Genomic DNA, 115,343 nt, shown 5'->3' with positions numbered 1-115,343 from the left:
GCATGGGGAAACTCCAAAGGGCAGGGCAAGCGTGAAGCTTTGCGGTTCTTCTGAACCTATGGACTTCCTGAACGCTGCAAGCGGCGTGCCAGACCAAAACGCTTAATCTTCAGATTGTTGCGCCGGTGAAATGTTGGTGCGCGGTATTTTTTGCACGGCAAGCCGGGTGTGTGCGCAAAAAATGCCGGTCGGAATGTCGTTGAGCGTGATCACAAAATCAGCTACAGAGCCGGCATGAAAACCCTGATCTACCGGATTGAGCCTCAAACGAGGGCGGCATTTGCCGCCCTTTATCGTCTGTCATGGCCGGTGATCATGTCGCGCCTCGGCTTTATGCTGATGGGGCTGATGGACACGCTGGTGGTCGGGCACTATTCGTCGGCCGAACTGGGCTATCATTCGCTGGCCTGGGCGCCGACGAGTATTTTTCTGGTCACCTCGATCGGTCTTCTGGTGGGGGTTCAGGTCAAGACGGCGCAGTTTGTCGGGGCAGGGGAGCCTGAGCGCATCGGCGCCACCTTCCAGCGCGCCGTGGTCTACGCCATTATCCTGGGCGTCGGTTCAATGGTGGCCCTGACACTTGGCGGTTCATGGATGCTGAACGCCGTGGTCCGTCCGGAACTGGCAGCCGGCGCAACCGGCCCCTTGCTGATCTTCGCGCTCAGCATGCCGTTTTACATGGTGGCGGTGGCGGTTTCGGAATTCCTCGAAGGCCTCGGCCGGACGCGCCCCGGCATGGTCTTCACCTGGGCCGGCAATGTCGTCAATGTCGCGCTGCTGTTCGTGCTGGTGCCCGGCGTGGTGACCATCCCCGGTATCGACAGCGACGGCGCCATGGGAGCGGCGATCTCGACCCTGGTCGCGCGTATGTTGGTGACGGTGGGATTGCTGATCTATCTGTTCCGTTTGAAGCAGGTCAAAAGCTTCCGCCTGCTCGGACGGCACGCACCGGACCCGCAAGGCGCGCGTGAGCAGCGTCAGGTTGGTTATGCGGCCGGAGCGTCCTATTTCATCGAGGTCGCGGCGTTTGCCGGCATGACCGTCTTCGCCGGCCGTATTTCGGAAACGGCGGTCGCGGTGTGGGCCATCGTGCTCAATTTCGCCAGCGTCGTTTTCATGGTGCCGATGGGACTGGCGATCGGTTGCTCGGTTCTGGTCGGGGGAGCCTATGGCGCTGGTGATCCTGCCGGCATTGCCCGCATGGGACGTGTCAGCTTCATCTCGGCGGGCGGATTCATGCTGGCCGTCTGCCTGACCGTGCTGATCGGCGCGCAGGCCATCGCCGCCGGTTATACCTCCGATCCGGCCCTGCTCGGCGGGGTGCAGGGCGCGCTTCTTCTGGCCTGTTTGTTCTTTGTGCCCGATGGCGTTCAGGTGGTCGGCGCTCAGGCTTTGCGTGCGCGTCATGACGTCCTGATTGCGCCGGTCCTGCACTATATCGCTTACGGGCTGATCATGCTGCCGATGGGCTACTGGCTTTCGCTGCACGTCGGGCTGGGCGTTCCCGGCCTGATCTATGCCTGCGCTTTGGCCAGTTGGTTGTCCGCCGTGCTGCTGGTTTCGCGTTTCCTGTGGCTCGACCGCCGCGCCAGGGCTATAACCGCCGAAACATAAACGGAGGTGCGACATGTTGGAAGACCTGCAAGGGAAGTGCGTTTTGATTACGGGCGCCAGCACGGGGATCGGCGGCGCCGCCGCACAAGGCTTCGCCCGACTGGGCGCGAAGGTGGCGCTCCATTACAACGCCAGCGAAGAGGCGGCGCAAAAGGTGGCCGATCTGATCCGCGCCGATGGTGGTGAGGTTCATTTGTTTCAGGCCGACCTCATGCAACCGGAAACCGCAGCCCCTCTGGTGCAAGAGGCGGCGCATAAACTCGGCGGGCTCGATATCCTGATCAACAATGCCGGCTCGCTGATGACGCGCACCCTGTTCCTCGATTGGGACGACGCGCTTTATGAGCGGGTCATGGCGCTGAATGTACGTGCGGTGATCCATGCCTCACAAGCTGTAGTGCCCTTTATGGAGGCGCGCGGCGGCGGATCCATCATCAATCTCGGCTCCATCGCTGGCAATAATGGCGGCGCGCCGGGTTCAGGGCTTTACGCCAGCGCCAAGGCGTTCGTGCATAATGTCACGCGCCATATGGCGAGCGATCTGGCGAAGAAAAATATCCGCGTCAACGCCATCGCACCGGGTGTCATCAAGACGCCGTTCCATGACCTGACGCCGCCGGAGCGGATGCTGGCCATGTTGAACAGCGTGCCGATGGGACGCTTAGGCGTGGCGGAGGACTGCGTCGGTCCGCTGGTGTTTCTGGCCTCCAACATGAGCGCCTATATGACTGGCCAGATCTTGCATGTGAATGGAGGGCAACTTATGCCGGCTTAGGTCATGTAGGGGAAACCACAGATTTCACAGATGAACACAGATTTAGAATAAGGCACACTGCATAGAGTGTTTCATGGCGAAGCGCCCAAGATGAATAATTACCACCTCGGTTCAGGTGCCGTTATGCATAGGCTCATCCACACACAGTGCCAATCTGTGTATATCTGTGGATTCCCTTTCCTTAAATCTGCCTTGGTGCAAGCAGGATCACGGCTGAGCCGGCCAGGCACAGCCGTGATTTTCCGAGCTTGAGCACGACCCGCAAGCTGTAGCAGCCGACGATTTCGGCGATGGCGGCGAGGATACAGAAGAGGAAAGGCTTAAACGCCCAGAATCCAGCCTTCTTCCTCAGAAGCGGTGGTGAGATCGGTTTCGCTCAAGGCTTTCGGTGCGGCGAAGAGGGCGGCGAGTTGTCCCTTATCGTCAGCCTCGGCCAGGGCCTGCGCCGCTAAGCGCACGCCGGTGGCGTCCTTGACCTCGCCGGCCTCGGCCGGGCCGTCATAGATGGCCGGATAAACCTCGGCGATCAGGGTGGAAACGCCTTCGAGCGCCTCTTCGGTGAGCGCACCGAAGCCGGTCTGGAACGGCCAGATTCTGGCCTTGTCACCGAAGGCCTCCGCCAGCGCCTTGATGGCGGGGATACCAAGCATGGTTTGACCGGCCACGACGCCGGCGCCGTGCATCTGCCACAGGCTCTTGGCGGCCTGCGCCTTTTTGTGTTGCTTACGCGCCTGGTCTTCGGTCAGGCGGAATTCGGGAAAATCGCCAATCGAGTCCGGCTTGAGGGTCGATAGCCACTTCTGTGAGTCGCTTTTCGGGCAGCCCCAGAAGGGGTAGGCTTCGTTGGTCATCAGGCGGTTCATCTTGGCAGCCACCTGAAAGCGGTTGTTCTTGTTGTCGGCCTTATCGACGATATTCTTTGCCAGAAACTCCCACATACCAGCCCAGGGCGCGCCCTTCAGTTGCAGACGCGCAGACGTGCCGCGCGGGAAACCGAGCGCGAAATCGAGCCCCAAAAAGATGCGGTCGCCGCGCTTGTGCAGGTCGGCGAGGATCGAGTTCAGCAGGGTGATGGCCTCGGCGCGCGTGGCGGGATTGTGCGACTGATAGGTCAGGCGGAAACGGATATCGCGCTTCATCACGCCGATCCATACCGAGGATTCGCCGGTCTTCTTGCCTTCCGCGGCGCTGTAATCGACAATGACGTAGGCACCAAAAAGACGTGACACGGGCGGTCTCCAGACTGACGGCCCTCAGAAGCCGTATAAACGCCATGCTCTTAACGCGAATGCGAGAGGCAAAAAAGCGCTTTGTGCTCTGATCACGCGGCTTTGCACACTTTATCTTTTTTAAAGTGTATTCCTTTTTGGCGCCAAAGTGGTCTAAGCAGTTAGCCTATAAGGTTTTCGATGGCACAAGAGGTTGTTATGGCCAAGGTTTTGCGAGTGGGCGTGGCGGGCGCGGGCGTTTTCGGCGGCTATCATACCAATAAATACAAGCAGGCCGCAGATGTAGACTTTGTGGGCATATATGACCTCGAGAAGAGCCGCGCCGAAGCCGCTGCCGCACCCCACGGTGTTAAGGCGTTTGGTGGCGATGAACTGGCCGACTTTCTGGCGGCCATCGATACCGTCACCATCGCCACGCCCGCCTTTGCCCATGCCGCGGTCGCGCTGAAAGCACTGGAGGCCGGCGTGCATGTCTATAGCGAAAAGCCTCTGGCCATCACGACCGAAGACGGCGAGGCTATGGTCGATCGGGCGAAAGCCAAGGGCCTGATCCTGGCCTGCGGCCATCAGGAACGCGCCGTCTTTGAAGCCATGGGGCTGTATGATGTGCCTGAGCGGCCGCTGCTGTTGGAAGCCGTGCGCAACGGTACGGCCTCAACGCGCAATCTCGATGTGTCGGTGGTGCTCGACCTGATGATCCACGATCTCGATCTGGCGCTTACTCTGGCGGGTGTTGAGGCCGGGGGGCTTAAGACCAGCGCGAAATATCGCACGGATGAGGGCTATAAGGCTGTGGGCGCCGATGAGGTCAAGGCCTCGGTCGAATTCGAAAACGGCATGAGAGCAACCTTTGCCGCCTCACGCATGGCTGAAGCGCGCGAGCGGACCATGCGCATTGTTTATCCGAGCGGTGAGGTGGTGATCGACCTCTTGAACCGCAAGTTTGAGAACACGACGCCCTTTAACCTCAATTCTGATTTCGCCGAAGCCGATATCGCCAAGGATCCGCTCGGCACCAGTGTGTTCCGTTTCCTGGATACAGTTCGCGGCGTGCGCCAACGGCCCCTATGCGCTGGCGATGAGGCCCTGAAGGCGCTCCGTCTGGCTCTGGCTATTGATGCCGACGTAGCGGAAGATCAGGAAAGCTAGTTCGACTGGCCTTTAAAGATAATCCCGAAGGCCAGAACGGCGAAGCCGCCGGTCATTAGCCAGTACTGGTATTCGCTTAATTGGGGAATGGCATAAAAATGGCCGATCAGGCTGGCCATGACCAGCGCCACAGCTATGAAAAACAACAACAAAGTGAAAGCTGACACCTTCATAGCCGACGCGAACCCACCCACCTGAATTTTTCAGATCCCATTGCCTGATACGCTGCACTCTAAGCGCATTTGTTCAAACAATTGTGATAAGATCAACGAAAAATTAGCCAAGTTTCAGATTGCCAGCGGTCGCGATGACAATTTTATCGCAGACGAGGTATGAATATCTCCTTTAGATAGCGCGACCGGTAAAAAGCAACTCGTGCAGAACGGTTACCGCCGAGTATAACGACACGGCCATCAGCATACGGGCGACGCCGAGTTCTTCCGGGGCGAAGGCGGTGCGCCCCTCAATGATCGACACGAACGGGATGATCGAGGTGCGGCGTTTGATCGATTCATAGACATCGCCCATCAGGGCCAGGCGCTTGCGATCAATATTGTTGGCGCCAAGCGCGCACAGGGCCAGCATAGAGCTGAAAAAGATCCACGCCGCCAGATTGCCGTTGCAGACGATATGCGTCAGGGCCCACACGCCGATCCCTGCCAGAACCGGATGACGCGATACGCGAACAATACCGTAGATGCTTTTGTCGGGCAGCTTGTGCAGGGCCAGCAGATTTGTGGGGGAAGGCGTGGTCAGGCCGCCGATCACCAGCAGGAAGGCGAAGAAGTTGCCGAACAGGCCGGCGATACGCAGGAAGGGGCCGGATTTCCACAGCACCACATTCATCGGATCGCCCAGCGCAATGCCAAACGCAATGCACATCCACACCAGTCCGCCGATCGAGAACAGCGAAAACAGGATGTAGTAGGCCACACCGCCGATCTTGGCGATGATCTGTTCCTTCATCGACGTGCCGCTGATCATCAGATGGATGCAGAGGAAAAAAGCGCACGCAAGTGCCAGGGTCCACATGGTTGTCTCCGGGACGTCGAATCTAAACTCCGATTAGCATAGCGGCGAGCGCCTGGCCAAGCGATGGCTAAATATAAGGAATCATAGGCGCGTTGAGCACATCGCCTTCTGGCTTTTTGGCGGGCGAAGGCGCCGATGTGGTGGCTGCCGGCGGGGGGACGACAGGCGCTGCCGTCGCTGCCATGAAAGGCGGCGGTGATGGAGGCGGGGCGCTGGCTGGCGGCGCCTTCGGCGCAGGTGCGGCGGCGGTGCGGCGCAGGACGGCTTCGACATGATAAAACCACTTGCGCGCATTGTTCATGGCGGCGCGCGGCCCTTCGGCGCGGGCGGTCAGGTTGTCATGCGGGTCCCAAAGCACCAGTTCGAAATCCGGATCGGCCGGATCGTCGAAGATCAGGCGCATGGTGACGCGGTTGACCACCGGCGCGATATCATCAAGCATTTTGTGCGGACCTGAACGCAGTACGCGGCCGATGATGCGATCGTCAACGAAGATTTCGATGCCGAGCAGGTCGTGCATGGTGTAGGGCTTTTGCGGGATCTTGCCGAAATTTCGTACGATGATGACGCGGTTGCCATCATAGGAACTGGCGGCGGCGGCCTTGCGCACAGGCTCCAGAGCCACAACGTCGGCCTTGTACGTGCGACCATCCGGATCGGTCAGGCCTTCGCGCAATTCGTCTTCCAGTTTTTTCGGCTGCTCGACACGCGAATCGTAGATGCGATACAGCACAAGCAGTATGGCTAGCGCTGCTGCGGAGAGAATGATGATTGTCGGCAGGTAGGTCGGCAAGGCGGAAACCCGGGGCAATGTTCAAAAGTACGAATGGGAAGTTAACCACGATTTCCGGATGGCGTTAAGGCTTAAGCGCCCGACTTAGTACTTTTCGTTGTCGTAAGTGTCGTTTTGGTCATCGTCATCCCATGGCGGGGGAATTGTCGGCGCCTTGGTCGCGCGTTTGGGCGCCTCGTGTGCTATGGCCACCTCGGTCTCTTCCGGAGGGTAGGGCGAGGGGCCAGGCATCCGCTTTATCACCGCATCGATATGCGACAGCCATTTGCGACCGATCCGCACGGCTTCCGCCGCCGTCTTGGCGTGGACCGGATTGTGGCTGATGTCGCCGTAGAGGTTGAGTTCAAATTCCGGCGTCTGCACATCATCGAACATCAGGCGCAGCGTAACCTTCGAGGCCTGAGCGTGGGTCTCGTTGAGGACCTTGCGGCTTTCACCCTTTTGCGCCCGTGCGACGACGCGCTCATCGACGATCAGCTCGGCGCCTTCAATCTCGTCGAACGCGAAAACCAGGCCTTGCGCGCCGGTCTTCCACATGATGGCCAGATCGCCGTTGGTGAAGTCGAGACCAGCCGCTTTCTGTCCGCCCAAGTCATAGATGATGGCATCGGCGACCTTGCCGAGAGCGGCATTCAGCGCGCGGGCAAGGCGGCGCGAGGCCTCGAACCACCACATCAGCCCGGAGGCGATCAGGGTTAGCCCGATGCCGGCAAAGAGGAAATACAAAAGGATACGTGCGGCATGGGCCATAGGAGATCACGCCTGATTATAGCTAATGAACCCTTAGTATGGTTGCCGACGGTTAAGATTTTGTTGTTAATTCAACGACAACGGGCACGTGATCGGACGGTTTAGCCTCATCGTGCGTCATGCCGCGTGCATCCTTGTGGATGACCAGATCAAACAGGCGGTCGGCGGCCTGCGGCGACAGCAGGTGATGGTCGATGCGGATGCCTTCATTTTTCGGCCAGGCGCCGGCCTGATAGTCCCAGAACGTATAGCGGTTGCCCTCGGGCGTCCCAGAAACGTTTAATTGGGCTTCGAAAGCATCAGTATAACCCAGGTTTTTCAGGCCCTGATAGGCGTGGCGCACGGCCGGCTGATAGAGGGCGTCATTGAGCCAGGGCGCTTCTTTCCATAGATCATCTTTTGTCGGTATAATATTGAAATCACCGGCTAAAATGGTCATTTCCTCAAGCGTCAGAAGATACTCAGCGCGGGCGCGCAGACGCTCCAGCCACCGCAGCTTGTAAGCATATTTGTCGGTGGCGATGGGGTTGCCGTTCGGCAGATAGAGGCAGCCGAAACGCACAGGCTTCGGTGCCTCGATTACGGCCTCGATATAGCGCGCGTGATCATCCTCTTCGTCGTCCAGACCCTTTCGGACATCACTGATCGGATATTTCGAAAGGATAGCGACGCCGTTATAGGATTTCTGGCCATGGACGGCGCAATTATAGCCAAGTGATTCAAAGGCTTCGACAGGGAATTTCTCATCGATGCATTTGATTTCCTGCAGACCGCAGACATCGGGCTGGACGGCGTGAAACCACTCCAGCAGAAGCGGCAGGCGGGCATTGACGGAGTTGACATTCCAGGTGGCTATTTTCATGCCGACAGTTTTAGAATGGCCGTCGGATTCGGGCAAGGCTCTTAAAGCGCGAAGCTCGTACCGCAACCGCAGGAAGCGACCGCCAGAGGATTGAGGATCTTGAACTGCGAACCGACCAGTTCCTCGACATAATCAATGATCGAGCCAGCCATCAAAGGCGCCGAAATCTCATCGACCAAGGCGGTGGCACCATCATAGCTGATGGCGCTTTCATCGGGATTGGCCGTATCGGTCAGATCGAGCACATACTGGAAGCCCGAACATCCGCCGCCTTCGACCAGCACGCGCAGCATGACAGGGTGGCCGGCTTCCTGGCTCAGGGCGTTCAGGTGTTTCGCGGCGGAGGCGGTGAGGGAGATATTGTGGCTCATGCCGTGAATATGGGCGCATTTGCCGAGAAAATCAGCCCCTTACCTAGAAAAAGAGCGGATTTTTTAGGAAAATCAGTTTAGCCAAGGGGGTGAATTGAAAGAAAGACCGACGATGAAACCCTTGGCCAGCTTTGCTTCCAATGTCGACAAGAGCCTCGGCCGGCTGCATCCGGAACTGGAGTCCCCGACGCGCACGGCCTATGCCCGCGATCGCGACCGCATCATCCATTCGACTGCTTTTCGTCGTCTGAAAGGCAAGACGCAGGTTTTTGTGGCCAATGAAGGCGACTATTTCCGCACCCGCCTGACCCATTCGCTCGAAGTGGCGCAGATCGCCCGCTCTCTGGCCCATTCTCTGGCGCTTGACGAAGACCTTGCCGAAACCATCGCCTTGTCACACGATCTGGGGCATCCGCCCTTCGGTCACGCCGGCGAGGATCAACTCCACGCCAGCATGGCGCCGTGGGGCGGCTTCGATCACAATGTCCAGACCTTCCGCGTTATCACGCGCCTTGAAGTGCGTTATCCGGCCTTCGATGGCCTTAACCTGACATGGGAAACCCTCGAAGGCATCATCAAGCACAATGGCCCGGTCAGCCACCACATGCAGGAGCCATCGTGGAAATCCATCGTTGATTTCAACGCCCAGTGGGATCTGCGCACTGACACCTTCGCCTCAATGGAGGCTCAGTGCGCCGCCATTGCCGACGACATCGCCTATAACAATCACGATGTCGATGACGGTTTGCGCGCTGAGCTTTTCAGCATCGATGACCTGATGCAGGTGCCGCTGATCGGCCCGGCGCTGGCTTCGGTGCAGAAGGACTGGCCCACCATCGACAGCCGAATGTTACGGCTCGAAGGTGTGCGCCGGATGATCGGTACGATGATGAGCGATGTGCTGACGGAGACGGAGCGCCGTCTGAAAGCGGATGATATCGTGACGGACGAGGATGTTCGCGTGGCAAAGCGCCCAATGGTGGCGTTTTCCAAATCGGTTTATGACGACCTGTCGCGTCTGCGCGGCTTTCTTTTTGAGCGCATGTACAAGCATTACAGGCTCAATCGCACGCGCAGCCACGCCAAGCGCACGCTCAATGAGATGTTCAACCTATTTATGACTGAGCCGGACACTCTGCCGACCGAATGGTTCCAGCGCGTGTGTTCGAAGGATACGGAAACGGCGCGGGCGCGGGTGATCTGTGACTACATCGCCGGCATGACCGACGCCTTCGCCATCGAAGAACAGCGTCGTTTGTTTTCGATTGGCGGCTGACGGGGCGGTTAACGCACGGCTTTCTTCGCCAGGAACATGGCGGCGTCGGCCTCGCTGACCCAGGCTTCGGCAGAGGCCTGTGCGGCATAGGCGCGGACACCAAACGAGCCGCCGACCTTGAGGTAGAGGCCCGCGTGCTCGAACGTGCCCATCATCAGTTCGGCTTCCAGCTTCATGGCCTTGATCCGCGCCGATTTCAGGTCGGCGTGGCGCAACAGGATGGCGAATTCGTCACCGCCCATCCGGCCGACGCTGTCACCTTCCCGGACGCTGCCATTGAGCGCTTCGGCGACATATATAAGCGCGGCATCGCCGGCGGCATGGCCGTAAGCGTCATTGATGCTCTTGAAACCATCCATATCGAGATAGATCAGGCAGGCCTCCTCGCCATAACGTCGGCAATCGGCCATGGCGCGATGAACTTCGCGCAGAAAGGCGCGGCGGTTGAGGGTAGGGGTCAGCGCGTCGCTGTCGGCCTGGCCTTGTGCGGTTCGCAGGTGAAGCGCTTGCTCGTGAAGTTGTTCGCGCAACGCTTCATTATCCTGCATCAACGAGTCGATCAGGGCGCGCGCTGCGGCTGGCCAGTCGTCTTGCGCTACCAGCGAAGAAGGCGAGACTTTCGGCGCATCAACCGGCACAAAGGCGGCCTCAGTGACATGCGAGGTCTCGAAAACCTCCTTCGGTAATCGGGTCTCGCTCTGCGCAGTGCTCAGCGCATAAACATTATCGGCGTGAAAGGGGCTGGGAGGGGGGCTTGCCGGATCGGGATTGGTCTCAAAATAGTGCGCGAGCAGGCTCTGCATCGACGCGGTCGTGGCGCGCGCAGGCTTCTCCGCCGCATCGCGTGCGTCGGCCATCATGCTAGGCTGGGTGCCTGGCTGGTCGTCCGTCGTGTACAGGTGCGAGTCGAGTCCCATTATGCCCTTATGGCTTCCGGTAAATTTTCTTATATTCGAAGCGGTCATGAAGGCCTGTATGAAAGCACGGAAGCGCGCCTTGTGCAATGCGGCGGGCCTTATAATCAATAGTTAACGCACACCTTACCTGTGGGGCGTCTTACGCTACATGGGGAGCAATTGTGGTCTTTTTCGGGGATAAATAATAAGGATTTACGGTTAAGGGGAGGGGCTTGCACTCACTGGGCTTCTGACTATACTCCGCGCCTTTCCGAAAGGCCCCTTAGAGATCAGGACTTAGACACACAATGGCCGATACGCCGCAGGTTGCCATCATAATGGGATCACGCTCCGACTGGGGGGTGATGAAGGCCGCCGCGACCGCGCTCGATCAGTTGGGCGTCTCCTATATCTCGCGCGTCGTCTCGGCGCACCGCACGCCGCAGCGGCTCTATGAATTCGCTACCGGCGCAAAAGCCGCTGGTTATAAGGTGATCATCGCCGGTGCCGGAGGTGCTGCGCATCTGCCGGGCATGACGGCCTCCATGACCACCCTGCCGGTGCTGGGCGTGCCGGTGCCGGTGCGCGATGGCCTCAAGGGCATCGATTCGCTTTTGTCGATCGTGCAGATGCCGGGCGGTGTGCCCGTCGGCACGCTGGCGGTCGGCGAGGCCGGCGCCAAGAACGCGGGGCTTTTAGCGGCACAGATTTTGGCACTGAATGATCCGGCCCTGAGTGAGCGCATCGAAGCTCTGCGTCAGGCCCAGACCGACAGCGTTCCTGACACAGTAGAAGACTAATATGCTTAAAGCTCCCCTGCCGCTTGGCAGCACGATCGGTATTCTTGGTGACGGCCAGTTGGGCCGCATGTTGTCGCAAGCCGCCTCGCGCCTCGGCTTCAAGGTGGTGACCTTCGGGCCGGATGTTGGCTCCCCCGCCGCGCAGGTGTCGCTGGCCTCCAAGGTGGCGGCCTATACCGACGAGGCCGTGCTAGAACGTCTGGCCGAAAGCTGCGATGTCATTACGTTCGAGTTCGAGAACGTCCCCGCCGCCAGCCTCGATTTCCTGACCGGCAAGGGCGCCGTGGTCGCGCCATCGTCCAAGGCGTTGCGCATCACGCAGGACCGCGTTCTGGAAAAGACCTTTGCGCGTGAAGCCGGTATCGATACGGTCGATTTCTTCGAGATCAATTCGCTAGCCGATCTGGAAGCTGCCATGCAGGCCTCCCCGACGCCGGAAGCCCTGCTGAAAACCCGCCGTGAAGGCTATGACGGCAAGGGACAGATCTGGGTGCGTTCGCCCGACGAGGTCGACACCGCCTATGCCTCGCTCGGTGGCCGCCCGTCGATTCTGGAGGCCAAGGCCAGTTTCACCCGCGAGATATCGGTGGTGGCGGCACGTGGCTGGAACGGCGAGATCAGGATCTTCCCGATTGGTCAGAACCACCATGTCGGCGGTATCCTGTCCACCACCCTGGCGCCGGCGCAGGTGTCCGAAGTGGTGACTGCCAAGGCGTTTGAGATCGCCCGCAAGGTGCTGGAAGGGCTCGACTATGTCGGCGTCCTGGCGGTGGAACTCTTCGTGCTGCCGGGTGATGAACTTGTGCTCAACGAGATTGCGCCGCGCGTTCATAATTCAGGCCACTGGACCCAGGATGGCTGCACATGCGATCAGTTTGAGCAGCATATCCGCGCCGTTGTGGGCTGGCCGCTCGGTGATACTTCGGCGCGTTGCACGGTCGAGATGACCAACCTGTTGGGGCCGGATATCCTGAACTGGCCGCAACTCGCCGCCGAACCGCAGTCGCGTCTTTATGTTTATGGCAAGGATGAGCCGCGGGTCGGGCGCAAGATGGGCCACATTAACCGCATAAAATAGTGGGCTTCTCGCACTTGCGAATTGCACCTTGCAAAAAAACGAGGCAGAGAGTCCTCATAAACAAAAAGGAAATCTCCATGCATATCGTGACCCTGACCTATAAGGTCCCCAATGACGAAGTCGATCGCCACCTTGAAGCCCACATGGCGTGGCTCAAGGAAGGCTATGCCGCTGGCACCTTCCTGGCGGCTGGCCGCCGCGTCCCGCGCACCGGTGGCATGATCTTCGCTGCCGGCAGCCGCGATGAACTGGAAGCCATGATGAAGCGCGATCCGTTCAATGTGAACGGTGTCGCCGACTACACTATCGCCGAGGTCAATATCACCTCGACCGCCGACGGGCTGGACAGCCTGAAAGGCTAAGTTGAATAAGGCCCCGCCAGTGATCTGGCGGGGCCTTTTCCTTACATCGTCATGCCAGGTGACATGGGATGGAGTTTGAATTGAAGAAAGGCGACTGTGCCGTTCGGATGGTCGCCATAGATGGGTTTCAGCGCATCGGGCACCGTGTTGAACTGGCGCACCAGCCCAAGGCCCAGGGTCATGTCGTGGCCGAGGTTGAAGGTGCGAATGGCGCCGATCTCGGTCTTGGCCACCCAGTAGGCGCTGTCGTGCACCAGTTCATTATTGTAGACGCGCTCATAGCGGCCTAGCGCCATCCACTTGTCATTGAATTTGAACGTGTTCTCAAACAGATAGGCCTCGGTCGGCTTGTCCGTGCTGTGCTCGACCTCTTTATAGCCATAGGCGAGGGTAGAATACAGTGTTCCAGCCTTGAAGGGCTGGTTGTAGTCGAAGCTTACGGAGCGCCGTTGCACGTTTTCCTCGGGCGCCAGTTGCTCCGGACTGACCTGACGCGCCCATGAGGTTTGCGCGTTCAGGCGATCATTGACCGCCCATGTCAGGCGTAACGCGGTCGAGTTGAGATCCGGCGTTTCCAGGTCATAACGGTGCTGATCTGGCTCGCGGCCGGTGAACTGCGTCACCTCGATCTGGAGCGGCCCCCTGGCGAAGCCGGCTGTCACGACGCCCATGCTGATATGGCCGGAATCGAGCCAGTGGTGCGAGATCGGCGCGGTCGGGAAGTTTTCGCCCGAAGCGCGGTGCATGAAAGCGGTCGGGCCAAAGCCGTATTCGCCCGGCCAGCCGACCAGAACGAAGCCCCTGGTGTCGGCGTCGAAGCGATGCGTAACCTTGGCCGTCATCCCCATGAAAAGATCATGCGGATGCTGGGCGTCGGTCAGATGATGAACACCATCCGCGGTTTCACCGGTCTGGAGCAGCAGGGGGTAGCCGCTCTTGCCCATGAAAGCGTCGGGCGACAGCATGAGCTGCAGATCGAGATCGGTACTGTCATTGAGGGCGCGGCCGGCCATGACCATGAACATGCCCTCGGCGAAGGCCTTGGAGCTGCCGCGTGGGCCTTCCTGATCGTCGGCCACGAAGTTCAGCACGGCGTGTGTCATGATGTTCCAGCCGGACTTCGGCGGGCTCATATCCATGCCTGGCATGTCGTGACTTGGCATATCGTGACTTGGCAAATCGTGACTTGGCAAATCGTGACTTGGCATGTCGTGACCTGACATGTCCATGCCGGACATATCGTGGCCAGAATGGTCTTGAGTTGTTTGGACGGTTGTTTGAGCAAATGTGGGGGCAGCGCTCAGCGCCAGTAGCGCCGCGAGCGATGCGGTCGTGAAATGGGACATGATGTCTCCTGAAAATATGATGGGAAAGGGGCTCAGACCATCAGGCGATTTTCGGGGGACGCGGCTCCAGTCGGGCTGGGAGGTTGATCAGCGGTGCGGCAGGCTCAGGCGTCAGGCGCGCGCTTACAAACGGACGTGACAACAGGGCTATAGCTTCGGCAACTGCTGGCAGGGTGGGTTGGCTGCAACAGGGCATCACGCTCTGCGGCGACGGCGTGGCAGGCTTGTGGTCCATATCCATGCCGGCCATGCTCTCCATATGGCAGGGCATGGGGGCTGCGTCCTCTGCCATGGCGGGCATGGCGCTGGTGGCTGTCAGGGAGAACAGCAGCCAGACGCAGGCCCACATCCCGGCAAGGAGGACGCGCAGGTGCTTCATGGCGTGGCGTCGGCCGTCGTACGACCAAAGCGCAGGCGGCCGAGTGAACGCGCCAGGTTGAGAATGATCTCTTCCGGTTTGGCGGGGAGCTTGGCCTTGAACTTCTCGAATTCCATAACCTGACCGATATTGCGATTGATCTGCTCAAGCTGGGCTTCGCGGCCACGGCTGAGGCGCGTCACCATCGCCGTGGTCAGGATGCCGCTGACGATCATGCGCTTGGAATAGTGATTCTCGTCGAGCGCCTTGTCTCCGGCCAGGCGCCAGATGATATCGGCAGTTTCCCACAGCAGGCGGTGATAGAGCGCGGCGTGCTGGGGCAGGGCGAAGAAGCCCATCAGGCGCGAGGCCAGTTTTTCGTGACGCGCCGCTTCATCGAGGCGCAGATTGAGCAGGAAGCCGATCTTGTCACGAATCTTCAGGGTACACAGTGATTCGGCGGTGGCGTCGCTGAGCAGGACGGCATCGTGTTCGCGCCAGAGAATCGCGGCGATATCGGCGGCGCCGTGCGGAGCGGTCAGGTCGCGCTCGCCTGCGCTAAGGCTTAAGCTGCGCGCGCCGGCCTCGACCGACATGCGGTTCAGGCCCAATTCGGGCACAAAACCCGCTACGGCATGGGCCAGGCGGATTTCAGCGGCTTTCAGATGGGGCAGGGGCGCAGCACTTGTCATGAGGCTTACAATAGGCGCTATATGGGCGCACGCCAAGGGGCTGGCTGGTAACAAAATGTCGCATGTGCGAACGGCTTTAAAGCCCGGGCATCGGCGGGAAGAATAAAAAAACAGCGAGAAAAACCCTTTTCAAGCGGGGTTCGGCTGGACATCCGGCATCGCCTCATGTATGGCCATGACCGATCTTCCTGCAGGCCTTCGGTTTGCGGGCACAGTTTTCTTTTTCACTATTGGCTGACGGGCCTACGCTACGGCGCTGGCGTTCCCCATCATCAGTCTACGAACCCTGAATGGAGAGATACCTTTTGGTACAGATTTTTGTCCGTGACAACAACGTCGATCAGGCTCTGAAGGCCCTGAAGAAGAAGATGCAGCGTGAAGGCTCCTTCCGCGAAATGAAGCGCCACGTTCATTACGAAAAGCCTTCCGAGAAGCGCGCCCGTCAGCAGGCTGAAGCCGTGCGCCGCGCCCGCAAGCTGGCTCGCAAGCGTCTGCAGCGTGAAGGCGGTCTGCCCGCTTCGCCGCCGCGTCCGGCCCGCGCTTAAGTTTGTTGCGGCAAGGCTTAAGGCGTTGCCCTCATCAAATGACAAGATATAAGAGCGCTGAAGGCATGGCTTTCAGCGCTTTTTGCTGTGCTTAAAGGATACATGTGCAATGGCCATCAGCCCCCACGATCATTCCGAATTGCCCGATCCTGCTGATCTCGGCATCCTGACCACGGCCATGCCGGCCGACACCAACCCTTCTGGCGATATTTTCGGCGGCTGGCTGATGTCACAGATGGACCTTGCGGCGGGCAATATCGCGGCGCGACTGTCGAAAGGCCGTGTCGCCACCATCGCGGTCGATGGCATGGTCTTCCTGACGCCGGTGCAGGTGGGAGACGAGGTGACGGTCTATGCCAAGGTTATCTCGGTCGGACGCACCTCGATGAAGATGAAGGTGGACGCTTACCGCCGTCCGCGCGAAGGCGAGGAAAAGACCCGTGTCACCGAAGGTATTTTCACCTTTGTCGGTATCGATGATTTCGGCAAACCCCGTCCGGTTAGGGCCTAAGCGCGGTCGTGGCGCGTCGGAATTCGTCCGAAAACTGTCTTTGCCAAGCGGGTTGAGATTGTGTTAACACTGTGACGATAGCCCTTTGCCATCCTGTACGGATGTTAGGGTGATATCGCGGATGTAGGGGTTATCTGCCATGGCGAAATCGTCGTTTACAGACCGTTTTCAGGATTGGCTCAGCGAGTGGGACGACGCCAAGACCCGCCAGGTTCTGGTCGTGGTGCTGGCGGTATTGTCCGGCCTGCTGATCGGTATGCTGGTCTATACGATCGCCAAATATGTGCTCGATCAGATGTTCCCGTTCCCGCCCGGTATCTACATGGTAGATGCCGAGCAAAAGGCCGAACTGATGAAGACGGTGGCATCGCAGGTCTTTATCATCATCCCGCTAACCTGGGTGGTCGGCACGCTGGTCGGTGGCTATTTTTCCGTCGTCATGGGCAAGATTGGCCAGTTTCCCGCCTGGATCGCCGGTATCCTGCTGACCGCCTATTTCTGGATCGACCTGCTGCACCTGCCGAACAACACGACGCTGTTCCTGCTTTGCCCGGTGCTGGCCGGCATTTGCGCCTTCGCAGGCGGCTGGCTCGGCATGTACATGGTGGCGCAGAAATCCGTGAAGGCCCAGGCCCAGGTTTAATGGCCCAGGTTTAATGGCTCAGGCTTAAGGCCTACTTCGGTGGCGTATCGAAGTGCGCGATGCTGGGCGTGGCGCTGAGCTTGATATGCGTCGCGCCAGCCATCTGTGACGGTACAAAATAGGGCGTGCCTGCCGGATATTCGCCAGCCTGTGCGGTGCGCGGCAGGGGCTTCTTTTGCCCGTTGGCGAAGTCGACCTCACCATTACCACCGCCGATGAAATAGACACGATCAAGCTTCGGCAGCATCAGGGCCAGAGGCCCCGCGATCTGGCTTGTGGCCGCATTACCCTGCTTGATGCCGGTGGCTAAGCCTGCAGCGTCATAGGTTTGGCTGTTCGGTTGGGTGGAGTAGGGGTGGATTTTGATACCCACACCGGCGCCTTCGGGACCGCTGATCTTGATCGTGGCGCCACTGTTCAACTGTTCGCGCGTCGGCAAGGGGCTCAGGCGGCCGCCCGCGCCGATCTGGATCGGCGTCGTCTTGCCAGCATGGGTCAGGGTGACATGCACCTTCGAGGGATCTGTGCGCTTGATACGCAGGGCGTAGTAAAGATTGACCTGGCTGCGTTGGGCGGCCGGCATATTCAGGAAAGCCTTATAGCCCGGAAAAACGTCGGAAGCGGCGGCCGTCTGTGTGGTGATACCGTTGGCGGTGACCGGCGGTGGCGCGGCCATGGCGGGCACACCAGCGCCCAGCAGGCTGAGCGAGAGCGCAAGGCCAGCGGATTTCGACAGGTTTTTCAAAAGCTTGGACATCGTTACCATCATCATCTTGCTATGACCTCTATCATAACCTGCCCGAGTATAAAAAGTTAAGGCTGAATGGGGCCTGAACGGGGTCACGGCTTGGCCTCGATCAGCAGTTTCGACGGCATTGCGTCGAAGCTGACGCTCGCCGCCGTGGGCCATTCCGCCGGCACATAGCTGATATGGGCCGGATGATAAACGCCCTTTTTGTCCTTCGTCGCGCCGATCAGGCCAAGGGCCCGGGTCGAGCCATCGGCCAATTTGACCTGTCCGGTGCTGACGCCGCGTATCTCGATGCGATCGAATGTCGGCAGGGCCATGGCCATCAGACCGGCCACCTTCTTTGAGCCTTTCAGCGCCTGCGTCACCGAGAGTGCCAGCGCCTTGGCGTCCATGGTCTGCGCCGGGGCCTGAGTGGGCAGGAGATCAAGCGCCACGCCGAACTTGACCCCGGCGGGGCGGCTATAGGTCAGTTTGCCCTTGAGTTGCGCGACGGTCGGCAGGGGCGCCAGATAGCCCTGAGCGTTCGGCACGATCTTCGCGCCATCCTGCAGGATCAGGGAAACCTGTTCGGCCTTGCCACCCTGCACCATCATCGTATAGGCCAGCCGAAAATGACTGCGCTCGGCCGCTGGCAGGCTGTAATAGTTGCTCAGGAAGGGAAACAGTTTCTCGGCCGGAACGCTTTTGCTTTCCGTCTCGGCGAAGGCGGCAGGCGCCAAGGCCAGAAAGGCGGCGGCGGTGGCGAGCAAGGCGCGACGGTGCATGAAATTTTCCCCAGATGATAGCAGGGACATAATCAGGTCATTGTGCAAAATTTAAGGCGCAACGAAGACCGTTGCGCCTTAAATTTCATAGATCTAGCAGCGACTACAGCCCTTTGACGATGCCTTCGACCATTTTCTTGGCATCGCCGAACAGCATCATGGTGTTGTCCTTGAAGAACAGCTCGTTTTCGACACCCGCATAGCCGGCCGACATGCCGCGCTTGATGAAGAGGATGGTGCGGGCCTTTTCGACTTCCAGGATAGGCATACCGAATATGGCCGAGGTCGGGTCGGTCTTGGCCGCCGGGTTGGTCACATCGTTGGCGCCGATGACGAAGGCCACGTCCGCCGTGGCGAACTCCGAATTTATGTCCTCCAATTCGAACACCTCGTCATAGGGCACATTGGCTTCGGCCAGCAGGACGTTCATGTGGCCGGGCATCCGTCCGGCGACCGGGTGGATGGCGTATTTCACTTCGACGCCTTCTTCCTTCAGCTTGTCAGCCATTTCACGCAAGGCGTGCTGGGCCTGCGCCACCGCCATGCCGTAACCGGGCACGATGATGACCTTCGAGGCGTTCTTCATGATGAAGGCGGCATCATCGGCCGAGCCTTGCTTGACGGGGCGCGTTTCAACAGCACCGCTGCCGGCGGCGGCGGTGTCTCCGCCGAACCCGCCCATGATGACGCTGAAGAAGTTGCGGTTCATGCCCTTGCACATGATGTAGCTGAGGATGGCGCCGGAGGAGCCAACGAGGGCGCCGGTGATGATCAGGGCGATGTTTTCCAGCGTGAAGCCCAGCGCCGCCGCTGCCCAGCCCGAATAGGAGTTGAGCATGGAGACGACGACCGGCATGTCAGCGCCACCGATGGGCACGATCAGGGTGATGCCGAGCACAAGGGCGATGACGAAGATGCCCCAGAAGGCCCAGGTGGCCAGGCCGTGTGTCACGATCAGGGTGACGATCAGCGCCACGACCGCGACGCCGAGGGCAATGTTGATCAGGTGGCGTGCCGGCAGGATGATCGGTGCGCCCGACATATTGCCGTTGAGCTTGGCAAACGCAATGACCGAGCCGGTGAAGGTGATGGCGCCGATGGCGACGCCCAGCGACAGTTCGATCAAGGATTGCGTCTTAATCCCGCCCGCGCCGTCATCGATGCCGAAGGCCTGAGGGGCATAGAGCGCGCCGATGGCGACCATGCAGGCGGCCAGGCCGACGAGCGAGTGGAAGGCGGCCACGAGCTGCGGCATGGAGGTCATGGAGACTTTCTGCGCAATGGTCATGCCGGCAATGCCGCCGACGGCGATGCCGCACAGGATGATGACGATGGTGACCGGATCGAGATCACCCTTGCCGAGCAGGCTCAGGATGGTGACGCCGATGGCGATGGCCATGCCAATCATGCCATAGAGATTGCCCTTGCGGCTGGTTTCCGGCGACGAGAGGCCGCGCAGGGCCAGGATGAAGAGGACGCCAGAGATAAGATAGGCGAGGGCGGATATATTGGCGAAATCCATTTACTTGCCCTCCACTTTCTTCTCTTTTTTCTTGTACATGGCCAGCATTCGGCGCGTGACCATAAAGCCGCCGAAGATATTGACCGCCGCCAGCGCCGAGGCCAATCCGCCCGCGCCTTTGGAAATCCAGACGCCTATACCCGCACCCTCCGCATGCGCGGCGGCAGCGATCAGGGCGCCGACGATGATGACCGAGGAAATAGCGTTGGTGACCGCCATCAACGGTGTATGCAGGGCCGGCGTGACGCTCCACACCACGTAGTAGCCGACGAAAATGGCCAGCACGAAAATGGCCAGACGGAAGATGGTGGGATCAACGGCTTCCATAGTTTTTCCTCTTGATCGGTGCGGTCGAGAAGGCGACATTGGCCAGACGGATCAGGCCCTGATCGTTATATTCAAAGGTCTCCGCCACGATGTGGCTCGACTGGTTGCGATAGACGAGCGTGTGGCCTTGCGCGCCGATGCAGTTGGCGATCGGCTCAAATTTCAGGTTAGGCACGCGCGGCAAGGTGCTGGAAACATAGGAATAAAAGGCCTGAATATCGGTCAGGACGCCGCGCTCCGACAGGCCGAGCTTGGCGACGAAGGGCGAGATAAACACCAGATTGTCGGCATAAAGATCGCAGATATTCTGCGCATCACGCGAATTCCACGCTTCGTACCATTCAGCGGCTTTTTGTTCGTAATCGATATGGGCCATCAGGCGTCTTTCAGATTGGGGTGCACAATGGCGCCGCCATGGGTGACGAGCGCGGCCTTGAGGATTTCATCCTCGGTATCAGGGGCCAGCGCGCCGTCTTTGCTGATAAGCAGGCCGACAAAGGCTTGCAGGTTCTTGGCATAGAGCGCCGAGGCATCGGTGGCGATGCTGGCGGTGATGTTCGACAGGCCTATGATCTTGACGCCATTGACGTCCACGATCTGATCGGCGACGCAGCCCTCGACATTGCCGCCCTGGGGGGCAGCCAGATCGATCAGGACCGAGCCGGGCTTCATACTGGCGACCTGCTCCTTGGTGACGAGGATCGGCGCGGCGCGGCCAGGAATAAGTGCCGTGGTGATGACGATGTCTTGTTTGGCGATGTGCGATGAGGTCAGGGCCGCTTGCTTGGCCTTGTATTCCGCCGACATTTCCTTGGCGTAGCCGCCGGCGGTCTGGGCGTTCTTGAACTCATCGTCCTCGACCGCCAGGAACTTGGCGCCTAAGCTTTCCACCTGCTCCTTGGTGGCCGGACGCACATCGGTGGCGGTGACCACAGCGCCCAGGCGACGCGCGGTGGCGATGGCTTGGAGGCCGGCGACGCCGACACCCATGATAAAGGCCTTGGCGGGCGCCACCGTGCCGGCGGCGGTCATCATCATCGGGAAGGCCTTGCCATAGGCATTGGCGGCTTCGATGACGGCGCGATAGCCGGCGAGATTGGCCTGCGACGACAGCACGTCCATGACCTGCGCGCGGGTGATGCGCGGCACGAACTCCATGGCGTAAGCGGAGGCGCCGGCCGAGGCGAGCGCGTTCAGCGTCTCTTTCTCGCGGTAAGCATCGAGCATGGCGATGACGATGGCGCCGGCTTTCAGCGCTGCGATCTCATCCTTGGCGGGGCCGCGCACCTTGAGCACGATATCGGCGTCCTTAAGGGTATCCTTCACGGTCTTGGCGATCGTGGCGCCGGCGGCCGTATAAGCCTCGTCGGTGATCGAAGCGCCAAGGCCTGCGCCAGTCTGGACTTTCACAGTTAAGCCCGCGGCAGTCCATTTCTTGACGGTGTCAGGCGTGGCGGCGACGCGGGTCTCGCCCGCGATCTGTTCCTTGGTAACGGCGAGGGTTAAGCCCACGATGGTTTCCTCTTTCTCGACGGCATCACTATCATTTTGATGCACCTGCAACGACCGGAGTCGCTTGTTTGTTAAGATGTTTGTTATGGGGAAATGAAGGTCAAGTCAAAGCCTTGTTACGCTCCGCGTGATCACACGCACGCCAAAGCCTCACCCACGCGGAAAAGCGGGCGAGGCCTTGTGTGCAGGATATGTCGGCTTTTTACGGCGTCAGATAACGCCAGCGCGCTTAGTGGCCCGTGTCAGGCTTCTTTTTCAGCATGACCCAGCCGAGACCGGCGACCACCACGCTCGACACCACGGCGGTGATAAAACCCAGCTTGGTGCTGGTCAGCACGATAAGGAAAACGAGTCCGACCGAAATCACGAGACTGCCCCACTTGGTCATGTTGACGAACAGTTCGAAGGAATGCTGGTGCTCATGGACATCCATCTCGCCACGTACATAATCGTCGGTCGAATGATCGTGAGGATCGGCCATGGAACTTATTCCTTATAGGGGCGGGTGCATCTGCCCTGTGAACAGATATCTTTGACCGATCCTTACAAAAGCCTGCTGATTTGGTCAATAGGGCGGTGCTGTGTCGTGCTTACTGGGTCGGATCAACCACCTTGCCACCGCTCCGGTACACCTCGCCGCCTTTCATGACGAAGGCCGGATGTTCCAGCGCGGTGACATCGGCCAGCGGATCGCTGGTGACACCGATGATATCGCCGTAGTGACCCACCTTGAGGCTGCCGACATCGGACTGCCAGCCAAGCGCTATACCGGCATTGACCGTGGCCGCCTGAATCGCCTGCAAGGGCGTGGCGCCGTAACGCACCATGACGGCGAATTGTCGGGCATTGTCACCATGCGGATAGATGCCAGCGTCTGTGCCGTAGATCATCTTTACGCCGGCCTTGAGCGACTTGCGGAAGTTCTCACGCTGGATTTCGCCGATATCGGCGTCCTTCTTGAGATTTTCCGGCAGGACGCCGTTTTTCGCGCCTTCGGACTGGGTGTAGTCGGTGTTGTAGATATCCATCGAGAAATAAGTGCCGTGCTGGACGGCCAGCTTGATGCCTTCATCATCGACCAGGCTCGCGTGCTCGATGGTGTCAACGCCGGCACGGATCGAATCGGAAATGCCCGATGCGCCGTGGGCATGGACGGCGACCTTCAGGCCGTCCATATGTGCCTCATCGACGATGGCTTTCAGTTCGGGCAAGGCCAGTTGCTGGGCGCCGGGCGTATCGCCGCGCGAGAAGACGCCGCCGGTGGCGCAGACCTTGATGACGGTGGCGCCATATTTCTTGAGCGTGCGGACGACCTTCACCCCTTCTTCGGGACTATCGACATTATAGGGTGATTTCTGATCCATTGATTGCGGGAAATAGGTTTCATCGCAGTGGCCGCCGGTGGCACCAATGGCGTAGGTGGCGGTGATCAGGCGCGGACCAGAGATATAGCCGTTATCGATGCCTTCGCGTAAGCCCACATCGTTGAAGAATTCCGAACCGACATTGCGCACAGTGGTGAAGCCGGCATCAAGCGTCTTTTTGGCGTTGGCAACGCCGACGGTCATCCAGAAACGATCCGACATCTGCAGGAAATTATAGCCGCTGTATTCCGGCGCCGAGTCGAGATGGACGTGCATGTCGATCAGACCCGGCAGGAGGGTGACGCCGGGGAGGTCGATCTTTTCGGCATCGGCCGGGATGGTGATCGCCCCTTGCACGCCCTCAGCCGTGATGCGGCCATTGGTGATGATCACGACCGGCCTGGCTATCACCTTGCCGGTTTCGACCTCGATCAGTTTATCCGCGGTGATGGCGACGGTTTTTGCCGTGGCGCCGGTGGCGAGAAAAGACAGCGCGGCGGTCAAAAGCAGACGGTGTTTCATGATCATCCCCAAGGTGGTAAACTTTGAGACGATCATGAAACTGTCATCCGTGCAAGCGCTTAAACCAGAGCCTCGAAGGCTTCGATCAAACCCTCTAAGCGGGCGCAGCCCATCTTCCAGAACGCCTTGTCGCGCGGGTTCATGCCGAAGGGCGCCAGAGCTTCAACATAGGTTTTCGTGCCGCCGCCGGCCAGTAGTTCGCGGTAGAGCGGGGTGAAGGCTTCCGGATTTTCCCGGCGTTTTTCCATCAGGGCCGAGACGAGCAGGTCGCCAAAGGCATAGGCGTAAACGTAGAACGGCGAGTGGACGAAGTGGCTGACATAGGCCCAGTAGACTTCATAGCCGTCATTGAGCTTGATTGCCGGTCCTAAGCTTTCGCCCATAACCTCAAGCCACAGGGCGTTGATCTGATCGAGCGCGACCTCGCCTTCCAAGCGGGCAGCGTGGAACTTTTCCTCGAAGCGGTGGAAGGCGATCTGGCGGATGACGGAGTTTAGGCCATCCTCTATCTTGCCGGCCAGTAGGGCCTTCTTCTCTTCCAGCGAGGCGGTGGCGACGAGATGCTCAAACACCAGCCCTTCGGCGAAGATGGAGGCGGTTTCTGCGAGCGTCAGCGGTGTGTCGGCCAGGATCGAGCCGAGCGGCTGGCACAGAGTCTGGTGGACGGCATGGCCGAGTTCGTGCGCCAGGGTCAGTACTTCGCGGCGGTCGCCGGTGAAGTTCAGCATGACATAGGGATGGCGGTTGGCCGTCACCGGGTGAGCATAGGCGCCGGAGGACTTGCCGGCGCGCGGCGCGGCGTCGATCCACGGTTGATCGAAGAAGCGCTGGGCGCGTTCGGCGAATTCCGGTCCCATCTTGGCGAAGCTGTCGAGCACGATCTTTTTGGCGTCAGCCCAGCTATAGTTTTTCTGCACATCCTGGGTCAGAGGCGCGTTGCGGTCCCAGAAATCGAGCTGCTTCTTGCCAAGGATCTTCGCCTTGATCTTGTAATAGCGGTGCGACAGGTTGGCATAGGATTCCCCGACGGCCTCGGCCATGGCGTCAACGGCATCCTTATCGACCTCGTTGGCGAGGTGGCGCGACGCTGCCGGATCTTCATACTTGCGCCAGCGATCCTCGACCTGCTTTTCAAAGGCCAGGGTGTTGAGCGTCAGGGCCAGCACGGGCGCATTGTCCCTGAGCGCGGCCGATAGCCCAACTGCCGCCGCCTTACGAACGTTCGCTTGCGGGGCGGAGAGGCGGTTCAGCGCCTCGTTGAGCGTCAGGGAGTCTTTACCGATCCTGACGCGCATCCGGGTCAGGGTCTCGTCGAACAGGCGCGACCATTGGCCGACCGCCGGCATACGCTCCAGCATCAGGCGTTCCAGGTCGGGCGTCAGTTCGTGCGGACGGCTGGCGCGGATACGGCGCAGCCAGGGCCGCCATTTTTGCGCCTTCGTGACCATCTTGAGGGCGTTCTCGATTTCCCAGTCTTCGAGCTGGTTCAGTTCGAGCGAGAGGAAAAGACTATCGGCCGAGATCATCGCAGCCTGGGTGCCGAGGTCGGACTGCATCTTGGCGATGCGGGCGTTCTCGCGGTCAATGGTTGATGCCAGCGTGGCATAGGCCAATGCGCCGCCCATGTCATCCATCGCCTTTTCGTAGAGGCTTCCGGCCTGATCGATCAGCAGGCCGAGGCGCTCCGCATTGCCACGCGCCGCCACGAACTGGCCTTGAAGTTTAGCCAGTTCCTTGACGTGGCCCTCGCCGCGCGCGAAATCCTCAGCGATTTTGGAATCTTCGGGGCCGCTGTACAGATCGGTGAGATCCCAAACGGGCAATTGGGTGGCGGAATCGAGGGAGGGGACATGTGTGTTCATGCCTGCGGACATAGCCATAAAGTCAACGAAAATCGAGAGGGTTTATGCGCCTTCCCTTCACTTCATGCTGATCGCCTGTTTGGGGAGAGCGTACAAAAACGGGACATTAACTATAGCTCTACACCTGATTTTCACGCAGATCCCTTAGGTTTGTCTCAAAATAAGCCGAAATCCGGACACCGGTGACGGCGAAATCAGACGATGGTGGATATTGATAATGGCGAAAACGATCCTGATCTGTGATGACGACCCGACGCAACGCCGCCTGATACAGGCCGTGCTGGAGCGCGAGGGTTTCTCGGTCATGCACGCTGAAAATGGCAGTCAGGCGGTTGAACGCCTGTCGCAGAATTCGGGCATCGACGCTGTCATTCTTGATCTCGTCATGCCAGGCCAGTCCGGCATTGATACCTTGAAGGAAATTCGCGCCGTCGGCATCCGCACGCCGGTGGTGGTGCTGACCGCTTCAGGCGGCATCGATACTGTGGTCAAGGCCATGCAGGCCGGGGCGCAGGACTTCTTCATCAAGCCGGCCTCGCCTGAGCGTATTCTCGTTTCAGTACGCAATGCCCTGCAGATGGGGGATATGGTGGCCGAGGTGGCACGCCTGAAGAAGCACACCGGCAACCGCATTGGTTTCGATGACCTGATCGGCACATCGGGCCCGATGGCTCTGGTGCGCCGCTTAGGCGAACGCGCCGCCAAGTCCTCGATCCCCGTGCTGATCCTCGGTGAAAGCGGTGTCGGTAAGGAACTGATCGCCCGCGCCATTCAGGGTTCATCCGAGCGCGCCGGCAAGCCTTTCGTGGCGGTTAACTGCGGAGCCCTGCCGGAAAACCTCGTTGAATCCATCCTGTTCGGTCACGAAAAGGGCTCTTTCACCGGCGCCTCCGACAAGCACCTTGGCAAGTTCCAGGAAGCCCACGGCGGCACCCTGTTCCTCGATGAGGTAGGCGAACTGCCGCTCGACATGCAGGTGAAGCTGCTGCGCGCACTTCAGGAAGGCGAGATTGATCCGGTCGGCTCCAAGCGTCCGATCAAGGTTGATGTCCGCATCATTTCGGCGACCAACCGTAATCTCGGTGATCAGGTCAAGGCCGGCGCCTTCCGCGAAGATCTGTTCTATCGCCTCAATGTCTTCCCGATCGAAGCGCCATCCTTGCGTGAACGCCGTGACGATATCCCGGCCCTGATCGATCACTTCGTGCGCCGCTTCAACATTGAAGAAGGCAAGCGCGTCACCGGTGTTTCCAGTGAGGCCATGCAGATGTTGTGCGCTTATGACTGGCCGGGGAATGTCCGCCAGTTGGAGAACACCGTCTATCGCGCCATCGTGTTGAGCGACAGCCCGTACCTGCAGGCCTTTGATTTTCCGGCGATCAGCGGCCAGGTTGCGCCAATGATGGCGCCGGCCGAAGGTCAGGTCGTGGCCCTCGGTCAGGCCGCTGCCAGCCTTACTGAAGAGCATCACGAGGCCCTGCATGACGCGCCGGTGCGTATCCTTGATGACGCCGGGCATCTTCGCAAGCTTGAGGATATCGAGCGCGACCTGATCGAACACGCGATAGGTGTCTATGCCGGCCACATGTCGGAAGTGGCGCGTCGTCTCGGTATCGGGCGTTCGACTCTGTATCGCAAGGTGCGCGATTGCGGCCTTGAGGGGCTGGTCAAGGAAGCGGGCTAATCGGCCTGGCTAGTGATTTTGGGCCTTGTCGCGGATACCGCCCAGCAGTTGCGCCTGTAGCTTGATCACCCGCTCGGGTGACAGATCGTAAAGCGCGATGATACCGAGGCCGGCGAAGGCCATGATGGCCGGCGCCAGCCCGGTCAGAAGGCGGATATTGTCGAGCAAGAAGGGTGTTGGCGCCTTGTTGCCGGCGTAGTCGACCAGCGCCCAGCCGATGATGGCGGCGGCGATGGCGGCGCCGACCTTCTTCGACAGCATGATCATCGAATAGGTCATGGCGGTGGCGCGGTAGCCGGTTTTCCAGGCGTTGTAATCCGCCGTATCGGCATACATGGCGAAGGTGAGGGTGGCGATGGTGCCAAAGGCCACACCGCTCATGGCTTGCAGCACGAACATCAGAATGATCTGGCCAGGCTGGCAAAAATAGAAGCCGAGACAGGCGAGGCCGGCGACCACAAGCATGATCGAAATCCATCTCTGGCGCGAGAGGACGCGTGCCAACAGCGAACTGACGGCGGAGCCTGCTGCCAGGCCAAGCGTGAAGGTCATGACGATATTGATGACCAGGTCAGGTCTGCCGGCATAGGATCTCATGTAAAAGGGGGCGACAGAGGTGTGCAGCATCGAGGCGACCATGACGACCCCGGCGAGCAAGAACAGAATGACCCACGGGCGGTTGAGGAACAGGTCACGCACATCGCGCAGTGGGTTGGGATTGGGCCGTGAGGTCAGGGCAAAACGCTCTTGGGTGTGCAGGAACAGGTTGATCAGTATGCCGACCACGATGACGCCGTAAATGGTCATGACGAACTGCCAGCCAAGCGCGTCGTTGCCACGACCGGCCCAGGTGACCAGTCTGGGCGTGGCCCATGTGATCAGGACTGCGCTCAGGAACGCGCCGCCAAAGCGCAGGCTCATAATCTGTTCGCGCTGGGTTGAATCGGGGGTAATGACGCCGGACAGCGCATTGTAGGCGGTGTTGGCGCCGGTATAGATCAGGTTGAGCAGGATCAGGCCGAAATAGGCGGCAAACAGCTTGCTGTCATGCGGGGCATTGGCCAGTGAGAAAAACAGGATGCCGGCAGCGGCCAGCGGCAGGCAGAGCCACAGAAACCAAGGGCGATAGCGGCCATAAGCCGTGTGGGTGCGGTCGGCTATGGCGCCGAACACCGGGTCAGCGAAGGCGCTGACGAGGCGCATGGTCACCAGTAGGGTGGCAATGCTGGTCAGGCTCAGCCCCACGACATCGCCGAGATAGACCATAATGAAGGCTGAGACCGGTGCCCAGTACATGTTGAACCCAACATCGCCGAGGCCATAGCTTATGGTTTCCCCAAGACGTACCGGTTCGTAGGCGTGCAGAGCGTCTTTATCAGAGGCTGGCGTCATGAGTGGTCTCGCGGCCTTGATTTAGACAGGCTGTAATCGATTTTTTGTCCGCAGGGGTTAAGGAACTCGTAAGGCCATTCTTCCCAAAAACTTTACTCAACCGGTGGAAGTTTCAAAAGCGGTGAAAACCATCTTTATAATCAACCGAATGTGTCGTTTTGTTGAGATCGCCTGTCAGGGGAATTTTTTAAAGGGGCTGGCCCCTTTGCCGGACTTTCGGTTAGGGTGGGGCAGAACCTTTAACCTGATGCCCCCCGGAGACCGCCCGATGATTCGCCAGACACTCTCTCCTGATCGCCGCGTTTTTCTGGCTGGCGCTACAGCCCTGGCGGGCGCTTCGGTCTTTGGCGCCGTACAGGCGGCGGAGGGCGATCTTAATCTGTTCGTCGGCACCTATAGTTCGGATGCGGCCAAGGGCATCTATCCGCTGATCTACACTTCGGCCACCGATAGCTGGACGCTTGGCGCGGCCCTGCCGGCGATCGAAAACGTTTCATTTGGCGCCTACAGCCCGGTTTCACAGCACTATTACCTGCTCAACGAAAAGGACGAAGGCCGCATCGGTATCTACGACAAGGCGTGGAACAAGACCTATGAGGTTTCCAGCCAGGGCGCTTCGCCCTGTTATGCAGCGCTCGATCAAAGCGGCGGCTATCTCGCTGTCGCCAATTATTCTTCGGGCAATGTCGTCGTGTACAAGATCGGCGCTGAGGGTGGGCTGGAGCAGCCGCCGGCCAATCGCCAGAATGCGGGCTCCGGACCGAACAAGGCCCGGCAGGAAGGGCCGCACGCCCACTGGGTGCAGTTTCATGGCGACTATATCTACAGCGTCGATCTCGGCACAGATCAGGTGCTGGGCTATAGTTTCGATGCTACGACAGGCGCGGTGGGGCAGGCTTTCGAGGCCTATCATGCGCCAGGCGGCGCCGGGCCGCGTCACCTGATCTTCCATAAGGATGGCGTTCACGCCTATCTGGTCACCGAACTGAGCAATACGGTGATTGTCTTGAAAGCTGCGAAGGATGGTCGTTTTGAAGCTACACAGACCATCACTACCTTGCCGGAAGGCTTCAAGGGCGAAAGCTTCTGCGCCCATATCGCGTTGAATGCGGCGGGTGACCGGCTTTACGCCTCCAATCGCGGGCATAACAGCATCGCGGTGTTTTCGGTGGCGGCTGATGGCCGTCTGGAACCTATTCAGGTGTCGCCGACGCTCGGCAACTGGCCGCGCTTCTTCGCTGTGTATGAAGATCATAAGCGCCTTGTCGTGGCGCACCAGAATAGCAACGATCTGGTCATTTTCGAGATCAAGTCCGATGGCACTCTGGCGCCGAAGGATCAAAAAATCGCCGTTTCCACGCCCGTCTTTATCGGCGTGTCTGCTTAAGGCTGTCAGGCGGGCACGACGTCTTTCATCGGGCAGTATTGCGCCAGGAAATGATCATGCGGCGGCATGGCGGCGACGGCCTTGGCGATGCTGCCTTTCAGGCCTTCCAGACCTCGGACGGCGTCTTCGCGCGGCATCAGCTTGCCAACGCCGTGCCAGCCGCGTGGCTCGATGCGTTGGCCGAGCAGGACCTGTACCCAGGAATCGACGCGGAACAGATCGTCCGGCGCCTGATAGGCATAGGCCTTTTCTCGGAACAGTTCGATACGCGCCGCTAAGGTGTCTGGCACGGACATGTTATGTCGGTCGTGCCAGAAGGCGCTGTCGTCGCGCTCGGTTGCCTTGTAGTGCAGAATAACGAAGTCACGGACGCGTTCCAGTTCGGCGCGGGCGGCCTGGTTATAACGATCGGTCAGGGCCTGAGTGATGCCGCTGAAGGGGAACATCTGCACCAGACGAGTCACGCCGATCTGGAACAGGTGGATGCTGGTCGATTCGAGCGGTTCGATAAAGCCGCTGGAGAGGCCAAGCGCCACGCAGTTCTTGTTCCACGACATTTTGCGACGACCAGTGGAATAAGGGATCAGGCGTGGATCGAACAGGGGCGGGGCGTCGAGCGCGCCGAGCAGGCGCGTGCGGGCGTCCTCTTCCGATAGATACTGGCTGCAATAGACCAGGCCATTGCCGACACGGCTTTGCAGTGGGATCCGCCAGCGCCAGCCGGCGTCGTGCGCAATGGCGCGGGTATAGGGCATAATCGTCCCGACGGAGTCGGTCTGCACGGCCAGGGCCCTGTCGGTGGGGAGCCAATGGCTCCAGTCGTCCCAGCCTGTTTTCAACGTCTGCTCGATCAAAAGACCACGGAATCCAGTGCAGTCGATAAACAGGTCGCCTTCGATGGTGGCGCCTGAATCCATAACAAGACCGGTGAGGAAGCCGGATTTAGCGTCCTGTTCAACGCGGGCGATCTTGCCTTCGATACGCCTGACGCCGTTGGCCTCGCTTAGCTTGCGCAGAAATTGTCCGTAGAGCCCGGCATCAAGATGATAGGCGTAGTTGATCGTGGCCTTTTCCGAGGTCTGGAAGCGGCCAGCCTTGGCGGCCTGCAATTCCAGGCAATAGTCGCCCAGATCGCCACCGTAGCCATCAGCCCTGGCTTGCAGCCAGATATGATGGAAATCGGCCATCCAAGGCGAGCGGCCAATGGTGCCGAAAGCGTGGAAATACTGATCTTGCTCGCGCGCCCAGTTCTCGAAGGAGATACCGAGCTTGAAGGTGGCGTTTGTGGCGCGCATGACCTCACGCTCATCGATGCCGAGAAACCGGTGGAAGGTGCGCACGGTCGGGATGGTGGATTCGCCGACACCGACCGTGCCGATATCCTCGGATTCGACCAGGGTGATGTCGAGCAACGGACCGATCAACTTGCTGAGAGCCGCCGCCGTGCACCAGCCGGCTGTGCCGCCGCCGGCGATGACCACCTTCTTCACGCGCTGTTCGTTCATGTCGATTTTCCCTTATCGTTTCTTTTATCGGTTTAGGCGGTTAAGCAGCATGGCACGCAGGCGTCGCGCCTTCATATCGTCCAGTGGCCCCAGATTACCCCGCGCCGCTTCTGGCAGGTGCGCGCCGGCGCGCTCAGCCGGTCCGAAGACGTAGTAGTCGAACAGGTTGCGCCACGCCGCCTTCTCAGCATCCGGCCGGTCGCGCAACGAGAGCAGGGCGTGCAGCAGGGTGTTCATCGGGGTGTCCATGTAGGTCGGTGTCGTGTTCCACCAGTAATTGATCAGAATATTGAAGGAATCGAGCGCCTCGACGTGATGCCACCACATGGCCGGATAGAACAACAGGTCGCCGGGTTCGAGATCAGCGACCTGACCTGCAGCCTCAGCTTCGCGGAAGCCGGGGTAGCGCGTGTAATCGGGATATTGGAAATCAACCATGCTGATCACCTGGCCGCCGGGGGTCGGTTCCAGCGGACCGGGATAGAGGTTGTCCACCTGTTCGGGGGGGAAAAGCGTGAAGCGACGGTGGCCGGCCACACATACGGCGAGATTGTGCGACATGTCGAAATGCGCCGTGGCGGTGGTGCGATTGCCGATCCAGATGCTGGCGATAACGCTGGTGAACATCGGGTGACTGAGGTCAAGATCGTTCTCGGCGCGCAGCCCCGGCAGATAGGTGTCGAGATCGGTCGAGCCGAGATAGAAGGACGGCGGCGCGGGGTCTGCGAGATGGTCGGCTATCTGATCAAGAAACGCGTCAAGCAGGACGCGCTCGGCCTTGAAGTTCAGGGCCGTTACCTCATCATTGTAAAAGAAACGGCCGTAGATTTCCGGTGCGCCAGTAAATCCAGTGACCGGACGCCCCTGATAGAAACCCTTGAGCTTATCGATGGCGTTCTGTGGCGAGGCGCTGCCTGCCTGCACCAGCCCCCAGTCACGCGCCACGCCTTTAAGGATGACCGGCGACTGCATCGCTAACAGCTCATCGTAAGGGATGGCGTCGGGCGCGATCCCCTCGAGAACCTTGGTCTTGGTCGTTATATGCACCATGGCCTACAGCTTACGCGTTTGTTCAGGCGGGTAAAAGAGCGCGTTGGCGGTTCTTCATCTCGATCAGCCGCGACATATTGCCCATGGAGGTCAACACGCAGAAAGCCAGAGCGAGGAAGCCGGCAGTGTTGAGCTTTTCGAGGGTAGCGCCCTCAAGCTGGCTCAGGCCGTCCGAACTGATAGAAAAGAAGCCTGGCAGGCTGTACTGCGTCGTTTCATCGAGGCGGATGTTGATCTCCACCGGCGCGATGAGACCGGCTGTTTCAAAGGCCGTGAACATGGCATGGCTGGCTTCGGCCCCGACATGCAGCGTGCGCAGGGTCTGGACGACTCGCTCAAGCGCCGGCGAGTGGCCACCATGCGGCTGGAACAGCGGGGCGCCTTCGCTGCGGCTGATGCGCGGATGGTCGAGATCGACCATGATCATCGGTTCTGTGACGCCGCTTTCCTGCTCACGCAGGCCAATGCGGAACGGGCCGCGCGCCTGAATGGCCGGAATATAACGGGCCTGCCAGCCCTTGTCGTCGAGGTAGAGGTTTTCGTCGCGATCCAGTCCCAATAGGGCAAAGGCTTGAAACGTGCCGTTGTCCGATCGACGGAACAGGATCGGGTATTCGCGCTGAACCTCTGCGAACTCGGTCGGGAAGACCAGCGCCATATTCACCTTGTCGCCCAAAGCCGCGGAATGGCCGCTGATCAACCTTAAATCATGGTGCTCGACATTATCGAGCAGGACGGTCTGGGTCATTTTTTATCATCCTCACTGTTCTGACTTACCTTACGAAAAAAGGCCGCGGCGAACCGCGGCCTTTCCCGTGACGGTATTAAGCGTCGATTGTATTAGAACTTGTAACGCAGGCCAAGCTGATAGCGTGTGTCCAGTTCCTGGGCGTAGATGAAGTTGATATCATCGCGGCCGTGTTGACGAATGTGTTCCTTGTTCAGGTTCAGACCGTCGAAGGTGAGTTGGAGGCTAGGTGTCAACTGATAGCTGACCGCGAGATCCACCACGCCGAAGGGCTCGACATAGGTCGGGTTGTGGGCTGTACCGTCGCGGTTTGCGCCGCTGATGTACTCATCGCGCCAGTTGTACGACAGGCGTGCCGACAGGCCGTTCTTATCGTAGATACCGGTGATGTTGTAGGTGTTCGACAGACCGAGCAGCGGGAACTGGACGGTGTTTGTATCGGCGGCCGTGTTGTCGAACTTGATGTCGCCGTCAACCGTTGTCAGGCTGCCCGAAACACCAAAGCCGGTGTCACCGAAGAAGTGCTGGATGGCGAATTCGAAGCCATGCAGGTTAGCATTCTTGTTGTTGACCGGGATGCTGGTGACGAAGGTATACAACGGATCAGTAGAGTCAGCCGTAATATCGTAGGTCTTCAAAACCTGATCGACGAAGGTTTGATCCAGGTTACCCGCGCCATTCAGATGGGACTGATATTCGCTCGTGGCGGCGGCCGAATTGCCGTTGTTCTTGATGATCAGAGCGGTCATCGTGAACAGGTTCACATCCGTGGTGCCTTGGCCGATATTGCTTAGAGCCGTTGATGCAGCGCCCGAGCGCGTGCCCGGACGACCGGAGGATGGGTCACGCAGACCGAATTGATCCGAGTTGACCGAACCCCGACCAACGAAGTTGGCGATGTCCTTGTTGTAGAAACCAGCCGAAACATAGCTGGATGGACCGTAATACCACTCGACCGAGAAATCGATGTTGCTCGATTCCAGCGGAAGCAGGTCAACATTGCCCTTGTTCGCTGTCGGGTTCACGCCGTTAAGCGTGGGGCGCGGCGGGCCGCCAACCGTAGTCGTCAGGAACATGTCGCTGAACGCGGGACGCGCGATCGTCTTGGAGTAAGACGCACGAGCGATCACATCGTCACGGACATGCAGCGTGACATCAAGGTTCGGCAACCAGTTATCGTAGCTGGCCTTTTGCGCAAGTGTAACAACGCCGCCGTTGAAATCGACAGTGGTGTCGTTGTCCGCCGTCCAGCGAATGGCGGTCGGCAGGCTTTGAACAGCCGAGGCGTCGATATCGGTCTTTTCATACCGCAGACCGGCAACGATGCCGGCTTCCATACCGAGCAGATCGCCCTTCATCTGGAATTGGCCGTAGATCGCCTTAACATTTTCTTCGATCGTGTTCGATGTCAGAGCGGCTGTTGGGATCGTGGTGTTATAGCCTTTGGCGAGTGCGTTGTAGATATCCAGAGCATTGCCGCGGAAGGCGATATTGGATTGGCCAGGCGTGAAGTCCTGGAAGAGTGCGCCGATATCGTAGGTCTGGACAAGACCAGGAGCATACAGGGCCACGTCGCCCGGATTGCCGATACCCCAGTCACCCAGAGCCTGATAGGTCTGGCCGGTCGTGGTTTCCATCTTGCCTTTCAGCAGATCGATGCCGAAATCGAAGCGGCTTTCGCCTTCAAGATCATAGGCGAAATTGGCCTTGAATTCGTCGATCTGGTGAGTCTGGCTGTTCGTAACCATGCGACCGACCTGCGAACCCACATCGCCCAGATCCAGCTTGCCGTTGTTGTTGCCGCGATAGCCAACGATCACCCGCGAGGTGCCGGGGAGAAGGTTGCCGTTTGCATCAACAATAACATTGTCATTGGCGTCAACGAGTTTGCCGGCAGAATTGGTTTTGTAAACCGGATTGCTGTCATTGATCGTGAACTTCTGGATAGGGATATCGCCTCGGAAATCGACCGAGTGCTCAGCGATGACAGGAGCACCAAGAGCGATCAGAACGGCGCTGGTGCCATTCGGATTGCCCGGCAGAGACTCACCCTTCGAGCTATGTGCATCGAAAGTCACGCTCATCTTGTCGTTAATTGTCCATTCGGCATTCAGACCGAACGAGGTGAGGGTGTCCTTGGTGCCGCGCAGAGCCTGCTCGAAGCCCATATCCTTGGTGCCGTTTTCATTTTCCTGCATGTAGACGGCGTTATAGATGCCAGAGGCACCCTTTTCGAAGGTGATCTTATCGAACGGACGGTTGAACCAGTTGCCGGAGTCGGCGCGTTGTTCGCTGGCCGTATTTTCAGAATAAAGGGCGTCAGCCGTGAACAGCCAGTTTTCCGCCGGGCGCCATTGAATGGTGGCTTGCAGATTGGTGCGCTTCGTATGGGCATCATTAAGCTGATAGCGGCTGTCGTTGCCGTAAGAGACCTGGGCGCCGTCGGGCGGACGGTTGGTGATCTGGGTCAGCAGGTTGCCGTTCGAATCGTAACGCAGACGGCCGCTGGACTTAGGCAGGAAAAGCGAGCAGTCGGGTTGCGCGGTCGGGCAGGTGGCGAAGTAGTCGATGTTCCAGGCATTCTGGGTCGCCGAACGGGTAGCGATATCCTGTTCGGAATAGGCGCCGAACAAGGAGACACCGAAGGTTTTCGAGTCGTTGGTCCAGCTATAGGCGCCGGAAACTTCCGGCGTGAAATCCTTGCCGTCGACCATGTTGTCGCCGTGCAGGGCTTTAACCGACAAGCTGCCGCGATGACCTGCCTGGGTGATCGGACGCAGGGTCTTGATGTTCAGGGTGGCGCCGATACCGCCGGAAGCGATATTGGCCTTACCGGTCTTGTAAACTTCAAAACCGCTGATGCCGTCAGAGGCAATATTGCCGAAATCGAAGTTACGTGTGCCGCCGCCGTTGAAGTCTGTGTCACCGCCGACAACCGAAACGTTTGCGGTCGGCATGACGCGGCCGTTCAGGGTAACGAGGTTGAAGCCGGGGCCGAATCCACGAACTGTGACTTCTGAACCTTGGCCGTTAACGCGGTTGATGGACACGCCTGGAACGCGCTGGACCGATTCCGCCAGGTTGGTATCTGGATACTTGCCGATGTCTTCCGCGGAGATGGCGTCGACAACGCCGGTGGCGTTCTTCTTGATGTTCATCGAGCGTTGCAGCGAGCCGCGGATGCCGGTCACCACGACGACGGTTGACTCGTCTGCCGGTGCAGCCGTGGTCGCGTCCTGCGCGAACACGGTGCTCGTCATGGCGCCCAGGGCCAGCGTCGAAACGCTGCACAGGACAGCCTTACGCATAAGGCCCCCAAATTTATTGGTCATTTTCTTCTCCCATTGGTTTTCTTTAATCGCTACCAAGTACGCCGGCACTGTTATGTTTACATGCCTGTTAAGCAGGCTTTTGAATACACAAAGATTTTGACGCACTCTCTCATGTCTGAAACCGCATTTTCGGCCAGGCACGAACTCTTTACAAAAGCGCTTGAAGCGGTATGTGCCCCTGGCGTTTCATTCCCGTTTTGAAATCTTCGACAACCGAGTCGCGATTTCCTTATGTTGATAACGCTATCATGACAAGGTTGTCAGTTCAAATGTGGAATATCGTCAAACGGGAACTTTACCAGTGGTTGTTGTATATATATGACAGTTTACATGCCTGACATATTTGAGGAAGGGGTTACCTTTTTTAAGACCTTGTCACGCTGTCGATCTGCACGATCATGTCGAATACGGGTTTGAGCACGCGAGCGAGAGCGGTATGATCCGTGTCGGTCGTGTAGAGACCGCGTACTGTCATGCCGTCAGCAATAATGCGCAGCATGTCGGCGCGGGCATCGAGTTCGACGGGACTGAGGTCTGGCGAAGCGGTAATTTTTACCAGCGTAAGGATAAGCTCGCGCTCTATAGCGGCGGATCGGCGTACAATGGCTTCGACCTTAAGATTACGTGCCGCTTCTGCATAGATCTCCAAGGCCAGGGCGCTGCGTTTGCGTTCGTGCTGGCGGGAGATAAAGGAGATCGCATCATCAAGCGACTTGTCGCGCTCGCCACTTTCGGCGCGTAACAGGTATTCTGCCACGTCGGTGCGCAGCTCGGCGATCAAGCGCCACAATCGCCTCGATGATGGCTTCCTTGTTTTCAAAGTGACGATAGATAATGCCCACACTCATCTGCGCCTGCTTGGCGGTCTCGGACATGCTGGCGCCGTGAAAGCCGTGGCGCAGAACGCAGGCGATCGCGGCCTCCAGAATTTGCTTTTGCCGGGCTTCGCGGCTCAGGCGCGGGCGTTGGGTCTTAAGTTCAGCGTGGATAACGCTCGGCGCCGATCAGGACCTCCTCCGTCTGGCCCGCGAAACCCTGGCGACGCGCGAACAGGATTACCAGCTTTCAAAGCGCCGGTTCGATCTGGGAGCTATGAGTGAGATCAACCTGCGCAGTCTTGAAGTTTTGACCGAGAGGGCGCGTGGCGATGTGGCGCGTTACGAATCTCAGGTCAACTAGGATCGCAATGCCCTTGTGCTGCTGAGCGGTGCAGAGGTGCCAGATGCTGATCTGCCCTCAGGCCTGCCCGATGACACGGCGATCCTTGCAGAACTGCCGGCAGGGCTGCCATCGGATGTGCTCATCCGGCGCCCGGACGTCTTGAGCGCCGAGCATAATATCAAGGCGGCGAATGGTAGTATCGGCGCGGCAAGGGCAGCTTTTTTCCCGAGCATCAGCCTGACCGGGTCCACGGGCTCTAGCAGTGGTGATCTCGACGGACTGTTCAAATCAGGCACGGGAAGCTGGAGCTTTATACCTTCCATCAGCGTCCCGATCTTTGCCGGCGGCGCCAATCGCGCCAATCTCAAAGGGGCGGAGGCCTCGCGTGACATCGCTGTCGCCTCCTATGAGAAGACTGTTCAGACGGCCTTCCGTGAGGTGGCGGATGCTCTGGCTGTCCGCGCCACCATTGACCGTCGTTTCGATGCCGCCGACAAGGCCGCTAAAGCTGCAGACATCAGCCTGACGCTGGTGCGGGCACGCTATAGAAGCGGCATTGACAGCCTTCTCGACCAGTTGGACGCTGAACGCACCGCCTATGCCACCGAACAGGGTCTGATCTCGATTCGTCAGGCGCGCAGCGTCAACCTGATCACGCTCTACAAAGTGTTGGGCGGCGGATCTGGCAACTAACTGTCAGGCGTAACCTGCGGTTTGTACGGCGCGGCTTCATAGCCGCGCCGTTTTGCGTCCTGTGGACGGTGCGATACACGCCCCTATGATACCTTATTTTTGTTGGACGCACGTGCGGGCTGTGTTAGGTCTCGGGCAGGTGTAAAATACACCCTTGCGGACCTGTGAGTCCCTGGCTGTATGCCGCCCTTCCCAAAATGTATCCAGGTCAGGAATTGAAGAACCGTGGTCACGTCGGTCTACGCCTCTTATAGCGCCGCTCAAATCAGTTCTATTTCCCCCCTGGGCGTCAAGTCGATGACGCCGACGGACATCGCCGCTTTGTCGGTGACGCAGATTGCGGCCTTCAGCGCCGAGGCGATTGCGGCGCTCAGTACGCGCCAGATGATGGCGCTGACACCTGACCAGATCGCCGCCTTTACCACCCAGCAAATGGTGTTCAGCGCGTCGCAACTGACCGTGCTGATCGATGTGCAGATGGAAGCCTTTGGCGTCGAAGAGATCGGCGCGCTGAATACGCTGCAGATTAAGGGATTGACGGCTATCGATATCGGCGAACTGTCGCCGGCGCAGTTCGCGGTTTTGTCGTCATCGCAACTGGCGGTCTTTTCCGCCGCTCAAATGCGCGGCATCACCACAGATCAATTGGCCAGCCTGACCACGACGCAACTGGCGGCGCTCAGTTCCACGCAACTGTCAGCGCTCGGTTCCGTCCAGCTCAAGGCTTTGTCGACCACCAATCTGGAAGCGCTGACCTCAAGCCAGATCGTCGGCCTGACCTCCACCCAGATCGGCTGGCTAAGCACCACGGGCCTGGCCACCTTCAGCAATGCTGAACTGGCCAGCCTGACCACCACCCAGATCAAGGGGCTGACGACGACGGAGGTTGCCGGTCTGTCGCCGGAGCAAATGTCCTCGCTTACGCCGGGCCAGCTCTCCGTTTTCAGCACCACCCAGATCAAGGCGCTGTCGGCGACACAGATCATGGGGCTGGGGGAGGCGCAGATCGCGGGCTTTACCACCGGCCAGATCGGCGCCCTGACAACCACCCAGATCTCCGATATGGGGACCACCTTCCTCAGCGACCTGAACGAAAACCAGTGGTCGGCCCTTGCCGTCGGCGTGATCGCTTCGCTCAGCGAGCAACAGATCGACTCTATAAGCGCTACCCGCTTCACACAGATGAAGGCCGCGCAGATCCAGGCCCTTACCGATACCCAACTTGACAGCCTGACTGCGACACAGTTTTCAGGTTTCGGCTCGACGCAAATTTCAGCGTTGAGCAAGGCACAGATCGGGTATCTTAGTGGAACCCTGATCGGAGGGCTGAGCGCAAGCCAGATCATGTCTCTGACGGCCAGCCAGATGACCGGAATCAGCACGGATCAGGCGCCGCTTCTCTCCCTGACCCAGCTCGCCTTGCTGAAAACCACGCAGGTCAGCAGCCTGACCACCTCATCACTTTCGACGCTCAGCACAACCCAGTTCGACGCCATCAGCGCCACCCAGCTATCGGCCCTGACCGGCGCTCAGTTGCGCAGCCTGAGCACTGATATGCTCAACAGCCTTACCGCGACGCAGCTTTCCGGTCTGACCGCGACCCAGGTCGCTAACCTGACCGTGACGCAGGTGCAGGGACTGAGCGCCACGCATCTGAACGAGATGACGACGACGCAGGTGAAGGGCCTGACCACGACGGTTCTGGCGGCGCTCGATATCGATACCCTTTCGGCATTTTCGCTGACGCAGCTCACCGCGATGACCCCGCTCCAGGTGAGTGGCATCGATCCGCAGACGCTCAGCGAATTTTCCACCACGCAACTGATGAGCCTGACCTCAACGCAGATGCCGGGCCTGACCAAGACGCAGATGGCGGCCTTGAGCACCGGACAGGTAGCGGCCCTCAACAGTACCCAGACGGCGGCCTTGACGGCGGCCCAGATCAGTTACCTGAGCGTCGAGCAGGTGTCCGGCCTGACCCTGACCCAGTTCACCAGCCTGACCTCGACACAGATCGCCGGCTTGAACGTCGCGCAGGCGGGCGTTTTGACCACGACGCAGCTTGCGGCTTTGTCGTCCACCCAGCTTAAGGGCGTGAGTCTGACGGCCATGAAGGCGCTCGATGCCAATCAGTTGGCGGCGCTGTCGAGTGCGCAATTGGCAGCCCTGAGTACTGGCCAGATCATGAATGTCAGCACCGACGCGCTGGGTTCGATGACCACCTCGCAACTGCAGAACCTGACAACGACGCAGGTGGCCGCCCTGACCAAGGTGCAACTGGCCGGCCTCAGTACGGCGCAGATCGCCTCGCTGTCGGCCACGCAGGTGGCGGCGCTCAGCGCTGCCCAGATGAGCTATCTCAGCGTCGATCAGGTCGGGGGGCTGACGCTGGAACAGATCGGCAGCCTGTCGAGCACGCAGATCAAGGGGCTGGCGGCGGACGATATCGCCAATCTATCCAATACGCAGCTCGGCGCTTTCACGACCACCCAGTTCGGTGTGCTGACAGCCACGATGATCTCAGGTCTCAGCGACGCGCAAATCGTAGCTATGAGCCCGGGCCGTTTGGCGGCGATGGAAACGACACAATTGCTCGGCCTGACAAGGACGGCCATATCGGCTTTGTCGAACGACCAGTTGTCGGCGCTTAGCCAGACCCAGTGGCGGGCGCTGAACGCAGCCCAGGTCAGTGCACTCAGTGGTGATCAAGTGGCGGGACTGACAACGAGCGTCCTGACCAATCTGACGACCGTTCAACTCACCGGCCTGACGGTCGATGATTTTGCCGAATTCAGCGGCACGCAACTGGCCAGCCTGACGGCGCGGCAGATCGCCAGCCTGACAGCCGGCCAGGTCGGCAAGTTGACCGCGGCCGAATTCACCAGCCTGACCTCGACTCAAGTCGGGGCCCTGACGGCAGCGCAGATGCGCGGTTTGACGGCCACCCAGATGGCCGATTTTGGCGTTGATGGTCTGGGACGTTTTTCGACGACGCAAATCGCTGCCCTAGGTGCCAACCAGACCAGCGCCCTGAGCGTCGATCAGATCAGCAACCTGACGACGACGCAGTTGGCCAGCCTGACCAGCACCAGCCTGGGCGGTTTAAGCTCGACGCAGGTCGCGGCCTTGACCGGAACCCAGATCGATAATCTCTCGACGCGACAACTTGCGGCCCTGACCACCACGGCGCTGGCGGGCATGAGCGATACGCGCGTCGCGGCCCTGAGCCCGACAGCCCTGAATGCCTTGAGCGCCATCCAGGTGCAGAACCTGACCACCAGCCAGCTTGCGGCGCTGGGCACCGCCGTTGGTCGCCTGAACACGACTCAAACCCGTGCCTTGAATGCCACACAGATTGGGCTTTTGGCCACCGATCAGATCCGTGCGCTATCGACCACACAAGTAGGCGGATTGGTGGCGAGCCAGATGGCCGGTCTGACCAGCGAACAGATTTCGAAGCTGAACACGGCTCAGCTTGATGCCCTGACCTCGACCGCACTTTCCGGCCTGACCAGCACCAGTCTGTCAGGGCTCAAAACGACGCAAATTCTCGAACTCAGCGCCACCCAACTCAAAGGTCTGACCGCGACGGCTGCGACCGGTTTTTCAGCCGATCAGCTCTCGTCGCTGACTTCCACCCAGTTGAAGAGCCTGAGTACTGCCGCTTTCTCCGGCTTAAGCGCCAGCCAGTTGGATTCGCTGACGACCGCAGCGCTGCAATCCCTGACCACAACCCAGATTGCCGGACTGACTGCCACCCAAATCGGGAATTTGTCCGCCGACAATCTCGCCCTCCTGTCGAGCACCCAGTTCCGTGCGCTGAATGCGGCCGCCCTTGGCGCCATCACCGATACGCAGATGGCCGCGCTGAGCCCGATACAGGTGGCCAACCTGACGATGACGGCGCTGAACGGTTTTAGTTCCACAGCGATCAGTGCTTTGTCGAGTGAGCAGATCAGCGCGCTCACCGGCACGCAGCTTGCGGGGCTGTCAAGGAACGGCGTAACCGGCTTGAGCGCCGAGCAGCTTTCAGGCCTGACCTCCACCCAGATTCTGGCGCTTACCACGTCCCAGATCGCCGCACTCAGTACAACGCAGATTGATGGCCTGACCACCACCATCATAGGTAAGCTCAGCCAGACCCAGCTTGCGGCTTTGACAGCTACGCAGATGCAGAGTCTGGCCGCCGAACAAATCACCGGCCTTACCGCTACTCAGATATTCGCGCTCAGCAACAAGGCCATCAGTGGTTTTACCGAGGCGCAGGTCGCTGCCATAACGACAACGCAGATTGGCTATTTATCGACTCAACAGATAGCATCGCTGTCGACGACCGGTCTGGCGGGACTAACGACCAGCCAGTTGCAAACCCTGAACACGGCCAAGCTGCGTGCCCTGACAGTAACCCAAATTTCGGCCTTGAACCCTGACCAGGTCAGCGGCATGGGTATCACTAATACCGTCGCCCTGACTACGACGCAGATCGCAGGCCTGACGCAGACGCAAGCGGCGGCGCTCAGCCTGTCGCAACTCGGCGTGATGAATTCGACGCAATTGGGCGCCCTTTCGGTGACAGGATTCAACGGCCTCAGCGCCGACCAGATGGCCTCTCTCACCACCACCCAGCTTGCCGGTCTGGAGAGCTTGCAGATCGCTGCCATGACCGGCGATGATGTCAGCGGCCTGACCACGACCCTGCTGTCGGCGATGACGGCGACGCAAATCAGAGCGCTTAACGCCAGCACGCTATCGGCGTTCGGCGCTACCCAGCTTGCGGCCTTGAGCGCCACCCAGATCAAGGCCTTGACCACGACGGCGCTCGGCAGCCTTGACGATGGGCAAATGCGCGCCCTTAACCTGACACAGCTCCAAGCCCTGGCCCTGACGCAGGTGGCGGCGCTTTCGACGACAGCCCTAGCGGGCCTTGCGGAAACGCAGATGGCGGCCCTTAGCAATTCGCAGTTTAACGCCCTGACCTCGGCCCAGATTGCCGGCCTGACCACAGAACAGGTTCAGCAACTGACCGCCACCGATCTGGCCCGTTTCAGTTCGACCCAGATCAAGGGGCTGGATGCTGAACAGGCCGAAGCGCTGAGCTCGACCCAGCTATCCGGCCTGACCCCGACGCAGGTGGGAGCGCTGAGCGCCGACGCCATTGGCGGTCTGACCTCGACACAAATAGGGGGCTTAAGCACCAGCCAGTTCATGAGCCTGGCCGCAACGCAGATGGCGGCACTGAACGAGAGCAATATCGGCGGCCTGACGACCTCGCAGATATCCGCCCTGACCACGACCCAGATCAACGGCCTGTCGGCCACCGGCGTGGCCGCTCTGACATCGACCCAGTTCTCGGCAGTGTCGACCACGCAGCTTGCGGCGCTGTCGAGTTCGGGCTTGACGGGCCTGAGCGAAGCCGTCGTCGGCGGCCTCGATCGCACCCAGTTGAGCGTGCTCAGTTCCACACAGCTTGGCCGACTGACCACGGATCAGATTTCGGCCCTGACCTCGACGCAATTGCAGGGCTTCAGCCTGGTACAGTTGCGCGGTCTGACGGCGACGCAGCTCTCGGCGCTTAATCCGGCTGAGATTTCAGGTCTCGATACGACTATTCTGGCCAATCTCAACACCACCCAGCTTGGCGGCCTGAGCTATGACGCGATCGGGGCATTGAGCACCGCCCAGATATCCGCCTTGACCTCGACCCAGCTTGGCGCCATCGCTTCCACCGCCATCGCCGGGCTCAACACGGCACAGATCGCTGCCCTGACCTCGACCCAGATGCGCGGCCTGACGGCGGCGCAGGTCGGTGCGCTCGATACGAGCGACATCGCCGCCCTGACGTCAACACAGATCGGCAATTTGACTTCGACCCAGATCGGCGGGCTTTCGCATACGGCATTGGGGGGGCTGACCAGCACGCAGTTCGCCGCCATGACGACAACCGAACTGAAGGCGCTGGGCTCGGCGCAGATCGGCGCTCTGACGACCGGACAGATTGCAGCGCTGACCTCGACGCAACTGGCCATCCTGACCTCGACGCAACTGGCCGGTCTGACCTCGACAGAGATGTCGGCGTTTAGCACCACGCAGTTCGGTCAGTTGAGCGTGACGCAACTGACGCAGGTCAGCGCCGCAGCCATGGGCGGCCTGACCTCGACGGTCCTTGCCAATCTCAGCACAACGCAGCTCAAAAGCTTAAGTGCCGTGCAGATGTCGGGTATCGCTTCAGGCGCGATCGGCGGCCTGACGACCACGCAGATGGCGCTCCTGACCTCGACCCAACTTCGCGGGCTGACGTCTGATCAGCTTGGCGGCCTCGGCAGCGATGACATGGCCGTCCTGACCACCACGCAGTTCAACGCCCTGACCGCGGCGCAGCTTGCCGGTTTGACCACCACCAGCGCCAACGGCCTGACGGCGACGCAGATATCCAACCTCTCGGCCACCCAGGCCGCCGGGCTTTCGACGACGGCAATCGCCAGCCTGACGGCGACCCAAGCCGCCAGCCTCTCCACCGGCCAGATCAGCAACCTGACCGTGACGCAGGTCGGGGCGCTGGCCACCACCGCCATTACCGCGTTCAATGCTTCGCAGGTGGCGGCGCTCAGCCTGACCCAGTTCAAGGCACTGTCGGCCACGGGCGTGTCGGCCCTGCTCAGTGCCCATATTGAATTGGTCACCACGACGCAGCTTTCATCACTATCGGCTACCGGTATCAGCGGCTTGAACTACAGCCAGGTCGCCAGCCTGTCGCTGACCCAACTGGCGGTCTTGACCCCGACCCAGATCAGCGGCTTCACCACGACGGCGCTGGCGGGGCTCAACACCACCCAGATCGCCGCCCTGACCCTGACGCAACTGGGTGGCCTGACCACCACCCAGATCGGCGGATTGACGGCCGAGGATGTCGCCTCATTCACCACGACCGAATTCGCCGCCCTGACCTCGACCCAGCTTGGCGCGCTGGTGCGCAACCAGTTGCGCGGCCTGACGACGCAGCAATTGCAGGCGCTCAGCAATGCCAATCTCTCCGGCCTGACCGCCACCCAGTTCGCCGACCTAACCTCGACGCAGCGCGCGGGCCTGACCTCGACCCAGTTTATGTCGATCACGCCGACCCAGATGGCCGGGCTTCAGCCATCGCAGTTCGACAGCTTCTCGACGAATGAATATGCGGCGCTTTCGGCCTCACAACTGACCGCGATCAGCTCAACCAATATGGCGCTGCTCGGCACCACCTTCCTGACCAGCCTGACGCCGGCCCAGATCGACGGCTTCAGCGCCTTGCAGATCAGCTACCTGACCACGACACAGATCGCGCCGTTGTCGCCGGCGCAACGGGCGGCGCTTAACAACGCCATGGCTTGATTTATAAAACCTGACGCAGGATGAAGTAGAGCAGGCCTGACAGCACGACGGTGGCGGGCAGGGTAAGCACCCAGGCCATGGCAATGCCGCGGATGGTTGACCATTGCAGGCCTGAGCGGTTGGCGGTCATGGTGCCGGCCACGCCACCGGAGAGGATATGCGTGGTCGAGACCGGCAGACCGAGACGTTCAGCGGCGTAGATGGTGACGGCCGCTACAAGACCCGCGGCGGCACCCTGGCCATAGGTCATATGCGATTTGCCGATCTTCTCACCTACCGTGACGACGATACGCTTCCAGCCGACCATGGTGCCAAGACCGAGCGCCAGAGCTGTGGCGATTTTCACCCAGGTGGGGACGTAGCGTGTCATGTCGTTCAGCGTGGCTTGCAGGCCGCTTAAGGCTTTGGTGTCGGGCATGGCTTTCGCGTTTTTGTCCGCTTTGAGAATGCTGACCGCGCCATTGACCAGATACATGTCGTTACGAAGTTGCGGCATGTCGGCGGCCGGAACCTTGCTCAACGCGCCGTGAACCTTGATCTGGGTCTCTATATTGCCAGTCATCATGGCCAGTGCGCCGTAGAGATCGGGCGTATCGATGCGGCGGTTACGGACGGCGGCATTGACGGCGCTGCGGGCGATATCGAGCGTGGGGACGGAAGCGCCGTGAGCGTGAACGGCGAAGGCCTGCTCACCGGCATCGAGGGAAGCGACATAGGCCGGTTGGGCGGTGTCGGGCAGGGCGCGGTTGAGGGCATAGGTCGCCGGCGCGACGCCAATGAGGATGATCATGATGAGGCCCATACCTTTCTGGCCGTCATTGCCGCCGTGCGCGAACGATACACCTGTGCAGGCGGCGATCAGGGTGGTGCGAATCCAGAACGGCGGCGGTGCCTGATCTTTCGGCGCTTCGTAAAGCTTCGGATTGCGGATCAGTGTCTTCATGGCCAGCAACAGGAGGGCGGCGGCGATAAAGCCTATCAGCGGCGAGAAGATCAGCGCCTTGCCGACCTTGGCCGCCTGTGCCCAATCGATGCCCGAGGTGGCGTTGACCGCTGATGTCATGAGCTGGTTGGCGAGGCCGACCCCCATGATCGAGCCGATCAGGGCATGCGAGGACGAGTTGGGTATGCCGAGGATCCAGGTGCCGAGGTTCCAGATGATGGCCGAGATCAGAAGGGCGAAGATCATGGCGTAGCCGGCGCCGGTGCCGACCTGCAGGATCAGTTCGACGGGCAGCAGCATCACGATGCCGTAAGCGACCGCGCCGGTCGAGGCCAGGACTCCAAGGAAGTTGAAGACGCCCGACCAGATGACGGCGAAAAGCGGCGGCATGGAATGGGTATAGATGACGGTGGCGACAGCGTTGGCGGTATCGTGGAAGCCGTTGACGAACTCGAAGCCAAACGCGATCAGCAGGGCCAGACCCAGGAAGAGAAAAGCGCCCATGGCCAAAGGCTCGCCGATGGCGGCGGCATCTTTATGGACGCTGTAACCGACATAGATCAGACCCAACAGGATCGGCACTAAAAAGAACAGATTGGGGGACAAACGCAGCTTTTTGGGCGGAACGGGCGGCGGGGTCACCGAGTCAATCGGGTTGGACTCAAAGGACGCATCGAACATGAATGGCTCCAGACTGTACCCGTAAGCTGTCGCTATCGGAAACCTTGCTGGCGCTCTTTGACAGGAGAGCGGTCAAGAGTCGAACGATTTTTATGACACTTTTGTGACGATTTTAGAAACTAGCGCCTTGAAAACAAAGAATTTATATGAATTTTCAAGTGCTATTGCCGCTATCCCGCACAATATAGAGGGTTTTTTCTGCGCATTTGCGCCGAACACGGACAAAACAGGCCGGGACTGAACCCGGCCTGAAAAAAAGCAGAGGGGTCACTAGGCGTAAGCGTAGACCCGTTCCGGCTTTAGGCGAAGCGTGTCGCCGACGGAAAAGCCTTGTGCTTCGCTGCCGTGGGAGTGCTGGGTCTCGAACAGGGCGCCATCGGTCCCTTTCAACTCCAGACGCAGGTTACTGCCCGCCGGCAGGACGGCGGTCACCGTCACCGGAATGCCGGCGCCTGTGCGCGAAAGGTGCGCCTCGTAAGGGCGGAAGCGTAAGGTGTAGTCACCATCATTCGCTGCTCCGGCGACCGGCGCCGAGAAGCCGTCGAAATGGGCGATGCCGTCCTTGATGTGGCCATTGGCCTTGTTGGCCGAGCCGAGAAAATCGAAAACAAAGGCCGAGGACGGCTGGCTGTGAATTTCGAGCGGCGTGCCGATCTGTTCGACCTTACCTCCCTTGAGCACGACGACACGATCGGCGAGATCGAGCGCTTCTTCCTGATCGTGCGTCACGAAGATGGTGGTGACCCCGGTCTCATGATGGATACGTTTCAGCCAGCGGCGCAGATCCTTGCGCACCAGAGCGTCCAGCGCGCCAAAGGGCTCATCGAGCAGCAGGATGCGTGGATTGATGGCGAGGGCGCGGGCGAGCGCGACGCGCTGGCGCTGGCCACCGGAAAGCTGCGAGGGGTAGCGCTTGCCGAGGTCGTCCATCTGGATCAGCTTGAGTAGGCGCTCAACGGTTGATTTTATCTCGGCCTTCGACGGGCGTTCCTTGGCAGGACGGACATTGAGGCCGAAAGCGATGTTCTGCGCCACGGTCATGTGACGGAACAGGGCGTAGGACTGAAAGACCATGCCGACGCGGCGATCACGCGGATTAAGCTTGAGGTAGTTCTCGCCTTCAAAGCTGATCTCGCCGGCATTGGGCGTATCGAGCCCGGCCAGCAGGCGCAGAAGCGTGGTCTTGCCGGAACCCGATGGGCCGAGCAGGGCGATGAACTCTCCCGACCTGGCCTCGAAGGTCACATCCTTGAGCGCCGGGAAGTTGGTGAAGGTCTTGTTGACGTTCTTGATAATGAGCGACATGTCAGTGTCTCCGTGACGCGGCGAGTTCACCCGCGAAGCGCCATTCCAGAAGGGATTTAAGCACGAGTGTGACGATGGCGAGGCCGGCGAGGATAGAGGCCGCAGCGAAAGCGCCGATGGTGTCGTACTGGTTATAGGTGATCTCGATATAGAGCGGCAGGGTGTCGGTCAGGCCGCGGATATGGCCGGAAACGACCGAGACCGCGCCGAATTCGCCCATGGCGCGCGCCGTACACAACAGCACACCGTAGAGCAGGGCCCACTTGATATTGGGCAGGGTGACGCGGAAGAAAATATCCCAGCCGCGGGCGCCGAGCGTGCGGGCCGCGACCTCTTCATCGGTGCCTTGGTCTTCCATCAGCGGGATGAGCTCGCGGGCGATGAAGGGCAGGGTGACGAGCACGGTGGCCAGCACCAGACCCGGCAGGGCGAACACAATCTTGATATCATGATCGCGTAGCAGGAAGCCGAACCAGCCTTGCGCGCCGAAGAGCAGAATCCACACCAGACCAGAAATGACCGGCGAGATGGAGAAGGGCAGGTCGAGGATGGAGAGCAGTAAACTCTTGCCCTTGAACTCGAAGCGCGTGATGCACCAGGCGGCACAGATTCCGAAGATGGCGTTAAGCGGCACGGCGATGGCGGCGACCAGCAGGGTCAAGAGGATGGCGGCCTTGGCGTCCTCGGTATGGAGCGCGGCCAGATAGGGCGGCAGGCCTTGCGAGAAGGCGGTGACCAGCACATTGATCAGCGGAAGCAGGATAATAAGACCCAGCCACAGAAGGGCAAAGGCGAGCAGGGCATAGGCCCCGAGGGTTTTGGGCGCTCTGGCGGCTTTGGCGGTCATTTGGCGCTCCCGAGATTGGCGAACATGCGCTGGACGATGTTAAGCGCCAGCAGGATAAGCAGCGAGATACCCAACATAATGACACCGACCGAGGCGGCGCCGGCATAGTCATATTCCTGCAGCTTGATGACGATCAGCAGGGGAGCGATTTCAGAAACATAGGGCATATTGCCGGCGATGAAGATGACGCTGCCATATTCGCCGACGCCGCGCGCCAGGGCCAGCGAGAAGCCAGTGACGAGCGAAGGCATGAGGGCGGGCAGGATGACGCGAAAAGCGGTCTGGACCACGCTGGCGCCCAGGGTTTCCGCGGCTTCCTCGACCTCAGCCTCAAATTCAGCCAGCACCGGCTGAACGCTGCGAACCACAAACGGAAGACCGATAAAGGTCAGGGCCAGAAAGATACCGACCGGCGTATAGGCGATCTTGATGCCGTGCGGCTCCAGCAGGCTGCCGACCCAGCCATTGGCGGCGTAAAGGCTCGACAGGGCAATGCCGGCGACGGCGGTGGGCAGCGCGAAGGGCAGGTCGATCAGGGCATCAAGCAGGCGTCGGCCGGGAAAACTGTAGCGTGTTAGGGCCCAGGCGACGGCAAGGCCGGCAAAGACATTGACGACGGCGGCGGCCAGTGCTGTGAAGAAGCTCAAGGCCAGGGCGTGGATGACGCGCTCGTCGGTTAGGACGAACAGGAATCCTTCCAGGCCATGTTCCCAAGGACGGGCAATCAATGCCGCCAGCGGGATAATGACAATGGTGCTGAGGAAAAAGATCGTGACGCCAAGCGTGATCTTGAAGCCGGGCAGGACGCGGGTGGTGCCTGTGGCCGGATGGGGCGCCTTGAAATGGTCCGGTATGGTCGGATCAGGTACGGCGGTGTCGGGTTGTCCCGTCATCGGGTTGCCTTTGTGTCTGGGTGGATACGCAACTGACCGTCAGCTTTTTATGCGCAGACGGTGCGGTTATGGCAAGTCGCGGTCTCGTGACCTGTGACCTGCCTTTTTGTTATCGCTTTGTGATCTGGTCGAAGACGCCGCCATACGCGAAGTGGATGGACTGGACTTTTTTCCATCCACCGAAGTCGCGGATGGTGACGAGGTTGATTTTCGCGAACTGGCTGGCATATTTCGCGGCCGCCGACGGATCGCTCGGACGATAGAAGTTCTTGCCAATGATGTCCTGGCCTTCGGCGCTATAGAGATAGTTGAGGTACTCGCGCGAAACCGCAAGGGCGCCATGCTTGTTGGCGTTCTTGTCGACCACCGCGACCGAGGGTTCGGCCAGGATGGATATGGACGGCACGATGATCTCGAACTTGCCCTTGCCGAGCTTGGCCTGGGTGAGCAGGGCTTCGTTTTCCCAGGCGATCAGCACATCACCTATGCCGCGTTCGACGAAGGTCGTAGTCGAACCGCGAGCGCCGGTATCCAGCACCTTGACGTTGTCATAAACCTTCTTGACGAAGTCTCGCGCCTTGGCCTCGTCCTTGTTGTAGGCCTTCAGCGCCCAGGCATAGGCGGCGAGGTAGTTCCAGCGTGCACCGCCTCCGGTCTTGGGGTTAGGCGTAATGACGCCAACGCCGGGACGGGCGAGATCGCCCCAGTCGCGGATATTCTTCGGATTGCCCTTGCGAACCAGCAGAACGATGGTCGAGGTATAGGGCGAAGAGTTGAGCGGCAGGCGGCTCTGCCAGTTGGCTGGCAGAAGCCCGGCCTTGGCTGCGATCTGGTCGATATCGTCCGACAGCGCCAGTGTAACGACATCGGCCGGGCTGCCTTCGATCACCGAACGGGCCTGAGCGCCGGAGCCGCCATGGCTCTGACGGATGGTGACGTCCTGGCCGGTTTTAGCCTTCCAGTATTTGCTGAAGGCGGCGTTGTAGGCGGTGTAGAGTTCGCGGGTCGGATCGTAGGATACATTGAGAAGCTGGATCGGCTTGGGCGCGGCCAGCGCATCGCCGGTGGCGAACAGCGCCGCACCGGCCACAGCCGTGGTCAGAAAAGAGCGTCTTTGCATGGGAAAGATTCCGGAAGGCCGGAACGGCGCGCAAGATTTTGCCGCGCCGCCGGACGGGCTGGATAAGGAAGGCAATGACCGCCGCCTTAGAGCTTGTTCCGATCTGATTGGATCAGATCGGCGCTCTAAATGTTGCCTTTACGCGCTTTTTGATCCGAAAAGTGCGTCACACTTTTCGGAAAGCGCTTTTGGCGCCGGCAGCGGTCATCGGGGGCTTACTTCTTCGTGATCTGATCGAAGATGCCGCCGTAGTCGAACTGTTCCTTCTGGACCTTCTTCCAGCCGCCGAAATCATTGATAGTGACCAGCGGCAGACCTGGGAAGATGCTGGCATACTTGGCCAGGATCGCCGGATTGCTCGGACGATAATAGTTCTTTGCGATGATGTCCTGTGCTTCATCGCTGTAGAGATAGGTCAGGTATTCCTTTGCAGCAGCCAGATTGCCCTTCTTGGCGGCATTCTTGTCAACCACGGCGACAGGCGGTTCAGCCAGGATCGAGATCGACGGATAAACGATGTCGAACTTGCCCTTGCCCAGTTGGTTGATGGCCAGATAGGCCTCATTTTCCCAGGCGATCAGTACGTCGCCCACGCCGCGTTCGACGAAGGTGACAGTCGAGCCGCGGGCGCCGGTATCGAGCACCGGCACGCGCTTGAACAGGTTGCCGAGGAATTCCTTGGCCAGCGCATCGGTGCCCCAGCGCTTCTTGGCGTAGGCATAGGCGCCCAGATAGTTCCAGCGCGCGCCGCCCGAGGTTTTCGGATTCGGTGTGATAACCGAAACGTCGAGACGGATCAGATCCTCCCAATCCTTGATCTTCTTCGGGTTGCCCTTGCGGACGAGGAAGACGATGGTCGAGGCATAGGGCGTCGAGTTTTTCGGGAAGCGGGTCTGCCAGTTGGCCGGCAGGATGCCGGCCTTTTGCGAGATCGAGTCGATATCGGCGGCGAGTGCCAGGGTCACCACGTCGGCGGGAACGCCATCGATGACCGAACGCGCCTGTGCACCGGAACCGCCATGGCTCTGGCGGATGGTGATGTCTTCGCCGGTCTTGGCCTTCCAGTACTTGCTGAAAGCGGCGTTATAGGCGGTGTAGAGTTCGCGGGTGGGATCGTAGGAGACGTTGAGCAGTTCGCGGGTCTTGGCGACGGCGGACGTACCCAGGGAGAGCGCACCGGTGGCGGCCAGGCTGACGCCGCCGATCAGGCCGGTGAGAAAGCTTCTGCGTTGAACTTTATTGGAAGACATGTGTCTGTTCCTTGTTTCAGGCGCTGACCGAACTCCAGTCCGGCCAGCTTGCCGTATGACGAATAAAAAAGCGATCAATAAGCTTAGTAGCGGAACTGAATGCGGCCGGAGGCGAAGTTCTCCTTGCGACGATCCGCCCCGGCAACAGCACCGCCTTCGAATTCGGTCTGATCCCAGTCGGCGATCAGCTTCAGGTTTTCGCTCCAGTACCAGCCGACGCCGAAGCCGGTGGAGGTCGCTTTTTGAGCCGACGAGGTCAACGACGCGAAGCCGAGGGTAAAGGCGTCCTTGTCGATTTCGGTGTAGCCGTAACGGGCGGTCAGTTCGACGGCTCCCCAGGTGCCCTTCTTCCAGTTGAAGTCGTTGGCCGGCTTGACGCCACCCTTGAAGCCGACGTTCTCACCGGTGATGACCCACGAGGTTGAAACGTCGAGCGCTTTGTTTTCAAGCTGTGCGGCCTTGGTGCCAAGCTTGACGTCCTGCTTGACCGTCACGTAGTCGGCCAGGATGCCGAAGTTGTTGAGATAGAAAGAGGCCTGCGGGTTGGAACGGGTTTCCTTGCCGTTGGAATAGACGCCAGTGCCATATTTGAAGAACACTTGCTGTCCAGGCGTGCGGTAGCTGCCAAGTTGGGTATTGGTGGTGTTGCCGATGTGCTGGCCGTCCGAGCCGGCATAGCCGATGCTCAGGCCTTGCAGCCAGACGACGCTGGAATTGGCGAATGGGCCGCCGAAGACGCGGTAGGCGACATCCTTGTGGTTATCGAGATCGTTGTTCAGGTTGACGCCATCTGCCGAGCCATTGAACAGGCCGACCTGGTATTCCAGGGCGCCGTCGAAGAAGGTGCCGAAAGCCTGATAACCGACGTCACGGTTCGGCACGAGGTTGGTCGAGTGACCGCGCTCGGTCCAGATGACATCGGCATCGGCCTGCAAACGTTCAAGGCCGAGCGGAGACTTGAACTTACCGGCGCGGAATTGTAGCGAGTCAACGAACTTGTATTCAATATAGGCGTCAACAATCGAGGCGGAAGCGGAGGAGGACCCGCCCAGTTCCGGCGTGAAGCGGAAGGAGGCGTTGCCGGCCTTGCCGGTGAAGGTCGGGCGGATCAGGCGGGCGACGACTTCATCCTGCAAGCTGCCGCCATCGTCACCCCAGCTATGGGCGTCAATATTGACCTGGGCATTGATGCCGAATTCATACTTGCCGTCGGCCGAGGTGAACTTCAGGCCCTTTTTGTCAAGCACGGCGACGGGAGTCTTGGCAGCGGCCGATGTCGCCAGTTCCTGATCCAGCTCGCGCTGGCGCTTTAAGGTGTCGAGTTCCTGTTCGAGGCGAGCGATGCGCTCTTCATAGGTGAGCGGCGCGGCTTCGGTGCTCTGGGCGTCCTGTGCCGAAGCCAGGGCGGGGGTGAAGGCGAGGGTGGTTGCCAAAGAAGCGGCAACCGCGCCGAGGCTGAGAGTGGTCTTGGTGAAACGCATGGAGGGGCTCCGTGTGGGTGCGTGCCGATTGGCAGTCCATTCGGCAAGATTATGTTTTTTTATAAGCTGTTATACGTGTAGGCTAAGGTACTGAATTGATCAGGAAAGGCTCTCGTTGAGGGCTTTACCTTTGGCGTCGAAGCGCAGTTTTTCGCTGCGTTCAATCTGAACCACGCGCGAGTCGTGGATAACGATTTCCAGCGAGCCGAAACGGATTTGCTGGAGACTGGTCAGGATCTGGCGCTCGATTTCGGTCAGCTCGCGTTCCTTGAAATCAGGGCGCAAAGGGGCTGTAGATGACACACTCATGTGATCCTCATCTTTGAAAAATTATGAAATTTTGGGAGGTGGCTGTTTGGCTTTAAGCGGCGGTGAGGGAGGGATCTGTAACCAGATCCTGCAAACATCGCTGATCGAGCACGCCGGACATGGCGTTGCGCACATCGAGCATCAGGTGGCGCAACTGGCAGGCCGCTTCGTCGCGGCAGTCCTCGCACTTCTGATAGGCTGTCAGGCTGGCGCAGCGTATCGGGGCAAGCGGGCCATCGATGATGCGAATAATATCGCCAAGGATGATGCTCCTGGCGTCCTTCGCCAGGAAATAGCCGCCGAAAATGCCGCGTTTGGAATCGACGATCCCGTTCTGCCGCAATTCCTGGAGGATGTTGTCGAGGAATTTTTGCGGTATGTCCGCTGCCTCGGCAATCTGTTTACTGGGCAGCATCGGACGGTCAGTCTGTGCCATGTGAATAAGCGCCTTTAACGCATATTTGGCTTTCATGGATAGCATGGTTGCCTCTCCCTTCAAGCGCCGTTTAAAATCTACACTCAATGAGTATGTTTTAAACCGAAGCGCGTCAATGGTGTTTAAAGCGCATAATTCTAATGCAGATTGATTAGTCCGGCTAAACTGGAAATGTCTGTTAGAAACGCAAGAACAGGTTCTTTAGCCAGAGAGGGCCGGTCTTGGCAACCTGTTGCCAGTCGGCATTATCATCGTTCAGTTCATCTTCGGGGGTATAGCCCCAAGGGTTGAAAACCTTAACCCGCGCCGATTTGAAGGCGGTCGTCTGGCGCGTCACCAGCACCAGGCCATGAACCTGCGCCGTGGCGGCCACCAGCGCGTCGCGTTCGCTTTTCGGATCGTTCGGGGAAAGGCTGGCGCGTTTTTTGACCACAGCCGAATCGACCGGCAGAATGCGTCCGTCAAAAGCGTTCATCACCTGCTCATCAAGCCAGGCCCGCAGAGGGGCGGCCTGAACCTTATCCTTGCGCTCAGCCTTGCCGACGCTGTTTTCAAGCTCCAGCAGGCTGATGGCCGACATATAGAGATTTTGCCGCGCCACGCCGGAGGCCCAGCGCACCACGCCGGGGTCGCAGTGGCCGGTCTTGGCCTTGCGCAGTTCGCTGATGACGGGGGTATCGAGCAGGTACATCAGCCGACTCCTTCATCGAGCGTTTCCGTGCGGTCCCAGCTTGAGTCGGAGGGCGTGGTATCGAGTTCCAGTTCGCTAGTGTCGGGCATGGCCAGCAGATCGATGATGCTTTCCGTCTGCCCGCTGATCTGGCGAAACGCCTCGAAGCTCATCAGGACGTGCGAAGGGCGGCCGCGATCGGTGATGAAGACGGGTTCGTGGCGCGCGAGACGCTTGGCCTTGCCGACATCCTGATTGAAGTCGCGGCTGCTGATGGTCGTCATGTCCGTCCCTGTTATAGCGTTGCCTTGAAGATAGGTCAGGCCAGTATCAGCCGCAATACGAAACTACATTGCTACAGGTGCTTTCTGTAAAATGTAGATATGTTGCTACAATGTGATGAATGCGCAACAGTGAATTATTCAATAAAATAAAGGGTTTGCGAATAGCGTTTTTGTTTGACGGATCAAAATAATCTGTAATCACTACGGGCAACAGCCACCATAACGCTGATCACACACTTTTTGTATTCCCGGGGAAACCACTCATGATTCTGGATTTTGTTCCGCAGGACCTGCTGCAAAGCGGTCTGCATGAAATCGCCAATGTACTATCTCCGCATGGCGCGTTCGGCCCCGATGGCGTTACCAAGGCCTATGCGCCGGGCGACTTTTCGATCCACTTCTTCCTGCAACTGGCCGTCATCATTGTGACCTGCCGCGTCGTAGGATGGCTCGGTCAGAAATTTTTGGGGCAGCCACAGGTGGTTGGTGAAATGATCGCCGGCGTGATTCTAGGGCCATCGCTCTTCGGCCTGTTCCTGCCGGAAATCCAGGGCGCCATCTTCCCCAAGGAAATGAAAAGCGTGCTCTACACCGGCGCGCAGTTTGGCGTCGGTCTTTACATGTTCCTCGTCGGCACCACCTTCCGCGCCGATCACTTCGCCGAAAAAGGCAAGAGCGCCATGTTCGTGTCGCTGGCCGGCATTACGGCGCCGTTCTTGCTCGCCGTCCTTCTGACGCCATGGCTGATGTCCGTGCCGGGTCTGTTTGCTGCGGGCATCTCCCAGTTCAATGCCACGCTGTTCTTCGGCGCCTGTATCGCCCTGACCGCCTTTCCCATGCTGGCGCGCATCATCAACGAGCGCGGTCTGGCCAATTCTTCGCTGGGCACGCTTTCGCTCACCGCCGGCGCTTTCGATGACGCCGTGTCGTGGTGCGTGTTGGCCATCGTGCTGGCCACCTTTGGCGGCGGCCCCGGCGTAGCGGTTCTGGCTATCGGCGGCGGTCTGCTGTTCGCCTTGTTCATCGTGTTTGTCGGTCGCAAGCTGCTGGCGCCGCTCGGTCGCATGGTCGAGGCCAAGGGTGAGATGAGCCATACGGTCCTGGCCATCGTCATGATCTGCTTTTTCCTTTCGGCATTCATTATGGACGCCGTTGGCATCCACGCCATCTTCGGTGGCTTTATCCTGGGCACGGCCATGCCACGCGGCAAGCTGTGTGAAGAGTTGAAAAAGAAGGTCGAGCCGTTCGCGGTCATCGTCCTGCTGCCGATGTTCTTCACCTATTCCGGCCTTAACACCCGCATGGACATGGTCAACTCCCTGCCCATGCTGCTGGTGGCCGGCGCTATCCTGATCGCTTCGGTGCTTGCCAAGTTTGGCGCTTGCTGGGGCGCGGCCCGCCTCAGCGGTGAGGATAACCGCACAGCCCTGGGCATCGGCGCTCTCATGAATTCCCGCGGCCTGATGGAGCTGATCATCATCAATATCGGCCTGCAAAAGGGCATTATCGGCCTGCCGCTGTTCGCCATGCTGGTTCTGATGGCCATTGTCACCACGGTCATGGCGTCGCCGGTGTTCGAGATGGTTTACGGCAAGAAGGCGCGCGAAAGCGGTGAACTGGGCGCCGTACCGGAAAGCGCCAGCTAGAGCGCTTTCCGAAAAGTGTGACGCACTTTTCGGATCAAAAAGCGCGTAAAAACAAAAAAAATTAGAGCGCTGTTCTGATGCAATCAGATCGGAACACGCTCTAAATCTGTAAAGCGTACTCTCCTGATCTCCCGCTCTCATGTCCCTGTTTCCACCGCGGAGCAGGGACTTTTTTTTGCTCTAAAGCACCGGCAGGAATAGCTTGATGACAAGGCCTGTCAGCGCGCAGGCCACAATGACGTGAATGACATTGGCCTTGAATCGCAACAGGGCAATGGCGGCCATGGTGGCGATGACAAACGCCTTCTCGTCAAATGCGCCGGAAAAGCCTTGCGGCCAGAGGACATGATAAGCGAAGAACAGCGCCAGATTAGCGATGACGCCGACGACCGCGGCGGTGATAGCGGTCAGGGGCGCGGTGAAGGTCAGGTTGTTATGCGTGCTTTCGACAAGCGGACCGCCGGCCAGAATGAAGATGAACGACGGTAGAAAGGTGAACCAGGTGACAGTGAGGGCGGGGGTCACGCCGGCCAGCACGGCATGATTCGCGCCAAACATGCCGCTTTGAAAGCCGCCGACAAAGCCGACAAAGGTCACAACCATAATCAAGGGGCCGGGTGTCGCTTCACCGAGCGCCAGGCCATCCATCATCTGGGGTGGTGTGACCCAGCCATAGGTGGTGACGGCGCCTTGCCAGACATAGGGCAGCACCGCGTAGGCGCCGCCAAACGTCAGAAAGGCTGCCTTGGTGAAGAAGAGACTCATCAGGGTGAGCGGATGGCTCCAGCCAAGCGCCAGGCCGCAGGTGGTTACAGGCACGGCCCACAGAACCGCGCCGCTGGTCACGACCACGGCCAGCCGTGTCCAGCGAAAGCGCGCATGTGCGGGCGTGGGTGTATCATCATCGATCAGGGCAGGTAAGGCGGCGGCATCGGAGACCTTGTGCCCACCCGTTGATTTGAAAATCTGCGGAGCCAATCTCCCACCGATCGCGCCGATCACGGCGGCGGTCAGGATAATCAGCGGAAACGGGAGATTGAAGACGGCCAGCGCCACAAAGGCCGTCAGGGCCAGTCCCCACATAAGCGGGTGCTTGAGCGCCCGTGAACCGATGCGATGCGTGGCTTGCAGGACGATAGCTGTCACGGCCGGTTTGATACCGTAAAAAAGCCCGGCCACCCACGTGACGTGGCCAAACGCCATATAGGCCCAGGACAGACCTATGAGCAGGAAAAGCGATGGCAGGAGAAACAGAACGCCCGCGACGATTCCGCCCCATGTCCTGTGCATCAGCCAGCCGATATAGGTCGCCAGTTGCTGCGCTTCGGGGCCGGGCAGGACCATGCAGTAGTTGAGCGCGTGCAGAAAGCGTTTCTCGGAAATCCACCGGCGCTTTTCAACCAACTCCTGATGCATGATGGAGATCTGGCCCGCCGGACCGCCGAAACTGATCAGGCCGAGCTTGAGCCAGAAATTGAAAGCGTCGCCGAATTTAACCGGTTCTCTCTGTTGCATCGCTTCACCCCAAAACAGCCTTATGTCTGCTTCACTAACGCGGAACTGGCGTCTTGTCTGCCTTGTCCACGCGTGACATAGTTATGACGGATGGGGATTTGCGATGCGTAAGGCGGCTATATCAGGATTGATCGCGCTGGGACTGGCTTTTGCCGCTGGCTCGGTTTTCGCCGGCACGGCGACGACGACCCAATACACGCCGCAGCATGGTTTCCCTGATCATGACGGCGATTTTTCCGCCATGCTGATTGTCATCCCCCAACAGGAACTGGCCGAATTCGATAAGCCCGGCGGCGGCAATCGCCAGCTCAACCGGGTCAGCCGCGCTGAGGTCGGTGCCGTGCTGGCCATCAAGCTGGTCTTTACCGGACTGGCGGCCGATGCCAACGGCAATGGCGAGGTCATCTATGATCTGCAGGTGATTGGGCCAGATGCCAGGATCTATGCCGACAGTGATTACAAGGCGCTGGCCGCTGTACGTGGTCCGGTTGGCGATGGTCGCAGCGTCTTCGATAACCGCACCAAGGTTGTGATGCTACAATTCGAGCCGCAGGATGCACCGGGCGTCTATACCATCAAGGCGATTGCGCATGACGAGGTGTCTGAGCGCAAGGTGTCGCTGGAGACGCAGGTCGAACTGTTGGGGGCAGGGGCGCCCGCAACGGTGGCGCCGGTCGCCGACACGGTGGAAAAGCCTGTCGTTACTAAGAAAAAAGCCAAAAAGAAGCGGCACAAGGGCGCGCGCCGGAGTAAAACACGGCGATGATTCTTGTTGTTACGCAAAGCTTCCTGCCCGATGTCGGCGGAACACAGCAATACCTGACAGGATTGGCCGATGCCTTCGCGGCGCGCGGCCATGCCATTGAGGTGTTCTGCCGCAAAACCAGCCGTTCGGCGGCAAAGGCATTTGACGCCACACGCAGCTACGCCATCCATCGTTACGGCGGCATCCGAATTATCAGGCAATTACGGGTCGCTGCGGCGATTGCGCGACGCGTGCGCCAGGGCGATGTTATGGTCATCGTGGCGGACAGTTGGAAAAGTCTCGAACTCCTTGACAGGTCTAAGCTGAAGGGGGTCCGCATCGTATGTATCGCGCACGGCAATGAGTATCTGACGCATAGCGCCGTCAAGGCGGGGCGTTTGCGCCGCAGTTTGGCCAAGGCTGATGTGGTCGCGGCCAATTCCCGCTTTACTGCCGGGCTGGCGCATGCGTTTGCCGGTTCTGTGCCGGTGGAGGTGGTTCTGCCGGGTATCATGGCGCCGGGGGAGGCAAGGGAGGCCGTTGCGGCGGCGCCACAAGGTGAGCGCCTGCTGTGTATCGCCAGGCTGGAGCCTCGCAAGGGCATCGACCAGATTATCCGGGCGCTGGCTGAGCTGCAGGCGGATTACCCGCAGGTCGTGCTTGATATTGTTGGCAAGGGCGAGGACAAGGACCGGCTTATCGCTCTGGCGGAGCAGCTTGGCGTAACCGGGCGCGTGCATTTCCACGGCTATGTTTCCGATGCCCGCAAGGCCGAACTGATCCGGCAGGCACGCGTGTTCGTGTTGCCGAACCGACGCGAGCATGGCTCGGTTGAGGGCTTTGGCATCGTCTTTCTCGAAGCGGCGGCCTATGGCGTCCCGTCGATCGCCGGTAAGGACGGAGGCGTGGGGGACGCTGTGATCGATGGCGAGACCGGCCTGATTGTCGATGGCGAGGATGTCGCCACCTTGACGGCTGGCCTGCGCCGGCTGCTAAGTGATGAGGCCTTGCGGCAGCGTATGGGCGCTAAAGCGCAGACGCGCTTCTGGTCGGAATTTGTATGGCATGCGGCGGTCACGCGATTTGAGACCGTTTTGAACACTGGCCAAAAAACTGGAGATGAAATATGAGCGACACCCTTCCCGATACGATCAGTCTCATCATTCCAGCCCGTGAAAAGGATCTCGGTGGCTTCAAGGTGCGTCGTGTCCTGCCGGTAGCCAGGCGCCGTATGGTGGGGCCATGGATTTTCTTTGATCATATGGGACCGGCCGATTTCGCGCCCGGCATCGGCATCAATGTCCGGCCGCACCCGCACATCAATCTTGCCACCGTCACCTATCTGTTCAAGGGCAATATCCTGCACCGCGATTCGCTGGGCACCCGCTCGGTTATTGTGCCGGGCGATGTCAACCTGATGGTGGCCGGCAAGGGTATTACCCATTCGGAACGCGAGGAAGACAGCGCCATCGCCAAAATGCGCCATCTTGACGGGCTGCAACTGTGGCTGGCCCTGCCCGAAGCCGATGAGGAAATGGACGCGGCCTTCTTTCATTATGATGCCAACGAAATCCCGCAGACTGAGATTAATGGTGCAACGGTGCGTGTGATGATGGGGCAGGCCTTCGGCCTGACCTCGCCGGTCAAGACCTTCGCCCAGACTCTGTATGTCGAGATAAAAGCGCAGGCTGGCAGCGCGATCGATGCGCCGCTGAGCGCAGAAGAACGCGCCATCTATGCCTGTGACGGGGCGCTCGAAATCGACGGGCATCGGCTGGAGCAATATGAAATGGCCGTGTTGACGCCCGGCGCCGGCGTGCAGATCAAGGCGCTGGACGAGGCGCACTTCGTCATCATCGGTGGAGAGCCTTTGACCGAACGCCATATCTACTGGAATTTTGTGTCATCGCGCCCTGAGCGTATCGAGCAGGCCAAGGTCGATTGGCAATCGCAGGACGGCATCGCCTTCCCGAAGGTGCCGGGCGACGATCAGGAATTCATTCCGCTGCCGGAGTAGGTCATGCATATCCTGTCGATGAAAAACCTCGACTCCGTCGGGTGGTGGGAATTCCGGCGGGTGACCTATAACCTCATTCTGGTGCCGTTTCTGGCAGGCTCTCTCTGGCTGGGTGCTTTCCTGGTGTCACAGACCTCACTCAGAAATATGCCTGTGGAGCCTCTGGGCCTTGTCTTTATGGCTGGTATCTTCCTTGGGCTGGCGAATGTGGCCTACACGATCGGCTGGTTGACAGAAATTTTGTGGAGCAATGGCGAAACCGATCTCACCCGACCTTACCGCTGGCGCATGTGGATATTGGGGACGGTCCTGTCGGTCGTGCTGGCCTGGCTGCCGGCGGCGCTGGGAATCCTGATCTTCCTGCTTCATCAGTTTCATTAGATCTGCTTTTTTGAACGTTTACGCAGCTGTCATGCGAACACCGTCTTTACAAATGTAACGATCTGCGCTTGGTTCACTATCTCCGGGTGTGACTTTTTTATGTGAGAGATTTTATGAAAACCTATGGTTTTTCGAGCGCGCTAGCGCTTTGCGCCGCCTTGTCGGCTAGCATGGTAGCTTATGGTGCGGGCGCTCAGACCATGGCGCCGCCGGATCCGGTGATTGCGCCACCTCAGGATATCGCCTATCCGGGTGTCCTGAAGGTGACGGTCGACGCCACCGATCTTGACCGAAAGATTTTCAGCATCAAGCAAACCGTGCCGGTCAGCAAAGCCGGTGATCTGGTCCTGATGCTGCCGGAATGGCTGCCGGGCAAGCACTCTGACCGTTCGGAGATCAGCAAGATCGCCGGCCTTCTGGTGTCCGCCAATGGTAAACCGCTCACCTGGGTGCGTGATCAGATCAATGTGACGGCCTTCCATATCGACGTGCCGGCCGGCGTGACGGCGGTGGACGTCGAATTCCAGTACCTGGCGCCGACCACGGCGGCAGCCGGTCGCGCGGTCATGACGCCAGACATGCTGAACCTTCAGTTCAATTTCGCCAGCTTCTATCCGGCGGGGTATTACGCCAAGCGCATTCCGGTGCAGGCGACGGTTAAATTCCCCGAAGGCTGGGGCTACGCCACGGGGCTTGAGACCGACCACAAGACGGGTGATACGGTGGTCTTCAAGACGACCGATTACGACACCCTGATCGATTCGCCGATCTTCTCGGGCCGCTATTTCAAGAGCTGGGATCTCGATCCGGACGGTCCGGCGCCGGTGCGCCTCAATGTGATGGCCGATAGTCCTGAGCAACTGGACGTCATGCCGGGCTTTATCGATGTCCACAAGAAACTGGTCCAGCAGGCCTACAAGCTCTACGGCGCGCATCATTACGACCACTACGATTTCCTAGTGGCCGCTTCGGATCAGATCGGCGGCATCGGTCTTGAGCATCATCGCAGTTCGGAAAACCGCGTCGAAAAGAAATATCTGACCGACGCCAAGGTCAGCTACAGCCGTGACCTGCTGGCGCACGAATACACCCACTCGTGGAACGGCAAGTTCCGCCGCGGCGCCGATCTGTGGACGCCGAACTTCCAGGTGCCGATGCGCAACAGCCTGTTATGGGTCTATGAAGGCCAGACGCAATACTGGGGTCAGGTTCTGGCGACTCGTTCGGGACTGAACAGCAAGGAACTGGCGCTGCAAAACCTGGCGGCGACGGCGGCCAACCTGGATAATCTGCCAGGCCGTTCGTGGCGCGCCTTGCAGGACACTACCAACGATCCGGTGATCTCGGCCCGCTCTCCGCAGAACTGGCGTGCCTATCAGCGTTCGGAAGACTACTACAATGAAGGTCTGCTGATCTGGCTCGACGCCGATACGCTGATCCGCGAGAAGACTGGCGGCAAGAAGTCCCTCGACAATTTCGCCAAGGGCTTCTTCGGCATCCAGAACGGCGACTGGGGCGAGGCGACCTACACGTTTGACGACGTGGTCAAGACGCTGAACGCTGTCTACCCGTATGACTGGGCCACCTTCCTGCGCACGCGCGTTGATGGTCATGGCGAGGCCGATAAGGGCGGCGCGCCGCTCGACGGCATCACGCGGGGCGGTTACAAGCTTGTCTATACCGAGACGCCGAGCGATCTTTGGAAGGGGAACGAGACCCTGGGAAAGGTGACCAACCTCAGCTATTCCATCGGTTTCTCGGTCAACAACAAGGACAACACCCTGGCCGGCGTCCTGTGGGGCAGCCCCGCTTTCAAGGCCGGTCTGACGCCGGGCGACACGCTGGTGGCGCTCAATGGCAGAACCTATGACAGCGATGCTCTGAAGCTGGCGATCACCGCAGCCAAGTCCGGCAAGCCGATAGAGTTGATCGTCAAGATGGACGAAACCTATCGCGTCATCAAGATTGATTATACGGGTGGCCTGCGTTACCCGGTCCTGCAACGGATTGAAGGCACGCCAGCGCTTCTCGATGATATCCTGGCCGAGAAAAAATAACTCGGCAGATGAGTATGAAAGGCCTCTCCGGCGACGGGGAGGCCTTTTTCGTTCATCTTCCCGTCAGCTTGGTGGTGCTACAGGCAGTTATACCGCACCCCATTCGTGAGCGCTGCCATGACCTGTAAACGCCTGATCGCCGCCATTGCCTGCTTGCTGGCCATAGGTGCTGCGACCCTGCCCGCCGACGCCCAGCCCATCCGAAAGCGTCTTATGCAGCGGATGAAAGAAAAATCCGCCGCCGCCCAGCCGATTGATCCCGCACGATTTGTCGCCGGCGCCACGCGAAAGTCGGCTGCCTACGGGACCGATGCTGATCAATCCATGGAAGTTTATTTGCCACCGAATCCGGACCATGCCCCGGTCATCGTCATGGTGCACGGCGGCGGCTGGCGTATCGGTGACAAGAACATGGCCGGCGTGGTCGAAAACAAGATCAAGCACTGGCTGCCCAAGGGCTATATCTTTATCAGTATTGATTACCGCATGTTGCCCAATGCCGGGGTGGATGTGCAGGCGCAGGATGTCGCCAGCGCTATCACCTACATAGAAAAGCAGGCGCCAAGCTGGGGTGGCGATGCCGGTAAGCTGATCCTGATGGGCCACTCCGCCGGTGCGCATCTGGTGGCGCTCATGTCGGCTGATCCGACTCTTGTTCGCCAGGCAGGCGGCCATGACTGGGTGGCAACCGTCGTCTTGGACAGCGCCGCCTATGACGTGGCTGCCGTTATGAAGCGTCAACATCTCGATCTGTACGACGACGCCTTCGGCAGCGATCCCGCCTATTGGACGCGTCTGTCGCCCCGCGCTCAGCTCAAGGCCGATGCCGTACCGATGATGCTGGTCTGCGCCTTGAAGCGGTCGGACGATTCCTGCGGCCAGAGCCATGATTTTGCCGCGGCTTTGAAGGGGATTGGCCAGTCGGCGCCGGTAGTGGAACTGGATATGAAGCATGCTGAGGTGAACGCCCAGCTTGGCCTGCCTGGCACCTACACCGACAGTGTCGACAGCTTTATCACGGCTCATCTTGGCACGAAGGCTTTTCAGCGCTAAACCGGCTCTATGATCCGTCTCTATATTTCCGAACCGACGCCGGCCTTTGTGGCGGGCTTGTCTCTGGCGCTTAACAGCGATCAGAGCCGCTATCTGACCTCCGTCATGCGCAAGGGTGTGGGTGACGAGATTGCTATCTTTAACGGGCGCGACGGTGGGTGGACGGCGCGCATTGCCGAGGCTGGCAAGCGTCATGTGACGCTTGCTCTGACCGAACAGACGCGGACACAGGGCAAGGCGCAGGGGCCGGTTTTGGCGGTGGCGCTGATCAAGCGCACGCCGTTGGAATACATCATCGAGAAGGCGACAGAACTGGGCGTCGGCAAAATTCAACTGTTGATCACCCGCCGCTCCAATGCTGATCATACCAAGCTGGAACGCCTGAAACTGATCGCGCAGGAAGCGGCCGAACAGACTGAGCGGCTCGATGTGCCGGAGATTTTGCCACCTGTGAAGCTGGAAAGCTTCCTCGCCAAGCTCGATGTCGATGCCATTTTGTTTGGCGACGAAGACAGCACGCACGAAGGCGACATCCGTGTCACAAGGCCTTTGCTTGATGTTTTGTCAACATTGACTGAAAAGCGTGCGGCCATCCTGATCGGCCCCGAAGGCGGATTTGACGATATTGAGCGCCAAACCCTGCGCGCCCGTGACGACGTCTATCCGGTCAATCTGGGGCCGCGCATCCTGCGTGCCGATACTGCGGCCATCTCTGCGCTTACGCTCTATCAGGCCGCGCTTGGCGACTGGAAGTAACCTCCGCCTAAGGCCGCAAGGGCAAAGCCCGTCCGAGCCATTGCGAGGAGGCTCGCGCCGATTGAGCCGCAAAAAACTAACTGTAGCCTTGTCAGTGACGATAAGGCGGCCCATATAGGCCAAACTTGATGCAGACCTATCAGAGGGCAGGGCACGTGGCTTATAATTCAGATGTAGAACCTGTGCGCAATTTTTCCGAACTGGTCGGTTATTTTGAATCCGGCAATAAACCGCGCGACAAGTGGCGCATCGGCGCCGAGCACGAGAAATTTGCCTTCTACCTTGATACGCTGCGCCGCCCGGCCTATGAAGGTCCTGATGGCATCGAAGCCATGCTCAAGGGCATGCAGCGCTTCGGCTGGAAGCCTTACGAAGAAAATGGCAAGGTGATCGCGTTGCTGCGCGATGGCGCCTCGGTGACCTTGGAGCCGGGTGGTCAGTTCGAGCTTTCCGGTGCGCCGCTGGAAACCATCCACGATATCTGTAATGAGACCGGTCAGCACCTCGAAGAGGTCAAGGCTGTGGCGTCGGAACTCGGGCTCGGGTTCTTGGGTGTCGGTTTCTCGCCGCTATGGACGCGCGAGGAAACGCCGGTCATGCCCAAGGGGCGTTACAAGATCATGCGCGCCTACATGCCGAAGAAGGGCAATCTTGGCCTCGATATGATGCTGCGCACGTGCACGGTGCAGGCCAATCTCGATTACGAATCCGAAGCCGATATGGTGCTGAAGTTTCGCGTGTCGCTGGCCTTGCAACCGATCGCCACGGCTCTTTTCGCCAACTCACCGTTTATTGAAGGCAAGCCGAGCGGTTTCCTGTCGGCGCGCGCCAATGTCTGGACCGACACCGATCCCGATCGCACAGGTATGCTGGATTTCGTCTTCCAGGACGATTTCGGCTTTGAGCGCTATGCCAAATATGCGCTCGATGTGCCGATGTATTTCGTCAAGCGTGACGATTATATCGACGTCTCAGGTCAGGATTTCAAAGCCTATATGAAGGGCGAACTGCCGGGTCTGCCGGGTCAGTTGCCGACTATGGACGACTGGGCCGATCACCTGACGACCCTGTTCCCGGAAGTACGCCTGAAAAAGTACCTCGAAATGCGCGGCGCCGATGGCGGGCCGTGGAGCCGTCTGTGCGCCCTGCCGGCGTTGTGGGCCGGTCTGCTGTATGATCAGACCTCCCTGGAAGCCGCCTGGGACCTCGTGAAGGGGTGGACGACGCAAGACCATAACAGCCTGCGCGCCATGGCAGCCAAAACCGGTCTCAAGGGTGAGATCGCCGGCCGTCCGGTCAAGGCTTGGGCCATGGACGTGCTGGAGATCGCCAAGGCCGGCCTCAAGCGCCGCAACCGCCTGTCGGGCGGAATGGTCGATGAAAGCGGTTATCTTGGCGAGTTGTTCGAGATTGCTGACAGCGGTCTGACACCGGCCGATCGCTTATTGGAAAAGTTCAATGGCGTGTGGCAGGGCGATATCCGCAAACTCTACGAAGAAGAAGCTTATTAATTTAAGCGCTAAAATCGTATACTGTTCGCAGGTGCAGCGACGAGTCCGCTTGCAAAACCAAAAATTAACTGCTCTGTTCCTTGCAAATGACACAACCCTTGAAGGGGTGGTCCCAAGACCTTTGCGAGTTTCAGAATGAGTTTCATAATTTTCGCCGGGCTGCTGATCACAGCGCTTACGGCTATCCCTGTGCTTATGCAGATGCGCAACCAGCCCAAGGGGCTGTTTGTGTGCTTCTTCGCCGAGATGTGGGAACGCTTTTCCTACTACGGGATGCGGGCGCTGTTGATCTATTACATGACGCAGCACTTCCTGTTCGATGACAGCCGCGCCAATTCGCAATACGGCTCCTATACGACGCTTGTCTATATGCTGCCGCTGGTCGGCGGACTGGTCGCCGACCGCTGGATCGGAACCCGCAAGGCCATCATCTTCGGCGGTTTGTTGCTGGTGTTCGGTCACTTCGGTATGGCGTTTGAAGGCCAGCCCAACCAGCAGACGCTGACCTATGGCGGCCATCAGTATGAGTTCGTTGCCAAGGGCCGCGAAGGCGAACGCACGGTGCGTCTCGAACTGGACGGCAAGCTTTATGACTATGCCCCGACCAAGGACGGCGGTCTTGAAATCAAGGATCTGCCGACGAACGCGCCTATTCCCGCCGTCATGCCTAAGGGCTCCTATGAGTTCGGCGTGAAAAAGATGACGCCGTGGGCGGAAAACGCCTTCTTCCTATCGATCTCTCTGATCGTCATGGGCGTGGGTTTCCTCAAGCCGAACATCTCGTCGCTGGTAGGGCAACTTTACAAGGACCGCGACCCGCGCCGCGATTCCGGTTTCCAGCTCTATTATTTCGGCATCAATATGGGCTCGTTCTGGGCGGCCATCCTGTGTGGCTTTCTGGGGAACAAGTACGGCTGGTGGGCCGGTTTCGGCTTAGCCGGCATCGGCATGCTGACAGGTCTTGTGTGGTTTGTGCTCGGCCGTAAATGGCTGGAAGGCAAGGGGGAGGCGCCCGATCCGGTGGCGGTGAAAACCAAGGTCGGCGGCGTGATGTCGAAGGAATGGCTCATCTATGCTGTCGGCATCATTTTCATCCCGGTGGTGTTCCTGCTGATCCAGCACAATGACTATGTACGTCTGGTGCTGCTGGCTTCATTCACCCTGATCATGATCTACATCGTCTTCCAGATGGTGACGAAGTTCAACCGGGTCGAAAACTACCGCCTTGGCCTGGCCATGGTACTGACCCTGGCTTCGGTGGTGTTCTGGTCGCTGTTCGAGCAGGCGGGGTCGTCGTTGAGCCTGTTCGCCGAGCGCAATACCAACCTCAATCTTCTCTCTGAACCTATCACCTTCCTCATGATGGGCAAGACGATCATCCTGGCCTCGACCGAACAACTGGCGGGCATGAGCTATGTCGCCAAGGACAGCCTGTGGATCGAGATGGGCATCACCGCCTCCAACACCCAGAGCTTCAATGCCGGCTTTATCCTGATCTTCGCGCCAATCTTCGCCGCCATCTTCTCCTTCCTGGCGCGTCGCAAGCAGGACCCGGATCCGGTCAAGAAGTTCGCCTTCGGTCTGACCTGTGCCGGACTTGGTTTCCTTGTACTCGTGTGGGCCTCGCCTCTGGCCGATGGCGCCTTCAAGCTGCCGCTGATCTTCCTGATGCTGACCTATCTGATCCATACGCTGGGTGAACTGGCCGTATCGCCCGTGGGGCTGTCGCAACAGACCAAGCTGTCGCCGGTCACCCTGGTTTCGACCATGATGGCGGTATGGTTCCTCGGCACCTCCGGTGGTCAGTACCTCGCTGGCTGGATCGCCGGTATGGCGGGCACGGAAACCGTAGGCGGTAAGGTGCTGGATGCCGGTGCGGCGCTCCAGACCTCGCTGAAGACTTTCAATACCATCGGCTGGACGGGCATTGGTCTGGGTATCGCCTTCTTCCTGATCTCCTTCCTGATCAAGGGCTGGGCGCATGGGGCCAGCGATACCGATGCGCCGGTCGAGGAAGGCCTGGCTGACAAGTAGGTCCTCATTTATGGGGCATGGAGTCTGTGACCCCACAAATCTTGCCTTATTCCAAAGAAAAACCCGGTCTCTTAGACCGGGTTTTTCTTTGGAACAGAGAGAAGGCTTGGGGCCACAGGCCCCAAACCCCATAAACTCAGAAGTCCTTCTTGAGCCTGATTTCCAGGATCGGCGGAATCTTCGAGGTCGTGTGCTGGGTATAGGCCACGGGCGACAGGCCGCGCAGGCCTTCGTAAACCACCCGGTCCTTTGTGAAGCGCAGATTGAGCGGGTTCTTCACTGTAATCTTGAAAGTCACCTTCCTGGGCGTCTTGTATTGGAACCAGGCCTGTGTCCATGGATCGAAGGAAGCATCCGTCAGTTCATTGGCCAGATAGCTGCGTTCCTTGCCTGCGCTTTCCAGATCAATGCCCCAACTCGTGCCGGACTTCGGGAATTCCTGACTGAAACTGGCCGAATAGATATGAGGCGCAGCGCCGGAGACGTGACGCTCCTTGCCGGTGATCGGGTCCTTCACCCGCGAATTGCGGTAGGTCCAGTCGAGGCTTAGCGTGCCATGTGGTACATGGAAACGATCCAGCGGTGTATCCAGCTTGAGGCGAACGCTATCCCACTGCGAGGCACCGATATTGCCGTTGGAGGTGTAGATATTGCCATTATCAATGACGGCGATAAGGTCGGCCGTATCCTCGTAATCGTAGTGCTCAAGCGCCAGACTGATGGCGCCCTTGTCCCAGAAAGAATGTTCGAGGATGAGTGTGTTCAGCCAGTCTTTTTGCGGCACAAGAGACGTGTTGCCAAGCGTAACATGATCGGTTTGCAATTCCACCGACGAGGCGAAGCCGCTGAAGCTGAGCTGATCGACCTGACGCAGGGTCTTCCAACTGATCTTGGTCTTGTCGCTAAGGGCGTAAACAGCCTGCAAGCGCGGCTTGTAATAGGTGAAGGAATCTGCGCGATTGGCAGCGGGCACAGAAATGGTCGAGACCTCGACCTTCAACTCGCCCTCGAAGCTCAGCTTCTTTGTTGCTTTCCAGTTGGCGGATGCAAACGTCTCCGTGCGGTCTTCCTCAACGCGCACATGGTCGGTCGGCACCGTCGGACTGGAAGCGTTCATCACAAATGACGAATCGCGGTCCATGCTGTTGAAGACGCTTTCGGTGCCGACGGCGAAGGTCAGGCCCTCTCGTTTTTCCCAGCGCAGACGGCCATTCAAGATACGCTCATCGGTGAGGCTGAGCGCACGATAATCGGCCGTGCCGTCCTCGTCAGTATAGATGTCGATATCGTGCACGCGCTCGTGGCGCACCAGCACATTCAGGTTGAGATCAACGCCGTGACCGAGCTTGCGCTCATACTGACTGCCCAGTTCGCTCGGCGTGTCCTTTTCGATGAAGCTCTCATGGCCGGTCGAACCGTCTGAAATGTAGGTGGTGTTCTGTCGGTAGATGGATGGGTTATAGGTGCCGTTAAAGGTGATCTTGCCACCCCACAGAGGGCGTGAATGCGACGCCTGTGATTCAATGCCCGTGCCGCCGCCGTGCTCGTGGATATTGAGGATATTTGCGCCGGAACTGTCGGTCGTGACGCGGCGGCTATTCTGCGCGCCGTTACTGAAGAAGTTGAAAATATCCGCTGTAATGTCAGTGCTCTTGCCATTGCGGTTATCATTATAGGTGAAGAGCAGGACGCCGGCATCGGTGCGGCCATCCATGTTGCGATAGATGCCGAGCACCGAGAAGTTTGGCTTGGCGTCTTTCTTGCGCACCACATTGACGATCTGGCGGTGGCCGTGCATGTCGATGCCGGCCGTGCCACCGGTGATCAGTTCGAGGTGATCGACCTGAGCGGCATTGATGTTGGAGAGCGTGTTGCCGAGATCGGACTTCGTGGTCGGGCGCTGGCCATCGATCAGCACATTGCCGGCCGTGCCGGAAAAACCGCGGGCTTCCTCGCCGCCGGAGAAGACGAAGCCCGGAACGTGCAGAACCATATCAAAGGCGGTCGAGACCTGAAACTCAGCGAAATAGGTGGGCTGATAGGTGAGCACCTGACCGGCACTGATGGCTGCGGGCGGTGTAACCCCGTCCTGCGCCACGGCAGGGCTGCCTCCCAGGCAGCCGAGCGCAAGCAGGACGGGGGCGAGCGCAGTGGTGAGATGAAGGCGCATGAGATTGACTTTCCCCGGTGAAAACGCAAGTTCGGCGGCGTTCCTTGGGGACAGGCATAGATGTGGTCACAATTATGGCAAGTTAAATGGCTGTAACAATTTCAACCACAATGCGCCGCAATGTGATACATGTAGAAAATATAAGTTAATTTATTCAATGTATTACTGATCACATCTACGATTAATTTCGTAGATGGTGGCGACCTCAAGATGACAGAGATTTAATGTAAATCCCTGCATCCAGCCTTAAGACGTGCCGCCAACCGTCAGGCCGCGAATGCGCAGAGAGGGTTGACCTATTCCGACGGGGATGCTTTGTCCCGCCTTGCCGCAGGTGCCGACGCCGGGATCGAATTTGAAGTCGTCACCGATCATGTCGATTTGGCTCATGGCGGCGGGGCCGTCACCGATCAGCGAAGCGCCCTTGACCGGAGACGTCACCTTGCCGTCCTCGATCATATAGGCTTCGGTACACTGGAAGACGAACTTGCCGTTGGTGATATCGACCTGGCCTCCGCCAAAATTGACGGCATAAAGGCCCTTCTTCGTGTTGGCGATCATGTCGGACAGCTTGTCGTTACCGCCGCGCATGAAGGTGTTGGTCATACGGGGCAGGGGCTGGTGCGCATAGGATTGACGGCGGCCGTTGCCGGTCGCTTTGGCGCCCATCTGGCGGGCGGACAGACGATCGTGCATGTAACCGACCAGAATGCCGTCCTCGATCAGTGTCGTGCAATCGGTCGGCGTACCTTCATCGTCAATGTTGAGCGAGCCGCGCGCATCAAGGATTGTGCCATCATCGACGACCGTGACGCCCTTCGACGCGACCGGCTTACCCATCTTGCCCGAAAACGCGGAGGTGCCCTTGCGGTTGAAGTCGCCTTCTAGCCCGTGGCCGACCGCTTCATGCAGCAGTACACCGGGCCAGCCTGGCCCAAGCACGATGTCCATTTCGCCCGCCGGCGCCGCCACAGCGTCAAGATTGACGAGCGCCTGACGCAGCGCCTCATCGATCTGCGCCTGCCATTTTTCCGGTGCCGTGATGTCGAACCAGGAGATACGTCCGCCGCCGCCGGAAGAGGCGGTTTCGCGCCGGCCGTTGGTCTCGACCGACACGCTGACATTGAGGCGAACGAGCGGACGGTAATCATGATAGATTTCCCCGCCGCTGCGCAGGATGGTGATGGCGCGCTTTTCGCAGACCAGCGAGGCCGAAACTTGCGCCACGCCTTTGTGGCTGTCGCGGGCATAGGCGTCCATCGCCTGAAGGAGGGCGATCTTGTCGGCGAAGGCCATTTCGGCCAAGGGGTCATGCGCCTTGTAGTAGGACTGATTGGAGCGAACGGGATTGGCGGTCGCCATTTTCAGGTCGACCGACTTGCCCTTCTTGGCCAACACGGCGGCTTCGGCGGCGCGATGAATGGCGTCAAGCGACAGTTCGGCACTATTGGCGAAGCCTATGGTCTCGCCGGCCACGATGCGAAAGCCAAAGCCCTGATCGGCGCCGTAGGAACTCGATTTCAATCGCCCGTCGTCGAACAGCAGCGCTTCAGACTCGCGCTTCTCTATGAATATCTCACCATCGTCAGCACCTTTAAGCGCCTCTTCGAGAACGCTGTGCGCGCCGGCAATATCGAAATCGCCCCAGTCGGCAACAGCAGCGGTAAGATCAAGAGAATCGGCCATGAGTATCTTCACTTTGGAACTGGGACAGGCCTCTATTTAGGCATGCAGAGGCGATATGGCCATGGCAAAGTGTCACAAACGCGCAAATAAACCCCGACTCAGTAGCAGATCGACTCACGCAAAGAGCTGGTGGGCTCCCATGCCACATGCGACAAAAGACCGCATCTGGTGTGCGGATATGCCCGCCGGTTGAGATTTTTTGGCTAACGGCTTTGTGAAAAAGGAGCATTGTTCTTTTTGCTCTTTGCATTTTGCCGTGAAGGCATTAAGGGAAACGATCAGGACGGGCATCAATAGACGGTCGAATTGCGTCGAATTCGCAAATAGATACAGTCACTACAGCCTGTGCATTTTCAAATATAAGGTCACCGTGCGTGCGCACTGGAGACCACACATAAATGAGGGTACTTCGAATGGGCACTACAGGGCTTTTCGGACGAGGGCTGTTTAAAGCCGCTACAGGAGCAGTTTCGACGCTGATTCTGTCAGCGGCCATGTCAGCATCGGCTTTTGCGGAGGACACCAAGGAAATTCTTGGCCAGCCTACCGATAAGGCCATGGGCTGGCAATTGCCGGGCAGCGCCCTGAAGGTCAAAACCGAAAACTTCTATGATTTCGGTCTGTTCCCCTTGATCACATTCATTTGTCTGCTCGTGCTCGTGTTGCTGGCCTGGATCGTTATCCGCTACAACAAAAAAGCCAATCCGGTTCCGGCCAAATTCTCCCACAACACCCTGATCGAAATTGTCTGGACGGTTGTGCCCGTTCTGATTCTCGTGGTTGTTGCCATCTATTCGCTCAGCCTGCTGCGCGATTATAACGATATGCCCAAGCCCGATGTCGTCGTGAAGGCTACCGGCAATCAGTGGTTCTGGACCTATGACTATCCTGAACTGGGTGTCACCGATATCGAATCGCGTCTGCGCGAAGACGCGAAGGATCTGAAAACCGCCAAGGCCGCCGGCATTCCTTACCTGCTCGAAGTTGACAATGTCCTGGTTGTGCCGGTCAATCGTGTCGTCCACGTTCAGACGACCGCCGCCGACGTCATTCACTCCTTCACCGTCCCTGCTTTTGGCTTCAAGATCGACGCCGTGCCGGGCCGTCTGAACAACACGTGGTTCAAGGCCGATAAGGTCGGCACCTATTACGGTCAGTGCTCCGAACTGTGCGGCAAGGACCATGCCTACATGCCGATCGAAATCAAGGTCGTCTCCGACGCCGAGTTTGACGCCTTCATCATCAAGCAGGGCGGTAAAACCCGCGCCATGCTGGCTTCCGAAGCCACCGCTTCCGCGGCGGCCGCTGAAGAAGCCGCTGCCTCCGCCGCAGTAACCGCCAGCGCCGAAGCCTCGGCTTCCGCCGCTGCGCCTGCCGCTGACGCCGCTACCCCTGCAACCGCCTCCGCATCCGCCGCGCCCGCCGTGACACCGGCCTCCGCAGCCGTCGCGCCATAAGATCAGTAAGAGAGATATCCATCATGTCTTCAACTGCCACCTCTCATGATCATGCGGACGCAGATCACGATCACAAGCCGGGCTTCCTTGACCGTTGGGTCTTCACGACCAACCACAAGGATATCGGCACCCTCTATCTGTTGTTCGCCATTTTCGCGGGCATCGTCGGCGGCGCTTTCTCCGGCCTGATCCGCTGGGAACTGTTCGAGCCAGGCCTCCAGGTTTTCGCCAAGGGATCGATGCTCGATTCGATGGGCATCTTCGATCTGTCGAACCCTGACCATGCCAAGCACGCCTATAACTCGATCGTCACGGCCCACGCCGTTATCATGATCTTCTTCATGGTCATGCCCGCCATGATCGGCGGCTTCGGGAACTGGTTTGTGCCGATCATGATCGGCTCGCCCGACATGGCTTTCCCGCGCCTGAACAACATCTCATTTTGGATGTTGATCGCTTCGTGGATCCTGCTGTGCACCTCGATCTTCACGCCGTCGGGCCCCGGTGGCGAACACGGCTTCGCCGGCGGCTGGACCATGTATCCGCCGATGTCGAGCCACATAGGATCGCCCGGACCTGCTATGGATCTTGTCATCCTGTCGTTCCACCTGGCCGGCGCATCGTCCATCCTTGGCGCCATCAACTTCATCACCACCATCTTCAACATGCGCGCACCGGGCATGACCCTGCACCGCATGCCTTTGTTCGCTTGGTCGGTGCTTGTCACCGCCTTCCTGTTGCTGCTGTCGCTGCCCGTACTGGCCGGCGCCATAACCATGCTGCTGACCGATCGTAACTTCGGCACCGCCTTCTTCGACCCGACTGGCGGCGGCGACCCGATCATGTTCCAGCACCTGTTCTGGTTCTTCGGTCACCCCGAAGTCTACATCCTCATCCTGCCGGGCTTCGGTATCATCTCGCACATCGTGTCGACCTTCTCCAAGAAGCCTGTCTTCGGTTATCTGGCCATGGCCTACGCCATGGTGGCTATCGGCTTCGTTGGCTTTATCGTGTGGGCGCACCATATGTATACCGTGGGGCTCAGCTTCGACCTGCGCGCCTATTTCGTTCTCGCTACCATGGTCATCGCGGTGCCAACCGGCGTAAAGGTGTTCTCATGGATCGCCACTATGTGGGGCGGCTCCATCGAGTTCAAAACGCCCATGCTGTGGGCCATCGGCTTTATCTTCCTGTTCACGGTCGGCGGTGTTACCGGCGTCGTGCTCTCGAACGCGGCGGTCGATTATTCGTTGCAGGATACCTATTACGTCGTCGCCCACTTCCACTACGTGCTGTCGCTTGGCGCCGTCTTCTCGATCTTCGCCGGCTTCTATTACTGGTTCGAAAAGATGTACGGCGTGAAGTACAACGAGTTCCTCGGCAACCTGCACTTCTGGATCATGTTCGTCGGCGTCAACCTGATCTTCTTCCCGCAGCACTTCCTGGGTCTGCAAGGCATGCCGCGCCGCTATGTCGACTACCCGACCGGTTTCACCTACTGGAACCAGATGTCGTCGATCGGCTACGCTATTACGATCGTTGGTGTTATTGTCTTCCTGGTCATGTTCGTCGAAGCCCTGATCGTTCGCCGCAAGGGCGTCGCCAATCCCTGGGGCGAAGGCGCCACGACCCTGGAGTGGACGCTGTCTTCGCCACCGCCTTATCACCAGTTCTCTGAGCTGCCGGTCATCAAGGACGAAGACGAGCACCACTGATCCTACTGTGGTGGGCTGCAAATAGCCGCCTTTCTGCTATACGATGCTCACGTACTTGAGTACGCTCCGCTTCGTTTCTCGAAAGTCAGCCATTTTCGCCGTACCACAGCGGATCAAACACAATCGATACATCGGGGGGTGAAGGTTCAAAAGATCTTCATCCCCTTTGTTCATGAAGGCACTATCTTGAGTTCCAAACCCAAAGTGAAACCGCAACCGAACCTGACCCGAGAGGAACTGGCAGCCAATCTTGAGGCGGCCTACGCTTCTAAAGCCATGCGTGGCGCGCCGCGTGATTATTTTGACCTGCTTAAGCCGCGGGTCATGTCGCTTGTGGTTTTCACAGGCCTGACCGGCATGGTCATCGCCAATGGTCAGATGAACTGGTTTCTCGGTGCCGTCGCTGTTTTCTGCATCGCCATCGGGGCAGGGGCGGCGGCCGCGCTCAACATGGCCATTGAAGGGGAAACCGACGCCCTGATGCGCCGCACCCGTCTACGCCCTGTCGCCGCCGGGCGGGTCACCAAGAATGATGCTTTTGCTTTCGGCGGCGTGCTGGCCTTCCTGTCGGTGGCCCTGATGTGGCTGGCGTTTCCGGATGGCCTTGCCGCCGGACTGCTGGCCCTGACCATCGTCTATTATGTCGTGCTCTACACGCTGATTCTGAAGCGTCGCACCCCGCAGAATATCGTTATCGGTGGCGCCGCCGGCGCTTTTCCGCCGGTGATCGGCTGGGCGGCCGCCACCGGTCATGCGCCTCTTGAAGCCTGGATCTTGTTCGCCATTATCTTTTTATGGACCCCGCCGCATAGCTGGGCGCTGGCGCTTTACACAACAGAAGACTACGCCAATGCCGGCATCCCCATGATGCCGGTGGCCAGGGGCGCTAAATCGACCCGCCTGCAAATCCTGCTCTATTCGCTGGTGATGGCGCCGGTCGCCTGCCTGCCGATCGCGTTCAAGATGGGCGGGCTGGTCTATGCTGCGGTGTCCATTCTGGGCGGTGCCTTCTTCATCTATCTGGCGATGCGCGTCTATTTGTCGCGTGCTGGCGATCACCCCGAAGGTGGTGAGGAGAGCCTCTATGATGTTAAGAAGGAAGCTCTGTCGGCGCGCAACCTGTTTGCATTTTCTATCCTTTACCTTACGGCCCTGTTCGCCACACTCCTGGTAGAACACGCCCTTACCGGATTGATGTCATGACCGAAAACGCTCCCGAAATTCCCGGCCCCGAAATCTCCGGTAAAGAGGCCTATGTGGCGGCGCAAAAGATGCGCAACCTCTATATCGGATTGGCTTTGGCAGCCTTCGTCGTCCTGGTTTTCTTTGTGTCGATGGCGCGCATGTCGCAGGGCATTCATAAGGATGCGGTGAGCCGCGCCGAGACCAAGGCCGCTATGTCAGCATCGAAGAGCCAATAAGCGTGAAGCGCCCCAAAAAAAGCATGTCGAAGAACACCCGCGTGGTCTTGTCGCTGGTGGGGGCGCTCGTTTTCATGGGCGGCTTGGCCTATGCGTCGGTGCCGCTCTATCGCGCCTTCTGCAATGCCACCGGCTTCAATGGCACGGCGCGTAAGGCCAAGGCCACGCTCGCCGGTATCCATACCGACAGCAACAGCATCGTGCGGGTACGCTTCGATACCAACACCAACGGCGTGCCGTGGTCCTTCAAGCCGGAAAAAAAGTACGTTGATACGCGTGTCGGCAAGACAGCGCTGATCTATTTCACCGTCAAAAATAATGCCGATCACCCGATAACCGCGCGCGCCACCTATAATGTTCTGCCCGATACGATGGGGCCATATTTCATGAAGACGCAGTGTTTTTGCTTTCAGGATATGACGCTGCAAGCCGGGGAATCACTCAAAATTCCGGTCGTTTACTTTCTCGATCCCAAACTGATGACCAACACTGATACGAAAAGTGTCGGTGATGTGACCCTGTCCTATACTTTCTTTGAGTCAAAAGACCCGAAAGCAAATGCAAAAACCGCATCTTGAAGATGGTCTTTGCATTGTGTTTAACTATGAACTGGCATAAATAAAAATCTAGGTTATGCCTGATAAACAAAACGGCCGCCTTTTAAGGGCGCGATAAGAACGGTGAGTTGAACGAAATGGCCCATCACGGCGTTAAACACGATTATCATATCATCAATCCGAGCCCCTGGCCCCTTATGGGTTCGGCTTCGGCGGTTGTTTGGGCGCTCGGCATGGTCGTCGGGATGCGCGGTCTCTTCGGCATCGCCAAGGGCGAATGGTGGCTGATGCTGACCGGCCTGGCACTGATCATCCTCACCATGGTTTTCTGGTGGCGTGATGTCATCAAGGAATCGAAGGCGGGTGATCATACGCCGGTCGTTCAGATTGGCCTGCGCTACGGCATGATCATGTTCATCGCCTCCGAAGTGATGTTCTTCGTGTCGTTCTTTTGGATATTCTTTGAAATGGCCCTGTTCCATGGCCAGCGGTCGGGCGCCATGTGCGGCATTCAGGAGGTTTGCGAAGCCTGGTCCAAATGGCCGCCGGAAGGCGTCGAAACGCTCGATGCCTGGCATCTGCCACTCGTCAATACCCTGCTTCTGCTGACGTCGGGCACCACGGTCACCTGGGCGCACCACGCGCTCCAGCAAGGCGACCGGAAGGGCGCCATTCAGGGCCTGCTCCTGACCGTCATTCTCGGCGCACTGTTTACCCTGGTTCAGGGCTTCGAATATATGGAAGTGCTGCATGAGCATAACTTCCACTTCTTCCTTTTCCCGGATGCCGCAGGTGCTACCGGCGCTGCCAATCTCTATGGTTCGGCCTTCTTCATGGCCACCGGCTTCCACGGCTTCCACGTCCTGATCGGCACCATCTTCCTGATCGTCTGTCTGCTGCGGGCCATCAATGGCGACTTCACCCCCAAGAAGCACTTCGGTTTCGAGGCGGCTGCCTGGTACTGGCACTTCGTTGACGTGGTGTGGCTCTTCCTCTTCGCCTTCATCTACGTTATCTTCGGCCGTTCGCATTAATGGCTGATCCAGAAGGCGGCAAGGTGAGCTTTGCTGCCGCCGCCCTTGGCAAGTGCCCGGTGTGCACACAAGGCAAGCTCTATAAGTCCTACCTCAAGGTGGAGGACTCTTGCGCCGTCTGCGGGCAAAATTTCAAGGCGGCGGATACCGGTGACGGTCCCGTCGTCTTTGTCATTCTGATCGCTGGCTTTCTGGCGTGTGCGGGCCTCCTGACCACCTTCTTCCTATATCCCGGCTGGTCGATAACTACGCACCTCCTCATCTGGCCGGCCGTGGCCGTGGTGACAAGCCTCGTACTGATGCCGGTGCTCAAGAGCCTGATGATCGCCTCGCAGCTTCGTAACAAGGTGCGCGACTGATGCGCGTCGCTGATGTCTGGCAGGCCGTGCCGCGCGGTATGCTGGTGGCCGTTGTTATCGCCTTCACTCTGCTGAATGGTCTGGGCATCTGGCAACTGGAACGCCTGAAATGGAAAGAGGGCCTGATCGCCGATATGGCGCGCAGCGAGTCCGCCGCGCCCGTGCCGGCGGAAACGTTGCTGGCGCAGGTCAAACCGGACTGGCGCTCGGCCAGCCTGCCAGTTTGTGATATCCAATCTGACCGCCTGATCTACATGCATTCTGAAGTGGGTGGCACGCCTGGCTACCGCGTGCTGACCGCGTGTCCGCTGGCGTCCGAAGCCATGCTGGTCGATCTGGGATTTGCGACACAAAAGCTGACCCTGACAGCGCGTCTATCCCTGACACCCGTTGGTCGTGTCCGTCCGTTTGAAAAGCCGGGCATGGTCACCCCGGTCAATCGCATCGCTGAAAATGACTGGTATTGGCGTTCGGCGCAGGACATGGGGCAGGCTTTGAAAATGCCGTTGCGCGGAGATTATTTCCTTGTCCTTGATCTTGCCGCCACAAAGGCCGATATACCCGGTCTGCAACAGGGGCGCCTGACCGCGCCTCTGCCCAATCGGCACTTTGAATATGCCCTGACGTGGTTCGGCCTTGGCTGGGCTTTGCTGGGTGTCTTCGGCAGTGTCATCTACCAGCGCTACAAGAAAGCCAAACCTTGAACATCCTTGACGGCCAGAAGCTCTATACCTTTGATAATGGCCTGCGTTTGCTGGTCGATCCCATGCCCGGCCTCAAGACCTTCGCGCTCAGCGCTCTGATCTATGGCGGTGCGCGGTTTGAGACCGAGGCGCAATCGGGCTGGGCGCACCTGCTGGAGCACATGGTTTTCAAGGGCGCCGGCGGCCGCAATGCTCGCGAACTGGCTGAGGCGATCGAGCATAAGGGCGGCACCATCAATGCCTCCACCGGTTACGAGCATACGCGCTTTGAAGTGCGCGGTCTTAACTCGCTGATGCCGCTGGCGCTGGAGATCGTCACCGATCTGATGTTCCGCTCCGCGCTCGATGGCGAAGAACTGACGCGCGAGAAAAAGGTGGTCGAGCAGGAGATTCTCGAAGCCTACGATACGCCCGATGACCATGTCTTTGACCTGCTTCAATCGGCCATGTTCACCGGCCAGTCGCTGGGGCGGCCGATTCTCGGCACCAAGCAGAGTCTGAAACCGGCAGTGCCGGCGACCTTGCGCGCTTTCGCCAATACGCTTTACGCCCCGCATCAGATCGTTATCTGTGTATCCGGCGGCGTCATGCCCGATGAGGTCTATGCTGCCACCAGGGCCTATATCGATAATGTCGCGCCACATGCCGGCTTTGGCAAGCCGACGCAATTGCGCTTCACGCCCAACAAGGCCGTGCAGAAACGCAAAATCGAGCAGGCCAATATCACGCTCGGCTTTGACGCCATCAGTCGCCTGAGCCCCGATATCATTCCTTTACGTTTGTTCAGCGAAATCCTTGGCGGCGGTATGGCATCGCGCCTGTTTCAGGAGGCGCGCGAGGCGAGGGGGCTGGCCTACAGCATCGACGCCTATACCACGCCCTATCGTGATGGAGGCATTTTTGGCGTCTATGCCGGATGTGCTGCCAAGGATGTCGAGCCACTTGTCGAGCTGATACAGAAGGTTATGGGCGAACTTTCGGCTAATCCATTAAGTGGGGAACTGGAGCGCGCCAAAGCGCAGTTCATGACCTCTTTGTTCCTCAATCATGAAGGTGCCGCCTCGCGCTCCAGCACCTTCGCCAGCCAGCTTTCGACATTTGAGAAGGTGTTCACGCTGGATGAGGTGGCCGCCGATATCGAGCGTGTCAGCCTCGATGATCTGGTGCGCGTCGGCTCGGCCATAACGGCGCAGAAGACCTGCGCCAGCGCGCTGCTGGGGCCGCGTTCAATGGGGGATGCGCTGGGGCTACTTGCGGCCTGAGGTCGCAAGACTTAAACTGATTGCCTGAAGTTTTTTTTACCGAATCTTAGCCGAATTAAGCGGTTATGATGAAGGTTCACACCTGACCTTTAGCCCTGTTTCTGAGTCCTCATGTCTGACATCAATCTCTTCGGCTGGAAAATGGGCGGACCTGCGGGCAGGACAGGGCACGAAGTGCTAAGCGCCGTAAAAGATGGAGCGCAGTCCACGCTCGAAGATCCGCAAACGCAAACCGATGCTCTGCGCAGCGCCGATACGCTTCTGTGGTCTTATGACCTGTCGCACGGCCATTTTGAGTTCAAGGGCGACCTGCGCAACCTGGATTTGGCGCTGCTGAGTGGCCGGGTGACGCTTGAAGACATGACGCCTGTGTTCGCCAGCGGCGAGATCGAACGTCTTGAGATGGCGCTGCGGGCGCAGGAAGTGCATACGGCTGCCGATCTTCCGGGCGATGATCAGGTGCAATGCATGCTGCGGCTCAAGGACCTGCGCCTGGTCTATTTTAAGGGGCGCAAGGTGGCGCGGCATCTGCTGCTCGGTACACTCACCGAATTGAGCCGTGATATGCGCCGTGTAAGCCGTTCGGCCGCGGCTGGCAGCGATCTGGGCCTGCATGACGTGCACAGCGATCAATTGACGGGCCTGCATAGCCGGCAAGGTTTTCTGGCGGCGGCCCGCACCTTCTTGATGCGCGAAGGGGATTACGATCTGGTGGTGGGCGATCTCAACCGTTTCCGCCGCCTTAATGAGGCGCTGGGCCATGAACGGGCTGATTTGGTCCTGGGTATCCTGGCGCAGCGCTTGCGCGATGCCTTTGGTGAGACGTCCGTGCTCGCCCGGTTGGGTGAGGATGAGTTCGCTGTCCTGACCCAGCGTGGCTTTCCGAGGGTTTCGGAGCGGATGCGCAATGCACTGGAGCGCGCCATCGTGGTGGCCGGCTTCGATATCCACCCGACCTTTTCCATGGGTGCCGTGTCGGCGGAAGGCGGCGAGGCGGCCTTGGCCAGCGCCGAGCTACTGCGCCGTGCTGAAATGGCGGTGGAAGCCGCCAAGTCCAAGGGCATAGGCGCCGTCGCTTCGTATAAACGTGATCTTGAAAGCGATGGCCTGACGCGACTGGCGCTTGAAGCCGAACTGCGCAAGGCCTTTATCAGCGGCGAAATTCACGCCTGGTATCAGCCGATCGTCAATCTGGAAACGGGTGTCATCGCGGGTTTTGAAGCCTTAGCGCGCTGGGAGCACCCCAAGCGCGGCGTCATCCCCCCCGATCATTTCCTGACCGCAGCGCGTGATCTCGGCATGATGACCGATCTCGGCACCATTATTCTCAGCGCCACTGTGAAATGCCTGATCAAATGGCGGGCTGCATATGATCTGCCGGAAGGTTTCTTTATCAGCGTCAATCTGTCGGCGCCGGAAATCGAGCGCCTGCATCTGGTCGAGGACGTGTCGCGCCTGATCCGCGATGCCGGGTTGCCGGCCAAATGCCTCAAGCTGGAAGTGACCGAGAGCGACGTCATGCGCGATCCGGATGCCACGGCGCGGGTTCTGGACGCGCTGCGCGATGCCGGCGCGGGCATCGCACTTGATGATTTCGGCACCGGCTTCTCCTCCTTGAGCTATCTCGCCAAACTGCCGTTCGACACGCTGAAGATCGACCGTTCGTTTGTCAGCACGCTGACAAGCGACGCGTCGTCAGAAAAGATCGTGCGTGCCATCCTGACGCTCGGCCGTGATTTTGGTCTTGATGTGGTCGCCGAAGGGGTCGAAGACGCTACGGTAGCGGCGCGGCTGCATAGCCTCGGTTGTGGATTAGGGCAGGGCTATGGCTTTGCCAAAGCCTTGAAAAGTAATGAAGCCGAAGCCTTTCTGGTGGCTTCGCTGGGCCGTTAGCTATTCAAAGTTGCCACTATGTAAGGGGCCGGCGATTGGGCTTAAAATCATGCCGTGCCGGCAAAGCCTGACAGGTGGACAGGCTCGATGCCCATACTGGCCAGTGCGCGCGCCCACAGATGATCCGGGTCGCTACCGAAAAGCAGTTCCTGACTGGCCGGCGCTACGAGCCAGGCATTCTGGCTCAGTTCGCTTTCCAACTGGCCTGGCCCCCATCCGGCATAGCCCAGCGCAATCAGGCTGCGGGCCGGGCCGGCGCCACCGGATAGATCGACCAGAATATCGCGCGAAGCGGTGAGGCCCACCCCCTGTTCCTCACCATCGGGACGGCTGATGAAAGGACCGCCAAGGTCGAGGGTGATGTCGTCGATCTGGTAATCGAGGCTGTGCAGCACGAACCCACGATCATTCTGCACCGGTCCGCCGCGGTAGATTTTTTGCGTCGCAAGCCGGCGGTTGCCGCTCTCGATGCCGAGTTCTTTCATCATCTTGCTGAAGTTCAGGCCGCTGATCGGCTGGTTGAGAATCAGCCCCATGGCGTGCTGTTCGTCATGCTGGCAAAGATAGATGACGCTGTGATCGAAGGGCTGATCGGCCAAGCTCGGCATGGCGATCAGCAACTTGCCCTGATAGGAGACGTGCGCCGGCAACGGGCCGTCTTCAATGGTCGTTATCATATCTGCTCCTTTGAAGGCGCTGTAACCAGATTCAATATTACCTCATATAGGCGCGGCTGTCGCGGTTGCCAAATCGCACGAATGCGCCTAGCCATCCGTATCGCATTTTGATGGCGTTCCATCTAACAGCGACGAACTGCTCTTTACAGAAAGATATCACATGACCCTGCAAACCGGTGACAAACTACCCGACCTCAACCTGACCGTGGTTGACGAGGCAGGCCCCAAGCCTGTCGCCTCCAAGGACTTCTTCGCCGGTAAGACGGTGGTCCTGTTCGCCGTACCAGGCGCTTTCACGCCGACCTGCAGCGCGCGCCACCTGCCGGGCTTCAAGGATCACGTTGCCGACTTCAAGGCCAAGGGTGTCGATGTTGTCGCCTGCACCTCGGTCAACGATTATTTCGTCATGAAGGCCTGGGCCAAGGATCAGGGTATCACCGATGAGGTGGTCTTGCTGGCTGACGGCAATGGCGACTTCGCCAAGGCCATGGGTCTGACGCTCGACGCATCGGGCTTTGGTATGGGGCCGCGTTCGCAACGCTACGCCACCGTGATCAAGGATGGCACGATCGATAAGCTGTTCGTTGAAGAAGGCGGCGAGTTCCGTGTTTCCTCGGCCGAATACGTGCTGGAAAACCTTTAAACTTACGAGGTCGAGGAGGCACTCTAGTTTGCGTACGTAACGTTTGCTGGACCTCCTCGCCTTACTTGCTTGCTTCAACCACAGCCCTAACCAGCGCTTCCGGCCTATAACCGGTGTCCCAAGGCGTCAGGCCCATACGCAGCACGATCAGGTTGTGCGACGGCATGATTGTGATGCTCTGGCCGTCATGGCCGCGCAGCCAGAAGGTATCCGCCGGCAGGCCTGCCGAATGGCCCGTATCGCTTTCGCCTGGGCCTTTCAGCCAGGTCTGCATCTGCGTATAGCCTTGGGCGGAGCCGTTAGATGTCCGCATCAGACCGACAAAGTTTTCCGGCAACAGGCGCTCACCGTCCCACACACCGTCCTGCAACAGCAACTGGCCGAAGCGCGCCCAGTCGCGCGGCGTGGCGTAGAGGTAGGAACCTGCGGCGAAGGTGCCGTGTTCATCGGTCTCCAGCACCGCGCTTGTCATACCCAGAGGGCCGAACAGGGCTTCACGTGGGTAAGGCAGCGCCTGGGCGCCGAGTTTGTTCATCCAGATACGCGCCAGAATGAAACTGGTACCGGTCGAATAGCTATAGGCCGTGCCGGGTTTTGCGGTCAGGGGCATGGCGGCGGCAAAAGCGGCCATATCAGGCTGGACGTACAACATGCGCGACACGTCCGACACGTCGCCATAGTCCTCATTGAAGGCCAGTCCGCTTTTCATCGCCGTCAGATCGCGCAGCCTGATATCGCCACGTGCATCGCTCCATTGCGGCAGGAGCGCCTTGTCCTCGAGGCTGAGCTTGCCAGCCTGCACGAGGCGTCCGATCAGGGCCGCATTGACGGTCTTGGTCATCGACCAGCCAAGCAAGCGGGTTTGCGCCGTAAAGCCTTTGCCATAGGTCTCGGCGACGATGCGGCCATCCTTGATAATGAGCACGGCGCGCATACCTGGGCCGGTCAGTTGTGGATCGGCCAGGATTTTGGCGATCGCGGGCGAGGGCGCGGTTTCGTCGCGACTACCTTCAGGCCAAAGCGCGTCCGTTTCAGGTGCGATCACGGGGGCTTCGGTCAGATGGGCGCTCTGCGCCGCTGTCCAGTTCCTATCGGGCACACTGGCGCAACCGAGGCCTTCGCGGTAGAGCGCACCGGATGGTGCGAACAGGCCGAGGAAGCGCGCCGTCACCCTATGCGCCTCAGTATCGACCTTGATTTTTACGAGCTTGAGCGCCGGATTACCGGGGGCCTGCACGTCTTCGGCCAGCACGGCCTGGGCGTCACGCCCCGCAAGAAAGACATTGGAACAGACTATCTTGGCGGCGTAACCATCGGCGACGCGCAGAAGTTCGGGCGGCGCCACAAACAGCCAGATAGGCACGCCGGCAAGGCCAGCGATAAGCACGGCGCCAAGGCCTATCAGCAGTTTCCGGATCAATGTCACGCCCCATGTTAAAGCGAAAGCTTAAGCCGTGATTGTGACAAGAACAATTAACTGGAAAGACAAAAAAGCCGGTCTTATGAGGACCGGCTTAATCGTTTAGAACTGATCGTCGGCCAGTTCCATCAGGCCTTCCGAACCGGCCTTCATCTTGATCAGGTGTGCATCGGCGTCGGGCAGGATACGCTCCAGGAAGACGCGGCCGACCTTGAGCTTGGTGTCGAAGAAGGGATCGGTCGAGCCGGCGGAAACCTCGGCCTGCGCTTCCTTGGCCATGCGCGCCCACATATAGGCGGTGCAGGTCAGGCCGAAGAGGTGCAGGTAATCCATTGAGCCAGCCGCGGCGGCATCCGGATTGCCCATGCCGTTCTGCATCAGCCACATCGTGCCGTCAAACAGCTTGGCCTTGGTGTCTTTCAACGCCTTGATATAGGCGGGAACGATCGAGCCAGCTTCTTCAGCGGCAATATAGGCGTCGATCTCAGCAAGAAAGGCCTGCAGGGCGCGGCCGCCCTTGGATGGCAGCTTGCGGCCGACCAGATCGAGCGCCTGCACACCATTGGTGCCTTCATAAATCAGGGTGATGCGGACATCGCGCATATATTGCGAGGCCGGGAAGTGCTCGGTGAAGCCCGAACCGCCGTGCACCTGCATGGCGTCCTGCGTCACCTTCAGGCCCTTCTCGGTCAGATAGGCCTTAATCACAGGAATCAACAGGCTTACAGAATCGCTGGCCTTCTCGCGACCGGCTTCATCTTCTGCCACCTTGGCCAGATCGGATAGCAGGGATACCCATGTCAGGAAAGCGCGGCCGCCTTCGATCAGTGCGCGGCTTTCCAAAAGCATGCGGCGTACATCAGGGTGAACCAGGATGCTGTCCGCCGGACCCGTAGGGTTCTTCGGGCCGGTGAGGGCGCGGCCCTGCAAGCGGTCTTTCGCGAACTGGTTGGCAGCCACGAGGGCGGCGTGACCGATGGCGAGGCCCTGAAGGCCGACACCAAAGCGCGCATTGTTCATCATGTAGAACATGATCTTCAGGCCTTCGTTTTCCTGACCGAGCAGGAAGCCCTTAGCCTCATCGTACATCATGACGCAGGTCGAATTGCCGTGGATGCCCATCTTGTGCTCAAGACCGGCGCATTCGAGTTTATTGCGTTCTCCCGGATTGCCGTCGGCGTCGGGGATAAACTTCGGCACCAGGAACAACGAAATACCCTTGACGCCGGCCGGTGCGCCTTCGAGGCGGGCCAGAACCAGATGGCAGATATTGCTGGTGAAGTCGTGCTCGCCGGCAGAGATCCAGATCTTCTGGCCGGTAATTCTGTAGCTGCCGTCGCCATTCGGCACGGCCTTGGTGCGCAGCAGGCTGAGATCGGTGCCGCAGTGCGGTTCGGTCAGGTTCATGGTGCCTGACCATTCGCCGCTGATCAGCTTGGGCAGGTAGAGGTCTTTTTGTTCCTGCGTGCCGCCGGCGGTGAGGGCGGAGATGGCACCTTCGGTCAGGCCTGGATACATGCCGAAGGCTGATGAGGCACCGGAAAGCATTTCGGAAAAGGCGGTGTTGACGAAGTGCGGCAGGCCCTGGCCGCCATATTGCGGATCACCGGACAGCGCCGTCCAGCCCGCCTCGGTCAGCGCCTTATAGGCTTCCTTGTAACCCTTGGGCGCGGTGACCGTCTTGTCGGCGTTGAGAACGCAGCCTTCCTTGTCGCCCGTAATATTGATCGGGTGGACTACCTCTTCGGTGAACTTGGCCGCTTCTTCCATAATGGCCATGACCGTGGCGCTGTCAGCGTCGGCAAAGCCTTTCAGATTGCTGTACTGATCGGTCTTGAAGACGTTTTCAAAGAGGAACTGATAGTCGCGTACCGGAGCTTGATAGGCCATTTTCTTGTTATCCCTGTTGAGATGTTCGAAATAGAGTTTTGATTAGTTTGAAGCTTCCGCTTCGTGCTGATGGATCTGATCTTCGAGCCAGACGCACCCCTCGGCCATGTCCTTGATCGCCGCTTCGATATCTTCGCGCTGGCGCTTCAGGGTTTCGATCTGGCCGCGATACTTGGCCAGGGTGGCGCGCATCTGGGCGGTGCCGTGATCTTTCGGAGTATAGAGGTCGAGAATTTCGTGGATTTCGATGAGCGAGAAGCCCAGGCGCTTACCGCGCAGGATCAGTTGCAGGCGGGCGCGGTCACGGGCGGAATAGAGCCGGGTCTGGCCTTTGCGTTCCGGTGAGATCAGGCCCTTGTCCTCGTAAAAACGCAGGGCGCGGGCGGTGACATCAAACTCTTTCGAGAGCTGTCGGATCGAATAGGTGCGGTCTTTGTGAATCGTTTCCATGGCCGTTTTTTCTCGTTGCAGGTGGAGTATGTCAAAGCTTTACATTGACGTCAACGTAAAGATTATGTCGATTTAGAAAGATCGTCAAGCAAATTGTTTACGTTAGGTGAAGTGCTGGCGGGCGTTCGGTGCTCTGTGGCGTCTTTGTGGTAGCGCCTTTAAGATTGACCTGTCGCCTGTCGGGCCGTAAAGCCTTTCCTCCAACACCGGAAAGGCTTTATCCTCATCATGTCGTCTCTGACCCTATCTGCTTACGCCGGCCGCGCTTGGCCCTTTGAACAGGCTCGCAATCTGATTGCCCGTCTGGTCAAATCGCGCATTGCAGGACATGAGGATCAGAAACGGGCGCTTGGCCTGATCGAAGCCGGCAAGACGGATGAAGCGCTGGCGGCGTTTGAAGGCCTTAGCCGGGCCGTGATTTTCGAAACCGGCTACGGGCCATCCGGCTTGCCGCATATCGGTACCTTCGGCGAGGTGGCGCGCACGACCATGGTGCTCCAGGCCTTCGAGGCCATGACCGGCAAGGCCTGGCCGACGCGCCTGATTTGTTTTTCGGATGATATGGACGGCCTGCGCAAGGTGCCGGAAGGTATCCCCAACGCTGATATCCTGCGCGAAGACCTGTACAAGCCCTTGACCGTGGTGCGCGATCCTTTCGGGGAATATCCAAGCTTTGGGGCGCATAACAATGCCCGCCTGAAGGCTTTCCTCGACAGTTTTGGTTTCACCTACGAGTTTTTGTCGTCGACCGAATGCTACAAGAGCGGCATGTTCGATCAGACCCTGCTGACCGCGCTGGCGCGTTTTGACGATATCCAGAAGGTTATGCTGCCGACGCTTGGGCCGGACCGCCGGGCGACCTATTCACCCTTCCTGCCGATCTCGCCGAAAACCGGTTTTGTGTTGCAGGTGCCTACCTTAGAGCGTGATGTTGCCAGGGGCACGATTGTGTTCGAGGAGAATGGCGAGCGTTTTGAAGTGCCGATCACTGGCGGTCACGTCAAGATGCAATGGAAGCCTGACTGGGCCATGCGCTGGGCCGCGCTCGGTGTTGATTATGAGATGGCTGGCAAGGACTTGATCGATTCAGTTAAGGTGTCGTCTCAGGTCTGCAAGGTGCTGGGCGGCACGCCGCCGGAAGGCTTCAACTACGAATTGTTCCTTGATGAGGCCGGGCAGAAGATTTCCAAATCGAAGGGCAATGGCCTGACCATGGAGGACTGGCTGCGTTACGGCGCGCCGGAGTCCTTGGCCTATTACATGTTCCAGTCGCCGAAATCAGCCAAGAAGCTCTATTTCGATGTGATCCCGCGCGCCACCGACGAGTTCTTCCAGCAACTCGACGCCTTCCCGAAGCAGGAAGAGGCCAAGCAGATCGAGAACCCGGTGTGGTTCGTGCTGCGTGGTGAAACCGCCATCAAGAGCCCGCCGGTAACGTTCGGCCTGATGCTCAATCTGGTGTCGGTGGCCAATGCTCAGGATAAGGAAACCCTTTGGGGCTTCCTGCGCGCCTATATTCCGGGCGCCACGCCGGAAAGCGAGCCTGTGCTGGACCGTCTTGCCGGCTATGCACTGAACTATTTTGAAGACTTCGTGAAGCCGACCAAGACCTTCCGCCTGCCGGACGACAAGGAAAAGGCGGCTATGATCGAACTCGCGGCAAAATTCAAGGCGCTGCCGACGGATACGCGCGATGCCGAGGTGCTGCAAAATCTCGTCTTTGAGGTCGGAAAAGCGCATGAGTTCGAGCCTTTACGCGCATGGTTTCAGGCTTTGTATGAAGTGCTTTTGGGGCAAAGCCAGGGGCCGCGCTTCGGGTCTTTCGTGGCGATCTTCGGATTGGAGCGGACAATCGCCTTGCTGGAGCAAGGTATCAACGGCGAGTTGGTCGCCGGATAGGGCTCTTCAATATGGGGTGTGGGGTCTGTGACCCCACATCTTATGTCTTGCCAATCCCTCACCTGAAGGCGAGGATAGGCAAGAAAAGAAGGCTTGGGGCCGCAAGAAACGTTCTTTGGCCCCATGCCCCATTACGGGAGATATCTATGCTGCGTGCCATACTTGCCCTGACAGCCCTGTTTCCTGCAACCGCCTTCGCAGCCACACCCCGACCTCTTCCTGCACCGTTAGCAATCGACGCCAAAATCTCCGAAGCCATGGCGACCACCAAGGCCAAAGGGCTGGCCATAGCTGTGATCGATGATGGCAAGGTCGCCTATGTCCACAGCTATGGCGTGCGCAATGCCGCCGGCGATCCCTTACAAACCGACACCGTCATGTACGGCGCCTCTCTGACCAAGACGGTCTTTGCCTATTCGGTCATGAAACTGGTCGATCAGGGCAAAATCAATCTCGATACGCCCATCGCCGACGACCTCGATAAGCCGCTTGTCGAATATGATACCGAGGCGATTTATCGCGGTAAATACGGTCCCTACAAGGATTTGGCGGGCGATCCGCGCTGGAAGCTGATCACACCGCGCCACGTCCTGACCCATTCTACGGGTTTCGCCAATTTCTGGTGGAGAGAACCGGATGAGAAACTGCACATCCATTTCGATCCCGGTTCGCGTTATGCCTATTCTGGCGAAGGTCTGATCCTGCTGCAATTCGCCATCGAGAATGGTCGAAAGGACCGGGGATTGAGCATTGATATGGGACAGTTCGCGCAAGCCAACGTCTTCCAGCCGCTTGGCATGACACGCACCTCGTTGATGTGGCGTGATGATTTCCGTCCCAATCTTGCCGATGGTTTCAACGACAAGGGCGAGGTGGTTGAGCACGACGAGCGCAGCAAGGTGCGTGTAGCTGGTTCGATGGATACAACCATCGACGACCTGTCGAAATTCGTGGCGGCACTGGTGAGCGGGCAGGGGCTGTCAAAGGCATCGCGCGCGGAAATAACGAAACCGCAACTGAAAATCACCACGGCGAATCAGTTTCCGCCGTTTGCGCCGGAACTACCGGCCGATCAGCAGCGCAAAGATCTTTATGCCGGATTGGGTGTTGTTGTGTTCGATGGTCCTCAAGGGCATGGTTTCTTCAAGGGTGGGCATGATGGTCAGACGGCCAACACCATGGTCTGTCTGGAAGCATCACGGCGCTGTGTGTTGATCCTGTCGAATGATGTGCGTTCGGAAGCCGCCTTTGCCGATCTGGTGGCGTTTATCCTCGGCGATAGCGGTGTGCCTTATGATTGGGAATACGGCGATTATGTGGGCAAGTCATAGCGCGCGTTGTTATGGGGTTTGGGGGCTGCGCCCCTAAGTCTTACCTGCCTTGTTGTCTCCTCGCCCTCATAAGGGCGGAGAGAAAACAAGATAAGAAAGGTATGGGGCCGCAGGCCCCAAGCCCGTAAGTTATAGCTACTGACTGGCCCAGACAATGCGCGCGATCCAAGCTACGTCTAGCCGATCAAGCGAACGATCGGGGAAATCCGGATTGAGCGAGCGCAACTCGATGGTGCGGGCTGAATAGCGCACCAGTTCCTTGGCCATGACCTCGCCATCGCTGGTCTTGACCACGACGCGGTCGCCTTTGCGCAGGTTCTGGCTGTTGTGCGGATCAACCAGGATGCGGTCGCCGTCACGATAAAGCGGTTCCATCGAATCGCCGGATATTTCCAGCGCATACAGTCCGGAATGCGCACCGGGAAAGGTGATCTCATCCCAGCCCTGTCCCAGGGGAAAGCCCGAATCATCGAAGAAGCCCGCGCTGCCGGCCTGGGCGAAACCGATCAGCGGAATACCCTGGCCGCCGGCGCGGCCCTCAGCCAGAAGGGCGAATTCCGAGAACTTGATGCCGGTGGCTTCCAGCAGCTTGGCTAGGCTTTCGGTCGAGGGCCAGCGCGGGCGTGGTGGATCTTCCGGCGACGCGCGTTTGGATTTGTTGAAACTGGTCGGATCAAGCCCCGCCATACGCGCCAGACCCGAAGGCGTGGTGCTAAGGCGGTTGGCCAAGGCATCTATAGCGGCCCAGATGTGGCTATGTGAAAGGGTCATAAGAGCGCCAACAGATCGTTCAGGCCGTATGTGGCCAGTGACATTTAGGAATTACATTGATTTGAAAGGAAAATAAATCTAGTAATAGGAAAATCTACCTATTTATCGACTTTATTCGCTGGATTCTGCCACGCTTTGTGATCTGACGCGGAAACGGCGGCGTGCGGCCGCAAACGTTCCGATCCACAAAACCAAAAGTACGCCGTAGCCTGAAAGGGCCACAACGGTCAGCAGTGTCCAGCGCAAGGTGCCTGTCCTGAGGAACAGTACGGACACTTCCGTCATGACGGCTAGCAATTGCAATCCCGCAGCCCATAATGGCCAGGGATGGGGCGCCTTCCAGCACAGGCAAAAGAGACCGATCAGGCATAGCGTATCAGAAAACAGAAGGCGTTGCGCCGTCATATCGGGTGCCACAAGGCCCAACCCATAGTTGGCAGCAACAGCGATAAGATAAAGCGCGGCGGCAGACCGTTCGCGTCAGCCCCCGAGGATTAGGGCCGCAACGCAGGTCAACAGTCCGAATACCGCACCGAATTGAGCGGGGAGTGATTGCAGCATGGATACCTCTCAACGGGTCTGTCCTATAAGGCCAGACTTGATCCGTATAGCCAAGCCGCAAGACTCAAATTTAAGCGACCTTATCCTCATGGGCGGGCATGACGCCGGTCGGCTTCGGGGATGGCTTGTCATCGACCATCACGATGGCTACGGCGCCGAGGCCAACCTGACGCTGAACCCTGGTCAGGTCTGCGTGCGCGGCCGTCATATGGCGCTGGGCCGTGCTCAGGGCCACCATCGCCTGCAAGGTATTGTAATGGACGTCGTTGCCGACGATCGTTGACATACGGATGGCGCGTCGTGAGGTGACATAGGCCTCGATCAGGTTTGCCGCTTCGGCAAGCGCTGTGTCGATGGGCTCTTCCGTTGCATGAAGCTGAGCCGTCAAAGCTTTGGCTGTGCTTATTTTTCTCTCTTTGGACATGGTGCGAACCTCTCAGATAAAAATACAAAGCGAGTCGTCGCCAACAAAGCTGCGACGGCTAAGAGGTATCCGCAATCCAAAACAGAGCAAGTATAAAATGCTATTGAAGGGTGAGTTTTTCTAAGGTGTATTATCCGGTCAAAAAGTGCGCCTGCAGGGTGGCGATGGGATGATGCCTTGACTCCTGCCAGGCCGATACATCAACATTGGCGACGGTGCGTCCCACGCGATTGACCACAGCGCGCGCATAGGTATCGACCGGTTTGCCGGAGCGCAGATACTGCACGGTGACATCGATTGGCTTGGGCATATGTTCGAAATTGGCGTGCCATCCGAGTTGCGACATGGCGGTTATTTCCATGAAGGCGCCGATGACCCCACCATGCAAGGCGGGCAGCATCGGGTTGCCGATCAGGTGCGGTGAAAAGGGCAGGTGGCCGGTCAGTTCATCGCCGGCCAGTTCCAGCCGTACGCCAAGAAAGCCGGCAAAGGGGATGTTTTGCAACAGGAGCACCGGATCACGTCGCGCATGGGCGCCAGGTCCGGTTATCTTTTCGCTCATCGGTTTCTCAATCGGGGGCTTCTCCATCAGGCAACTCCGCTATTGGGCTTGGGCACGGGCGAGGAGACGATGAAGGCCGATTGCGCCGCGGCCACGGGATCATCGGGTGTCACATCATAGGCGAAAGCGCGTACGAAGCCCACCGAGCGCGTTAGCTTGTAGCACTTGGCCGTGACCTTCAATTCCTGATCAGGCCAGGCCGGGCGCATATAGTCGATGCGCAGGTCGAGCGTCGCCACCGGTTTGAATTCATTGACCTTATCCCAAACCGCCATGCCGCAACAGTTGTCGAGCAGGGCGGTCACCACGCCAGAGGCGACGACGCGGGTTTCCGGATCGCCAACCAGATCCGCGCGCCATGGCAAGGCCATGGTGATGCCATCCTCTGACTTGCCGACATAGTAGGCGCCGATGGCCTTCATATAGGGGGTATTGTCGATAATGGCGCCGAACATGTCGGAAAAGGGCGGTTGGTTCATGGGGTAACCCGGGTTGGAAAACGCGGCCATTCTCTGCCAACTTTACGTGGACGTCAAAAGAATCCCATGCCGCGCCGCACCAAAAATACTTGCAAATTCAGGTAAAGGAGCGTTTTAGATGAGAATCTCCTGTTCACTTTGAAAGCCCGTTTCCATGTCCGCGTCCCTGGATCATGTCCCCGCCGCCAAATCCGCGCTCGTCCTGTTTTCGGGCGGGCAGGATTCCAGCGTCTGCCTGGCCTGGGCCTTGACGCACTTCGAGCGCGTGGAAACCATCGGGTTCGATTATGGCCAGCGCCATGCCATCGAGATGACGACGCGCACCACGGTGCTGGAAAAATTCCGTGAGGTTTTCCCGCTCGCCGCCACCCGTCTGGGCGAAGACCATGTCTGCGATCTGCGCGGTTTTGGCGCTGTCGCCGAATCATCGCTGACACGCGAAACCGAGATCGTGATGACCGAACGCGGCCTGCCGTCATCGTTCGTCCCGGGACGCAATCTGGTGTTCTTCGTTTATGCGGCGGCCGTGGCCGATCGGCGTGGACTGGATCATCTGGTCGGCGGTATGTGCGAAACTGATTTTTCCGGTTATCCCGATTGCCGCAACGAAACGCTGCAAGCCATGCAAACCGTATTGCAACTCGGTGTCGAGCGGCCGTTCGAGATCCACACGCCGCTGATGTGGATCGACAAGGCGCAGACCTGGGCTATGTCGCTCGAACTGGGGGGGCAGCCGCTGGTCGATCTGATCCTCGAAGAAACCACCACCTGCTACAAGGGTGAGCGCGGTGAACGCCATCCATGGGGCTATGGCTGCGGCGAATGTCCGGCCTGCCAGTTGCGCAAGACGGGCTTCGAGCATTTCATCGAAAACGCCCAACCGGCCGAGCGCTGATGTACAGTTTCAAGGAAATCTTCCTGACCCTGCAAGGCGAAGGCGGGCAGGCCGGCCGCGTGAATGTGTTCGCGCGCTTTGCCGGTTGCAATCTGTGGAGCGGGCGCGAGCAGGATCGAGCCATGGCCGCCTGCACCTTCTGTGACACCGATTTTGTCGGCATCGATGGCGAAAATGGCGGCAAGTTTCCGAAGCCGGTCGATGTCGTGGCGGCGCTGGATGCGGTGTGGGGCATGGCTGACCCGTCTCAAAAGGCCGTGGTCTTTACCGGTGGCGAACCCCTGCTGCAATTGGACCCGGCCTTGATAGAAGCGGTCAAGGCGGCGGGCTATTTCATCGCCGTAGAGACCAATGGCACGATCAAGGCGCCGGAAGGCATCGACTGGATCTGTGTCAGCCCGAAAGCTGATAACCGCTTGCATCAGACCTTTGGGCAGGAACTGAAGCTGGTGTGGCCGCAGGCCGAAGTGGATCCGGCCGAGTTTCTGGCGTTCGATTTCGAGCGCTATTATCTGCAACCGATGGATTCCGACAGGCAGGCCGCCAATACGCAGGCGGTGATCGACTATTGCCTGCAGCATCCGCAATGGCGCATGAGCGTCCAGACCCACAAGCTGGTGGGGCTTAAATAAAAGGGGCTTGAGACTCGTGGTCTCAAGCCCCCTTAAGCATCAGGCCGCGTCGAGCAACACGACTTCGGCATCTTCGAGCGCGCGAATATCGAGCGAGGCTTCGTCCTTGATCGCCGCGCCATCGCGCTCGTTCAGTTCAACACCATTGACGCTGACCTTGCCCTTGGCGACGACCAGGTAGAGGTGGCGCGTCGTGGCGGGTTCGGTGGCCAGCGGTGTGTAGCTCTCAGACTGGTCCTTGAGCAGGGTGGCACCCAGCAGACGGGCCGGTGAGCGGATCTTGAGCGCGTCGCCGTCTTCATCAAAGCCGGTGGCCAGCGTCACGAACTTGCCGGCGCGGTCGCCCTTGGGGAAGGGCTTGGCGCCCCAGCTTGGCGCTTCGCCGCGGGAAGCCGGCATGACCCAGATCTGGAAGATCTTGGTGGTTTCGCTTTCCAGATTGTATTCCGAATGCCGAATACCCGTGCCGGCCGACATCACCTGCACATCGCCCGCTTCGGTGCGGCCTTTGTTGCCAAGCGAATCCTCGTGGGTGATCGCGCCTTCGCGGACATAGGTGATGATTTCCATATTGTCGTGCGGATGCGGCGGAAAGCCCGTCTGTGCCTTGATCTCGTCGTCATTCCAGACGCGCAAAGAGCCCCAGCCCATCTTGGCCGGATCGTAATAGTTGGCGAAGGAAAAATGGTGCTTGGCCTTCAGCCAGCCGTGATCGGCGCCGCCGAGCGTGTTGTATGGTCTTTTGTCAATCATGAGAACTCTCCCTCTCTAACGTGAGACCTATATAAGTGTAACTGTGTTAATTACAATAGGCGTTCGATCAGGAGAATTACGCGCATAAAAAAGCCGGAAGCGCCAGCCTCCGGCTTATGTCCAAACCCGTATTGCGGATGCTCGGATGGTTTCATCGTGGCGAAAAAGCTTTTCACTTCTGTCGCTATCACCTTACCGCCGTGCAGCCATCCTAGCCGACGTGGTGCGGGCCTCCCCCCGTCTGGCCACGATGGCGCAGGAAGGCATCGAGCAAGACGCACGCCATCATGGCCTCGGCCACCGGCACGGCGCGGATACCGACGCACGGATCATGACGGCCCTTGGTCAGCAGCTCGACCTCGTTGCCCTTGACGTCGATGCTCTCGCGCTTGTTGAGGATCGAAGAGGTTGGCTTCAACGCCATACGCGCCACGACCGTCTGGGCCGTCGAGATGCCGCCGAGGATACCGCCGGCATGGTTGGATTTGAATTCCGGACCATCAGGGCCCATGCGCATTTCATCGGCATTATCCTCGCCGGAAAGCTCGGCGGCACCGAAGCCTTCACCGATTTCGACGCCCTTGCAGGCGTTGATGCTCATCAGCGCCGAGGCCAGTTCGGAATCAAGCTTGCCATAGATCGGTGCCCCCCAGCCGGCGGGGATACCTTCGGCTTGAACCTCGACCACAGCTCCGATGGAGGAGCCGGCCTTGCGGATGCCGTCGAGATAGGCTTCCCACAGCGTGACCGACGCCGGGTCGGGGCAGAAGAAAGGGTTATTGCCAACCTCTTCCCAGTCCCAGTTGCCTCTCGCGGCCTTGTGTGTGCCAAGCTGGACGAGGGCGCCGCGCACCTTGACCTCTTCACCGATAAGAACCTGCAGCACTTTCAGCGCCACGGCACCGGCCGCGACGCGTGCGGCGGTTTCACGGGCGCTGGAGCGTCCGCCACCGCGATAATCGCGCACGCCGTATTTGGCGAAGTAGGTGTAATCGGCGTGGCCCGGGCGAAACTGTTGGGCAATATCGCCGTAGTCTTTCGAGCGCTGGTCGGTATTTTCGATCAGGATCGAGATCGGCGTGCCGGTTGTGACGCCTTCAAAGACGCCGGACAGAATCTTCGCCTCATCGGCTTCGCGGCGCTGGGTGACGAAACGCGAACCGCCCGGTTTGCGACGATCCATGGCCCATTGGATATCCGCTTCAGACAAGGCGATGCCCGGCGGGCAGCCATCGATGACGCAGCCAAGGGCCGGTCCGTGGCTTTCGCCCCAGGTGGTGACACGGAAGAGATGACCGAAGGTATTGTGCGACATGAAGTTTTACCGAGTGGATATGGCACAGCGTTTAGCGCTGTTTAACTCAGGCCGCAATTTTTTTAGTGTGCAAACGGAGCAACTGGGGCTCATATATCAGGCAATTGGTTACACACGAAAGTACCCCCATGACGTGGCTCGGCAAAATACCGTTCTGGCTGAAAACGCTTATCGCCTTCGCGCTCGGAGTCGGTGTCGCCCTCTATTGGGGCAAGGCGGCCTTGCCTGTGTTGACGCCGATAGGTGATACCTTCATCCGCGCCATCAAGATGCTGGTCGTGCCGCTGGTCTTCTTTACGATCGCGGCCTCAATCGCGCGCCTGGGACATGGCGAGGAAGGGACGGGGGGCAGGGCGGTCAAACTCGGCGCCCAGACGATCGTCTGGTTCATGATCACCTCAGCCATCGCGGTGTCGGTTGGCCTGGCCATCGGCATCTATTTCCAGCCGGGCGCCGGTCTGGCAGGATTGCCGTTGACCGTGGAGGCGCACGATTCGATCCCAGCACCGATCGACGTGATCACCGGCATTGTACCGTCCAATATTTTCAAGAGCTTCGCCGAGGGCAAGGTGCTCAGCGTTGTCTTCTTCGCCATTCTCGTGGGGGCCGCGCTTAGTGCTTTAGGGCAAAAAACCAAGGCCTTGGCGGAAATTGTTGAACAGGGCTCTCAGGTCATGTTCAAGCTGACACGCTGGATTATACAATTGACGCCGATCGGTGTTTTCGGCCTGATAGGGTCGGTCGTGGCCTCCTATGGACTTGAGGCGCTCAAACCCCTCATTCCCTATATCGGCCTGATTTATCTCGGTTGCTTTGTCGAAATCCTGATCGTCTACCCGACCCTGCTCAAGCTGCATGGCCTGCGTGTGTTGGGTTTCTACAAAGGCATATTCACCGCGCAGCAGACCGCCTTCTTCACGTGCTCGTCCATCGGTACCTTGCCTGTGTCACTGGCTGCGGCGGTCGATAATCTCAAATTGCCGAAATCCTATGCCGGTTTTGCCCTGCCTCTGGGCGCCAATATGAAAATGGATGGCTGCGGCGCCATCTATCCGGCGATCTCATCGATTTTCATCGCCAATTATTTCCACATTGCCCTGACACCTCAGCACTATCTGCTGATCGCTTTGGCGTCCGTGCTGGGCTCGCTCGCTACCGCCGGCGTTCCAGGCGTGGCGACCGTGATGTTGACCGTGACCCTCTCCACCGCGGGGTTGCCGCTGGAAGGGATCGCCATTCTGGCCGCCATCGACCGCATCCTCGATATGATGCGCACGGCGACCAATGTCACCAGCCAGATTCTGGTGCCTACGCTTGTGGCGCGTGAAAACGGCATGATCGAAAAAGAGTCACCGTTGCTGACACGAGTTGCAAAAGCCGCATCGGCGGCGGGAAGCTAACCTATTGGGATATCGCGCAGGGCTTTTTTCTGCCTGCCATCAACGCTGAAATTTTCAGGTGAGAGCCACGACTCCAGCCGTGCGCGGACCTGTGGCCATTCCTCGACAATAACCGAATACCAGGCCGTATCGCGGCGGCCCTCGCGCGCCACCTGATGATTGCGGAAGACGCCCTCGAAACTGAAGCCCAGTCGCAAGGCAGCCAGACTGGAGGGCATGTTGAGCTGGTTGCACTTCCATTCGTAGCGGCGGTAGCCGTGCGCGAAGGCGTGCTTCATCATCTGGTACATGGCCTCGGTGGCGGCGGTGCTGCGCTGTAAAGCGGGTGAGTAGGTGACCCCACCGATCTCGACGCTGCCATTTGCCAGGTCATAGCGCATAAAGCTGGCGTGTCCGACCAGCTGCTCATCTTTTAAAATAACAAATGTATGGAAGTCTCTGTTGTTTTGATACTTTTGGATGCTGTCGTTGACGCTGTGAGGGCTGTCGAAAGGGCCGTAGGGCAGGTAGCTCCACATGCGGCCATCATCCTGTGCATAGGCTTCAAAAAGGCCGTGAGCGTAGGTTTCCGCATAGGGGACAAGGCGGCAGGTGCGGCCGGTCAATTCCACATCCGGCAGACGCTGACAACCTTGCCAATCGGGAATGGCCTTGCCGACCGGATCGCCGAAAGCATTGTCACGGATACCCAGTGAAGGACTGACAGTATCGAAGTTCACAGACATTTATGACGCCCAGCGCTGGCGAAATTCGCTCAGGATATGCGTAACGGGGCGCACGACATCGGGTTGCGCTTCTAGGCGAATATAGAGATTGCCGGCGGTAGCTGTGCCGGTAGCCGGCAGGCCCTTGCCTTTGAGGCAAAGGCTGGCACCATGCGGCACATCACGGTCTAAACGTATGTCCTGCAGGCCGTGCGGTGTCTCAACCAGTGTCTTGCCGCCATATTGCATTAATCGGCGATCGAGTGTGGCGGTCATCCAGATATCATCGCCCCAAACCCGGCAATGGTCGTCGGTTTCAATGTTGATCTCGAAATACATCTCGTCGCGTGCTGCGCCTTCGCAAGGCAAGCATAGCTTTGCCCCGTTACGCAGGCCGCAGGGCAGGGTGACGCGTAACGTCTTGGTCTGTGTCAAGGAGGTCAGGGGCTCGCCGGCGTGTGAAAACTCCAGAGCCGGCACGTCCGCTGTAACAGTACCGCCGAAAAGGGCCTGTGCGAGCGAAATGGTCAGTGGCGTGGCGCCGTCACCCAGAGCATTGTCGGGATGGAAACTTTTTGCGTTATCAGCCGATTCAGAGATAATCTTAGCCTCTGACATTAACAGATCGCGCGCCAGAATCAGGCGGCGCAGGCGGGAATCGGTGCCGCCATGGATGTCGGGATGAGCCTGTTTGAGACGCTGGCGAAACGCGCTGCGGATATCTTCATCGAGCGCGCAGTCTTTAAGACCAAGTTCGTTCAGGGCATCTGCACGGTTCAAATCGTCGCAGGACTTACTTTTTAACGCCGCCATCTTGAAGTTCTGGCCCCCGAAGTCCATTCTGAAACTGGTGGAGACGGCGCTTTTTCCCAAGTGCCGCATATATCATTAATGCGCCATTATCCTTTTCAAAGTCTTAAAGCTCCCATGACCGATTCGCTTATTCCGCCGAGCCCTTCCGCCGCCGACTATGCCGAGGCTCACGCGGCGCATGAGGCTGAAATCGCGGCCTCCGAACCCTTTTCTCTGTTTGGACAGTGGCTGAAAGATGCCGGGGCGAAGGAACCGAACGATCCCAATGCCATGGCGGTCGCCACAGTTGATCAGGACGGGTTGCCGGACGTGCGTATGGTGCTTCTCAAGGATTTCGATGAAGCCGGTTTTGTTTTCTACACCAATACGCAGAGTGCTAAAGGTCAACAGTTGACGCAAAGCCATAAGGCCGCATTGTTGTTCCACTGGAAATCCTTGCGTCGTCAGGTGCGTATCCGTGGCGAGGTGACCCGCGTATCGGAGGCCGAAGCGGACGCCTATTTCCACAGCCGAGCCCGCCAAAGCCAGATCGGCGCCTGGGCATCCGATCAGTCACACCCGCTGGAAAGCCGGTTCGCGCTGGAGAAAAGCGTCGCGGAATACGCTCTCAAATTCGGACTGGGTAAGATAGAGCGTCCACCGCACTGGACCGGTTTCCGTATCGCCCCGCTTAGCATAGAATTCTGGCGTGACATGCCCTTCCGCCTGCATGATCGTGTTCAGTTCAAACGCGACGCTGTTACAGAGGGCTGGACAAGCGTCCGCTTATATCCGTAATGGCCCGTGTTTTTATCCTTTTATTATCTGAAAGTGCCACGTGTCGTTGAGCCAGGTTCTGCTTCGCCTTAGGGAAGGCGCTGATCGCGTCATCGAAACCTCATGCGCGAACATCATTCTCAAGGGGGACAAGGCTTATAAGATCAAGAAAAGCGTGGATTACGGCTTCCTTGATTTTACCACGCCAGAAAAACGCCGCGCGGCCCTGTTGCGCGAATTAAGTTTCAATCAGCGCATGGCGGCCGATATCTATCTGGGAATTGAGGATATTGCTGGCGAAAGCGTATTGGTGATGCGTCGCTTCGATACGAATGGCGTTTTGAGCGAGCAGGCCGCCGAACTCGGCTGGACGCCGGATGCCGGTCAGATGCATGCCCTCGGTCAGCTTGTGGCGCGTTTTCATGGCGATGCCCTCGTGTGCCGTGATATCCAGCATGCGAGCAATACAGCCTATGTTCTCGACTCAAATCGTCAAAACATCAACATTTTCAGGCAGCAACTCGGGGCCGATCTCGTTGATGCCTATGATGAGGCGGTATCGGTAACCTATAAGAAGCTGGAAACGAAAGTGCGGCAGCGCTTCGATAGCGGATATATCCGCCACTGTCATGGCGACCTGCATCTTGGCAATATTCTGATCGAACATAATAAGCCGGTTCTTTTCGATTGTATCGAATTCAATGATCGTCTCAGCCAGATAGATGTGCTGTATGATCTGGCCTTTCTGCTCATGGATCTGTGGGTGAGGGGGCATCACGCCGCTGCCAATCAGGTCATGAACATCTGGCTTGAAGAGTCGGCGCGGCGGGAGAAAGATCCGGCGCAGGTATATTCTGGTCTGGAACTTTTGCCGCTTTATATGTCTATGCGCGCCGCTGTGCGCTGCCATGTCCATGCGAATTCTGGCGGTGAAGATGGCGATAATATGGATAAGGCGCGCGCCTACCTGCAGGCGGCTCAGGCCTTTCTAAAGTTAAAACCGGCCGAGTTGCAGGCCGTGGGCGGTCTTTCAGGCTCCGGAAAAAGCACGCGCGCCCGTAGCGATGCGCCGCAAACCGGACGGGCGCCCGGCGCCGTGATCCTGCGCAGCGACGAAATCCGTAAACGTTTGTGGGGCTGTCCGGCACATGACGCCTTGCCTGGCGCTGCCTATGCGCCTGAAGAAAGCGTTCGCGTTTATGAGCACATGTTCGATCTGGCGCAGCATGTTGTACGGGCAGGGCAGTCTGTCATCCTCGACGCCACCTTCCGGGAAGCCTGGCCGCGCGAGCGTTGCGCCGAAATTGCGCGAATCGAACACGTCGCTTTTTCGGGGCTTTGGCTGGATCTGCCTGCCTCGGTGAGGGCTGAACGTGTGGGCTTGCGAAAAGGCGATGTTTCCGATGCCACAAGTGACATTGCGATACAACAACAAGCCGTTGATCCGTCTCAAATTTCATGGCGCATCGAAAATGCGGATGCGCCTTGAAGGCAGCCCGTATTTAAGCTTTACTGACTAGGGATTTATATCGAACGGCGATAAAGACTATCGCTCTGGCGTGATGAATTTCGCCTATTGAAGGTAAATCCGTGACGCGGTCACGCATCGGTTTAAGCTGTGACAATCGCAACTATAATTTGGCGCAACTATAATCTGGCGCAACTATAATCTGGACGAACGGGAGCCCACAGGGTGCCACAAGATAATCTCGAAGCGGACGTGCCTGCCCAGTCGTCCTCACGGAAGAAAAAGAAGGGTTTTGCCTTCGCACATCTGGCCTTCATGGTGGCGGTCATCACGGCCCTTTTCCTGCTGGGTGTCATGATGGTCACAAATCTGGGCTCTATCAGCATGGATTTGGGCTTCAAGACCCTGACCCTGGGTATAGGTCCGCGCATGGTGCTGGCGTCTCTGGTCGTGGCCGCGGTCTCTTTGCTGATATCGCTGTTTATGTGCCCCACGCGCTGTGCGCCCTGGGCGTTTGCAGCCGTTGTGATATCCGGTGGATTGTGGGGCGGTTTCGCCCTTTATCATAAGGCGTTAAAGGATAATCCGCCCATCAATGATGTGGCGACGAACTGGGACAGACCCCTTGATTTCTCTGAGCGGATGATCAACATCCGCGGCGCCGACGCGCCACCTGTCGAGGATTTGCCACGCGTGCCGCGTAATGAATCTCTGGACTGGGGCGGAAAGACCGTCGCGGCTATCAACGAAGCCACCTGTCCGGCGGCGAAAACGATCCGTGATCACCCAATCACCGAGGATCAGGTGGATGGTGTCGTCGCCATGCTTAAGGCTAGCGGTTACCGCGTCTGGGGCACCTCGCCGTGGCGGGTGGAGGCTACGTACCAGGACAAATTCTACGGCTTCAAATACGATATGGTGATCCGTATTGACCCAACCAGCGTCGATGTTCGTTCGGTAAGCCGTTACAATGCCCCTGATCTCGGCGCAAATTGCCAGCGCGTGACTGAAATCGTCCAGAAGATCAAGGCTATGCCGGTTCTGCCGGGCGTCGGGGCCTGATTCCTTAATGGCGCACCTTTTGCTGTGTGAAGGTCTCAATGAGGCCCGGAACTGGCTATGCGCAGCAAACTTATTCTTTATATTTCAAAACGTTCGCAGCGTATTGTCGCCGCATTTCTCAGTCTTGCTTTGATACATCTCCTCGTGGCCAGTTGCGCGCCCGAAGCGGCGCCACCCGTGCAGACGGGGATATGGATCAGTCGCTAAGTAGCCTTAATTGGAGCTATCGGCGTCATAATTGTGAAATGCTCCACAAAATCGTTTTAGAAATGTTTTTTCGCCATTCCGCTAAGTGGAGCAATTATTTTGTACAATGTTTTTTTCTAATTTATGAGATCATTCCATTTAACTCTGTGAATTTAAGTTATTATTTCAAATAGCAGCTCGCCATTTTTTTAAAATTTGAGGCGGTAAAATTCACCCTATAAGCGACACTTCCTGACGTTAGGTAAGGTTTCTCCTGTGACTTAATTGAAACAGGTTTCAAATGATATAGACAAAAATGTGTCGTGCGATTGACGGATTTGCGACACCGGTCTTTAACTTCATTAACAGCGTGTAATGCTGGAAACTGCGGTGGGTGCGCCTACACCCTCATGTAACCCGGAGAAACAAGTGAAAAAACTATCTTTGCGATCTGGCCTGTTGGCCACGACGACGATCTGCGGCGCAGCGTTGTCGACCATGGCTGGCGGCGCCCTCGTGGCCACCGTCGCCACAATGCTGCCGGCGGTAGCTCAAGCCCAGGACTATACCTCGGGTGCCGTTGTCATTTCGGTTGACGATGCTTCGGGTGCTCCGGTTGTTGGCGCTATTGTCACACTGAAGTCACAGGCCCAGGGCGTTACCAAAACCCTCAAGACGGGTGCCACGGGTTCTGCCACCGCTACGGGGCTGACGCCTGGCGAATACGACGTCACGGTTAGCGCCAGCGGCTTTGACGATTACACTGGCACTGCAAGTGTAATCGTGTCTCAGTCGGTTACATATACCTACGCTCTGAATACAACTGGTGCGACTCAGACGGTTGTCGTTAAGGGCAAGCGCGTCCGTCAGGATTTCAACAAGACGACTTCAGGCCTTTCGGTTGATCTGACCACCTTGGTTGCGCAGCAACCCATCGGACGTAACATTGAAGCCGTTACGCTTCTGGCTCCGACGACTGTTCGTTCCGACGCCTTTGGTGCGGCGACGATCGGTGGTGGTTCGGCAGCTGAAAACGCCTATTACATCAACGGCCTGAATATCACCAATCCGGACACCTATGTCGGTGGTGCTGAAGTGCCATTCGATTTCTACAAAACGGTTGACGTTCAAACCTCCGGTTACGCTGCTGAATTCGGTCGTGCGACGGGTGGTATCGTCAACGCGACGACAAAAAGTGGTACGAATGAGCTCTTGTTTGCTGTTCACGGCAACTTCGCACCAAATTCTCTTCGTTCGGCAGATTGGGATGTAACCGGCGCTCCCGGCAAATATATTTCTAGCGATTCGAACTCGATCTCGGTTGAAGCCGGCGGCGCTCTGATCAAGGATAAGCTGTTCCTTTACGGTTTGTACCAAGCCAATGACATCAAAAGCACGCGAGCGACATCGATTGATAACTACTATCAAAAGGCTGAATCCAAGGATCCGTTTTATGGACTCAAGGCTGATTGGTATATTACGCCGCAACAGCACCTTGAATTGACCTATTTCGACACGACAGCGACGACTGATTATATACGCTATAATTATGACCCTAAGTCGGATGTCGTTGGTTCAGCCATCACCAATGGCAAGGCAACGAATAAGTCGGGTGGCGAGAACTGGGTTGCCAAATATACCGGTAACATCACTGACTGGTTCACGATTTCGGCGGCTTACGGCATCAGCAAGGATGCCAACGACACTACGCCTGAAAATACCAAGATTAATTATGCTGAACAGTATGACTATGTTACAGGTCAAGCCTATCGTTCATCGACAACTCAACCTTACAAGACGCTCGGCGTAGATGATACGGAGCGCAAGTTCTTCCGTATTGATGGTGATCTGCGCTTTAATGCGCTCGGTCGTCACCATGTACGCTTCGGTTACGATAATGAAGACCTGTCGATGACCAAGGTGACCAGGCTGGTTGGTGATACGCCAGTGCTTGTTCGCCTCTATGGTTATTTGAATGATCCGGCAAACGCTGATAGCACTGACTTCGCGTACTTTGCTAGCTCACCTGACGGTTGGTATCCGACAGGTGACGATCAAGAGGCGGGCTCAAATTCCAATCACTTCGTCCCTCGTGCACGCCTGTTGTATGAGAACCTGGGCGGTAAGGTCAGCGGTCAGGATTCGGCCTATTATATTCAAGATTCTTGGGACGTAACCTCGACCCTGAACCTGCAGATTGGCCTGCGTAACGATACCTTCAAACAGTCGAACCTGTCCGGTGAGCAATATCTCGATCTGAAAGATAACTGGGGGCCACGCCTGGGCTTTAGTTGGAAGCCCAGCGAAGACAGCGCCTGGCGCTTTACCGGTTCTTATGGCCAGTACTATATTCCGCCCGCTATGAACCTCGGTTTCCGCGGCAAGGACTATTACTTCTATGAGCGTTTCAGAGCACCTACCGGCGGGTTTGTGCCGGGCGTGACTGTCGACTCGGTTACGGGCCTGCCAACAGGTTACGGCGCGGTGTCTGCTCCCGCAGGTTCTTATAGCAGCCTTTGCCCCACCTCCGATATTGGTAACGCTCCTGGGAACCCTGTTTCGACACCAGGCGCTTCCTCCTGCATCGTTTATGGTGCTGGTGTCCAGGAACCTGCTGAAGGTAAGGCTGCTGTAGGTCTGAAGGCTACTCGTGAAAGCGAAGTTACCCTGTCTGCCAACTATCGTATCAATGACAATTGGACCGTCGGCGCGACCTTTGTTGACAGAATACTGGAACGCGTTTCGGAAGATACTGATTTCGCACCTTACATCGTCGACTATTGCACGAACGTCTTGAACGTGGATTGTGCTGCGCCCTATCCCGGCAATACCTATGGTTACGGCGGCACGCTGCCTGAGTATCATGTGTGGAATGTCGGCGATTCCATCACCTTCAAAACCTTCCACCCGCTGCCTGGTCAGACTGACGTCTCTACAATCACCCTTAAGGACCTTGGTTTCCCGAAGCCGAAGCGTGATTACAAGGCACTGACGATCGACTTCAAGCGTGCGTTCGACGGCAAATGGGGGCTGCAAGGTTCCTACACCTATTCGCGCTCGTATGGTAACTATGAAGGCACCACCTATACCTTCGGCGGCGGTGATACTGGTCAGACGGATGCCGGCTCGACCCAACTCGACGATTACCTGGGCCTGACCGACTATTCCACCGGTATTCTGCCGAACGACCGTACACATCAGTTCAAGGTCTGGGGCTCCTATGCCATCACGCCTGAGTTTATGGTAGGCGCCAACGTGAATCTTATTTCACCACAGCATCTGTCATGCATGGGTACATATCCAGATCTGAACAATGCTGCAGCTAATTACGGCGTTGCCAGCCACTATTGCAATATTGTTGACGGGCAGCCTGGTGTTCCTTCACCGATGGGTAAGGGGCCGAAGACGGATTGGGTAAAGCAAATCGACCTGTCGCTTCGCTATACCTTCCCGGATAGCATGATGGCTTCGCATAAATTGGTCCTGCGTGCCGACATATTCAACCTGTTAGACAACAAGATGATTACAGGTCTCAATACGGATTCGGACGATGGCGTTGATCCGACGTATCACAACCCTGACTATGGTAAGCCGACGTCTTATGCTTCTCCGCGCTATGTGCGTGTGGGCTTCGACGTTAGCTACTAAGAAATCGATCTTTCGATTTGAAATGACGGCGAGGGGGCAACCTCTCGCCGTTGTTTTTTTATGTGGGGTTGATAAATCTATTTCGCACCGTTTTCTGAAAGTGAGCCTGAATGCCCCGTCCGTTTGAACCGCGCACGCATTTGATAGTGGAGGCTTGCAAAACTCTTGATCGTCGAAGCGCTGCCAGGGTTATTCGGGAAGATTTGGAGAGTGGACCAGAAGAAGGTGACTTTTGGGATAGTGTGGCGCAACTGGCTGGTAAGCTGGGCGAGCAGGACCTGGCCATTGGAGCGGCTAGACGCTTTGCGGCGACGCAGCCTATAGATCCCAGTCGCGTGTTATATTTTTCTAGGGTCTTGTCTCGGTTTGGCAGGTTGCGTGAAGCGCTTGCTGCTCTTGATAAGCTTCCTGAGGCGTCGCAACAGCACCCTGCCGTACTACATTTCCAAGGCGTCACCTTTACTCAGCTTGGAGACTTCAATACCGCCGAAATTATTTTGCGCCAAGCCATAGCCATATCTCCTGCACCCATCCAATGGCTTGCGCTATCGGTGGTCAAGAAGTTCCAGCCTGGTGACCCGGATATAGCGCGAATGGAAGCGGTATTGCCCAAGGTAGGCAAAGCGCCCGCAGAGATTCAAGCACAACTTCTTTATGCTCTGGGGAAGGCGTATGATGACGTCGGGAATACGGATATGGCCGGGATTGCCTATGCCAGTGGTGCCGCGCAGATGAAAATGGCTAACCAGGGCCATTCGTTAGCTAAGTGGGACGAGTTCTCGCGCGAGTTAATTGCTGGTTATTCTGAAGAAAATTTTGAAGAACTGACTCCATCCGGCGCGGGCGGTGACCGCATGATTTTTGTTACCGGATTTCCCCGGTCAGGTACAACCTTGGTGGAACAGATATTAGCAAGCCATTCCCAGGTTGCGGGAGGGGCTGAAATAAATCTACTTTCGGTGGCTCTGATGCCGGCTGGTAATCTGAAGTTTGGCGACTCAAGGAACATGAGCCTTGACGAACTATCGTTCACCTATCCCTTTTATGGCGACTTCACATTTGAAAGTGCCCTGGATTACCAGAATAGATCGGCCAGTGCAGATCCATGGGGGGATATAGGCCGCGACTACCTGCAAATGGTGAAAGAACGGTTTGGTGAGACTGGAAAGGCCATCGATAAAACAGTGATTATCGGCCAATTCATGGGGTTGATCTTACATAGCCTGCCCAAGGCCAAGGTTGTGTGGCTGAGGCGCAAACCCGAAGATTGCGCGCTGTCAATCTTCCGTCTCTATTCTCTTCTAGGGACTATCCCGTGGTCATATTCTGCAGAAGGCATTGCCAGCTTCTTCCATTCAGAAGACAGGCTTTATGAATATTGGGTGTCCATATTCCCGGATCGCATCCTGACGATCAATTATGAAGACCTGGTATCAGATCCCCAGAGCTGGATCAGGAAACTGCTGAATCATGTTAATTTGCCAGAAGAAGAGGGGGTTTTTGAGCCACACAAATCGAAGCGCGCGGTAACGACCGCAAGTGTTGCACAGGTACGTTCTCCCATCTCCACATCGCGGATAGGCTCTGCTGAAAAATATAAGACCTTTGTCGAGCAATTCAGAAAAGCGTATTACCTTTAGGGGAAAGCTCGTCGATTAGATCGACGGGCTTTCACGTTGTTAGCGCACCGAAGGCTGGTAAGGCTCCGGCGCCAGGATGGTGGCGCCCTGTTCGCGCAGGCGCTGATCGGATATCTGCGACATGACGGCTTCGGCCTTCGGATCGCTCATAGCCCAGCCTAGGAACGACAAGGCCTTGAGAGCGCTTATGCCGGCATGGACGCTGTCACGCGTCGCGCCAAACAGGCCGGTCTGTGTGCCATAGTTCACCAAACGGAAGTCTGCCTTGCTGTCGATCTTAGCTAGCCCCTTGGCGACGTCAACGGCGTCGTAGAAGCCGCCGAGCTTATCGACCAGTTTTAGCCCCAGCGCCTGTTCGCCGGTCCAGACCCGACCCTTGGCGATTTCGCGCACCGTAGCTTCGGGCAGTTTACGGCCCGCGGCGACGTGCGTGACGAAACCGTTATAGATCTCGTCGATCCAGTTGGAAATGGCGGCGCGTTGCGTCGGGCTGAAGTTTTGTGACTGGCTGAAGGCCTGACTGTAGTCGCCGCCGACCGAAATGTCGTGGCTGTCGATACCAAAGCGGCTCAGAGCGTCACCGATAGCGAACTTACCGCCAAAGACGCCAATCGAGCCGGTGAGGGTGCTTGGATTGGCTACGATGGACGAAGCGCCGGCCGATACCCAATAGCCCCCTGAGGCGGCGTATTCGCCCATGGAGACGACAACAGGCTTGCCGGCGGCCTTGGCGGCCTGCATGGCCTGCGAAATCTGGTCTGACGCCGTATCCGAGCCGCCGGGCGACGATACGCGGAACACGATGGCCTTCACGCTCTTGTCCTTGGCGGCCTTGTAGAAGGCGCCGGCAATCTCGTCCGAAACCATGTTGGAGTTTCGGCTGGTCAGGCTGTTGCCGCTGTCAGCGCGGCCGGTCACGATCGCGCCTTCGCCATCGATCACCGCGATGACATCGCCGCTGTACGAGGGCGAAATCGTGCGCTCATAATCGGAGATATCCATGATCTTGGCGCCATCACCGGCACCCTTGAGCGCTGCATCCTCAGCTTCCTGAACCTGGCCGAGTTTGTCGACCAGACCCAGCTTAAGCGCTTGCTCGGCGGCGTAGGGACCGGCTTCCAGCGTCGTTTGCAACTTGCCAGCGTCGGTGCGGCGATCAGCCGCCACATAGCCGATCATCGACTTGTAGATGCTGCCCATCCAGCCCAGCGTAGCTTCGCGGTGGGCTGGCGTATAATCACTGTAAAGATAAGGGTTGACCGCGTTCTTGAATTCGTAGCGCTGCTCATATTCCGCCTTGATGCCATATTTGTCGAAAGCGCGCTTGAGGAACATGGTTGAGGTCGAGATGCCGGTGACCTGGAAGGAGCTGTGCGGCTGCATCCATAGGTTACCCGAAGAGGCGCCGAGCATGTAGGAGGCCACGACCATGGTGTCAGGGTAAAGGCCCTGGCTATGAGCGATCACCGGCTTGTTGGCGCGGCGGACGTAGATGATGGCGTTACGGATTTCTTCGGCAGCCGAGGGCGACATGCCGCCTTCGGGCAGGCGAATGAACACACCCTTGACCTTGGCATCGTCAGCAGCGTGGTGCAGGGTAGTCACGACATCAAGCGTGGACAGGCCGCTGCCGGTGATGAAGGAGAGGGGCGAGTTTTGGCTTTGGTCGGTCATCTTCTGACGCAGGTCGAGCGACAGCACGACGGCGTTCGGCACCGTGGGCTTCGAGGCGGCCACCACCCAGGCGATAAGGCCGATCGGCAAAGCGACAAAGATAAGGGCGAGGGCCGTAACGACCGCCGCCAGCGTGATAAAGAACTGTTTCATGCGTAACCCAAAGCCCCCCGTATCTATTCGACCCTGCAGCATAAACTTTAATGCCCGCAGGTCAAATGAAGTCGCTGTCATACTCGTCTGCGGAAAGACCCTTGTGACTGTCCTGCAGCCCTTATGTAGGCAGAGACGCGTGAATAGCTAGAACTTGGTGCGGCCAGGATGTTTGCGTGTTGCCGGACGATCGTGGGCGTGTTGCGAGGCACCGTGACAGTGCGGGCAGGACTGGCCCTTGATATAGCTCGGTTGGTGCTGGTCCCCCGCCGTCAGGGCGTGGTCGCAATGCAGGCACAGGGCTGCCGTCTGCGAGGGCTGAAGTTGGTGATCGACGGCGATGCGCTCGTCAAAAACAAAACATTCTCCATCCCAAAGCGATTGCTCGATGGGCACGTCTTCGAAATATTGCAGGATGCCGCCTTGCAGATGATAAACGTCCTCGATGCCCTGATCGATCAGCCATGAGGTATATTTCTCGCAGCGGATGCCGCCGGTGCAGAAGGTGGCGACCTTCTTGCCTTTCAGCGCCCCGGCATTGTCGCGTGTCCATTGCGGCAGGTGCTTGAAATTGGGGATGTTCGGGTCGATAGCCCCCTTGAACGTGCCCAGATTGACCTCATAATCATTGCGCGTATCGATAATCACCACGTCGTCGCGGCTGATCAGGTCGTTCCAATCGCGCGGGGCCACGTACTGACCGAACTTTTTCATTGAAACCGGCTCGCCCAGGCCGATGGTTTCCTTTTTCAACCGTACCCGCACCTTACCGAACGGCTGGTAGGCGGCGTAGGATTCCTTCCAGATAATTTTGGCGCCGATCAGGTCGCTTTGCAGATAGTCGAGAAAGGTGTCGATGGCCTCGCGCGTGCCGGCCATGGTGGAGTTGACCCCCTCGGCGGTGATTAGCAGCGAACCCTTGATGCCAAGCGCGCTCAGGCGCTCGAACAATGGTTCACGCATGGCTTCGAAGTGCGGGAAGTCGAAGAAATGATAAAAGGCGGCAATGACGAAGGTCGTGTCGCTGTCAGGGTTTTGCGCGGTCTCAAACATGGCGCGCACCTATCACATTTTACATAATGCGCCAATCGCCAATGTATCAGAGCCTTGCGGCCTTGTGTCGCAAACCTGTAAGCGGAACGGTTTTTGAATTTGTTCACATAAAAAGGGCAAACTGGGGCATGTCTCGGCGAAAAAGTTGTTGCAGGGGATTGCTTTGCGTAAAACCTTGCGCTATCTCCACGCCTCTCGCGGCGACATACTTTGCTTCGCGGGACCAGCTAGATGCTGGGGAATGGTGTAATGGTAACACTCCGGTTTTTGGTACCGTCATTCTAGGTTCGAGTCCTAGTTCCCCAGCCAAGCTCTTTTTTCTCTATATTTTTCAAAAACATTAAGAAAAATAGCCTATTGTGGCGACCGTTATGCTACATACGGTGCTACATATGGCTCGCCCTAAAAAGAATAAAAACCTTCCAGAATATATGACTGAGCGGAAGGGCTATTATGAGACGCGCCGCCCAATTCATGACGGCGAGAGGCATCATTTTCCCGAATTGACGGGGCAGCGCGCGGTCAAGGTTATGCCGGTCGGAAGAATTGGCTCATCTCAAAGACCGACCAAGACTGATATTGAAAAGCACAACGCGAACCTCGACGAAATAGAAGCGCGCATAAGTGCTGGTAGCGGTGTGCCGATATGGACGGATAGGACGGATCGGAAAACGCTTCCGGGTGTCGTCTATGCACCTGAACAAATCATAGAAGCTATCACGAAATGGGAGAGGATTTCATTTCGAGATCGACGTCTGGCTTATTGCAATGGTGCTCTGGCGTTGATTGAGCCGTTTTCAAAACAGCGCATGGAGTGGTCGCAACAGATCGCCAAATTGCGGGAACAGCTTTCTGCTTATCGTGATTCAGATCGCGTCAATTTGCCAACGACAGATCAGGAGGAGATTAAAGCAGGCATGCTGGCGGCATTGGCGCAGATGGGGGTGTCTTTGTCATGTGACAGCCCAATGGCGTCCCACAAGGGAATTCTCACAATCTACCTGTCAGTTCGCATTAGTCTGGAAGAAAAGTCGCTTCGCGTGGCAACCGGGGATTTTGGCGTCGAACCCGATGAGGACGAACCTGATGATGACGAGAGGACATCACTCTCACAATTTTCGGACAAGAAATCTGTCGTCGGATGGCGGTTGTCGGAGTTGTTTGAAAAATATCAAGGTGTATCTAAGTATCGGAGAAATTTAGATAAAAAGAAGCGATTCTGGTCATTGCTGATCCGAAATATTGGCGATCAATTGGTGCAGAATATTACGCCTATGGCGTTCCAGATATGCCAGCCGCTCATTCATCTCGGTCAGTTTATCGAAGACCCAATAGCGCTTCTTCTGAACGAAGGCGGTGATGTCCGCTTCGTGCGCCGACACAGGGGCGACGACTTCCACATGCTGCGGTCTTACGATGATGCTTTTTTTATGGGCAGTCGCGCTTGTGCGGATGTCGTAGGGGATGGTGACTTTACCGACCTGAATCTGACTCATCACTGAAATTTAGCATAATTCTTCACGGCGTAGTCTTCTACGGGCACCGAAATTTCCTTGAACGACTTCAAACCTTGCTCGTGGGCAAAGGCGCGAACTGAGGTGGTCCCCGAAAACTGGACAGCTGGCTTAGATATAATCTTGCCCCTATAGTGGCCACCGGCCAAGGGGTTTAAATGAAGAATATCCGCAAGAAACACAGTCCTGAGTTTAAGGCGAAGGTGGCGATGGCTGCCCTTCGTGAGGAAGGCACGGTGTCTGAACTGGCCAGTAAGTACGGCGTCCACCCGAGCCAGATCAATACCTGGAAGAAGGCAGCCCAGGACGGCATGGCTGCCCTGTTTGAGGGCGACAAGAAGGCTGCAAAAAG

Annotated in this window: 104 protein-coding genes and 1 tRNA gene (1 of these 105 running past the window's edge); 47 read left to right on the top strand and 58 right to left on the bottom strand. The window is 58.4% G+C overall.

The annotated features are described in order from the left end of the window. Positions 1 to 4 carry the start of a hypothetical protein gene (locus tag B060_RS24310; RefSeq protein ID WP_018081902.1) on the bottom strand. Its footprint begins 326 nt before the window's first position, so only the first 4 of its 330 coding nucleotides appear in the window; it begins with the start codon at positions 2 to 4; its stop codon lies off the left edge, out of view. Between the two features lie 230 nt (positions 5 to 234). Between B060_RS24310 and B060_RS0111310 the strand changes: the two genes are divergently transcribed. Further along, positions 235 to 1,614 carry an MATE family efflux transporter gene (locus tag B060_RS0111310; protein WP_018081901.1) on the top strand — a complete coding sequence of 460 codons (1,380 nt, stop codon included), beginning with the start codon at positions 235 to 237 and terminating at the stop codon, positions 1,612 to 1,614. Between the two features lie 13 nt (positions 1,615 to 1,627). Beyond that, complete coding sequence (locus B060_RS0111305; RefSeq protein ID WP_018081900.1) at positions 1,628 to 2,389, top strand: SDR family NAD(P)-dependent oxidoreductase; 762 nt, start codon at positions 1,628 to 1,630, stop codon at positions 2,387 to 2,389. Between the two features lie 320 nt (positions 2,390 to 2,709). Here the strand turns inward: B060_RS0111305 and B060_RS0111300 are convergent, their stop codons facing one another. Next, on the bottom strand, positions 2,710 to 3,618 hold the full coding sequence (locus B060_RS0111300) for a hypothetical protein (RefSeq protein WP_018081899.1): 909 nt from the start codon (positions 3,616 to 3,618) through the stop codon (positions 2,710 to 2,712). 198 nt (positions 3,619 to 3,816) lie between these two features. Here B060_RS0111300 and B060_RS0111295 point away from each other — a divergent pair, with 198 nt between their 5' ends. Then, the gene (locus B060_RS0111295) at positions 3,817 to 4,767 is read left to right on the top strand and encodes a Gfo/Idh/MocA family protein (RefSeq protein ID WP_018081898.1); all 951 of its coding nucleotides are present in this window, start codon (positions 3,817 to 3,819) and stop codon (positions 4,765 to 4,767) included. Here B060_RS0111295 and B060_RS27590 read toward each other — a convergent pair. From B060_RS27590 to B060_RS0111265, 6 genes are all read right to left on the bottom strand, one after another. Next, the gene (locus B060_RS27590) at positions 4,764 to 4,934 is read right to left on the bottom strand and encodes a hypothetical protein (protein WP_162149147.1); all 171 of its coding nucleotides are present in this window, start codon (positions 4,932 to 4,934) and stop codon (positions 4,764 to 4,766) included. The genes B060_RS0111295 and B060_RS27590 overlap by 4 nt on opposite strands. A gap of 178 nt (positions 4,935 to 5,112) precedes the next feature. Then, positions 5,113 to 5,799, bottom strand: a complete 687-nt coding sequence (locus B060_RS0111285; RefSeq protein ID WP_018081896.1) for an NnrU family protein — start codon at positions 5,797 to 5,799, stop codon at positions 5,113 to 5,115. Between the two features lie 67 nt (positions 5,800 to 5,866). Continuing rightward, positions 5,867 to 6,592: a hypothetical protein gene (locus B060_RS0111280; protein WP_018081895.1), complete on the bottom strand. Its 726-nt coding sequence runs from the start codon at positions 6,590 to 6,592 to the stop codon at positions 5,867 to 5,869. 84 nt (positions 6,593 to 6,676) lie between these two features. After that, positions 6,677 to 7,342 carry a hypothetical protein gene (locus B060_RS0111275; RefSeq protein WP_018081894.1) on the bottom strand — a complete coding sequence of 222 codons (666 nt, stop codon included), beginning with the start codon at positions 7,340 to 7,342 and terminating at the stop codon, positions 6,677 to 6,679. A gap of 52 nt (positions 7,343 to 7,394) precedes the next feature. Further along, positions 7,395 to 8,204 (bottom strand): exodeoxyribonuclease III, encoded by an 810-nt coding sequence (gene xth / locus B060_RS0111270; protein WP_018081893.1) that lies wholly within the window; start codon positions 8,202 to 8,204, stop codon positions 7,395 to 7,397. A 41-nt stretch (positions 8,205 to 8,245) separates the two neighbouring features. Further along, on the bottom strand, positions 8,246 to 8,575 hold the full coding sequence (locus B060_RS0111265; RefSeq protein WP_018081892.1) for a HesB/IscA family protein: 330 nt from the start codon (positions 8,573 to 8,575) through the stop codon (positions 8,246 to 8,248). A gap of 94 nt (positions 8,576 to 8,669) precedes the next feature. Between B060_RS0111265 and B060_RS0111260 the strand changes: the two genes are divergently transcribed. Further along, positions 8,670 to 9,851 (top strand): deoxyguanosinetriphosphate triphosphohydrolase, encoded by a 1,182-nt coding sequence (locus B060_RS0111260; protein WP_413783246.1) that lies wholly within the window; start codon positions 8,670 to 8,672, stop codon positions 9,849 to 9,851. Between the two features lie 8 nt (positions 9,852 to 9,859). On the opposite strand, the gene B060_RS28220 is transcribed toward B060_RS0111260, so the two are convergent. Further along, positions 9,860 to 10,768, bottom strand: coding sequence for a GGDEF domain-containing protein (locus tag B060_RS28220; protein ID WP_280512628.1), 909 nt, complete (start codon positions 10,766 to 10,768; stop codon positions 9,860 to 9,862). A 287-nt stretch (positions 10,769 to 11,055) separates the two neighbouring features. Here B060_RS28220 and purE point away from each other — a divergent pair, with 287 nt between their 5' ends. The 3 genes from purE (at position 11,056) to B060_RS0111240 (ending at position 12,987) form a co-directional block, all read left to right on the top strand. Continuing rightward, positions 11,056 to 11,547 (top strand): 5-(carboxyamino)imidazole ribonucleotide mutase, encoded by a 492-nt coding sequence (gene purE / locus B060_RS0111250; protein WP_018081889.1) that lies wholly within the window; start codon positions 11,056 to 11,058, stop codon positions 11,545 to 11,547. A 1-nt stretch (position 11,548) separates the two neighbouring features. Next, the gene (locus B060_RS0111245; protein ID WP_018081888.1) at positions 11,549 to 12,625 is read left to right on the top strand and encodes a 5-(carboxyamino)imidazole ribonucleotide synthase; all 1,077 of its coding nucleotides are present in this window, start codon (positions 11,549 to 11,551) and stop codon (positions 12,623 to 12,625) included. Positions 12,626 to 12,702: 77 nt separating this feature from the next. Further along, a complete protein-coding gene (locus B060_RS0111240) occupies positions 12,703 to 12,987 on the top strand; it encodes a YciI family protein (protein ID WP_018081887.1) in 285 nt (94 codons plus the stop codon). Positions 12,988 to 13,028: 41 nt separating this feature from the next. Here the strand turns inward: B060_RS0111240 and B060_RS24305 are convergent, their stop codons facing one another. From B060_RS24305 to B060_RS0111225, 3 genes are read right to left on the bottom strand one after another with little or no spacing between them, the layout of a single operon-like run. Further along, positions 13,029 to 14,333: a hypothetical protein gene (locus B060_RS24305; protein WP_155847789.1), complete on the bottom strand. Its 1,305-nt coding sequence runs from the start codon at positions 14,331 to 14,333 to the stop codon at positions 13,029 to 13,031. A 40-nt stretch (positions 14,334 to 14,373) separates the two neighbouring features. Continuing rightward, on the bottom strand, positions 14,374 to 14,712 hold the full coding sequence (locus B060_RS0111230) for a hypothetical protein (protein WP_018081885.1): 339 nt from the start codon (positions 14,710 to 14,712) through the stop codon (positions 14,374 to 14,376). Continuing rightward, entirely contained in the window at positions 14,709 to 15,383 is a 675-nt protein-coding gene (locus B060_RS0111225) for a COQ9 family protein (protein ID WP_018081884.1), read from the bottom strand. The genes B060_RS0111230 and B060_RS0111225 overlap by 4 nt, the downstream gene beginning before the upstream one ends. A 305-nt stretch (positions 15,384 to 15,688) precedes the next feature. Between B060_RS0111225 and rpsU the strand changes: the two genes are divergently transcribed. The 3 genes from rpsU (at position 15,689) to B060_RS0111210 (ending at position 17,082) form a co-directional block, all read left to right on the top strand. Next, positions 15,689 to 15,928 carry a 30S ribosomal protein S21 gene (gene rpsU / locus B060_RS0111220; RefSeq protein WP_023447359.1) on the top strand — a complete coding sequence of 80 codons (240 nt, stop codon included), beginning with the start codon at positions 15,689 to 15,691 and terminating at the stop codon, positions 15,926 to 15,928. A 109-nt stretch (positions 15,929 to 16,037) separates the two neighbouring features. After that, a complete protein-coding gene (locus B060_RS0111215; protein ID WP_018081882.1) occupies positions 16,038 to 16,439 on the top strand; it encodes an acyl-CoA thioesterase in 402 nt (133 codons plus the stop codon). A 139-nt stretch (positions 16,440 to 16,578) separates the two neighbouring features. After that, positions 16,579 to 17,082, top strand: coding sequence for a hypothetical protein (locus B060_RS0111210; protein ID WP_018081881.1), 504 nt, complete (start codon positions 16,579 to 16,581; stop codon positions 17,080 to 17,082). A gap of 31 nt (positions 17,083 to 17,113) precedes the next feature. On the opposite strand, the gene B060_RS0111205 is transcribed toward B060_RS0111210, so the two are convergent. The 9 genes from B060_RS0111205 to B060_RS0111165 form a co-directional block, all read right to left on the bottom strand. Next, positions 17,114 to 17,839, bottom strand: a complete 726-nt coding sequence (locus tag B060_RS0111205) for a hypothetical protein (RefSeq protein WP_155847790.1) — start codon at positions 17,837 to 17,839, stop codon at positions 17,114 to 17,116. An 83-nt stretch (positions 17,840 to 17,922) separates the two neighbouring features. Next, entirely contained in the window at positions 17,923 to 18,597 is a 675-nt protein-coding gene (locus B060_RS0111200) for a hypothetical protein (RefSeq protein ID WP_155847791.1), read from the bottom strand. Positions 18,598 to 18,700: 103 nt separating this feature from the next. Further along, complete coding sequence (locus B060_RS0111195) at positions 18,701 to 20,119, bottom strand: NAD(P)(+) transhydrogenase (Re/Si-specific) subunit beta (RefSeq protein WP_018081878.1); 1,419 nt, start codon at positions 20,117 to 20,119, stop codon at positions 18,701 to 18,703. Beyond that, a complete protein-coding gene (locus B060_RS0111190; RefSeq protein ID WP_018081877.1) occupies positions 20,120 to 20,446 on the bottom strand; it encodes a proton-translocating transhydrogenase family protein in 327 nt (108 codons plus the stop codon). Next, positions 20,433 to 20,822, bottom strand: a complete 390-nt coding sequence (locus tag B060_RS0111185; protein ID WP_018081876.1) for a nuclear transport factor 2 family protein — start codon at positions 20,820 to 20,822, stop codon at positions 20,433 to 20,435. The genes B060_RS0111190 and B060_RS0111185 overlap by 14 nt, the downstream gene beginning before the upstream one ends. Further along, positions 20,822 to 21,958, bottom strand: coding sequence for a Re/Si-specific NAD(P)(+) transhydrogenase subunit alpha (locus tag B060_RS0111180; RefSeq protein ID WP_026172764.1), 1,137 nt, complete (start codon positions 21,956 to 21,958; stop codon positions 20,822 to 20,824). Before B060_RS0111180 ends, B060_RS0111185 begins: the two co-directional genes overlap by 1 nt. 229 nt (positions 21,959 to 22,187) lie before the next feature. Then, a complete protein-coding gene (locus tag B060_RS0111175; protein ID WP_018081874.1) occupies positions 22,188 to 22,439 on the bottom strand; it encodes an aa3-type cytochrome c oxidase subunit IV in 252 nt (83 codons plus the stop codon). 109 nt (positions 22,440 to 22,548) lie between these two features. Then, on the bottom strand, positions 22,549 to 23,850 hold the full coding sequence (locus B060_RS0111170) for a Xaa-Pro dipeptidase (protein WP_018081873.1): 1,302 nt from the start codon (positions 23,848 to 23,850) through the stop codon (positions 22,549 to 22,551). A 53-nt stretch (positions 23,851 to 23,903) separates the two neighbouring features. Continuing rightward, positions 23,904 to 25,706: a M3 family oligoendopeptidase gene (locus tag B060_RS0111165; protein WP_051081061.1), complete on the bottom strand. Its 1,803-nt coding sequence runs from the start codon at positions 25,704 to 25,706 to the stop codon at positions 23,904 to 23,906. A 217-nt stretch (positions 25,707 to 25,923) separates the two neighbouring features. Between B060_RS0111165 and B060_RS0111160 the strand changes: the two genes are divergently transcribed. After that, the gene (locus B060_RS0111160; protein ID WP_018081871.1) at positions 25,924 to 27,390 is read left to right on the top strand and encodes a sigma-54-dependent transcriptional regulator; all 1,467 of its coding nucleotides are present in this window, start codon (positions 25,924 to 25,926) and stop codon (positions 27,388 to 27,390) included. Positions 27,391 to 27,399: 9 nt separating this feature from the next. On the opposite strand, the gene B060_RS0111155 is transcribed toward B060_RS0111160, so the two are convergent. Continuing rightward, positions 27,400 to 28,782, bottom strand: a complete 1,383-nt coding sequence (locus tag B060_RS0111155) for an MFS transporter (protein ID WP_018081870.1) — start codon at positions 28,780 to 28,782, stop codon at positions 27,400 to 27,402. 268 nt (positions 28,783 to 29,050) lie between these two features. Between B060_RS0111155 and B060_RS24300 the strand changes: the two genes are divergently transcribed. Beyond that, positions 29,051 to 30,169 (top strand): lactonase family protein, encoded by a 1,119-nt coding sequence (locus tag B060_RS24300; protein ID WP_018081869.1) that lies wholly within the window; start codon positions 29,051 to 29,053, stop codon positions 30,167 to 30,169. 5 nt (positions 30,170 to 30,174) lie between these two features. Here B060_RS24300 and B060_RS0111145 read toward each other — a convergent pair whose 3' ends face one another. The 6 genes from B060_RS0111145 to B060_RS28430 form a co-directional block, all read right to left on the bottom strand. Beyond that, a complete protein-coding gene (locus tag B060_RS0111145; protein ID WP_018081868.1) occupies positions 30,175 to 31,674 on the bottom strand; it encodes a tryptophan halogenase family protein in 1,500 nt (499 codons plus the stop codon). A gap of 24 nt (positions 31,675 to 31,698) precedes the next feature. Continuing rightward, a complete protein-coding gene (locus tag B060_RS0111140; RefSeq protein ID WP_018081867.1) occupies positions 31,699 to 32,724 on the bottom strand; it encodes a cupin-like domain-containing protein in 1,026 nt (341 codons plus the stop codon). Positions 32,725 to 32,746: 22 nt separating this feature from the next. Then, positions 32,747 to 33,472, bottom strand: a complete 726-nt coding sequence (locus B060_RS0111135; protein WP_018081866.1) for a SapC family protein — start codon at positions 33,470 to 33,472, stop codon at positions 32,747 to 32,749. Positions 33,473 to 33,564: 92 nt separating this feature from the next. Next, the gene (locus B060_RS0111130) at positions 33,565 to 36,804 is read right to left on the bottom strand and encodes a TonB-dependent receptor (protein ID WP_018081865.1); all 3,240 of its coding nucleotides are present in this window, start codon (positions 36,802 to 36,804) and stop codon (positions 33,565 to 33,567) included. 364 nt (positions 36,805 to 37,168) lie between these two features. Further along, the gene (locus tag B060_RS24295; protein WP_155847792.1) at positions 37,169 to 37,585 is read right to left on the bottom strand and encodes a hypothetical protein; all 417 of its coding nucleotides are present in this window, start codon (positions 37,583 to 37,585) and stop codon (positions 37,169 to 37,171) included. Beyond that, positions 37,509 to 37,730 (bottom strand): helix-turn-helix domain-containing protein, encoded by a 222-nt coding sequence (locus B060_RS28430; protein WP_425303991.1) that lies wholly within the window; start codon positions 37,728 to 37,730, stop codon positions 37,509 to 37,511. The genes B060_RS24295 and B060_RS28430 overlap by 77 nt, the downstream gene beginning before the upstream one ends. Before the next feature lie 268 nt (positions 37,731 to 37,998). Here B060_RS28430 and B060_RS24290 point away from each other — a divergent pair, with 268 nt between their 5' ends. Then, complete coding sequence (locus B060_RS24290; RefSeq protein WP_018081863.1) at positions 37,999 to 38,658, top strand: efflux transporter outer membrane subunit; 660 nt, start codon at positions 37,999 to 38,001, stop codon at positions 38,656 to 38,658. A gap of 225 nt (positions 38,659 to 38,883) precedes the next feature. Beyond that, the gene (locus tag B060_RS24285; protein ID WP_018081862.1) at positions 38,884 to 46,026 is read left to right on the top strand and encodes a beta strand repeat-containing protein; all 7,143 of its coding nucleotides are present in this window, start codon (positions 38,884 to 38,886) and stop codon (positions 46,024 to 46,026) included. A gap of 1 nt (position 46,027) precedes the next feature. Here B060_RS24285 and B060_RS0111115 read toward each other — a convergent pair whose 3' ends face one another. The 11 genes from B060_RS0111115 to B060_RS0111065 form a co-directional block, all read right to left on the bottom strand. Then, positions 46,028 to 47,650: an inorganic phosphate transporter gene (locus B060_RS0111115; protein ID WP_018081861.1), complete on the bottom strand. Its 1,623-nt coding sequence runs from the start codon at positions 47,648 to 47,650 to the stop codon at positions 46,028 to 46,030. 270 nt (positions 47,651 to 47,920) lie between these two features. Then, complete coding sequence (locus B060_RS0111110; RefSeq protein ID WP_018081860.1) at positions 47,921 to 48,955, bottom strand: sulfate/molybdate ABC transporter ATP-binding protein; 1,035 nt, start codon at positions 48,953 to 48,955, stop codon at positions 47,921 to 47,923. A 1-nt stretch (position 48,956) separates the two neighbouring features. Beyond that, positions 48,957 to 49,802 (bottom strand): sulfate ABC transporter permease subunit CysW, encoded by an 846-nt coding sequence (cysW, locus tag B060_RS0111105; RefSeq protein ID WP_018081859.1) that lies wholly within the window; start codon positions 49,800 to 49,802, stop codon positions 48,957 to 48,959. Beyond that, entirely contained in the window at positions 49,799 to 50,695 is an 897-nt protein-coding gene (cysT, locus tag B060_RS0111100) for a sulfate ABC transporter permease subunit CysT (protein WP_018081858.1), read from the bottom strand. Before cysT ends, cysW begins: the two co-directional genes overlap by 4 nt. A 109-nt stretch (positions 50,696 to 50,804) precedes the next feature. Beyond that, positions 50,805 to 51,815 carry a sulfate ABC transporter substrate-binding protein gene (locus B060_RS0111095; RefSeq protein WP_018081857.1) on the bottom strand — a complete coding sequence of 337 codons (1,011 nt, stop codon included), beginning with the start codon at positions 51,813 to 51,815 and terminating at the stop codon, positions 50,805 to 50,807. A gap of 215 nt (positions 51,816 to 52,030) precedes the next feature. Continuing rightward, positions 52,031 to 53,065 carry a sulfate ABC transporter substrate-binding protein gene (locus B060_RS0111090; protein ID WP_018081856.1) on the bottom strand — a complete coding sequence of 345 codons (1,035 nt, stop codon included), beginning with the start codon at positions 53,063 to 53,065 and terminating at the stop codon, positions 52,031 to 52,033. Between the two features lie 83 nt (positions 53,066 to 53,148). After that, positions 53,149 to 54,546, bottom strand: coding sequence for an OprO/OprP family phosphate-selective porin (locus B060_RS24280; RefSeq protein WP_018081855.1), 1,398 nt, complete (start codon positions 54,544 to 54,546; stop codon positions 53,149 to 53,151). A gap of 99 nt (positions 54,547 to 54,645) precedes the next feature. Continuing rightward, complete coding sequence (locus tag B060_RS0111080) at positions 54,646 to 54,855, bottom strand: YezD family protein (RefSeq protein WP_026172762.1); 210 nt, start codon at positions 54,853 to 54,855, stop codon at positions 54,646 to 54,648. A 52-nt stretch (positions 54,856 to 54,907) separates the two neighbouring features. Beyond that, entirely contained in the window at positions 54,908 to 55,336 is a 429-nt protein-coding gene (locus tag B060_RS0111075; protein WP_026172761.1) for an RrF2 family transcriptional regulator, read from the bottom strand. 133 nt (positions 55,337 to 55,469) lie between these two features. Next, positions 55,470 to 55,982 carry a type II toxin-antitoxin system VapC family toxin gene (locus tag B060_RS0111070; protein WP_018081852.1) on the bottom strand — a complete coding sequence of 171 codons (513 nt, stop codon included), beginning with the start codon at positions 55,980 to 55,982 and terminating at the stop codon, positions 55,470 to 55,472. After that, positions 55,982 to 56,245: a type II toxin-antitoxin system Phd/YefM family antitoxin gene (locus B060_RS0111065; RefSeq protein WP_018081851.1), complete on the bottom strand. Its 264-nt coding sequence runs from the start codon at positions 56,243 to 56,245 to the stop codon at positions 55,982 to 55,984. The genes B060_RS0111070 and B060_RS0111065 overlap by 1 nt, the downstream gene beginning before the upstream one ends. Positions 56,246 to 56,508: 263 nt before the next feature. Between B060_RS0111065 and B060_RS0111060 the strand changes: the two genes are divergently transcribed. Then, positions 56,509 to 57,891 carry a cation:proton antiporter gene (locus B060_RS0111060; protein ID WP_018081850.1) on the top strand — a complete coding sequence of 461 codons (1,383 nt, stop codon included), beginning with the start codon at positions 56,509 to 56,511 and terminating at the stop codon, positions 57,889 to 57,891. Between the two features lie 180 nt (positions 57,892 to 58,071). Here the strand turns inward: B060_RS0111060 and chrA are convergent, their stop codons facing one another. Beyond that, positions 58,072 to 59,406, bottom strand: a complete 1,335-nt coding sequence (gene chrA, locus B060_RS0111055) for a chromate efflux transporter (protein WP_018081849.1) — start codon at positions 59,404 to 59,406, stop codon at positions 58,072 to 58,074. A gap of 103 nt (positions 59,407 to 59,509) precedes the next feature. Here chrA and B060_RS0111050 point away from each other — a divergent pair, with 103 nt between their 5' ends. The 9 genes from B060_RS0111050 to B060_RS0111010 all read left to right on the top strand — a co-directional run bounded on the left by B060_RS0111050 (position 59,510) and on the right by B060_RS0111010 (position 69,960). Further along, positions 59,510 to 60,172, top strand: coding sequence for a hypothetical protein (locus B060_RS0111050; protein WP_155847794.1), 663 nt, complete (start codon positions 59,510 to 59,512; stop codon positions 60,170 to 60,172). Continuing rightward, the gene (locus B060_RS26055) at positions 60,169 to 61,281 is read left to right on the top strand and encodes a glycosyltransferase family 4 protein (RefSeq protein WP_018081847.1); all 1,113 of its coding nucleotides are present in this window, start codon (positions 60,169 to 60,171) and stop codon (positions 61,279 to 61,281) included. Before B060_RS0111050 ends, B060_RS26055 begins: the two co-directional genes overlap by 4 nt. Continuing rightward, positions 61,278 to 62,168 (top strand): pirin family protein, encoded by an 891-nt coding sequence (locus B060_RS0111040; RefSeq protein ID WP_018081846.1) that lies wholly within the window; start codon positions 61,278 to 61,280, stop codon positions 62,166 to 62,168. The genes B060_RS26055 and B060_RS0111040 overlap by 4 nt, the downstream gene beginning before the upstream one ends. A gap of 3 nt (positions 62,169 to 62,171) precedes the next feature. Beyond that, positions 62,172 to 62,549, top strand: coding sequence for a hypothetical protein (locus tag B060_RS0111035; RefSeq protein ID WP_018081845.1), 378 nt, complete (start codon positions 62,172 to 62,174; stop codon positions 62,547 to 62,549). Positions 62,550 to 62,662: 113 nt separating this feature from the next. Next, entirely contained in the window at positions 62,663 to 64,606 is a 1,944-nt protein-coding gene (locus B060_RS0111030; protein ID WP_018081844.1) for a M61 family metallopeptidase, read from the top strand. Between the two features lie 117 nt (positions 64,607 to 64,723). Further along, positions 64,724 to 65,659 carry an alpha/beta hydrolase gene (locus tag B060_RS0111025; RefSeq protein ID WP_018081843.1) on the top strand — a complete coding sequence of 312 codons (936 nt, stop codon included), beginning with the start codon at positions 64,724 to 64,726 and terminating at the stop codon, positions 65,657 to 65,659. A gap of 9 nt (positions 65,660 to 65,668) precedes the next feature. Continuing rightward, the gene (locus B060_RS0111020; protein WP_018081842.1) at positions 65,669 to 66,415 is read left to right on the top strand and encodes a 16S rRNA (uracil(1498)-N(3))-methyltransferase; all 747 of its coding nucleotides are present in this window, start codon (positions 65,669 to 65,671) and stop codon (positions 66,413 to 66,415) included. Positions 66,416 to 66,543: 128 nt separating this feature from the next. Then, complete coding sequence (locus B060_RS0111015; RefSeq protein WP_018081841.1) at positions 66,544 to 67,926, top strand: glutamate--cysteine ligase; 1,383 nt, start codon at positions 66,544 to 66,546, stop codon at positions 67,924 to 67,926. Between the two features lie 135 nt (positions 67,927 to 68,061). Then, a complete protein-coding gene (locus tag B060_RS0111010; RefSeq protein WP_018081840.1) occupies positions 68,062 to 69,960 on the top strand; it encodes a peptide MFS transporter in 1,899 nt (632 codons plus the stop codon). A 136-nt stretch (positions 69,961 to 70,096) separates the two neighbouring features. Here B060_RS0111010 and B060_RS0111005 read toward each other — a convergent pair whose 3' ends face one another. Continuing rightward, positions 70,097 to 72,130, bottom strand: a complete 2,034-nt coding sequence (locus B060_RS0111005) for a TonB-dependent receptor (protein WP_018081839.1) — start codon at positions 72,128 to 72,130, stop codon at positions 70,097 to 70,099. A gap of 246 nt (positions 72,131 to 72,376) precedes the next feature. Then, the gene (tldD, locus tag B060_RS0111000; RefSeq protein WP_018081838.1) at positions 72,377 to 73,816 is read right to left on the bottom strand and encodes a metalloprotease TldD; all 1,440 of its coding nucleotides are present in this window, start codon (positions 73,814 to 73,816) and stop codon (positions 72,377 to 72,379) included. 494 nt (positions 73,817 to 74,310) lie between these two features. Here tldD and coxB point away from each other — a divergent pair, with 494 nt between their 5' ends. The 10 genes from coxB to B060_RS0110950 all read left to right on the top strand — a co-directional run bounded on the left by coxB (position 74,311) and on the right by B060_RS0110950 (position 84,218). Next, positions 74,311 to 75,273 carry a cytochrome c oxidase subunit II gene (gene coxB, locus B060_RS24270; protein ID WP_018081837.1) on the top strand — a complete coding sequence of 321 codons (963 nt, stop codon included), beginning with the start codon at positions 74,311 to 74,313 and terminating at the stop codon, positions 75,271 to 75,273. Between the two features lie 23 nt (positions 75,274 to 75,296). Further along, entirely contained in the window at positions 75,297 to 76,988 is a 1,692-nt protein-coding gene (gene ctaD / locus B060_RS0110990) for a cytochrome c oxidase subunit I (protein WP_018081836.1), read from the top strand. Positions 76,989 to 77,174: 186 nt separating this feature from the next. Next, a complete protein-coding gene (locus B060_RS0110985) occupies positions 77,175 to 78,191 on the top strand; it encodes a heme o synthase (protein ID WP_413783255.1) in 1,017 nt (338 codons plus the stop codon). After that, positions 78,188 to 78,409, top strand: a complete 222-nt coding sequence (locus B060_RS24265; protein ID WP_018081834.1) for a hypothetical protein — start codon at positions 78,188 to 78,190, stop codon at positions 78,407 to 78,409. The genes B060_RS0110985 and B060_RS24265 overlap by 4 nt, the downstream gene beginning before the upstream one ends. A 2-nt stretch (positions 78,410 to 78,411) precedes the next feature. Beyond that, positions 78,412 to 78,987, top strand: coding sequence for a cytochrome c oxidase assembly protein (locus B060_RS0110975; RefSeq protein WP_236621664.1), 576 nt, complete (start codon positions 78,412 to 78,414; stop codon positions 78,985 to 78,987). Positions 78,988 to 79,103: 116 nt separating this feature from the next. Then, a complete protein-coding gene (locus B060_RS0110970) occupies positions 79,104 to 80,000 on the top strand; it encodes a cytochrome c oxidase subunit 3 (RefSeq protein WP_026172758.1) in 897 nt (298 codons plus the stop codon). After that, complete coding sequence (locus tag B060_RS0110965; protein WP_018081831.1) at positions 80,000 to 80,359, top strand: DUF983 domain-containing protein; 360 nt, start codon at positions 80,000 to 80,002, stop codon at positions 80,357 to 80,359. The genes B060_RS0110970 and B060_RS0110965 overlap by 1 nt, the downstream gene beginning before the upstream one ends. Next, complete coding sequence (locus B060_RS0110960) at positions 80,359 to 81,063, top strand: SURF1 family protein (RefSeq protein WP_018081830.1); 705 nt, start codon at positions 80,359 to 80,361, stop codon at positions 81,061 to 81,063. Before B060_RS0110965 ends, B060_RS0110960 begins: the two co-directional genes overlap by 1 nt. Beyond that, positions 81,060 to 82,325 (top strand): M16 family metallopeptidase, encoded by a 1,266-nt coding sequence (locus B060_RS0110955; RefSeq protein ID WP_018081829.1) that lies wholly within the window; start codon positions 81,060 to 81,062, stop codon positions 82,323 to 82,325. Before B060_RS0110960 ends, B060_RS0110955 begins: the two co-directional genes overlap by 4 nt. A 111-nt stretch (positions 82,326 to 82,436) precedes the next feature. Then, the gene (locus tag B060_RS0110950) at positions 82,437 to 84,218 is read left to right on the top strand and encodes a putative bifunctional diguanylate cyclase/phosphodiesterase (protein WP_018081828.1); all 1,782 of its coding nucleotides are present in this window, start codon (positions 82,437 to 82,439) and stop codon (positions 84,216 to 84,218) included. 47 nt (positions 84,219 to 84,265) lie between these two features. Here the strand turns inward: B060_RS0110950 and B060_RS0110945 are convergent, their stop codons facing one another. After that, positions 84,266 to 84,895 (bottom strand): YqgE/AlgH family protein, encoded by a 630-nt coding sequence (locus B060_RS0110945; RefSeq protein WP_018081827.1) that lies wholly within the window; start codon positions 84,893 to 84,895, stop codon positions 84,266 to 84,268. Between the two features lie 160 nt (positions 84,896 to 85,055). Here B060_RS0110945 and B060_RS0110940 point away from each other — a divergent pair, with 160 nt between their 5' ends. Next, a complete protein-coding gene (locus tag B060_RS0110940; RefSeq protein WP_018081826.1) occupies positions 85,056 to 85,538 on the top strand; it encodes a peroxiredoxin in 483 nt (160 codons plus the stop codon). 61 nt (positions 85,539 to 85,599) lie between these two features. Here the strand turns inward: B060_RS0110940 and B060_RS0110935 are convergent, their stop codons facing one another. The 3 genes from B060_RS0110935 to B060_RS0110925 all read right to left on the bottom strand — a co-directional run bounded on the left by B060_RS0110935 (position 85,600) and on the right by B060_RS0110925 (position 89,298). After that, complete coding sequence (locus B060_RS0110935) at positions 85,600 to 86,964, bottom strand: serine hydrolase domain-containing protein (protein WP_026172756.1); 1,365 nt, start codon at positions 86,962 to 86,964, stop codon at positions 85,600 to 85,602. Positions 86,965 to 87,060: 96 nt separating this feature from the next. Further along, positions 87,061 to 88,848, bottom strand: coding sequence for an acyl-CoA dehydrogenase C-terminal domain-containing protein (locus B060_RS0110930; RefSeq protein ID WP_018081824.1), 1,788 nt, complete (start codon positions 88,846 to 88,848; stop codon positions 87,061 to 87,063). A 42-nt stretch (positions 88,849 to 88,890) separates the two neighbouring features. Next, a complete protein-coding gene (locus B060_RS0110925) occupies positions 88,891 to 89,298 on the bottom strand; it encodes a MerR family transcriptional regulator (protein WP_018081823.1) in 408 nt (135 codons plus the stop codon). A 228-nt stretch (positions 89,299 to 89,526) separates the two neighbouring features. On the opposite strand from B060_RS0110925, the gene B060_RS0110920 reads away from it, so the two are divergent. Beyond that, positions 89,527 to 91,197 (top strand): lysine--tRNA ligase, encoded by a 1,671-nt coding sequence (locus B060_RS0110920; protein ID WP_018081822.1) that lies wholly within the window; start codon positions 89,527 to 89,529, stop codon positions 91,195 to 91,197. A 146-nt stretch (positions 91,198 to 91,343) separates the two neighbouring features. Beyond that, the gene (locus tag B060_RS0110915; protein ID WP_018081821.1) at positions 91,344 to 92,528 is read left to right on the top strand and encodes a serine hydrolase domain-containing protein; all 1,185 of its coding nucleotides are present in this window, start codon (positions 91,344 to 91,346) and stop codon (positions 92,526 to 92,528) included. A 135-nt stretch (positions 92,529 to 92,663) separates the two neighbouring features. Here the strand turns inward: B060_RS0110915 and B060_RS0110910 are convergent, their stop codons facing one another. From B060_RS0110910 to B060_RS0110895, 5 genes are all read right to left on the bottom strand, one after another. Continuing rightward, positions 92,664 to 93,299: a S24 family peptidase gene (locus B060_RS0110910; RefSeq protein WP_018081820.1), complete on the bottom strand. Its 636-nt coding sequence runs from the start codon at positions 93,297 to 93,299 to the stop codon at positions 92,664 to 92,666. Positions 93,300 to 93,410: 111 nt separating this feature from the next. Then, positions 93,411 to 93,704, bottom strand: a complete 294-nt coding sequence (locus B060_RS27170; RefSeq protein ID WP_155847879.1) for a hypothetical protein — start codon at positions 93,702 to 93,704, stop codon at positions 93,411 to 93,413. 226 nt (positions 93,705 to 93,930) lie between these two features. Continuing rightward, a complete protein-coding gene (locus B060_RS0110905; RefSeq protein WP_018081819.1) occupies positions 93,931 to 94,284 on the bottom strand; it encodes a hypothetical protein in 354 nt (117 codons plus the stop codon). 130 nt (positions 94,285 to 94,414) lie between these two features. After that, a complete protein-coding gene (locus B060_RS0110900) occupies positions 94,415 to 94,846 on the bottom strand; it encodes a PaaI family thioesterase (protein WP_018081818.1) in 432 nt (143 codons plus the stop codon). Between the two features lie 26 nt (positions 94,847 to 94,872). Further along, positions 94,873 to 95,325 carry a PaaI family thioesterase gene (locus B060_RS0110895; protein WP_023447403.1) on the bottom strand — a complete coding sequence of 151 codons (453 nt, stop codon included), beginning with the start codon at positions 95,323 to 95,325 and terminating at the stop codon, positions 94,873 to 94,875. A 154-nt stretch (positions 95,326 to 95,479) separates the two neighbouring features. Here B060_RS0110895 and queC point away from each other — a divergent pair, with 154 nt between their 5' ends. Further along, a complete protein-coding gene (queC, locus tag B060_RS0110890; RefSeq protein ID WP_018081816.1) occupies positions 95,480 to 96,220 on the top strand; it encodes a 7-cyano-7-deazaguanine synthase QueC in 741 nt (246 codons plus the stop codon). Then, a complete protein-coding gene (gene queE / locus B060_RS0110885; protein WP_026172754.1) occupies positions 96,217 to 96,852 on the top strand; it encodes a 7-carboxy-7-deazaguanine synthase in 636 nt (211 codons plus the stop codon). Before queC ends, queE begins: the two co-directional genes overlap by 4 nt. Before the next feature lie 39 nt (positions 96,853 to 96,891). Here queE and B060_RS0110880 read toward each other — a convergent pair whose 3' ends face one another. Next, positions 96,892 to 97,605, bottom strand: a complete 714-nt coding sequence (locus B060_RS0110880; RefSeq protein WP_018081814.1) for a pirin family protein — start codon at positions 97,603 to 97,605, stop codon at positions 96,892 to 96,894. 211 nt (positions 97,606 to 97,816) lie between these two features. After that, on the bottom strand, positions 97,817 to 98,920 hold the full coding sequence (gene aroC / locus B060_RS0110875) for a chorismate synthase (RefSeq protein ID WP_018081813.1): 1,104 nt from the start codon (positions 98,918 to 98,920) through the stop codon (positions 97,817 to 97,819). 128 nt (positions 98,921 to 99,048) lie between these two features. Between aroC and B060_RS0110870 the strand changes: the two genes are divergently transcribed. Then, on the top strand, positions 99,049 to 100,320 hold the full coding sequence (locus tag B060_RS0110870; RefSeq protein ID WP_018081812.1) for a dicarboxylate/amino acid:cation symporter: 1,272 nt from the start codon (positions 99,049 to 99,051) through the stop codon (positions 100,318 to 100,320). Here B060_RS0110870 and B060_RS0110865 read toward each other — a convergent pair. Together B060_RS0110865 and B060_RS0110860 are read right to left on the bottom strand one after the other, a co-directional pair. Further along, complete coding sequence (locus tag B060_RS0110865) at positions 100,317 to 101,045, bottom strand: GNAT family N-acetyltransferase (protein ID WP_018081811.1); 729 nt, start codon at positions 101,043 to 101,045, stop codon at positions 100,317 to 100,319. The two genes, B060_RS0110870 and B060_RS0110865, sit on opposite strands and share 4 nt — an antisense overlap. Continuing rightward, entirely contained in the window at positions 101,046 to 101,837 is a 792-nt protein-coding gene (locus B060_RS0110860) for a DnaJ C-terminal domain-containing protein (RefSeq protein WP_157405633.1), read from the bottom strand. Between the two features lie 114 nt (positions 101,838 to 101,951). Here B060_RS0110860 and pdxH point away from each other — a divergent pair, with 114 nt between their 5' ends. From pdxH to B060_RS0110835, 5 genes are all read left to right on the top strand, one after another. Continuing rightward, positions 101,952 to 102,614 (top strand): pyridoxamine 5'-phosphate oxidase, encoded by a 663-nt coding sequence (gene pdxH, locus B060_RS0110855; protein ID WP_018081809.1) that lies wholly within the window; start codon positions 101,952 to 101,954, stop codon positions 102,612 to 102,614. Between the two features lie 40 nt (positions 102,615 to 102,654). After that, the gene (locus B060_RS0110850) at positions 102,655 to 104,082 is read left to right on the top strand and encodes a bifunctional aminoglycoside phosphotransferase/ATP-binding protein (RefSeq protein WP_035423536.1); all 1,428 of its coding nucleotides are present in this window, start codon (positions 102,655 to 102,657) and stop codon (positions 104,080 to 104,082) included. A gap of 204 nt (positions 104,083 to 104,286) precedes the next feature. Next, positions 104,287 to 105,123 carry a DUF1499 domain-containing protein gene (locus B060_RS0110845; protein WP_236621663.1) on the top strand — a complete coding sequence of 279 codons (837 nt, stop codon included), beginning with the start codon at positions 104,287 to 104,289 and terminating at the stop codon, positions 105,121 to 105,123. A gap of 615 nt (positions 105,124 to 105,738) precedes the next feature. After that, positions 105,739 to 108,957 (top strand): carboxypeptidase regulatory-like domain-containing protein, encoded by a 3,219-nt coding sequence (locus B060_RS24260; RefSeq protein ID WP_157405632.1) that lies wholly within the window; start codon positions 105,739 to 105,741, stop codon positions 108,955 to 108,957. 110 nt (positions 108,958 to 109,067) lie between these two features. After that, complete coding sequence (locus B060_RS0110835) at positions 109,068 to 110,597, top strand: tetratricopeptide repeat-containing sulfotransferase family protein (RefSeq protein ID WP_018081805.1); 1,530 nt, start codon at positions 109,068 to 109,070, stop codon at positions 110,595 to 110,597. 39 nt (positions 110,598 to 110,636) lie between these two features. Here the strand turns inward: B060_RS0110835 and sppA are convergent, their stop codons facing one another. Together sppA and trhO are read right to left on the bottom strand one after the other, a co-directional pair. Continuing rightward, complete coding sequence (gene sppA / locus B060_RS0110830; RefSeq protein ID WP_018081804.1) at positions 110,637 to 112,424, bottom strand: signal peptide peptidase SppA; 1,788 nt, start codon at positions 112,422 to 112,424, stop codon at positions 110,637 to 110,639. A gap of 147 nt (positions 112,425 to 112,571) precedes the next feature. After that, positions 112,572 to 113,477, bottom strand: coding sequence for an oxygen-dependent tRNA uridine(34) hydroxylase TrhO (gene trhO / locus B060_RS24255; protein WP_018081803.1), 906 nt, complete (start codon positions 113,475 to 113,477; stop codon positions 112,572 to 112,574). Between the two features lie 235 nt (positions 113,478 to 113,712). Between trhO and B060_RS0110820 the strand changes: the two genes are divergently transcribed. Further along, a tRNA-Gln gene (locus B060_RS0110820) sits at positions 113,713 to 113,786 on the top strand. A 914-nt stretch (positions 113,787 to 114,700) separates the two neighbouring features. Here B060_RS0110820 and B060_RS28425 read toward each other — a convergent pair. Next, positions 114,701 to 114,973 (bottom strand): YgjP-like metallopeptidase domain-containing protein, encoded by a 273-nt coding sequence (locus B060_RS28425; protein WP_155847878.1) that lies wholly within the window; start codon positions 114,971 to 114,973, stop codon positions 114,701 to 114,703. A 176-nt stretch (positions 114,974 to 115,149) separates the two neighbouring features. Between B060_RS28425 and B060_RS26520 the strand changes: the two genes are divergently transcribed. Then, a partial coding sequence (locus B060_RS26520) for a transposase (protein WP_026172766.1) occupies positions 115,150 to 115,343 on the top strand: 194 nt, incomplete at its 3' end.

The sequence above is a fragment of the Asticcacaulis benevestitus DSM 16100 = ATCC BAA-896 genome, from assembly GCF_000376105.1.
In the GTDB taxonomy this organism is placed as follows: domain Bacteria; phylum Pseudomonadota; class Alphaproteobacteria; order Caulobacterales; family Caulobacteraceae; genus Asticcacaulis; species Asticcacaulis benevestitus.
The sequence above is the reverse complement of the archived record's forward strand: the minus strand, read 5'-3'. Positions and strand labels throughout refer to the sequence as shown.

What these genes read in the sequence shown, in the direction of transcription:
- B060_RS0111310 (WP_018081901.1), top strand. Translation starts at nt 235, where the DNA reads ATGAAAACCCTGATCTACCGGATTGAGCCTCAAACGAGGGCGGCATTT.
- B060_RS0111305 (WP_018081900.1), top strand. Translation starts at nt 1,628, where the DNA reads ATGTTGGAAGACCTGCAAGGGAAGTGCGTTTTGATTACGGGCGCCAGC.
- B060_RS0111295 (WP_018081898.1), top strand. Translation starts at nt 3,817, where the DNA reads ATGGCCAAGGTTTTGCGAGTGGGCGTGGCGGGCGCGGGCGTTTTCGGC.
- B060_RS0111285 (WP_018081896.1), bottom strand. Translation starts at nt 5,799, where the DNA reads ATGTGGACCCTGGCACTTGCGTGCGCTTTTTTCCTCTGCATCCATCTG.
- B060_RS0111275 (WP_018081894.1), bottom strand. Translation starts at nt 7,342, where the DNA reads ATGGCCCATGCCGCACGTATCCTTTTGTATTTCCTCTTTGCCGGCATC.
- xth (WP_018081893.1), bottom strand. Translation starts at nt 8,204, where the DNA reads ATGAAAATAGCCACCTGGAATGTCAACTCCGTCAATGCCCGCCTGCCG.
- B060_RS0111265 (WP_018081892.1), bottom strand. Translation starts at nt 8,575, where the DNA reads ATGAGCCACAATATCTCCCTCACCGCCTCCGCCGCGAAACACCTGAAC.
- B060_RS28220 (WP_280512628.1), bottom strand. Translation starts at nt 10,768, where the DNA reads ATGGGACTCGACTCGCACCTGTACACGACGGACGACCAGCCAGGCACC.
- purE (WP_018081889.1), top strand. Translation starts at nt 11,056, where the DNA reads ATGGCCGATACGCCGCAGGTTGCCATCATAATGGGATCACGCTCCGAC.
- B060_RS0111245 (WP_018081888.1), top strand. Translation starts at nt 11,549, where the DNA reads ATGCTTAAAGCTCCCCTGCCGCTTGGCAGCACGATCGGTATTCTTGGT.
- B060_RS0111240 (WP_018081887.1), top strand. Translation starts at nt 12,703, where the DNA reads ATGCATATCGTGACCCTGACCTATAAGGTCCCCAATGACGAAGTCGAT.
- B060_RS24305 (WP_155847789.1), bottom strand. Translation starts at nt 14,333, where the DNA reads ATGTCCCATTTCACGACCGCATCGCTCGCGGCGCTACTGGCGCTGAGC.
- B060_RS0111230 (WP_018081885.1), bottom strand. Translation starts at nt 14,712, where the DNA reads ATGAAGCACCTGCGCGTCCTCCTTGCCGGGATGTGGGCCTGCGTCTGG.
- B060_RS0111225 (WP_018081884.1), bottom strand. Translation starts at nt 15,383, where the DNA reads ATGACAAGTGCTGCGCCCCTGCCCCATCTGAAAGCCGCTGAAATCCGC.
- B060_RS0111215 (WP_018081882.1), top strand. Translation starts at nt 16,038, where the DNA reads ATGGCCATCAGCCCCCACGATCATTCCGAATTGCCCGATCCTGCTGAT.
- B060_RS0111210 (WP_018081881.1), top strand. Translation starts at nt 16,579, where the DNA reads ATGGCGAAATCGTCGTTTACAGACCGTTTTCAGGATTGGCTCAGCGAG.
- B060_RS0111205 (WP_155847790.1), bottom strand. Translation starts at nt 17,839, where the DNA reads ATGTCCAAGCTTTTGAAAAACCTGTCGAAATCCGCTGGCCTTGCGCTC.
- B060_RS0111200 (WP_155847791.1), bottom strand. Translation starts at nt 18,597, where the DNA reads ATGCACCGTCGCGCCTTGCTCGCCACCGCCGCCGCCTTTCTGGCCTTG.
- B060_RS0111195 (WP_018081878.1), bottom strand. Translation starts at nt 20,119, where the DNA reads ATGGATTTCGCCAATATATCCGCCCTCGCCTATCTTATCTCTGGCGTC.
- B060_RS0111190 (WP_018081877.1), bottom strand. Translation starts at nt 20,446, where the DNA reads ATGGAAGCCGTTGATCCCACCATCTTCCGTCTGGCCATTTTCGTGCTG.
- B060_RS0111185 (WP_018081876.1), bottom strand. Translation starts at nt 20,822, where the DNA reads ATGGCCCATATCGATTACGAACAAAAAGCCGCTGAATGGTACGAAGCG.
- B060_RS0111175 (WP_018081874.1), bottom strand. Translation starts at nt 22,439, where the DNA reads ATGGCCGATCCTCACGATCATTCGACCGACGATTATGTACGTGGCGAG.
- B060_RS0111170 (WP_018081873.1), bottom strand. Translation starts at nt 23,850, where the DNA reads ATGATCATGAAACACCGTCTGCTTTTGACCGCCGCGCTGTCTTTTCTC.
- B060_RS0111165 (WP_051081061.1), bottom strand. Translation starts at nt 25,706, where the DNA reads ATGAACACACATGTCCCCTCCCTCGATTCCGCCACCCAATTGCCCGTT.
- B060_RS0111160 (WP_018081871.1), top strand. Translation starts at nt 25,924, where the DNA reads ATGGCGAAAACGATCCTGATCTGTGATGACGACCCGACGCAACGCCGC.
- B060_RS0111155 (WP_018081870.1), bottom strand. Translation starts at nt 28,782, where the DNA reads ATGACGCCAGCCTCTGATAAAGACGCTCTGCACGCCTACGAACCGGTA.
- B060_RS24300 (WP_018081869.1), top strand. Translation starts at nt 29,051, where the DNA reads ATGATTCGCCAGACACTCTCTCCTGATCGCCGCGTTTTTCTGGCTGGC.
- B060_RS0111145 (WP_018081868.1), bottom strand. Translation starts at nt 31,674, where the DNA reads ATGAACGAACAGCGCGTGAAGAAGGTGGTCATCGCCGGCGGCGGCACA.
- B060_RS0111140 (WP_018081867.1), bottom strand. Translation starts at nt 32,724, where the DNA reads ATGGTGCATATAACGACCAAGACCAAGGTTCTCGAGGGGATCGCGCCC.
- B060_RS0111135 (WP_018081866.1), bottom strand. Translation starts at nt 33,472, where the DNA reads ATGACCCAGACCGTCCTGCTCGATAATGTCGAGCACCATGATTTAAGG.
- B060_RS0111130 (WP_018081865.1), bottom strand. Translation starts at nt 36,804, where the DNA reads ATGACCAATAAATTTGGGGGCCTTATGCGTAAGGCTGTCCTGTGCAGC.
- B060_RS0111115 (WP_018081861.1), bottom strand. Translation starts at nt 47,650, where the DNA reads ATGTTCGATGCGTCCTTTGAGTCCAACCCGATTGACTCGGTGACCCCG.
- B060_RS0111110 (WP_018081860.1), bottom strand. Translation starts at nt 48,955, where the DNA reads ATGTCGCTCATTATCAAGAACGTCAACAAGACCTTCACCAACTTCCCG.
- cysW (WP_018081859.1), bottom strand. Translation starts at nt 49,802, where the DNA reads ATGACCGCCAAAGCCGCCAGAGCGCCCAAAACCCTCGGGGCCTATGCC.
- cysT (WP_018081858.1), bottom strand. Translation starts at nt 50,695, where the DNA reads ATGACGGGACAACCCGACACCGCCGTACCTGATCCGACCATACCGGAC.
- B060_RS0111095 (WP_018081857.1), bottom strand. Translation starts at nt 51,815, where the DNA reads ATGCAAAGACGCTCTTTTCTGACCACGGCTGTGGCCGGTGCGGCGCTG.
- B060_RS0111090 (WP_018081856.1), bottom strand. Translation starts at nt 53,065, where the DNA reads ATGTCTTCCAATAAAGTTCAACGCAGAAGCTTTCTCACCGGCCTGATC.
- B060_RS24280 (WP_018081855.1), bottom strand. Translation starts at nt 54,546, where the DNA reads ATGCGTTTCACCAAGACCACTCTCAGCCTCGGCGCGGTTGCCGCTTCT.
- B060_RS0111080 (WP_026172762.1), bottom strand. Translation starts at nt 54,855, where the DNA reads ATGAGTGTGTCATCTACAGCCCCTTTGCGCCCTGATTTCAAGGAACGC.
- B060_RS0111075 (WP_026172761.1), bottom strand. Translation starts at nt 55,336, where the DNA reads ATGCTATCCATGAAAGCCAAATATGCGTTAAAGGCGCTTATTCACATG.
- B060_RS0111070 (WP_018081852.1), bottom strand. Translation starts at nt 55,982, where the DNA reads ATGTACCTGCTCGATACCCCCGTCATCAGCGAACTGCGCAAGGCCAAG.
- B060_RS0111065 (WP_018081851.1), bottom strand. Translation starts at nt 56,245, where the DNA reads ATGACGACCATCAGCAGCCGCGACTTCAATCAGGATGTCGGCAAGGCC.
- B060_RS0111060 (WP_018081850.1), top strand. Translation starts at nt 56,509, where the DNA reads ATGATTCTGGATTTTGTTCCGCAGGACCTGCTGCAAAGCGGTCTGCAT.
- chrA (WP_018081849.1), bottom strand. Translation starts at nt 59,406, where the DNA reads ATGCAACAGAGAGAACCGGTTAAATTCGGCGACGCTTTCAATTTCTGG.
- B060_RS0111050 (WP_155847794.1), top strand. Translation starts at nt 59,510, where the DNA reads ATGCGTAAGGCGGCTATATCAGGATTGATCGCGCTGGGACTGGCTTTT.
- B060_RS26055 (WP_018081847.1), top strand. Translation starts at nt 60,169, where the DNA reads ATGATTCTTGTTGTTACGCAAAGCTTCCTGCCCGATGTCGGCGGAACA.
- B060_RS0111040 (WP_018081846.1), top strand. Translation starts at nt 61,278, where the DNA reads ATGAGCGACACCCTTCCCGATACGATCAGTCTCATCATTCCAGCCCGT.
- B060_RS0111035 (WP_018081845.1), top strand. Translation starts at nt 62,172, where the DNA reads ATGCATATCCTGTCGATGAAAAACCTCGACTCCGTCGGGTGGTGGGAA.
- B060_RS0111030 (WP_018081844.1), top strand. Translation starts at nt 62,663, where the DNA reads ATGAAAACCTATGGTTTTTCGAGCGCGCTAGCGCTTTGCGCCGCCTTG.
- B060_RS0111025 (WP_018081843.1), top strand. Translation starts at nt 64,724, where the DNA reads ATGACCTGTAAACGCCTGATCGCCGCCATTGCCTGCTTGCTGGCCATA.
- B060_RS0111020 (WP_018081842.1), top strand. Translation starts at nt 65,669, where the DNA reads ATGATCCGTCTCTATATTTCCGAACCGACGCCGGCCTTTGTGGCGGGC.
- B060_RS0111015 (WP_018081841.1), top strand. Translation starts at nt 66,544, where the DNA reads ATGCAGACCTATCAGAGGGCAGGGCACGTGGCTTATAATTCAGATGTA.
- B060_RS0111010 (WP_018081840.1), top strand. Translation starts at nt 68,062, where the DNA reads ATGAGTTTCATAATTTTCGCCGGGCTGCTGATCACAGCGCTTACGGCT.
- B060_RS0111005 (WP_018081839.1), bottom strand. Translation starts at nt 72,130, where the DNA reads ATGCGCCTTCATCTCACCACTGCGCTCGCCCCCGTCCTGCTTGCGCTC.
- tldD (WP_018081838.1), bottom strand. Translation starts at nt 73,816, where the DNA reads ATGGCCGATTCTCTTGATCTTACCGCTGCTGTTGCCGACTGGGGCGAT.
- coxB (WP_018081837.1), top strand. Translation starts at nt 74,311, where the DNA reads ATGTCAGCATCGGCTTTTGCGGAGGACACCAAGGAAATTCTTGGCCAG.
- ctaD (WP_018081836.1), top strand. Translation starts at nt 75,297, where the DNA reads ATGTCTTCAACTGCCACCTCTCATGATCATGCGGACGCAGATCACGAT.
- B060_RS24265 (WP_018081834.1), top strand. Translation starts at nt 78,188, where the DNA reads ATGACCGAAAACGCTCCCGAAATTCCCGGCCCCGAAATCTCCGGTAAA.
- B060_RS0110970 (WP_026172758.1), top strand. Translation starts at nt 79,104, where the DNA reads ATGGCCCATCACGGCGTTAAACACGATTATCATATCATCAATCCGAGC.
- B060_RS0110965 (WP_018081831.1), top strand. Translation starts at nt 80,000, where the DNA reads ATGGCTGATCCAGAAGGCGGCAAGGTGAGCTTTGCTGCCGCCGCCCTT.
- B060_RS0110960 (WP_018081830.1), top strand. Translation starts at nt 80,359, where the DNA reads ATGCGCGTCGCTGATGTCTGGCAGGCCGTGCCGCGCGGTATGCTGGTG.
- B060_RS0110950 (WP_018081828.1), top strand. Translation starts at nt 82,437, where the DNA reads ATGTCTGACATCAATCTCTTCGGCTGGAAAATGGGCGGACCTGCGGGC.
- B060_RS0110945 (WP_018081827.1), bottom strand. Translation starts at nt 84,895, where the DNA reads ATGATAACGACCATTGAAGACGGCCCGTTGCCGGCGCACGTCTCCTAT.
- B060_RS0110940 (WP_018081826.1), top strand. Translation starts at nt 85,056, where the DNA reads ATGACCCTGCAAACCGGTGACAAACTACCCGACCTCAACCTGACCGTG.
- B060_RS0110930 (WP_018081824.1), bottom strand. Translation starts at nt 88,848, where the DNA reads ATGGCCTATCAAGCTCCGGTACGCGACTATCAGTTCCTCTTTGAAAAC.
- B060_RS0110925 (WP_018081823.1), bottom strand. Translation starts at nt 89,298, where the DNA reads ATGGAAACGATTCACAAAGACCGCACCTATTCGATCCGACAGCTCTCG.
- B060_RS0110920 (WP_018081822.1), top strand. Translation starts at nt 89,527, where the DNA reads ATGTCGTCTCTGACCCTATCTGCTTACGCCGGCCGCGCTTGGCCCTTT.
- B060_RS0110915 (WP_018081821.1), top strand. Translation starts at nt 91,344, where the DNA reads ATGCTGCGTGCCATACTTGCCCTGACAGCCCTGTTTCCTGCAACCGCC.
- B060_RS0110910 (WP_018081820.1), bottom strand. Translation starts at nt 93,299, where the DNA reads ATGACCCTTTCACATAGCCACATCTGGGCCGCTATAGATGCCTTGGCC.
- B060_RS27170 (WP_155847879.1), bottom strand. Translation starts at nt 93,704, where the DNA reads ATGACGGCGCAACGCCTTCTGTTTTCTGATACGCTATGCCTGATCGGT.
- B060_RS0110905 (WP_018081819.1), bottom strand. Translation starts at nt 94,284, where the DNA reads ATGTCCAAAGAGAGAAAAATAAGCACAGCCAAAGCTTTGACGGCTCAG.
- B060_RS0110900 (WP_018081818.1), bottom strand. Translation starts at nt 94,846, where the DNA reads ATGAGCGAAAAGATAACCGGACCTGGCGCCCATGCGCGACGTGATCCG.
- B060_RS0110895 (WP_023447403.1), bottom strand. Translation starts at nt 95,325, where the DNA reads ATGAACCAACCGCCCTTTTCCGACATGTTCGGCGCCATTATCGACAAT.
- queC (WP_018081816.1), top strand. Translation starts at nt 95,480, where the DNA reads ATGTCCGCGTCCCTGGATCATGTCCCCGCCGCCAAATCCGCGCTCGTC.
- B060_RS0110880 (WP_018081814.1), bottom strand. Translation starts at nt 97,605, where the DNA reads ATGATTGACAAAAGACCATACAACACGCTCGGCGGCGCCGATCACGGC.
- aroC (WP_018081813.1), bottom strand. Translation starts at nt 98,920, where the DNA reads ATGTCGCACAATACCTTCGGTCATCTCTTCCGTGTCACCACCTGGGGC.
- B060_RS0110870 (WP_018081812.1), top strand. Translation starts at nt 99,049, where the DNA reads ATGACGTGGCTCGGCAAAATACCGTTCTGGCTGAAAACGCTTATCGCC.
- B060_RS0110865 (WP_018081811.1), bottom strand. Translation starts at nt 101,045, where the DNA reads ATGTCTGTGAACTTCGATACTGTCAGTCCTTCACTGGGTATCCGTGAC.
- B060_RS0110860 (WP_157405633.1), bottom strand. Translation starts at nt 101,837, where the DNA reads ATGGCGGCGTTAAAAAGTAAGTCCTGCGACGATTTGAACCGTGCAGAT.
- pdxH (WP_018081809.1), top strand. Translation starts at nt 101,952, where the DNA reads ATGACCGATTCGCTTATTCCGCCGAGCCCTTCCGCCGCCGACTATGCC.
- B060_RS0110835 (WP_018081805.1), top strand. Translation starts at nt 109,068, where the DNA reads ATGCCCCGTCCGTTTGAACCGCGCACGCATTTGATAGTGGAGGCTTGC.
- sppA (WP_018081804.1), bottom strand. Translation starts at nt 112,424, where the DNA reads ATGAAACAGTTCTTTATCACGCTGGCGGCGGTCGTTACGGCCCTCGCC.
- trhO (WP_018081803.1), bottom strand. Translation starts at nt 113,477, where the DNA reads ATGTTTGAGACCGCGCAAAACCCTGACAGCGACACGACCTTCGTCATT.
- B060_RS28425 (WP_155847878.1), bottom strand. Translation starts at nt 114,973, where the DNA reads ATGAGTCAGATTCAGGTCGGTAAAGTCACCATCCCCTACGACATCCGC.